68 protein-coding genes, 2 tRNA genes and 2 pseudogenes are annotated in these 101206 nt (G+C 70.3%); 29 read left to right on the forward strand and 43 right to left on the reverse strand.

From position 1 onward, the window contains the following. Window positions 1-498: 498 nt before the first annotated feature. The 4 genes from GVV75_RS04545 to gatC form a co-directional block, all read right to left on the reverse strand. Window positions 499-1884: an NAD-dependent malic enzyme gene (locus GVV75_RS04545; protein ID WP_159813689.1), complete on the reverse strand. Its 1386-nt coding sequence runs from the start codon at window positions 1882-1884 to the stop codon at window positions 499-501. A 242-nt stretch (window positions 1885-2126) separates the two neighbouring features. After that, window positions 2127-3623, reverse strand: coding sequence for an Asp-tRNA(Asn)/Glu-tRNA(Gln) amidotransferase subunit GatB (gene gatB / locus GVV75_RS04550; protein WP_159524410.1), 1497 nt, complete (start codon window positions 3621-3623; stop codon window positions 2127-2129). Further along, window positions 3620-5164: an Asp-tRNA(Asn)/Glu-tRNA(Gln) amidotransferase subunit GatA gene (gatA, locus tag GVV75_RS04555; RefSeq protein ID WP_159524409.1), complete on the reverse strand. Its 1545-nt coding sequence runs from the start codon at window positions 5162-5164 to the stop codon at window positions 3620-3622. Before gatA ends, gatB begins: the two co-directional genes overlap by 4 nt. After that, window positions 5161-5466 (reverse strand): Asp-tRNA(Asn)/Glu-tRNA(Gln) amidotransferase subunit GatC, encoded by a 306-nt coding sequence (gene gatC, locus GVV75_RS04560; protein ID WP_159524408.1) that lies wholly within the window; start codon window positions 5464-5466, stop codon window positions 5161-5163. Before gatC ends, gatA begins: the two co-directional genes overlap by 4 nt. A 330-nt stretch (window positions 5467-5796) precedes the next feature. Here gatC and GVV75_RS04565 point away from each other — a divergent pair, with 330 nt between their 5' ends. Beyond that, window positions 5797-7272 carry a L,D-transpeptidase family protein gene (locus GVV75_RS04565; protein ID WP_159524407.1) on the forward strand — a complete coding sequence of 492 codons (1476 nt, stop codon included), beginning with the start codon at window positions 5797-5799 and terminating at the stop codon, window positions 7270-7272. 102 nt (window positions 7273-7374) lie between these two features. Here the strand turns inward: GVV75_RS04565 and ndk are convergent, their stop codons facing one another. The 12 genes from ndk to ileS form a co-directional block, all read right to left on the reverse strand. After that, window positions 7375-7806, reverse strand: a complete 432-nt coding sequence (ndk, locus tag GVV75_RS04570) for a nucleoside-diphosphate kinase (RefSeq protein WP_159813691.1) — start codon at window positions 7804-7806, stop codon at window positions 7375-7377. Between the two features lie 120 nt (window positions 7807-7926). After that, entirely contained in the window at window positions 7927-9858 is a 1932-nt protein-coding gene (locus GVV75_RS04575; RefSeq protein ID WP_159813693.1) for a bifunctional folylpolyglutamate synthase/dihydrofolate synthase, read from the reverse strand. An 82-nt stretch (window positions 9859-9940) separates the two neighbouring features. Beyond that, complete coding sequence (locus GVV75_RS04580; protein WP_159813695.1) at window positions 9941-11263, reverse strand: UDP-glucose dehydrogenase family protein; 1323 nt, start codon at window positions 11261-11263, stop codon at window positions 9941-9943. A gap of 182 nt (window positions 11264-11445) precedes the next feature. After that, window positions 11446-12915 carry a sugar transferase gene (locus GVV75_RS04585; protein ID WP_159524403.1) on the reverse strand — a complete coding sequence of 490 codons (1470 nt, stop codon included), beginning with the start codon at window positions 12913-12915 and terminating at the stop codon, window positions 11446-11448. Beyond that, on the reverse strand, window positions 12912-14375 hold the full coding sequence (locus tag GVV75_RS04590) for a polysaccharide biosynthesis tyrosine autokinase (protein WP_159813697.1): 1464 nt from the start codon (window positions 14373-14375) through the stop codon (window positions 12912-12914). The genes GVV75_RS04585 and GVV75_RS04590 overlap by 4 nt, the downstream gene beginning before the upstream one ends. Before the next feature lie 232 nt (window positions 14376-14607). Next, window positions 14608-16086 carry a lipopolysaccharide biosynthesis protein gene (locus GVV75_RS04595; protein WP_159718405.1) on the reverse strand — a complete coding sequence of 493 codons (1479 nt, stop codon included), beginning with the start codon at window positions 16084-16086 and terminating at the stop codon, window positions 14608-14610. After that, window positions 16083-16682 carry an acyltransferase gene (locus GVV75_RS04600; protein WP_235925273.1) on the reverse strand — a complete coding sequence of 200 codons (600 nt, stop codon included), beginning with the start codon at window positions 16680-16682 and terminating at the stop codon, window positions 16083-16085. Before GVV75_RS04600 ends, GVV75_RS04595 begins: the two co-directional genes overlap by 4 nt. Beyond that, entirely contained in the window at window positions 16679-18016 is a 1338-nt protein-coding gene (locus tag GVV75_RS04605; RefSeq protein WP_159718403.1) for an O-antigen ligase family protein, read from the reverse strand. Before GVV75_RS04605 ends, GVV75_RS04600 begins: the two co-directional genes overlap by 4 nt. Beyond that, window positions 18000-19145 carry a glycosyltransferase gene (locus GVV75_RS04610; RefSeq protein ID WP_159718401.1) on the reverse strand — a complete coding sequence of 382 codons (1146 nt, stop codon included), beginning with the start codon at window positions 19143-19145 and terminating at the stop codon, window positions 18000-18002. Before GVV75_RS04610 ends, GVV75_RS04605 begins: the two co-directional genes overlap by 17 nt. Window positions 19146-19214: 69 nt before the next feature. Then, entirely contained in the window at window positions 19215-20381 is a 1167-nt protein-coding gene (locus tag GVV75_RS04615; RefSeq protein ID WP_159718399.1) for a glycosyltransferase family 4 protein, read from the reverse strand. Beyond that, window positions 20381-21250: a glycosyltransferase family 2 protein gene (locus GVV75_RS04620; RefSeq protein ID WP_159718397.1), complete on the reverse strand. Its 870-nt coding sequence runs from the start codon at window positions 21248-21250 to the stop codon at window positions 20381-20383. The genes GVV75_RS04615 and GVV75_RS04620 overlap by 1 nt, the downstream gene beginning before the upstream one ends. Window positions 21251-21682: 432 nt before the next feature. Further along, window positions 21683-25051, reverse strand: a complete 3369-nt coding sequence (ileS, locus tag GVV75_RS04625) for an isoleucine--tRNA ligase (RefSeq protein ID WP_159813699.1) — start codon at window positions 25049-25051, stop codon at window positions 21683-21685. Window positions 25052-25841: 790 nt separating this feature from the next. On the opposite strand from ileS, the gene GVV75_RS04630 reads away from it, so the two are divergent. The 7 genes from GVV75_RS04630 to GVV75_RS04660 are packed head-to-tail and all read left to right on the forward strand — an operon-like array spanning window position 25842 to window position 33289. Next, the gene (locus GVV75_RS04630) at window positions 25842-27560 is read left to right on the forward strand and encodes a nitrite/sulfite reductase (protein WP_159813701.1); all 1719 of its coding nucleotides are present in this window, start codon (window positions 25842-25844) and stop codon (window positions 27558-27560) included. Then, window positions 27557-28387 (forward strand): phosphoadenylyl-sulfate reductase, encoded by an 831-nt coding sequence (locus tag GVV75_RS04635; protein ID WP_159524394.1) that lies wholly within the window; start codon window positions 27557-27559, stop codon window positions 28385-28387. The genes GVV75_RS04630 and GVV75_RS04635 overlap by 4 nt, the downstream gene beginning before the upstream one ends. Beyond that, window positions 28384-29331 carry a sulfate adenylyltransferase subunit CysD gene (gene cysD, locus GVV75_RS04640; protein WP_201288705.1) on the forward strand — a complete coding sequence of 316 codons (948 nt, stop codon included), beginning with the start codon at window positions 28384-28386 and terminating at the stop codon, window positions 29329-29331. Before GVV75_RS04635 ends, cysD begins: the two co-directional genes overlap by 4 nt. A gap of 52 nt (window positions 29332-29383) precedes the next feature. Then, window positions 29384-30742, forward strand: a complete 1359-nt coding sequence (locus GVV75_RS04645) for a sulfate adenylyltransferase subunit 1 (protein WP_159524392.1) — start codon at window positions 29384-29386, stop codon at window positions 30740-30742. Further along, a complete protein-coding gene (gene cobA / locus GVV75_RS04650) occupies window positions 30739-31542 on the forward strand; it encodes a uroporphyrinogen-III C-methyltransferase (RefSeq protein ID WP_159813705.1) in 804 nt (267 codons plus the stop codon). The genes GVV75_RS04645 and cobA overlap by 4 nt, the downstream gene beginning before the upstream one ends. 38 nt (window positions 31543-31580) lie before the next feature. Then, the gene (locus GVV75_RS04655) at window positions 31581-32576 is read left to right on the forward strand and encodes a sulfite exporter TauE/SafE family protein (protein ID WP_159813707.1); all 996 of its coding nucleotides are present in this window, start codon (window positions 31581-31583) and stop codon (window positions 32574-32576) included. Beyond that, a complete protein-coding gene (locus GVV75_RS04660) occupies window positions 32573-33289 on the forward strand; it encodes a sirohydrochlorin chelatase (protein WP_236266060.1) in 717 nt (238 codons plus the stop codon). Before GVV75_RS04655 ends, GVV75_RS04660 begins: the two co-directional genes overlap by 4 nt. A 250-nt stretch (window positions 33290-33539) precedes the next feature. On the opposite strand, the gene GVV75_RS04665 is transcribed toward GVV75_RS04660, so the two are convergent. Further along, on the reverse strand, window positions 33540-34388 hold the full coding sequence (locus tag GVV75_RS04665; RefSeq protein ID WP_159813709.1) for an SDR family oxidoreductase: 849 nt from the start codon (window positions 34386-34388) through the stop codon (window positions 33540-33542). Between the two features lie 126 nt (window positions 34389-34514). Between GVV75_RS04665 and proC the strand changes: the two genes are divergently transcribed. Next, on the forward strand, window positions 34515-35339 hold the full coding sequence (gene proC / locus GVV75_RS04670; RefSeq protein ID WP_159813711.1) for a pyrroline-5-carboxylate reductase: 825 nt from the start codon (window positions 34515-34517) through the stop codon (window positions 35337-35339). Window positions 35340-35419: 80 nt separating this feature from the next. Here proC and GVV75_RS04675 read toward each other — a convergent pair whose 3' ends face one another. From GVV75_RS04675 to arc, 4 genes are read right to left on the reverse strand one after another with little or no spacing between them, the layout of a single operon-like run. Next, the gene (locus GVV75_RS04675; protein WP_159813713.1) at window positions 35420-36895 is read right to left on the reverse strand and encodes a proteasome accessory factor PafA2 family protein; all 1476 of its coding nucleotides are present in this window, start codon (window positions 36893-36895) and stop codon (window positions 35420-35422) included. After that, complete coding sequence (locus GVV75_RS04680) at window positions 36892-37080, reverse strand: ubiquitin-like protein Pup (RefSeq protein ID WP_159718375.1); 189 nt, start codon at window positions 37078-37080, stop codon at window positions 36892-36894. Before GVV75_RS04680 ends, GVV75_RS04675 begins: the two co-directional genes overlap by 4 nt. Window positions 37081-37105: 25 nt before the next feature. Then, complete coding sequence (locus GVV75_RS04685) at window positions 37106-38797, reverse strand: proteasome accessory factor PafA2 family protein (protein WP_159813715.1); 1692 nt, start codon at window positions 38795-38797, stop codon at window positions 37106-37108. Between the two features lie 32 nt (window positions 38798-38829). Further along, window positions 38830-40386: a proteasome ATPase gene (gene arc / locus GVV75_RS04690; RefSeq protein WP_159813717.1), complete on the reverse strand. Its 1557-nt coding sequence runs from the start codon at window positions 40384-40386 to the stop codon at window positions 38830-38832. 261 nt (window positions 40387-40647) lie between these two features. Between arc and valS the strand changes: the two genes are divergently transcribed. The 3 genes from valS to GVV75_RS04705 all read left to right on the forward strand — a co-directional run bounded on the left by valS (window position 40648) and on the right by GVV75_RS04705 (window position 47399). Then, entirely contained in the window at window positions 40648-43452 is a 2805-nt protein-coding gene (gene valS, locus GVV75_RS04695) for a valine--tRNA ligase (RefSeq protein ID WP_159813719.1), read from the forward strand. A 101-nt stretch (window positions 43453-43553) separates the two neighbouring features. Next, entirely contained in the window at window positions 43554-45392 is a 1839-nt protein-coding gene (locus GVV75_RS04700; RefSeq protein WP_236266065.1) for an AMP-dependent synthetase/ligase, read from the forward strand. A 123-nt stretch (window positions 45393-45515) separates the two neighbouring features. Next, window positions 45516-47399 carry an AMP-dependent synthetase/ligase gene (locus GVV75_RS04705; protein WP_159813723.1) on the forward strand — a complete coding sequence of 628 codons (1884 nt, stop codon included), beginning with the start codon at window positions 45516-45518 and terminating at the stop codon, window positions 47397-47399. A gap of 62 nt (window positions 47400-47461) precedes the next feature. On the opposite strand, the gene GVV75_RS04710 is transcribed toward GVV75_RS04705, so the two are convergent. The 4 genes from GVV75_RS04710 to GVV75_RS04725 form a co-directional block, all read right to left on the reverse strand. Further along, window positions 47462-47788 (reverse strand): chorismate mutase, encoded by a 327-nt coding sequence (locus tag GVV75_RS04710; RefSeq protein WP_159524562.1) that lies wholly within the window; start codon window positions 47786-47788, stop codon window positions 47462-47464. After that, window positions 47785-49086 (reverse strand): ATP-dependent Clp protease ATP-binding subunit ClpX, encoded by a 1302-nt coding sequence (gene clpX / locus GVV75_RS04715; protein WP_159524561.1) that lies wholly within the window; start codon window positions 49084-49086, stop codon window positions 47785-47787. The genes GVV75_RS04710 and clpX overlap by 4 nt, the downstream gene beginning before the upstream one ends. A gap of 1025 nt (window positions 49087-50111) precedes the next feature. After that, window positions 50112-50810: an ATP-dependent Clp protease proteolytic subunit gene (locus GVV75_RS04720; RefSeq protein ID WP_159813725.1), complete on the reverse strand. Its 699-nt coding sequence runs from the start codon at window positions 50808-50810 to the stop codon at window positions 50112-50114. 1 nt (window position 50811) lies between these two features. Continuing rightward, window positions 50812-51453: an ATP-dependent Clp protease proteolytic subunit gene (locus GVV75_RS04725; RefSeq protein WP_159524559.1), complete on the reverse strand. Its 642-nt coding sequence runs from the start codon at window positions 51451-51453 to the stop codon at window positions 50812-50814. 287 nt (window positions 51454-51740) lie between these two features. On the opposite strand from GVV75_RS04725, the gene GVV75_RS04730 reads away from it, so the two are divergent. Then, entirely contained in the window at window positions 51741-52553 is an 813-nt protein-coding gene (locus tag GVV75_RS04730) for a class I SAM-dependent methyltransferase (RefSeq protein ID WP_236266061.1), read from the forward strand. Between the two features lie 164 nt (window positions 52554-52717). After that, complete coding sequence (locus GVV75_RS04735; RefSeq protein WP_159718365.1) at window positions 52718-53059, forward strand: cupin domain-containing protein; 342 nt, start codon at window positions 52718-52720, stop codon at window positions 53057-53059. 43 nt (window positions 53060-53102) lie between these two features. Here the strand turns inward: GVV75_RS04735 and GVV75_RS10100 are convergent, their stop codons facing one another. The 7 genes from GVV75_RS10100 to GVV75_RS04770 all read right to left on the reverse strand — a co-directional run bounded on the left by GVV75_RS10100 (window position 53103) and on the right by GVV75_RS04770 (window position 63375). Beyond that, on the reverse strand, window positions 53103-54710 hold the full coding sequence (locus GVV75_RS10100; protein WP_201288706.1) for a fluoroquinolone export ABC transporter permease subunit: 1608 nt from the start codon (window positions 54708-54710) through the stop codon (window positions 53103-53105). Further along, window positions 54707-55567 carry an ABC transporter ATP-binding protein gene (locus GVV75_RS04745; RefSeq protein WP_159718363.1) on the reverse strand — a complete coding sequence of 287 codons (861 nt, stop codon included), beginning with the start codon at window positions 55565-55567 and terminating at the stop codon, window positions 54707-54709. Before GVV75_RS04745 ends, GVV75_RS10100 begins: the two co-directional genes overlap by 4 nt. Continuing rightward, window positions 55564-56211, reverse strand: a complete 648-nt coding sequence (locus tag GVV75_RS04750; protein ID WP_166855744.1) for a TetR/AcrR family transcriptional regulator — start codon at window positions 56209-56211, stop codon at window positions 55564-55566. The genes GVV75_RS04745 and GVV75_RS04750 overlap by 4 nt, the downstream gene beginning before the upstream one ends. A 259-nt stretch (window positions 56212-56470) precedes the next feature. Further along, window positions 56471-57889: a trigger factor gene (tig, locus tag GVV75_RS04755; RefSeq protein ID WP_159813727.1), complete on the reverse strand. Its 1419-nt coding sequence runs from the start codon at window positions 57887-57889 to the stop codon at window positions 56471-56473. 194 nt (window positions 57890-58083) lie between these two features. Then, window positions 58084-59529, reverse strand: coding sequence for a L,D-transpeptidase family protein (locus GVV75_RS10445; protein WP_159813729.1), 1446 nt, complete (start codon window positions 59527-59529; stop codon window positions 58084-58086). 304 nt (window positions 59530-59833) lie between these two features. Then, complete coding sequence (locus GVV75_RS04765) at window positions 59834-62389, reverse strand: S8 family peptidase (protein WP_159813731.1); 2556 nt, start codon at window positions 62387-62389, stop codon at window positions 59834-59836. 8 nt (window positions 62390-62397) lie between these two features. Beyond that, window positions 62398-63375: an AAA family ATPase gene (locus GVV75_RS04770; RefSeq protein ID WP_159624789.1), complete on the reverse strand. Its 978-nt coding sequence runs from the start codon at window positions 63373-63375 to the stop codon at window positions 62398-62400. 210 nt (window positions 63376-63585) lie between these two features. On the opposite strand from GVV75_RS04770, the gene GVV75_RS04775 reads away from it, so the two are divergent. The 5 genes and pseudogenes from GVV75_RS04775 to GVV75_RS04790 all read left to right on the forward strand — a co-directional run bounded on the left by GVV75_RS04775 (window position 63586) and on the right by GVV75_RS04790 (window position 74826). Next, window positions 63586-66636: a DEAD/DEAH box helicase gene (locus GVV75_RS04775; protein ID WP_159813733.1), complete on the forward strand. Its 3051-nt coding sequence runs from the start codon at window positions 63586-63588 to the stop codon at window positions 66634-66636. After that, window positions 66636-71402 (forward strand): class I SAM-dependent DNA methyltransferase, encoded by a 4767-nt coding sequence (locus tag GVV75_RS04780; RefSeq protein WP_159813735.1) that lies wholly within the window; start codon window positions 66636-66638, stop codon window positions 71400-71402. Before GVV75_RS04775 ends, GVV75_RS04780 begins: the two co-directional genes overlap by 1 nt. A gap of 62 nt (window positions 71403-71464) precedes the next feature. Then, window positions 71465-71599, forward strand: a pseudogene (locus GVV75_RS10530) (AAA family ATPase); the annotation flags it as partial. 393 nt (window positions 71600-71992) lie between these two features. Further along, window positions 71993-72868 (forward strand): ATP-dependent nuclease, encoded by an 876-nt coding sequence (locus GVV75_RS10270; RefSeq protein ID WP_236266062.1) that lies wholly within the window; start codon window positions 71993-71995, stop codon window positions 72866-72868. 443 nt (window positions 72869-73311) lie between these two features. Continuing rightward, complete coding sequence (locus GVV75_RS04790) at window positions 73312-74826, forward strand: UvrD-helicase domain-containing protein (protein ID WP_159813739.1); 1515 nt, start codon at window positions 73312-73314, stop codon at window positions 74824-74826. A 114-nt stretch (window positions 74827-74940) separates the two neighbouring features. On the opposite strand, the pseudogene GVV75_RS04795 reads toward GVV75_RS04790, so the two are convergent. Beyond that, window positions 74941-76284, reverse strand: a pseudogene (locus tag GVV75_RS04795) (ISL3 family transposase). A gap of 195 nt (window positions 76285-76479) precedes the next feature. On the opposite strand from GVV75_RS04795, the gene GVV75_RS10275 reads away from it, so the two are divergent. Then, window positions 76480-76677, forward strand: a complete 198-nt coding sequence (locus GVV75_RS10275; protein ID WP_159813741.1) for an antitoxin VbhA family protein — start codon at window positions 76480-76482, stop codon at window positions 76675-76677. Continuing rightward, complete coding sequence (locus GVV75_RS04805; RefSeq protein ID WP_201288708.1) at window positions 76670-76891, forward strand: hypothetical protein; 222 nt, start codon at window positions 76670-76672, stop codon at window positions 76889-76891. The genes GVV75_RS10275 and GVV75_RS04805 overlap by 8 nt, the downstream gene beginning before the upstream one ends. Before the next feature lie 73 nt (window positions 76892-76964). Here GVV75_RS04805 and GVV75_RS04810 read toward each other — a convergent pair whose 3' ends face one another. Then, window positions 76965-77618, reverse strand: a complete 654-nt coding sequence (locus tag GVV75_RS04810) for an RloB domain-containing protein (RefSeq protein ID WP_159813743.1) — start codon at window positions 77616-77618, stop codon at window positions 76965-76967. 9 nt (window positions 77619-77627) lie between these two features. Continuing rightward, entirely contained in the window at window positions 77628-78977 is a 1350-nt protein-coding gene (locus tag GVV75_RS04815; protein ID WP_159813745.1) for an AAA family ATPase, read from the reverse strand. A gap of 299 nt (window positions 78978-79276) precedes the next feature. Here GVV75_RS04815 and GVV75_RS04820 point away from each other — a divergent pair, with 299 nt between their 5' ends. The 4 genes from GVV75_RS04820 to GVV75_RS10280 all read left to right on the forward strand — a co-directional run bounded on the left by GVV75_RS04820 (window position 79277) and on the right by GVV75_RS10280 (window position 88824). Then, window positions 79277-85750 (forward strand): DEAD/DEAH box helicase, encoded by a 6474-nt coding sequence (locus GVV75_RS04820; protein WP_159813747.1) that lies wholly within the window; start codon window positions 79277-79279, stop codon window positions 85748-85750. Between the two features lies 1 nt (window position 85751). Then, window positions 85752-88256, forward strand: a complete 2505-nt coding sequence (locus GVV75_RS04825) for a 3'-5' exonuclease (RefSeq protein ID WP_159813749.1) — start codon at window positions 85752-85754, stop codon at window positions 88254-88256. An 81-nt stretch (window positions 88257-88337) separates the two neighbouring features. Beyond that, complete coding sequence (locus GVV75_RS04830) at window positions 88338-88577, forward strand: ribbon-helix-helix domain-containing protein (protein ID WP_201288709.1); 240 nt, start codon at window positions 88338-88340, stop codon at window positions 88575-88577. Then, the gene (locus tag GVV75_RS10280) at window positions 88570-88824 is read left to right on the forward strand and encodes a toxin (protein WP_236266063.1); all 255 of its coding nucleotides are present in this window, start codon (window positions 88570-88572) and stop codon (window positions 88822-88824) included. The genes GVV75_RS04830 and GVV75_RS10280 overlap by 8 nt, the downstream gene beginning before the upstream one ends. Before the next feature lie 165 nt (window positions 88825-88989). Here GVV75_RS10280 and GVV75_RS04840 read toward each other — a convergent pair whose 3' ends face one another. From GVV75_RS04840 to GVV75_RS04850, 3 genes are all read right to left on the reverse strand, one after another. Continuing rightward, a complete protein-coding gene (locus GVV75_RS04840) occupies window positions 88990-90534 on the reverse strand; it encodes an alpha/beta hydrolase family protein (protein WP_159813751.1) in 1545 nt (514 codons plus the stop codon). Window positions 90535-90555: 21 nt separating this feature from the next. After that, window positions 90556-92172, reverse strand: coding sequence for a hypothetical protein (locus GVV75_RS04845; protein ID WP_159813753.1), 1617 nt, complete (start codon window positions 92170-92172; stop codon window positions 90556-90558). A gap of 249 nt (window positions 92173-92421) precedes the next feature. After that, window positions 92422-92724 (reverse strand): hypothetical protein, encoded by a 303-nt coding sequence (locus GVV75_RS04850; RefSeq protein WP_236266064.1) that lies wholly within the window; start codon window positions 92722-92724, stop codon window positions 92422-92424. Between the two features lie 209 nt (window positions 92725-92933). Between GVV75_RS04850 and GVV75_RS04855 the strand changes: the two genes are divergently transcribed. After that, window positions 92934-94601, forward strand: coding sequence for a hypothetical protein (locus GVV75_RS04855; protein WP_159813755.1), 1668 nt, complete (start codon window positions 92934-92936; stop codon window positions 94599-94601). A 90-nt stretch (window positions 94602-94691) separates the two neighbouring features. On the opposite strand, the gene GVV75_RS04860 is transcribed toward GVV75_RS04855, so the two are convergent. The 5 genes from GVV75_RS04860 to rpmF all read right to left on the reverse strand — a co-directional run bounded on the left by GVV75_RS04860 (window position 94692) and on the right by rpmF (window position 97768). Further along, on the reverse strand, window positions 94692-95357 hold the full coding sequence (locus GVV75_RS04860; RefSeq protein ID WP_159524340.1) for an NAD(P)H-dependent oxidoreductase: 666 nt from the start codon (window positions 95355-95357) through the stop codon (window positions 94692-94694). Window positions 95358-95796: 439 nt separating this feature from the next. Then, window positions 95797-96219, reverse strand: coding sequence for an Hsp20/alpha crystallin family protein (locus GVV75_RS04865; protein ID WP_159624815.1), 423 nt, complete (start codon window positions 96217-96219; stop codon window positions 95797-95799). 1153 nt (window positions 96220-97372) lie between these two features. Continuing rightward, window positions 97373-97446: transfer RNA gene (locus GVV75_RS04870), tRNA-Pro, on the reverse strand. A 53-nt stretch (window positions 97447-97499) separates the two neighbouring features. Continuing rightward, window positions 97500-97570, reverse strand: a tRNA-Gly gene (locus tag GVV75_RS04875). A 33-nt stretch (window positions 97571-97603) separates the two neighbouring features. Further along, a complete protein-coding gene (gene rpmF, locus GVV75_RS04880) occupies window positions 97604-97768 on the reverse strand; it encodes a 50S ribosomal protein L32 (protein WP_073451189.1) in 165 nt (54 codons plus the stop codon). Between the two features lie 445 nt (window positions 97769-98213). On the opposite strand from rpmF, the gene GVV75_RS04885 reads away from it, so the two are divergent. The 3 genes from GVV75_RS04885 to epsC all read left to right on the forward strand — a co-directional run bounded on the left by GVV75_RS04885 (window position 98214) and on the right by epsC (window position 101144). Continuing rightward, window positions 98214-99044, forward strand: coding sequence for an IMPACT family protein (locus GVV75_RS04885; RefSeq protein ID WP_159813757.1), 831 nt, complete (start codon window positions 98214-98216; stop codon window positions 99042-99044). Window positions 99045-99476: 432 nt separating this feature from the next. After that, window positions 99477-100415, forward strand: a complete 939-nt coding sequence (gene cysK / locus GVV75_RS04890) for a cysteine synthase A (RefSeq protein ID WP_159813759.1) — start codon at window positions 99477-99479, stop codon at window positions 100413-100415. Between the two features lie 153 nt (window positions 100416-100568). Continuing rightward, entirely contained in the window at window positions 100569-101144 is a 576-nt protein-coding gene (gene epsC / locus GVV75_RS04895) for a serine O-acetyltransferase EpsC (protein ID WP_159524336.1), read from the forward strand. Window positions 101145-101206: the final 62 nt, after the last annotated feature.

Here is a 101206-nt window from a genome sequence, read left to right on the forward strand (position 1 = left end):
CAGCAGCAGCACAGGCCAAACAAAAAACAAGACATAAACAAGCATGACACGCTATCGAGTTCTCAAACAACACACCCACCCCACAACAACAACCCCACAACAGGGCCACCATCACAAGAAGGCGCGGGGAGAATATTAACGAATCGATATTTTTCGGTCAAATCGAGGATTCGTGATCCTCATCTCCCGTATCGCTCCGATATGTAATCTCCGATGCCGCCCTTGAGGGCCTCAGGCCCTTTCGGCGACGGAGAGAACTTTAGCCTGCGACCTCCCCGAAAGGTCAAATCCTCCGGGCATGAGGCAGAACACATCCGATTCGGGATCCGGTTGCGCCCGGGTGCGCCCCGTCAGCGCGTGCCGGCGTCGGCACGATGCCGGCACGGTTCCAGCACGGTGCCATCACGGCGCCCGCCAGCTCGATCGCACGTGGGTGGGGCGCCGGGCCCCCTGGCCCGGCGCCCCACCCACGGTCGCCTTGGATGCGCGCCTCGCGCCTCAGTCCTCGGCGAAGCGGCGCACGGCTGCGGCCACGGCGTCGGCCACGCGCGTGTCGAACGCGTTGGGGATGATGTAGACGGGGCTGATCTCATCGTCGCTGATCACCGAGGCGATGCCGGTGGCGGCGGCGCGGAGCAACTCGGTGGAGATGTTGGTGATCCCCGTGTCGAGTAGGCCCCGGAACAGGCCAGGGAAGGCCAGGACGTTGTTGATCTGGTTGGGGAAGTCCGAGCGGCCCGTCGCCACGACGCTGACGTGGTCGGCGGCGCCGATCGGATCGACCTCGGGGGTCGGGTTCGCCATCGCGAAGACGATGGCACCGTCGGCCATGACGTCCAGATCCTCGGGGGCCAGCAGGTTGCCGGACGAGACGCCGATGAAGACATCGGCGCCGACGAGGCCCTCCTTGAGCGTGCCGGTCACCCCTCGGGGGTTAGTGTTCTCGGCGAGCCACTTGCGGTGCTCGTTCATGCCCTCGGTGTCCCCGCTGTGCAGGGCGCCGGTGCGCCCGTAGCCCACGATGTCCGTGGCGCCATGGGCCATGAGGAGCTTGGCGATGGCGCTGCCCGCCGCGCCCACGCCGGACAGGACGATGCGCACGTCCTCGATACGCTTGCCGACCACCTTGAGCGCGTTGATAAGCGCGGCGAGCGTAACGACCGCGGTGCCGTGCTGGTCGTCGTGGAAGACGGGGATGTCCAGCTCCTCGCGCAGGCGGGCCTCGATGTCGAAGCACTTGGGGGCGGCGATGTCCTCGAGGTTGATGCCGCCGTAGGCCGGGGCGATGGCCTTGCAGATCGCGATGATCTCCTCGGGGTCCTTCGTGTCCAGGGCGACGGGCCAGGCATCGACACCGCCGAACTGCTTGAAAAGGATGGCCTTGCCCTCCATGACGGGCATCGCGGCGGCCGGGCCGATGTCCCCCAGGCCGAGCACCGCGGTGCCATCGGTGACCACGGCGACGGTGTTCTTCTTGATGGTCAGTTTGCGGGCCCGCTCGGGGTGGTCGTGGATGGCCTTGCAGACGCGGGCCACGCCGGGGGTGTAGACGCGGGCGAGGTCGCGGCGGTTGCGCACCGGGTACTTCGAGGAGATCTCGATCTTGCCTCCCACGTGGGCCAGGAAGGTCGAGTCCCCGACGTTGTCCACGATGACGCCGTCGATGGCGCTCAGCGCCTTGACGAGCTCGCCGCGGTGCACGGAGTCACGGGTGTCGGCGGTCAGGTCGACGACGAGGCGGTCGCCGTCGGAGTCCGAGACGTCGACGCCGGTGACGACGGCGCCGGTCGCGGTGGCGGTGTTCACCAACTTCGCGACGACCCGCTGGGACGCGGGGACCTCCATGTGCAGGGCCACGGTGTAACTGGGACTGGGCTGGACCATGCTGGCTCCTTCGAGGCGGTGTCCATCGGCGCCACTCGCCGACCGCCTGGGGTGGGAATGATTCGGCCGAAGACTATCCTCCTCGCCTCGCCCATAGGATCCGGCGCCACCGTCAGGCAAGAGGACCCGCGCTTGTCTGATTCCCCAGCCCTCCCCCGCGAGCCGCCCCTCCATAAGAGGTGCCCTGGCGCGCGCCCCGAGGGGCGGGCGCCAGGGCACCGATGGGGTCAGGGGCTCGGGCCTCAGCCCTGGACGCGCTCCATGATGAGCTCGCGCACGCGCTTGGCATCGGCCTGGCCCTTAGTGGCCCTCATGACAGCGCCCACGATCGCGCCAGCGGCCTGGACCTTGCCGCCGCGGATCTTGTCGGCGACGTCGGGCTGCGCGGCCAGCGCCTCATCGATGGCGGCCGTGAGCGCGGACTCGTCGGAGACGACCTCCAGGCCCCTGGCGGAAGCGACGGCCTCAGGATCGCCCTCGCCCGCGAGCACACCGGCCAGGACCTGCCGGGCGAGCTTGTCGGTCAGGCGCCCCGAGTCCACGAGCCCCTGGAGCTCGGCCACCTGGGCCGGGGTGATCGCCAATTCCTCCAGCGCGGTCTCCTGCTCCTTGGCGGCGCGGGCGAGCTCGCCCATCCACCACTTGCGGGCGGCCTGGCCGGTGGTGCCGGCCTGGGCGGTCGCCTCGATGAGCCCCAGGGCGCCGGCGTTGACGACGTCGCGCATCTCGGAGTCGCTAAGGCCCCACTCGGCCTTGAGGCGGCGGCGCTTCGCCGCGGGGAGTTCGGGCAGGGCGGCGCGGATCTCCTCGACCCACTCCCGGCTGGGGGCCACCGGGACGAGGTCGGGCTCGGGGAAGTAGCGGTAGTCGTCGGCATCGGACTTCACGCGTCCGGCGCGCGTGGTGCCGTCGGCCTGACCGTGGCGCGTCTCCTGGAGAACCTGGCCCCCGCTGGCCAGGATGGCGGCCTGGCGGGAGATCTCGTAGCGGATGACGGCGTCGATCCCGCGGAAGGTGTTGACGTTCTTCGTCTCGGTGCGGGTGCCCAGTGGCGCGTCCGGGCCCTCGCGCAGGGAGACGTTGACGTCGGCGCGCACGTTGCCGCGCTCCATGCGGGCCTCACTGACCCCGAGGGCCCGGAAGATGTCGCGCAGGGAGCGCACGTAGGCGGCGGCCACCTCCGGTGCCCTGGACCCGGCGCCGATGATCGGGCGGGAGACGATCTCCACCAGTGGCACGCCAGCGCGGTTGTAGTCCACCAGGGAGTGACTTGCGCCCTCGATGCGGCCGTCGGCGCCGCCGATGTGGGTGTTCTTGCCGGCGTCCTCCTCCATGTGGGCGCGTTCAATGGGCACGGTGAACAGCGCGCCGTCCTCGAGCTCGACCTCCAGGGCGCCGTCGAAGGCGATGGGCTCATCGGACTGGGAGGTCTGGAAGTCCTTGGCCAGGTCGGGGTAGAAGTAGTTCTTCCTCGCGAAGCGGCAGGACTCGGCGATCTCACAGCCCAGCGCCAGGCCGATGCGGATCGCGTACTCCACGCCCCGCTTGTTGACCACGGGCAGCGCGCCGGGCAGGCCCACGGAGGTGGGGGTGACGCGGGAGTTCGGCTCCCCGCCGAAGGCGTTGGGGGCGGCGTCGAACATCTTCGTGGCGGTGCCGAGCTCGACGTGCACCTCCAGGCCGATGACCGGGTCGTAGCGGCGCACGGCCTCGTCGTAGTCCATCAGGGTATCGCTCATCGCTGCTCCTCCTCCAGCTCGGGGGCCTGGGCCAGCAAGTGCCCGCCCCAGCTCTCCTCCAGGGCCGCCTCCAGGACCGCGCCGACGCGGTAGAGGCGGTCGTCGGCGCGCTGCGGCGCCAGGATCTGGAAGCCGACGGGCAGGCCCCCGCTCAGCCCCGAGGGCAGGCTCATGCCCGGGATGCCCGCGAGATTGGCCGGGATCGTCGTGACGTCCAGCTTGTACATCGCCAGGGGATCGTCCTTCTCCCCGAAGCGGTAGGCGGTGATCGGCGCCGTCGGGGAGACCAGCACGTCAGTGCGCTCCCAGGCGGAGGCGAAGTCGCGCTGGACGAGGGTGCGGACCTTCTGCGCGGACCCGTAGTAGGCGTCGTAGTAGCCCGCGGAGAGCACGTGGGTGCCCAGGATGATGCGTCGCTTGGCCTCGTCGCCGAAGCCCGCGCCGCGGGTGGCGGCCATGACGGTCTCGGCGGTGACGGGGCCGCTGGCGGGCTCGACGCGCAGGCCGTAGCGCATGCCGTCGTAGCGGGCGAGGTTGGAGGACGCCTCCGCGGGCATGATGAGGTAGTAGGCGTCGAGCGCGTACTCCAGATGGGGCAGGCTGACGGCCTCCACGGACGCGCCGGCCGCCTCAAGCAGGGCCAGGGCGCCGTGGAAGGAGTCCATGACGCCGGGATCGTAGCCCTCACCGCCGTCGAGCTCGGAGATGACGCCCACGCGCAGGCCCGTCAGGTCCCGCCCGGCCCGGGCGGCGCGGACGATGGCGGCCATGCCCCGGGGGGCGTCGGCCAGCGAGGTGGAGTCCAGCGGGTCGTGCGCGCCGACGATGTCGTGCAGGAGGGCCGTGTCCAGGACGGTGCGGGCCATGGGGCCGGGAGTGTCCAGGGAGGAGGCCATCGCGATGACGCCGAAGCGCGAGACCGTGCCGTAGGTGGGCTTGACGCCGACGGTGCCGGTGACGGCGGCGGGCTGGCGGATCGAGCCACCGGTGTCGGTGCCCAGGGCCAGCGGCGCCTCATAGGAGGCCACCGCGGCGGCCGAGCCGCCGGAGGAGCCCCCTGGGATGCGCCCGAGGTCCCACGGGTTGGCGGTGCGCTTGAAGGCGGAGTGCTCGGTGGAGCCGCCCATGGCGAACTCGTCGAGGTTGGTCTTGCCCAGGATCGGCAGGCGCGCCTCGCGCAGCGCGGTCACGGCCGTGGCGTCGTAGGGCGGGACCCATCCCTGAAGGATCCTGGAGGCCGCCGTGGTGGCCTGCCCGCGGGTGGCGAAGAGGTCCTTGACGGCCACGGGCACGCCGGCGAGCTCGTTCAGGGGCTCGCCGTCCCGCCCGGCGGCGCGGGCGGCGTCGGCCGCGTCGGCGTCGGCCAGGGCCTTGTCGGCGTCGACGTCGAGGAAGGCCCCGACGGCCCCGTCGACGGCGCTAATGCGCTCCAGGTGGGCGCTGGTGAGCTCGCGAGAGCTCACCTCGCCGCTGGCCAGGGCCGCCGCCTGCTCGGCGGCGGTGGCCCGGATGAGGGCAGGCAGGGAACGGGCCTCGCTCATGAGCCGGACTCCTCTCCGAGGATCTGGGGCACGAGGAACATGGAGTCCTCGGCCGCGGGGGCGCTGGCGAGGAGCTCGTCGACGTCGAGCGTCGGGCCGGGGACGTCCTCGCGCAGGACATTGGTCAGCGGCACGGGGTGGGAGGTAGCCGGCAGATCGGGGGTGACAACGGAGGTGACCCGGGCGAAGGAGGAGGCGACGGCGTCCAGCTCACCGGCCAGGCGCGTCACCTCCTCATCGGTCAGGGCCACTCGCGCGAGCGCCGCGACCCGCGCGACCTCGGCGGAGGAAATGGCAGACATGGGCAGGAGTCTAGTCGTGCCGCTGCCGGCAGCGCGCCCATGGGGAGTCTTGCGAGCCTCTCCCTGACCGCACCGCGCGGCCGACCCCGTCCGCCCACTGGCATCGGGGGGCGGGGAGGAGTACCCGCGGGAGCCTCATGACCCGCGGGTTCTCGCGGCCGTTAAGAGATCTCACAGGGAACTCGCGGCCAAGGGCGTTGACTTCGACAACGCGGTGTCGTGTGATGGTTTCATGGCTGGTCCTGCGCGCGCGGGGCCGGACAGGGACAGCGCGCCCCTCCCCTCCCCAAGGAGGGGGCCCACGGGGCGGGCACGATCGAAGGCATTGTGATGACCGGAGGCACTCTTCTGGACAACGGCTCCGAGGCGGCGGCGCCCAAGCGCCATCGCCGCTGGCCCCTGTGGGCCGGGCTGGGGCTTCTGCTGCTCGTGGGCGGCGCGGGCACGGGCGCTTACGCCTACACGAGCCACTACGCGGACCGCGCCGTCCCCGGAACCGCGATCGCGGGGACCGACGTGTCGGGCATGACGCGCGACGAGATCTCCTCGATGATCGCCTCGAAGTCAGAGTCGGCCACGGTCACGGTGTCCGGGGACGCGACCGCCACCGCGACGCTGGCGGACCTCGGCATCACCGTGGACGCGGGCGCGACGGCCGACGCCGCCCTCAAGCGCGGCGCCAGCGCCGGGGACCGCCTGAGCGCGCTGTTCTCATCCGAGGACCTGCCCGTGGTCACGACCACCGACGCCGCCGTCACCGACGCCTACGCCTCCTCGCTCATCCCCGCCGACAAGGTCCGCGCGCGCAACGCGGAGATCGGGCTCAACGAGGACGGAACCTCCTTCACGGTGAAGCCGGCGGTGCCCGGGACGAGCATCGACCCCGCCCCCCTGGCCCGGGCCGGCGCCGAGGCCGCCTCATCCCTGTCCCCCGCCAGCGCCTCCGTGTCGATGACCACCCAGCCGCCCACGGTCTCGGACGCGGACGCCCAGGCCGTGGCGGATAAGGCGAACAGTTGGATCAGCCAGGACGTGACGATCTCCGACGCCTCCGGCAAGAACTCCTACAGCCCCGACGCCTCCACCAAGGCCTCCTGGATCACCGTGTCCACGAGCGATGACGCCGCCCCGACGCTGTCGATCGACTCCACCAAGGTCTCGTCCTGGGTGGCCGCTCAGGCCAGCGAGGAGAACATCGACGGGGTCCAGGGCACGAGGAACGTCAACTCCAAGGGCGATGTCGTGGCGACCCCCGTCGAGGCGGTCAAGAGCCAGACGGTCAAGAACGCCGACGCCCTGTCCACCTCGATCTCCGAGGCCCTAGGCAAGGGCACCGGCTACTCCGGGGCCTTCGAGATGCAGGTCGGCGAGGAGAAGTGGACGCAGCGGACCATCGCCGACGGCGCCGAGAGCCTCGTCTACCAGGCCGCCCCCAACGAGAAATGGGTGGATGTCAACCTCTCCACCAAGACGGTGACCTCCTACGAGGGGGCGACCGTCGTGCGCGGGCCCGTCTCGATCGTCGATGGCGCCGCGGAGACGCCCACGGTCACCGGCACCTTCCACGTCTACCTCAAGTACGAGACGCAGACGATGCGCGGTCAGAACGCCGATGGCTCCGAGTACGTCACCGAGGGCGTGCCCTGGGTGAGCTACTTCTACAGCGGGTACGCCTTCCACGGCGCCCCGTGGCGCTCGTCCTTCGGCTACTCGGGCTCGCATGGCTGCCTCAACATGCCCGTTGACGAGGCCCAGTGGATGTACACCTGGGCGGAAAACGGCACGACCGTGGTCAGCCACTACTGACGCCACTGATCCGATCCGCCGACCCCGGATCGTCCCCGCGCGATGGCGGCCCGCCCCGGAAGGGGCGGGCCGCCATCGCTCCCGTGTGAGCGAGCGAGGGCCTCAGCCGAGTTCGGGGAACCAGATGGAGATCTCGCGGGCGGCGGAGGACTCGCAGTCCGAGCCGTGGATGAGGTTCTCCATGGCGTCCGTGCCCCAGTCGCGGGCCAGGTCGCCACGGATGGTGCCGGGCGCGGCAGTCGTCGGATCGGTGGTGCCCATGAGGGAGCGGCAGCCCTCAATGACCCGATCGCCCTCCACCACAGCGGCGACCACCGGCCCGGAAGTCATGTACTCCACGAGCCCGGGGTAGAAGGGGCGCTCCACGTGCTCGGCGTAATGGGCGGCGAGGACCTCCTCGGTGGGGGTGAGGAGCTTGAGGGCGGTCAGGGCGTAGCCCTTGGCCTCGATGCGGCGCAGGATCTCGCCGGTGAGGCGGCGGCGCACGCCGTCGGGCTTGATGAGGATGAGGATGAGGCTGGGTGAGGCGGTCATGAGGTGTCCTTCGAGGTCGATGGTGGTCGGGCGCCTCTCGGCGGGATCATGGGCGGGACCGATGATCGGGCCCCGTCGCCACGGCCGCCGCGGTGAAACGACGATACCGCGTCAGCGGGCTCAGGGGCGGCGGAACAGGGCCCGCGCCTCGGCGGCCAGGACCACCGAGCCCACGATCAGCACGCCTGCGGCGGTCAGCGGCCCGTCCCCGCCCTCGGAGAGCGCGACGGCGCGGTCGACCCCGTCGGCCAGGGCCCGCGCCACCTGGACGCGGTCCTGCCCGAAGACCTCACGGGCGACGGCTCCCAGGTCCTCGACGTCCATGGCTCGGGGGGAGTCGATGGGCACGCAGACGACGGCGTCGCAGGCGGGCTCGAGGATCGACAGGATGCCCTCGACGTCCTTGTCCTCCATGGCGCCCACGACGGCGACGAGATGCTTGAAGCCGAAGGCCTCCTCGATGGCGGGCATGAGCGCGGCCACGCCGTGCGGGTTGTGCCCGGCATCGACGATGACGGTCGGGGAGGAGCGCAGGACCTCCAGGCGCCCCGGGGAGGTCGTCGAGGAAAAGCCCTCCTCCACGAGGACCGGTGGGAGGGCGCGCCCCCCGAAGAAGGCCTCGGCCGCCGCGAGCGCCAGCAGCGCGTTATGCGCCTGGTACTCGCCATGGAGGGGCACGAAGACATCCTCGTAGACGGCGGCCGCCGTGGCCAGCGTGACGAGCTGGCCGCCCACGGCCAGTTCGCGCGAGCGCACGCTCAACTCCCCGGCGCCCGGCTCGCCGGGGTCCTCATCGGGATCGAGTTCCCTGCGCCACACGACCCGGTGCTCAGCCGCCGCCGCGGCGATCACCTCCTGCGCCTGGGGCACTTGGACCGAGGTGATGAGGGTGGCCCCGTCCTTGATGATGCCCGCCTTGTTCTGGGCGACCTCGCGGATCGTGCTCCCGAGCCAGGCGGCGTGGTCCAATCCGATGGGGGTGATGACCTCGACATCGGAGTCCACGACATTCGTGCAGTCCCAGGTGCCGCCCATGCCGACCTCGATGACGGCGGCGTCCACGGGATGGTCGGCGAAGGCCGCCAGCGCCATGACGGTGAGGACCTCGAAGAAGCTCATCCTCGGGCCGCCATCGGCCAGGGAGCGCTCATCGACCATCGCGATGTAGGGGGCGACGTCCTCCCATGCGGCGATGAAGCCCTCCTCGCTGATGGGCTCGCCGTCCAGGCTGATGCGCTCGCGGATCGTGGCCAGGTGCGGGCTGGTGAATCGGCCGGTGCGCAGGCCCGCGGCCGCCAGCAGCCGCTCAGTCATGCGGGCGGTCGAGGTCTTGCCGTTGGTGCCGGTGATGTGGATGACACGGTAGGCGCGCTCGGGGTGGCCCAGGATGTCCATGACCGCCTCGATGCGCTCCAGGGAGGGCTGGACGCGGTGCTCGGGGGCGCGGGAGAGGATCTCGGCCTCGACCTGCCGCATGCGCTCGCCCACCTCGACGCCGCGGGCGGCCGCCAGCAGGGCCCGGCGGTGGGCGTCCCCGGCGCCGGGACCACCCTCGCGCGCCGGTTCGTCCTGATCACCGTCGGGATCGTCGCCAGTGCCGGGCAGGACGGGTTCCCAGGACTCCCAGTCATCGGAGTCGTCGGCGTCGACCTCGGCCAGGAGCGCGTCGAGCTCGTCCGGGTCGCCCGAGGCCAGCATGTTGTGGGCGACGAGCTCGCGCAGGGCCGCCAGGTCCTCGGCCTCGGCCGCTAATCGCGCCTCGGCCCTCTCCCCGCGGGCCTGGCGGGCCTCGGCGAGGCTGAGACCCGCGGCCGCGGAGCCCGACGACCCGGCCGCGGGGGCGTCGGCGGCCTCGAGATAGGGCAGGAGCGCCGGGTCGATCCCCTCTCCCCCGTCCCTGGCGCCACCGCCGAAAACGGCGTCGACGGCCTCCTCGGGGGTGGCATGGGCGGGGATGCCGAAAGCCGCGCCCGGGTGGGAGGGCGCCCCGCCCTCGCTGCCGGGCCGGCCCCCAGCGCTCGCCGCGGACCCGGGTCCCTGGTGGTGGGTCATCACTCGTCCTCCTCATCGCCCGCGTCCCGCGCCATGCCCGCGCCGGCCCGCGAGAGGCAACTGTACTGGCCCCGGGGCGGCCTCAGCGCCGGCCCATCCCCGTGTAGGTGAAGCCCGCCTCCTTCCAGGCCCCCGCGTCAAGGGAGTTGCGGCCGTCGATGATGTTGGCGCGGCGCATGAGGGAGGCCGCGCGCGCGGGGTCGATGGAGGTGAACTGGCGCCACTCCGTGGCCAGCACGGCCAGGTCGGCGTCGTGCAGAGCCTCATCGGCGGTGGCGCACACCTCCAGGCCCTCGCGGTCCTGCTCGGCGAGGATGGCGCCGGCCTGGGGATCGGTGATCGCCACGCGCGCGCCGGCGGAGGCGAGCAGGCCCGCGATCTCGAGGGCGGGCGAGTCGCGCATGTCGTCGCTGTCGGGCTTGAAGGCGGCGCCCAGGATCGCCACGCGGGCGCCGTCGAGCCCGTCACCAAGCATCTGGCGGGCCTTGTCGAGGACGAGGGAACGGGCCCGCAGGTTCACCCGGTCCGCCTCGTCGAGGATGGCGAGGGCGTCGCCCGCGCCCAACTCGGCGGCGCGGGCCTGGAAGGCCCGGATGTCCTTGGGCAGGCAGCCCCCGCCGAAGCCGATGCCAGCGCGCAAGAAGCGGTGGCCGATTCGCGCGTCCAGGCCGATGGCCTCAGCCAGGGCGGTGACGTCGCCGCCGGCGGCGTCGCAGATCTGGGCGACGGCGTTGATGAAGGAGATCTTGATGGCCAGGAAGGAGTTGGCGCTGACCTTGACCAGCTCCGCCGTCGCGTAATCCATGGTCAGACGCTTGACGCCGGTGGCGAGGATAGGGCCGTAGACCTCATCAAGGACGGCGGTGGCCGCCTCGGCCCGCAAGGGGTCGGCAGGCAGGCCGTAGACCATGCGATCGGGCTCGAGGGTGTCCTTGACCGCGAAGCCCTCGCGCAGGAACTCGGGGTTCCACACCAGGGTGGCGCCCGCGGCCTCGAAGCGCTCGGCCAGGCGCGCCGCCGTGCCCACCGGGACGGTCGACTTGCCGACGACGATCTCCACGCCCCCGCGGAACCCGCCCAGGTGGGGCGCCAGGGCGTCGACGGCGCTGTCCACATAGGTCATATCGGCGGCGCCAGAGGGCGTCTGAGGCGTCCCAACACCGATGAAGTGGACCTGACAGCCCTCGGCGGCGGAGATGTCGGTGGTGAAGCGGAGGCGGCCGGAGGCGACGTTGCGCGAGAGCACCTCCTCGAAGCCCGGCTCGAAGAACGGCGCCCTCCCGGCCGCGAGGGCGCTGATCCGGCCCTCATCGACGTCGATGCCCACGACGTCGTGCCCGATCTCGGCCATCGACGCAGCGTGAACAGCGCCGAGATAGCCGCATCCGATCATCGAGACGCGCATGCGTGCTCCTCTCCTCCCAGCCCTCGCGGGGCCGGATCATTGGGATCATTCGGTGGTGCCCCGCGCGCCTGGGAGAGCGCGCTGATGGCGGTGAGGCATCGGGATGAGGGGAGGCTCCGCAATCCACGCGGAGGTGAGTGGGCCGGGCGCGGGCAGGGCCCCGGCCCGGCTGAGGCCGTCGGTCAGGCCGAGCCGTCCAGGAGGAGGACCGCCTTGACGGTTCGCAGCAGGATCCACAGGTCCATCCCGGGGGTCCAGTTCTCCACGTAGAACAGGTCGAGGCGGATGGCCTCCTCCCAGGTGAGGGAGGAGCGGCCGCTGACCTGCCACAGCCCGGTGATCCCGGGCTTGGCGAGCAGGCGCCGGGAGGCCTCCTCGTCGTAGAGCGCGACCTCCTTGGCCACCTGGGGGCGCGGGCCCACCAGGCTCATCGATCCGGCCAGGACGTTGAAGAGCTGGGGCAGCTCATCGATGGAGGTGCGCCGCAGAAAGGCGCCCACGCGGGTGATGCGCGGGTCGTTGTCGACCTTGAACAGGGGGCTGTCCGTGCGGTTCTGCTCGCGCAGGAGCCCGGCGAGCTCGGCGTCGGCGTTGATCCGCATGGAGCGGAACTTCCAGATCTGGAAGGGCTTGCCGTTCAGGCCGATGCGGGTCTGGCGGAAGAGGATCGGGCCGCGGTCCTGCATCCAGATCAGGGGCGGGACGATGAGCCACACGGGCACCAGCAGGATGATGATCAGCACGGAGGCGAAGATGTCCGTGGAGCGCTTGAGCGGCGAGTGCGCCACGTCGACGCGGGGCTGCTGGATCTCGATGGCGGACAGCCCCCTGGCCGAGCGCATCCACAGCCGCGAGCTGGCGATCTGCAGGAGCGGGGGCAGCATGATGAGGCGCCCCTCGGAGCCGAGGGACTGGCTCAGCCTGCGGATCATGGCGGAGGTGAGCCCGGAGTCCTCCGCGACGACGACGGCGATCCCCTCAGAGCTCTCCACCGTCTCCTGCAGGCTGCTCACTCGCCCGATGACGGGCACGGGGAGGTCGGGGTGCGCGTCGAGGGCGGCCTCGTCGGAGACGAAGGCCCCCCGGATCTGCAGGCCGAGCCCCGGCTGCCGGGTGAGCTCGGAGATCGCCGAGGCCACGGCTCCGACCGATCCGACGACGTAGGCGGGCTGCGCGAGGCTCCCCGCGGCGGCGAGGCGGATGAGGCGGCGCCGGGCCGCCCAGTGCCACGCCAGGAGGGCCACGATCGAGATCGCCAGGGCGGCCACCAGGTGGGCGGTGGGCATCCGAACCCCCACCATGTAGCCCAGGATCGAGAACCCGGCGAACTCCAGGACGGTGGCCCACACCACGCGCTTGTACTCGGTGGCGCCGTGGCCCAGGACCCGGTCGCGGTACACGTCGGCCTTAGTCAGCAGCAGCCCCCAGGCCACGGCGACCGCCGCGATGAGCAGGGCCCGCGTCACGAGGGCGGGCATGACGCCGCTGCCGATGCGCTCGTGGCCGGTGACATGGCAGAGCCTCTCCACGCACGCGACGACCAGGAGGATGATCGCCAGGTCCCCGGCGCGAAGGCCCCGGCGGAAGAAGGCTCTCCTCCTCCATGCCTCGGAGGCCGTCGGGACGGCGCTGAAGGAGGATGACTGGATCATGATTCCGCCGATCGGTCGCTGAGGAGCCCCGCGGGACCGTTGCCGCGGGCCGGGATCGCGGGCGCGGGGGCGCCCGAGCCGATCGCCCCGCGCGCGCCGTCGGCTCGGCTCGCGCCACCGGGAATCAGGGCGTCCACCGGGCCGCCGTCGAGGAAGCCCCGCTTGTTGACGGCGTTGAGGACGACGCCGAGGATCCTGCCGCCGCCCTGCTCAAGGGCCTGGGCGGTTTGGCGCAGCTGGGCGCTGGTGGTGGTGCCGGTGGAGACCACGATGAGGGCGCCGTCGGCCTGGGCCGCCAGTACCGCGGCGTCGGTGGCCTGCGATGTCGGCGGGGAGTCGATGAGGACGATGGCATCGGCGGACAGGCTCTCCAACAGCTCGGTCATCCGGGACGAGCCCAGGAGCTCGGAGGGGTTGCCCGGCAGGGCCCCGGCGGGGATGACGGACAGCCCCGGCATGGAGGTGCGCACGAGCGCGTCCTCGACGGCGGCGGCGCCGGCGAGCACTTGGGCAAGGCCGGCGCGGCGGCCGTCCACCCCCAGGACGGAGGCCAGGGACGGGGCGCGCAGATCCCCCTCGATGAGGACGACGCGGTGCCCGGACATCGCCAGGACCCGGGCCAGACCCACCGTGATGGTGGTGCGCCCCTCGGCCCGGACGGCCGATGAGATGACGGTGCTGCGCCCGGCGGTCGCCGTGGCGCGGATGAAGTTGGTGCGCAACTTGCGCAGCTCTTCCTCGATGGCCGGGTCGGAGGCGTCGGCTCCGTTGCGGATGAGGTCGGAGTGCGGCAGGGCTCCCAGGACCGGCGAGTCGAGGACGGCCAGGGCCTCGCCGGCGCCGCGCACGCGCTTGTTGAGCACCTCGACCACGAGGACGCCCAGGTAGGAGGCGACGAGACCCCCGAGGAGGCCGGCCCCCAGGAGCAGCATGATCGACGGCGACCGCGGGGCGGCGCGCAACTCGGCGGAGGTCATGAGCTCAACCCCGACGGGGATGTCCTCGCCGTTGAGCGCGGCGAACTCCTGGTTGGACTGCCGGACGGTCTCATCGGCGATCCTGCGGGCCCGCTCGGGCGTGTCGGCGGTGGCCTCGACGACCACCGTGTCCGCGCCGGCGACGTGCTTGGCCTTGATGGAGTCGGCCAGGGCGGTGGGCGTCGTGCCCGCGAGCCTGAGGGAGTCGATCACCCCCTGGGCCACGGTCTCGGAGGTGATGACCGGCAGGAGGGACTTCGCCTTGCGCTCGGCCAGCTGGGCGGCGACGAGCTGGTAGCTCGTCGGGTTGTTCTTCGCGGCGGCGATCGAGGCGTCCACCTTGACGTAGGCGATGGAGGTGGCGGTGTATGACCGGGGGCCGAGCAGGGCCGCGCCGGCCGCGAGGAGCCCGCCCACCAGGACGCCGATGGCGAGGACGCGCCAGGAGCGCCTGGCGAGCAGGAGGAGGTCTTCGAGAGTCATCAGCGGGCCCCCTCCCCCGTGAGGCGGCCGGGCGCGCCGGCCCAGGCCGGTGCCATGCCGTGGGGCGAGGCCGCGCCGGGCCATCGTGTTGCGTCACACATGTGGAGCCTTCCTGCTCGGGGATCACTTCGGTCGTTATCGGTCATGTCGGTCATGTCGGTCATGTCGGTCGTATTCGTCGTGGCACTGGCGCCGGCCGCATCGGTTGTCCAGGCCCTGCCGGAGCGGGCCATCACTTCATCGCGTTGATCGCGCGCAGCGAGCCCATGAGGGATCTCCGGTTGAGGGCGAGCACCGCCGCGGTTACGGCGGCGAAGACGACCACCGCGATCACGGGCACGGGGGCGCCGATCGAGAGCAGCGCCCAGCGCGCCCCGGCGCCCGCGGCCGCGGCCGCCAGCGCGCTCAAGACGTAGAGGGCCAGGTCGTGGGGGTCGAAGGCCGAGCGCAGGCTCCCCTCGATCTCCTTCAGGCTCAGGCGCAGGAGGGCCCAGGTCATCACCGCGTTGACGACGACGGAGGCCACGGCCGGCCCGATGAAGCCGATGAGGGCGTAGAGCGCGGGGCACAGCGCCGCGTTGGCGGCGACGGCGACCAGGGAGACCGCCATGAGCGCGCGGGTCCTGCCGGCGGCGGACAGGATGAGCGAGAGGCTGGCGAAGCGCACCATGGCGGTGACGAGGTAGAGGCAGAAGACGGCCAGGCCATCGAGGTAGCGGGCGCCGTAGAGGACCTGCACGACCTCGGGGGCGACCACGAGGCAGGCCACGGCGAAGGTGCCGGTGGTCAGGTAGCCGACGGCCAGGTAGTGCCGGAAGAGCTCGCGGATACGCTCCTTCTGGTCGGCGCCGATGTAGCGGGTGACGATCGGCACGATGACGGTGAGGAAGGAGGCGGAGATGAGGTCCAGGGGCAGGACCATGGAGGCGTTGGAGTAGACGGCGTAGCGCTCGGTGGGCTCGTTCAAGCCGATGACCAGCGCGCCGATCTGCCTCATGAGGGTGGCCGTCAGCACGTAGACACCCATGGGCAGGGCGAGCCCCAGGATCTGGCGGATGCGGCGCCAGTTGGGCAGCGACGGCCACACGGGGTACTGCCAGCGCCTGAAGCCGTTCCAGAACCACAGAAGGGACGCCGCGTCGAGGGCGAGGAGCATCGCGAACAGGATCGCCAGGTCAGAGGTGATGGTGGCCGTGACGAGGACGGCGATGAACTTCAGCGCCGCCAGCACGAGGTTGCGGATCGCGATGACCCGCGCCTGCCCGATCGAGACGATGAGGACCTGGAAGACGCTGGTCATGTTCGTGAGCATGGGCCGCGCCATGAGCAGGATGATGAGCGGGGGCAGCAGGGGGTTGGAGAAGTAGTCGCCGATGGCGCCCTGGGCGAGGATCATCGCCAGGGCGGTCACCAGGCCCACGGCCATCTGGATCATGACGATGGCGCGCACGTAGGCCCGCGAGAGGCGCCGCTTCCCGCCGCGGTTGAAGAAGTAGTTGACGGCGTCGGCCATCCCCAGGATGGTGGAGTCCGAGCAGATGGTCACCAGGAGCACGCCCTGCGCGTAGGTGCCGTAGTCGGTCAGCGACAGGCTGTGCGACAGAATCATGGTGTTGGCCATGGTCGAGCCCAGCGTCACGATCTTGACACTGGCCAGGAGCAGGGAGTCGACGGCGCTGCCGGTGGCGCGGCGGGGCAGGATCCTTCTCACCGCAGCCTCTTGACGACCCGGGCGGGGTTGCCCGCGACGATCGAGTAGGGCGGCACGTCCTTGGTCACGACGGCGTGCGCGGCCACCACCGAGCCGCGTCCGATGGTCACCCCCTTGAGCACCATCGTGTACTCCCCGATCCACACGTTGTCCTCGATGACCACGGGGGCGGCGTCGGCCTCGGTCCAGTCCCACAGGGGCCCGCCGTGCTCGCCCCGCGTCATGCGCAGGCGGGCCTCGGGATCAGTGGGATGGCTGTTGTGGTCGAAGATGTGGGCGTGCGTGGAGATGATGACGTCGGAGCCGATGCGGATCGACTCGACGGCGCCGATGAGGGTGGCCCCCGCCCCGCCGATCCAGCAGTGGGAGCCGATGGAGATGGATCCCGCGCCTCGCGTCATGAGGGTGGCGTCGAGGAAGACGTGATCTCCGATGGTCACGGAGGGGGCACGCGTGGAGCCGGCGGAGCAGCGGGCGAAGGAGCCCAGGCGCAGGTCCTCGCCGGCGCGCAGCGCCCCGGCCGAGGAGGCGCGGCGGAACTGGGAGGCGGACAGGCGGCGTCGCGCGCCATGGATCACTCGTGAGGGCAGGCTCATCGCACGGCGCTCCTATCGATGGGGCCGGTCTCGGCGGCGCGAGGGCCGCCTGTCAGCTCGGGGACCCGGCTGGCGAGGAAGGGGATGAGGATGAACAGGGCCATGTTGTAGATGTAGATCTCGCTGACAGCCATCACCGACATCGCCGCGTAGACGGAGGTTAAGGCGGCACGGGCGCGCGGGTCGCAACTCGAGCGGTCCATCCGGGCGCTGGCCACCCACAGCAGGGCGACGAAGAGGCCCACGGCGATCAGCCCGCCGTCGTGCATGATCTGCAGGTACTGGTTGTGGGCCTGCCACAGGCCGCCGTCGGCGCCGGGGACGAACCTGCCGAACTCGTGGTTGATGCCGTGGCCCAGCAGCGGGGAGTCCGCGAGGATCGGCAGGGCGGAGTCCCAGATGTCCGTGCGCCCGGTCAGCGTGAGCGACTTGCCCAGGGCGCCCTCGATGAGGGAGGTGAACAGGAGGTGGATTCGGGCCACCACGACGAGCAGCGTGATGACGAGCCCGCCCACGGTGACGGCCCTCATGGACAGCAGGCCCCGCCCGTGGGGCCTCAGGGCGATCACGACGTAGGTGATGGCCGCGATGGCGGTGCCCACCAGGGCCGTGGCCACATGGAGGGAGGCGATCTGGAGCAGGCCGGAGCCCACGGCGATCACTGAGCGCCAGCCCCAGCGCCTGGGTGAGGTCGAGTCGTAGAGGAACGCCAGCATCGTGGCCGGGAAGATCGTGTCGGTGACCCTGGTGCGGATGCCCAGGAGGTAGGAGGGCTGGGAGAACTGGGCGCCCGCGGCCGCGTCCTTGGAGATCCCCAGGAGGATCATCGCGGCGTTGACCATGAGGTAGAGCAGGAGGAGGTCGGTCAGGACCCTCAGGAGCCGCCTGCGCGAGTCCTCATCGGCGCCGACGTACAACTCGATGACCATGAGCACGCTCACCTGGGCGACGGAGGCGTAGCCCCAGTTGAGCAGGTCGCCATCGCCCAGCAGCGTGGGTGGCAGGTAGGCGAGCCGGTAGAGGATGAAGAGCGTCAGCGTGGCCGACAGGGCCGCCCGGCGGGCGAGGTGGGCTAGGACGAGCCCGAGGAAGATGACGGCGGTGAGGGCCTTGACCAGGGGGGCCAGGGACGCGCTCTCATCGACCAGGCTCGGCTTCATGAGGATCCCGCAGATCATCATGAGCCCGAGGTAGCGCAGTGGGTAGCAGCGCCGGGCGAAGCCGACGAGGGCCTCCTTGAGGGCGCCGGCCGTGCCGGTCGCGGCGCCGTCGCCCCATCGGGGCCGCGGGCGCCGGGAACCGGTTCTGGTGATCATCTCAGCGGTAGAGGTCACAGTAGGCCTCCATCATGGCTCGTGCGGAGTGGTCCTCCGCCGTGGCGAGCGCCGCGCGGCTGAGTCGGCCGTAGAACTCTGGGTCCTCCCAGATCCTGGCCACGGCGGCGGCGATCTCCTGGGCGGCCTGGGGGCCGCGGGGGTTGACGAGGGCGCCATTGACGCCATCGGCGACGATGCTGGGCACTCCCCCGACCGCCGTGGCCACGACGGGCAGGCCGGCCGCCATGGCCTCGATGACGCTCATGGGCAGGCCCTCGTGCTCGGAGGCCAGCGCGAAGATGTCGGCCTCGGCGTAGAAGGGGGCGGGGTCGCGCTGGGGGCCCGCGAAGCGGACGAGGTCGGCGATTCCGAGGGTCCTGGCGCGCTGGTCGAGATCGGCCGCGAGGGGCCCGTCGCCCACGAGGGTGAGGCTGGCGTCGCGCCCGGCGCGGGCCAGGGCGGCGACGGCGTCGAGGAGAAGGGCGTGGTTCTTCACCGGCGCGAGCCGGGCCACGCACAGCAGGCGCGGGGCGCGCCGCCGGGCACCGGGGGCATCGAGGTCGCGCTCGCAGGCGAAGGCGCCCACGTCCACGCCATTGCGGACCACGGGGACGCCCTCGGGGGCGAGTCGGTACTCGCGGCAGATCGAGTCGCGGACCTCCTCGCCCAGCGCGACGGGCACGACCCCGTGGCGGAAGGCGTAGCGGTTGAGGCGCCGCAGGGCGGGCAGGCGGGTCTCATGGGTGGCCACGGAGTGGACGGTGTGGATGAGGCGGGGGCGGGCCCCGCTCAGGCGCACGGCGGGCAGGACGTAGGCGAGGACCGGCTGGTGGGTGTGGATGGCGGTGGGCCGGAATTCGTGGATGAGGTGCCGCAGCCCGGCGATGACACGGGGGTCCGGCCCCTTCCTCTTGCCCAGCGCCTCCACGCGCGCGCCCGCATCGCGCAGGGCGTCGGCGATGTCAGTGCCCCCCGAGCCCAGGCAGGCCACGAGCACGGGGTGCCCGGCGCGCTTGAGCTCGCGGGCGAGGTTGAGGACCATCATCTCGGCGCCCCCGGTGCCCAGCCCGTGGGTGACGAGCATGATGCGCATGGCGGGCTGCGATCGCGCGGCCGGCTGCGAGCCGTCGGGCTGCGTGCGTGTCATTCGGTGGGGGTCCTTGTGATCCGTGGGTGGTTCGGGGGCGGGATGCGCGGGGTCGGAGTGGGGCGCGTCTCATGGGTGGGCGGTGAGGGCCTCGGCGATCCGCTCGAAGACCGCGTCGGCGGTGTAGGCCTCGGCGCGCTCGTGCATGGCGCGGCGCATGGCCTCAACCTCTTGGCGGGGCAGGGCGAGGAAGGACTCGATGGTCGGGCGGAGCTCCTCGGGGCGCTCGAAGTCGTAGCCGAGCCCCGTCACGCCGTCGGTGAGCATCTCGGAGTAGAAGGCCCAGTGGCTGGCGATGACGGGCAGTCCCGCGCCCATGGCGTCGACGATGGTGCCGGGGATCCCCTCGCCCCAGAACTCGGTGGGGAAGAGCAGAGCATGGTAGTCCCGGATGGTCGCCACGCCCTGCTCGGGCTTGACGGCGCCCATGTAGCGCGCGTGGGGGGCGCTCTCGATCAGGGCACGGAAGGCCTCCTCGTAGTCCTCGTCGACCGGCCCGTAGATGTCGAGCACGGCCACAGGCCCGGCGGCGCCCGCGTCCTCGTTGAGGCGGGCCACGGTGCGCACGGCGTTCTCAATGCCCTTGCCCGGGACCACCCTGGAGAAGGTGCACAGGCGGGCGGGGCGCCCCGTGGGCGCGTCGAGGCGGGCCTCGCCGGCATCGAGGTCCTTGAAGTTGGGCAGGTAGGCGGCGTTGCGCACGCCGAGCTCGGCCAGGCGGGCCACGAGGGCCCGGCTCTCCACCCAGTTGACCTGGAAGGCGTTGAGGTAGCGCACCAGGCGGCCCGAGGGATCGCGCTCGATGTCGTCGGCGAGGCGCCCCCCGATGAGGTTGTGGAAGACGCGCGTGCCTCGCGCCGAGGCGGCCAGGGCGAGCACGGGGAAGAAGAAGCGGCGGCCATTGTCGGACAGGAGCACAACGACGTCGTCGCACACGGCCAGGCAGCGGGCCGCGTCCTTGGCCACCCGCAGGGGGTGGTGGCGGTAGTCGAGGGTGTCGACGGTGCGGATGGCGCCAGCGCCGAAGCGGTCGGCGAGGTGGCGGTAGACCACTCGGGTCTTGACGGTCTGGCCGTCGACCATCGTCTCACCGAGGTCGATCCGGCCCATGATGCCGATGCGGCGCTCCGCCGCCCCGCCCGCCCGGCGGGAGGGGCGGCCTCGGAGGGCCCTGATCCCAGCGACCGCGGTGGCGGCGCCCGTGAGGGAGACCAGCGCGGCCATCCGTCTTCTCATCAGGAGCTCCTCCGGCGTCGGACCATCGCGTGGGATAACTGCCAGGCCAGGCAGTAGGCCGCGTAGGGGCGGGGCAGGCGCTCAACCTCCCTGTAGAGGTGCCAGGTGCGCTTGACCGCCTTGATCTTGTTGGAGGACAGGGATCCCGCCGTCTTCCTGTACTTGGCGAGGCACTCGTCCAGGCCGTGGAAGCGGTGGCCCCGCTTCATCACCTGCAGCCAGGTGGCGGCGTCCTGCCCGCGGCGCAGGTCCGGCATGACCAGGAGGGAGCGATCGACGATGGTGGTGTCGAAAACCACGGAGAGCGTGCAGGTCATCGTGTTCTTGAGGAACTTCTCGTAAGTGAAGGACCGGGGCACGTGGACGTAGTTCCGGTGCTCGCCGTCCTCCTCGATGGTCTCGTAGGAGGTGATGCACACCCCTGCCTTGACCCTCCCCATGAAGGCGATCTGCCGCTCCAGCTTGGTGGGCGCCCATAGGTCGTCGGAGTCGAGGTAGGCGATGTAGCGCCCCCGGGCCGCCTCCAGCCCGCGGTTCCTCGCCTTGGCGACGCCCTGGTTCTCCTCCTGCACCAGGACGGTGATCCGGGGGTCCTGCGCCGCCAGGCCGGTGAGGATGGTGACGGTGGAGTCCGTTGAGGCGTCGTCGACGGCGATGATCTCCAGGTCCGCCACGGTCTGGGCCAGGACGCTGCGGATCGTCTCGGCGACATGGCCCTCGGAGTTGAACGAGGGGACGATCACGGATACCAGCGGGGCTCCCCCGCTCGATGGATCCGCCGGGCGGCGCTCCGGACGGGCCCCCGGCCTCGTCGCGCGCAGTGCCACGCCAGTAGGGGTGGGAACGCCGGTGGGGTTGTCCTGGGCCATCGATTTCCTTTGAGCATGAAGACGGGATCTCGACTTAACTCAGCAGGGTTGGAGAGGGCTCGCGAATCAGCCGCGGAGCGCGGGGAATCGGCCGGGACGAACACCGTCTCACTGAGGTATGTCGAGTCGAACATTTCAATCACGAAATGATCACGGCTGAATTGAACACGCTTGTCAGGCTAGTGAGACCACCCAAAGGTGTCAATGGAATATGGACCTTCGACGGAACCCCCGAGAGATGGATCACTACATAAACATGTCCGACATCAGAGTATTCCGTGCACATTCCCAGAGTTTTCCCAGAATTCATCGAGTGCCCTGCGCGCGCTGAATACGGCGGGGGCGGCCGGCCGCGATCATGCGGTCGGCCGCCCCCGCGGCTCATCATGGCGCGGCCCGGCTCCGGGGAGCGGGCCGCGCTCTTGGTCAGCGCTAGCCCTCGCTCCGGACGACGACGGCGCTGGGCCGCCCCGCCGAGGGGCTGGTGACGACCGAGGCGTCCACGCAGCCGGTCTCGGCCTTGATGAGGGCGAGGTGCGCTCCCGTCCAGGCGCCCCGGTCCTCGGGGACCGTCAGGGTCAGGCGGATCCGGTCGCCCACGTGGAGACCGGCGGCCTTGCGCTCGTCCTGGACGAGGCGGATGAGGTCGCGCGCCCAGCCCTCGGCCTCAAGCTCCTCGTCGAGAGCGGTGTCCAGCACCACGAAGGCGCCGGAGGCCAGGACGGTGGCGCTCAAGGCGTCGTCGTCGACCTCGATGCGCTGGGTGAGGGTGAAGGAGGCCTCCTCCGCCTCCAGGACCACGGGCGCGCCATCGATCGTCACGCCGTCGAAGCGCACGTCGCCATCCTCGGTGAGGGCCCACTCCCCCGCCTTGACGGCGGCGAAGAGCTTGGAGGTGAGCTTGCGGACCTCGGGGGTGAAGGCCCTCGGGTTGAGGGAGAGCTCTTCGCGCAGCTCGTAGCCGGCGTTGGCGGCGTCGAGGACGCGGACCGCCTTGACGTTGATCTCCTCGGCGATGAGATCGGCGAAGGGGGCCAGTGCCTCGGGCTGCGCGGTGGCGATGAGCAGGGAGCGCAGCGGCTGGCGCACGCGCAGCTTCTCGGCCTTGCGCAGGCCCAGGGCCGCGGAGACGGCGTCGCGGGCCTCGTCCATGGCGGTCACGAGGGCCGGGTCGGCGACGTGGGCGGGCAGGACGGGCCAGTCGGTCAGGTGGACAGAGCGCCCGCCCGTCAGCCCCCGCCAGACCTCCTCGCTCACCAGCGGGGCGAGCGGCGCCATGACCTCGGTCAGGACGCGCAGCACGGTGGCCAGGGTGTCGAAGGCGGGCCGGGCGACGGCGGGGTCGTCGTCAGTGAACCGCGAGCGCGAGGCGCGCAGGTACCAGTTGGTGAGCACGTCGAGGAAGTCGCGGATGGTCACCGTGGCGCCGGTGATCTCGTAGGAGCCCATCTGGGCGCCCACGGTCTCGGCCAGGTCGCGCGCCCGGGCCAGGATGTAGCGGTCCATAACGTGCAGGGAGCCCTTGCGCCCGAACAGGGCGGTGTCGGACAGGTCCACGCCGGGGCTGACGTACCCCTTGCCGTCGTTCATCTGCCCGGCGTACAGGGCGAAGAAGTGCCAGGTGTTCCACAGGGGCAGGAGGACCTGGCGCACGGTGTCGCGGATGGCCTTGTCGGTCACCGCGAGGTTGCCCCCTCGCACGACGGGGCTGGACAGCAGGAACCAGCGCATGGCGTCGGCGCCGTCGCGGTCGAAGACCATGGACACGTCGGGGTAGTTGCGCAGGGACTTGCTCATCTTCGCGCCGTCGTCACCCAGGAGGATGCCGTGGGAGACGCAGGAGGTGAAGGCGGGGCGGTCGAACAGGGCGGTGGCCAGCACGTGGAGGGTGTAGAACCAGCCGCGGGTCTGCCCGATGTACTCCACGATGAAGTCCCCGGGGTTGTGCGACTCGAACCAGTCGACGTTCTCGAAGGGGTAATGGACCTGGGCGAAGGGCATGGAGCCGGACTCGAACCAGCAGTCCAGGACGTCGGGGATGCGGCGCATCATCGACTTGCCCGTGGGGTCGTCCGGGTTGGGACGCGTGAGGGTGTCGATGAAGGGGCGGTGCAGGTCGGTGACCTCGACGCCGAAGTCGGCCTCCAGCTCGGCGAAGGAGCCGTAGACATCGGTGCGCGGGTAGGCGGGGTCGTCCGAGACCCACACGGGGATCGGGGCCCCCCAGTAGCGGTTGCGCGAGATCGACCAGTCGCGGGCCCCGGCGAGCCAGTTGCCGAAGATGCCGTCCTTGATGTGGGCGGGAGTCCAGGTGATCTCCTGATTGAGCTCCACCATGCGGTCCCTGATGGCGGTGACCCGCACGAACCAGGAGGAGACCGCCTTGTAGATGAGAGGCTTGCGGCAGCGCCAGCAGTGCGGGTAGCTGTGCACGTAGGAGGCCTGGCGCACGAGGACGGGCCGGGCGGCCTCGTCCCGGCCCCTCAGCGGCCCGGAGCCGTCGCGCAGGTCGACGATGATCGGCTTGTTGGCGTCGAAGACCTGCATCCCGGCGTAGTCGGGGACCTCGGAGGTGAACGCGCCGCCGTCGTCGACGGGGATGACGGCGCCGATCCCGGCCTCCTGGCACACGAGCATGTCGTCCTCACCGAAGGCCGGGGCGATGTGGACCAGTCCGGTGCCGTCCTCGGTGGTGACGTAGTCGCCAGCGATGATCGTCCAGCCGTTCGGGCCCGGGGCGGCGCCCTGGGCGCGGTGGGCGTCGTCATCGAAGTAGTCGAAGATCGGGTGGTAGCGGCGCCCCACCAGCTCGGAGCCCTTCAGGCGGGCCAGGACGGCGGGCTCGACGCCCTCGGCGGCCAGCTCCCTGGCATAGGAGCCCACGAGCGCCTCGGCCAGGATGACGCGGCGGCCGGCCAGGGGGGAATCGAGTCCAGAGGGCACCTCGACGACGGCATAGTCGACGTCCGGCCCCGCGGCGACGGCGAGGTTGGACGGCAGGGTCCAGGGGGTCGTCGTCCAGATGAGGACGAGCTCGGGGGCGCCGTCCAGGATCGCCTCGGTCAGCGGCATGCCCACGGTGACCGTGTTGTCCTGGCGGTCCTGGTAGACGTCGTCGTCCATGCGCAGCTCGTGGTTGCTCAGGGGCGTGCGGTCGTGCCAGCAGTAGGGCAGCACGCGGTATCCCTGGTAGGCCAGGCCCTTGTCGTAGAGGGTCTTGAAGGCCCACAGGACGCTCTCCATGTAGGTGGGGTCGAGGGTCTTGTAGTCGTGGCCGAAGTCGACCCAGCGCGCCTGGCGGGTGACGTAGTCCTCCCACTCCTCGGTGTAGCGCAGCACGGAGGTGCGGCACTCGGCGTTGAAGGCCTCGATGCCGAGGCCGCCGGGGCGCGTGATCTCGGAGATGTCGTCGATGCCGAGCAGGCGCTGGGCCTCGAGCTCGGCGGGCAGGCCGTGAGTGTCCCAGCCGAAGCGGCGCTCGACGCGGCGGCCCATCTGGGTCTGGAAGCGGCCGACGGCGTCCTTGACGTATCCGGTCAGCAGGTGCCCGTAGTGGGGCAGGCCGTTGGCGAAGGGCGGGCCGTCGTAGAAGACGAACTCGTTGGAGTGCCCGCCCGCGTCGTGGGCGGGGCGGACCTCGACGGAGGCGGCGAAGGTGTCGTCCGCCTTCCAGTAGGCCAGGGTCTCCTGCTCCAGTGCGGGGAAGGACGGGGAGGGGTCGACCCGCTCGCCGTCTCGGTGCAGGGGGTAGAAGGCGGCGCCGGTGTGGGCGGTGGCGCTCGCCTGGGTCTGCTCAGCCATGTGCCTCGCGTCTTTCGCTCGTGAACATCCGGGTGGACGGGACTCACGAGGACGACGCCGACGCCCACCGCCCGGGGGCTCCCGGGTCGGCGGGGCCGCACCGCGGTACCACCTCGCTTGCCGCTCCGCGCCCGGCCCAGGGCCGCGCGCGGTGCGACCGCTTCATCATCAGCTGTGACGGGCTGTCCCGTCCGGGTCTACTGGGCGGCCGGGGCCGTGGGGCCCGGCGCTGTTCTGCCGGAGGCTCACCGGTGATGCCCGATCGCCGCGCGGGCGGATCGGCCGGGTCACTGCCTGTTAGCGCAGGAGTGTAGCCAGCGGCGCTGGGAGCGGCCAGCCGGGAGGGCGCGCGGGCGGCGTCGTCCTCGACACACCCGCGGCCCTCCTCCCGCCCGGGAGGGCGCGCGGCGGCGCCCGTCCCACCCGGCCCCGCGTCCCGGGACCCCGCGAGCCCCGCCGGGAGGCCGGTCTCACCATGCAAGCACCCCCTCGCATCGGCGCGGCCCGGCCCCTATAGTCCGGCGCATGACCACAGCACGCCGCGTCACAACCCGCTGGGCACGCCCGGCGCTGGCGCCGCGTGGGCACGGCTGGGTCATGTGTTGTCAGGCTTGACGAGCGCCTGACCGCAGCGGTTGACACCGCGATCATCTGATTGATCATCGGATTCCGGCGCGACGAGGCGTCCGGAGCCGACCTCAGATTCTCCGCCAGCGGGGGAACGGCACCGTGGGGAGCCTGTCAACCCGACTCCCCCTCCAGACGCCCGGCGAGCCGACCTGGAGGAGACATGAGCACCACGACGAGCAGCGCGGCGGGCCCCGCGAAGGGCCGCGACCTGCGACCTCCCCGCTCGGGGAGGTCCAACGGGCAGTGGCTGGTGGACGGCCGCGCGCCCCTGAACCCCAATGAGGCCTTCAAGCAGGACGGCGACCCGCTCGGGGCGCGCCAGCGCATCCTCGACACCTACGCGTCCGCCGGCTACGACGCGATCCCCGACGACGACCTCCACAACCGCTTCCGCTGGTGGGCGCTCTACACGCAGCGCAAGCAGGGGATCGACGGCGGCCGGACCGCCCAGTTGAGCGCCTCCGAGCTCTCCGACCGCTACTTCATGCAGCGCATCCGCATGGACGGCGCCTCGCTGTCGGTGGAGCAGATGCGCGTCATCGGCGGGATCTCGAACGAGTTCGCCCGCGGCACCCTCGACATCACCGACAGGCAGAACCTCCAGCTCCACTGGATCCGGATCGAGGACGTCCCCGAGATGTGGCGCCGTCTGGAGGATGTGGGGCTGACCACCATCGAGGCCTGCGGGGACACGCCCCGCGGCTTCCTCGTCTCCCCCGTGGCCGGGATCGACCCCGAGGAGATCATCGACCCCTCCGAGGCGGCGCGCCACCTGCGCGACACCTACCTGGGCAATCCCGAGATCACGAACCTGCCGCGCAAGTTCAAGACGGCGTTCACCGGCTCGCCGAGCCTGGACGTGCTCCACGAGATCAACGACATCTCCTTCGTCGGCGTCGAGCACCCCGAGCTCGGCCCCGGGTACGACCTGTGGATCGCGGGGGCCCTGTCCACCGCGCCCTTCCTCGGCAAGCGCCTGGGCGCCTTCGTCCGGCCCGACCAGGTGCCCGAGGTGTGGTGGGGAGTCGTCCGCATCTTCCGCGACTACGGCTACCGGCGCCTGCGCAACAAGGCACGGCTGAAGTTCCTCATGGCGGAGTGGGGGCCGGAGCGGTTCCGGGAGGTCCTGGAGAAGGACTACCTCGGCCATGCCCTGGCCGACGGCCCGGCCCCGGGCCCGCCGCGCGGCTCCAGGGACCACCTCGGCGCGCACCGCCAGGCCGATGGCCGCTACTGGATCGGCGGCAAGCCCCCGGTGGGGCGCCTGTCCGGCGACATCATGCTGGGCCTGGCCGACCTCGCCGAGCGCGTGGGCTCCAACCGCGCGCGCACCACTCCCCTGCAAAACCTCCTCCTGCTCGACATCCCCGCCGAGCGGCTTGAGGAGGCGCGCCAGGGCCTGGCGGCGCTCGGCATCGACCCCGATCCCGGCCCCTTCACCCGTGGGACGCTGGCCTGCACCGGCATCGAGTTCTGCAAGCTAGCGATCGTGGAGACCAAGGCCCTGGGCGCGCGCGTGTCCGCCGAGCTCGATGAGCGCCTGGCCGACGCCGACCTCGAGCGCCCCCTGACCGTGCACGTCAACGGCTGCCCGAACTCCTGCGTGCGCATTCAGACGGCGGATATCGGCCTCAAGGGCCAGATCATCACCGTCGACGGCGAAAGGGTCCCGGGATTCCAGGTCCACCTGGGCGGGGGGCTGGCCGCCCCCGGCCATGAGGAGGCCGAGTTGGGGCGCACGGTGCGCAGCCTCAAGGTCTCCGCTGATGGCCTGCCCGACTACATCGAGAGGGTCGTGCGGGCCTACCTGGCCGACCGCCACCCCGAGGAGAGCTTCGCCCAATGGGCGCAGCGCGCGGATGAGGAGAGACTCGCATGACCACCGCACCGACCAGCACGATCAGCACGGCAAGCGCCGCCGGCGCGGCCAGCGCGGCCGGCACCCCCGTGGGCCGCTTCGGCCGGCTGACCGCCCGGGGCGCCAACGCCGCCCGCTCACCCCACTCCCCCAGGCGCGGCGAAGACGAGTTGCGCGCCCTGGCGGCCGCGGGCGCCGCCGAGCTGGGCGACGACGCCCCCGCCGAGGAGGTCGTCGCCTGGGCCGCGAGGGCGTTCCCCGGCAGCCTCGCCGTCGCCTGCTCGATGGCCGACGCGGTGCTGCCGCATGTCATCGCCGCCCAGATGCCCGGCGTCGACGTGCTCTTCCTCCAGACGGGCTACCACTTCGCCGAGACCGAGGGGACCCGCGACGCGGTTGCCGAGACCATGGACGTCACCGTCATCGATGTCCTGTCCGAGTTGACGATCGCCGAGCAGGACGAGCGCTACGGGGAGGCCCTCCACTCCCGGGATCCCTCGCGCTGCTGCGCCCTGCGCAAGGTGGCGCCGCTAGCCAGGGCCCTGTCCGGCTACGAGGCCTGGGCCACCGGCGTGCGCCGCGAGGACGCCGTCACCCGCGTCTCCACCCCGCTCGTGGGCTTCGACGAGACGCACCGGATCGTCAAGATCAACCCGCTGGCCGCCTGGAGCTTCGACGAGCTGCTCACCTACGCCTCCGAGCACGGCGTCATCGTCAACCCGCTGCTGGCCGACGGCTACCCCTCGATCGGCTGCGAGCCCTGCACGGCGCGCGTCGCCCCGGGAGAAGACCCACGTTCCGGCCGCTGGGCCGGATTCACCAAGACCGAATGCGGGATCCACCTATGAGCACCACCCCGACCACCCACGTCACCGCCCTCTCGACCACCGCCGCCCGCCCCGCCCTCGACGAGCTCGACGCGCTGGAGGCTGAGGCGATCCTCATCATCCGCGAGACGGCCGCCGAGTGCGCCCGACCCGTCCTGCTGTTCAGCGGCGGCAAGGATTCGGTGGTGATGCTCCACCTGGCGCGCAAGGCCTTCTGGCCGGCGCCCGTGCCCTTCCCCCTTCTCCACGTGGACACCGGGCACAACTTCCCCGAGGTCCTGGCCTACCGCGACGCCACCGCTCAGGCCGCTGGCATGCGGCTCGTGGTCGCCTCCGTCCAGGACTACATCGACGACGGCCGCCTGCGGGAGCGCCCCGACGGCACCCGCAACCCCTTGCAGACCCGCCCCCTGCTCGACGCGATCGCCGCGGGCGGCTTCGACGGCGTCTTCGGCGGGGGCCGGCGCGACGAGGAGAAGGCTCGGGCCAAGGAGCGAGTGTTCTCCCTGCGCGACGAGTTCGGGCAGTGGGATCCGCGCAACCAGCGCCCCGAGCTGTGGACGCTGTTCAATCCCCGGCACGCCCCGGGCGAGCACGTGCGGGTCTTCCCCCTGTCCAACTGGACCGAGCTGGACGTGTGGCGCTACATCGAGCGCGAGGGCATCGCCCTGCCGAGCCTGTACTACGCCCACGAGCGCGAGGTCTTCCGCCGCGACGGCATGTGGCTCGCCGTCACCCCGGTGACCCGGCCCCGCCAGGGTGAGGAGACCGAGATCCGCACCGTGCGCTACCGCACCGTCGGGGACATGTCCTGCACCGGCGCCGTGGAGTCGGGAGCCGCCACCAACCACGAGATCACCGTCGAGGTGGCCGCCTCCACCCTCACCGAGCGCGGCGCCACGCGCGCCGACGACCGCCTGACGGAGGCGGCGATGGAAGACCGCAAGAAGGAGGGCTACTTCTGAGCCGCCGCCCATCCCGCCTCCCCCACCCCACCGACGAATCCGAGGACGCATGATGACCCCGACCGCTTCCCCTCCCACCTCCCCGAGCACCGGGGCCGGCGCGCCCGCCGAAGCCCGGCCCACGGGCCTGCTGCGCCTGGCCACGGCCGGCAGCGTCGACGACGGCAAGTCCACGCTCGTGGGCCGCCTCCTGTTCGACTCCAAGTCCGTGCTGCGCGACCAGCTCGCCGCCGTCGAGCGGGTCAGCCTCGACCGGGGCATGACCCGCACGGACCTCGCCCTGCTCACCGACGGCCTGCGCGCCGAGCGCGAGCAGGGCATCACGATCGACGTCGCCTACCGCTACTTCGCCACCCCCCGGCGCTCGTTCATCCTGGCCGATTGCCCCGGGCACGTGCAGTACACCCGCAACACCGTCACGGGGGCCTCGACGGCTGACCTCATCATCCTGCTGGTCGACGCCCGTCACGGCGTCGTCGAGCAGACCCGGCGCCACCTGGCGGTAGCGGCGCTGCTGCGGGTGCCGCACGTCGTCGTCGCCGTCAACAAGATCGACCTCGTCGGCTACTCCGCCGAGGTCTACGCCCGGGTGGCCGACGACATCCAGGCCGTCGCGCGGGGCTTGGGGCTGCCCGACGCGCGCGCCCTGCCGACCTCCGCCCTGGAGGGGGACAACATCGTGACCCGCTCCGAGCGCACCCCGTTCTACACCGGCCCGGCGCTGCTGGAGCTCCTCGAGACCATCAGCGTCGACCCGCCGGAAGCGGGCCAGCCCTTCCGCCTGCCCGTGCAGTCCGTCATCCGCCCCCAGAGCGCCGCCCCGCCGGGGCTGGAGGACTTCCGCGGCTACGCCGGCCAGGTGGCGGCGGGATCCGTGGCGATCGGCGACGAGGTCCTCGTCCTGCCCTCGGGGCGCGCCAGCAGCATCACGGGGATCCACCTGGGGGATCGCCCCCTGGAGCGCGCCGTCACCGGCCAGTCGATCACCGTCGAGCTGGCCGACGACATCGACATCTCGCGCGGGGACCTGCTCGCCGCGCCCGAGGGGGCGCCCCGGCCCAGCCGCGATGTCGAGGCGAGCCTGGCGTGGCTGTCCGACCGGCCATTGCGCCAGGGCGACCGGGTCCTGGTCAAGCACGGCACGAGAACCGTCCAGGCGGTGGTCACGGATATCGCCGGGCGCCTGGACCTGGGCGACCTGGCGCTCGTGGAGGCAGACGGCCTGGCCCTCAACGACATCGGACGGGTGCGCCTGCGCCTGTCCGAGGCCATCCCCGTCGCCCCCTACGAGCGCTCCCGCGCCGACGGAGCCTTCCTCGTCATCGACGCGCATGACGGCTGGACCCTCGCGGCGGGCATGGCGCACGGCGGCGATGAGACCCCGCCCGCGCCGTCCGGGGAGCGCTCATGAGCGGGCGGCGCGCGGCGACCGCGCCCCCGGGGCCCGGTTCCCCCACGGCCCCCGGGGAGCCCCGCGCCCGGGGCTCGGTCGCCCTCGTGGGCGCCGGCCCCGGGGAGGCCTCGCTCATCACCGTGCGGGGGCTGGATCTGCTGCGCCGGGCCGACGTCGTCGTCATCGACCGCCTCGCGCCCCACGAGCTCCTGGAGCATTGCCCGCCGGGCGCTGAGGTCATCGACGTCTCCAAGCGGCCGGGGCACCACCTGGTCCCCCAGGACGGCATCGACGCCCTGCTCGTCGAGCGCGCCCGGGGCGGGGCCCGGGTCGTGCGCCTCAAGGGCGGGGACCCCTTCGTCCTCGGGCGGGGCGGCGAGGAGGTCCAGGCCTGCCGGGAGGCCGGCATCGACGTGGAGGTCGTCCCGGGCGTCACCTCGGCCGTGGCCGTGCCGGCGGCCGCGGGCATCCCCGTCACCCACCGGGGCCTGGCCCGCGGGTTCTCCGTGGTCAGCGCCCACGAGGACCTGATCTCCACCGTGCCCGCGCGCCGGGACCACACGCTCGTGCTGCTCATGGGCGTGACTCATCTGGCCCGCTCAGTGTCGATCCTGCTGGGCCGCGGCGCCGATCCCCTCACCCCGGCGGCCGTCGTCGAGAGCGGCCTGCGCCCCGATCAGCGGGTGACGACGACGATCCTGCGATGCCTGACCGAGGTCGCCGCCTCGGTCGGCGTGGCCGCGCCGGCGGTCATCGTGCTCGGCGACGTCGTCACCCTCAGCCCCCTCTGGGAGCACCGGGTCATCACCGGATCCTGACCCCACCCCATCCCACATCGGAGACCACGGAGGCCCTCATGCGCAAACTCCTCATCCTCTCCCTGGCCGGGCTCATCGCCCAGCTCGTCGACGGCGCCCTCGGCATGGGCTACGGCGTCACGAGCTCGTCCCTCCTGCTGCTGGCCGGGCTCAGCCCCGCCCTGGCCAGCGCCTCGGTCCACCTGGCCGAGATCGGCACGACCATCATCTCGGGGGCCTCCCACCACCGGCTGGGCAACACGGACTGGCGGCTCACCGCCCGACTGGCGGGCCCCGGCGCGGTGGGGGCGTTCCTCGGCGCCACCGTGCTGTCCCACCTGTCCACTCGGGCGGCGACGCCGATCAGCTCCACGATCCTTCTGGCGCTCGGGCTCTACGTGCTGGCGCGCTTCACCATCCGCCCGCCCGCGGCCTCCACGGCCCGCAGGAGCCCCCACTCGACGCTGTTCCTGACGCCGCTGGCGCTCCTGGGGGGATTCATCGACGCCACCGGCGGGGGCGGCTGGGGCCCGGTGACGACGACGACGCTGCTCAGTCGGGGGCGCACCGCCCCGCGCACGGTGGTCGGCAGCGTCGATACCGCGGAGTTCCTCGTGAGCGTGGCCGCCTCGGCGGGGTTCCTGGCGGGGCTGGGGACGGCCGGGATCGAGATCGGCGTGGTCCTGGCGGTGCTCGCCGGGGGCGCGCTGGCCGCTCCGCTGGCCGCGTGGGTGGTCTCCCGCCTGCCCGGGCAGGTGCTGGGCAGCGGCGTCGGCGCTCTGATCGTGTGCACGAACCTCATGACTCTCCTCCATGCGGCCGGGGCGCCTACGGCGCTCGTCGGCGGGCTCATCGCCGCGCTGGCGCCGATCCTCGCGGTGCTGGTGGCCATCAGCGCGCGACGGGCTCGGCGCTCGCTCCGGCTCACCGCCGCTTCGCACCCGCGCGAGCGGGCCCTGCGGCAACCCGCGCTCCGTGAGCCGGTGCCCACTGGAGCCGCGGGAGCCGCGGGAGTCGCGGGAGCCGCGGGCGTGAGCGCGGGGGCAGGGCTGTGAGCGCGGCCGTCGACCGGGGCGGTGCCGGGCGGGCTCGCCGCCTCGTGCTCCTGGCCCATGGGACGCGCATGCCCGGCTCCGTCCCCCTCCTGGAGCCGATCGCCCGCGATGTCGCGGCGCGGTTGCCCGGGGTGGAGGTGGACCACGGGTACGTCGAATTCCAGTCGCCCAGCGCGCTCAAGGCCCTTCAGGGCGGGGCGGATCCGGTGGTGGTGCCGGTCTTCCTCGGCTCGGGGTACCACGTGGAGAAGGACCTTCCGGCCATGGTGGATGAGCACGGCCCGGCCCGGCTCACCGAGCATCTGGGGCCGCACCCGGCGCTCATCGGCGCCGTCATCGACCGGCTCGCCGGACAGCTAGCGGAGCAGGGCGCCCGCTGGGGTGATCTGGATGGGATCGTCCTGGCCGCGGCGGGATCGCGGCGGGCCGGGCCGGTGCGGGAGGCGGGCAGGGCGGCCCGCGCGCTGGAGTCGAGGGTCGGGCTGCCGGTGCGCGCCGCCTACCTGTCCGGGGGCGGGCCGACCGTGAGCGAGGCGGTGGCGGCGTGGCGTGCCGAGGGGGCGCGGTCGATCGCGGTGGCCACCTACCTGCTGGCCGAGGGGCGCTTCTCCGCGGCCCTGCGCTCCAGCGGCGCCGAGGTCCTCGCCCCGCCGATCGGCCATCATGCCGCCCTGGCCGAGGTCGTCGTCGAGCGCTACCTGCGCGCCGCCTGAGCTCTGTGAGCTATGCGGCGCGGTGAGCGCGGCCCGGGCTGTGCGTCGCAGTGAGCGCGGCCCGGCCCATCGGCCGGTGCCATCCGCCCCGAGAGGAGCCGCATTCACCGACAGGCGCGTCCTGCCCGCACCTGTCGGCGCAATGCGCACCCGTCGGGGCGAGGCGCGCCTGTCAGTGCAATGCGCACCCGTCAGTGCAATGCGCGCCCGTCGGTGCAATGCGCACCCGTCGGGGCGAGGGCGTTGCCGCTCAGCTGTCGCGCGCGACCACGGTGTTGGACGCCTGGGCGCGGGGGCGCACGGTCAGGGAGTCGATGTTGACGTGGGCGGGGCGCTCCAGGGCCCACACGATGCACTCGGCGACATCGTCGGCCACGAGCGGGGCGGCGACGCCCTCGTAGACGCGGGCGGCCGCGGCAGCGTCACCGTGGAGGCGGTTGAGGGAGAACTCCTCGGTGGCCACCAGGCCCGGGGCGATCTCGATGACTCGCACGGGCTCGCCGACGAGCTCGAGGCGCAGGGTGTTGGCGATGATCCGCTCGGCGTGCTTGGCGGCCACGTAGCCCGCGCCGCCGGGGTAGGTGGCCTGGCCGGCCGTGGAGGTGAGGAAGAGGAGGTCGCCGCCGCGCTGGCGCATCGCGGGCAGGAAGGCCTGGCTCACGCGCAGCGCCCCCAGGACGTTGCGCTCGTACATGGTCAGCCATTCCTCGGGCTTGCCCTCGGCCACGGGGTCGACGCCGATCGCACCGCCGGCGTTGTTGACCACGGCGTCAATGGGGCCGGCCGCCTGGGCCTCACAGGCCAGGCGCTCGATGTCCTCCGGCTTCTGCAGATCGGCGGCGACCCAGGCGCAGCCGGTCTCGGCGGCCAGGGCAGCCAGCCGCTCAGCGCGCCGGGCGGTGGCGACGACCTCCCATCCGTGGGCGCGCAGGAGGCGAACGGTGGCGGCCCCGATCCCGGTGGAGGCGCCGGTGACGAGCGCGCGGCGCACGGGGACGGACTCAGCCGGGGACTCGGGGGCGGATTCAGCCCTGGGCTCGATGGCGGGATCGGCGGTGAGCCCGGCGGGCGCTGATCGTACTGGGTCTGAGGTGCTCATTCGGCCATTGTGGACCACCCCGCAGGGCCTGCGCCATGTGGATCATCTGAGATGGGAGGAGATCGGGCAGGGCCCGATGAGACCGCCACCGGGCGCCTTCACCCGCCGGAAGGGTAGCCTGGGGCGATGACGACCTACGGTTTCATCGGCGCGGGGAACATGGCGGGCGCGATCGTTCGGGGGGCGATCAGCGCGGGCATCACCCCCGCCTCCCTCCTCGTCACAAGCGCCCATGGCTCGGCCAAGGCCCTGGCCGAGGACACGGGCGCTGGGCACGTGCCAGACTCCGCGGCACTCACGCGGCGCCTGGGAGCGGAGGACGTCCTCGTCCTGGCGGTCAAGCCGCAGGTGCTGCCCGGGGTCGTGGAGGGGATCGCCCCCGTGCTGGCCGAGCGATCGCCGCTCGTGCTGTCCATCGCCGCGGGGCTCACCCTGTCGCGCCTGGCCGCGCTCCTGCCCGACGGCGCCCGGGTGGTGCGGGCGATGCCGAACATGGCCGCCGGGGTGGGCGCCTCGATGACGGCGCTGGCGGCGGGCCCGGGTGTCGACGAGACCGCCATGGCGCCCGTGCGCGCGCTTATGGGCGCCGTCGGGCGCACCGTGGAACTGGAGGACAAGGACTTCTCCGCCTTCGTGGGCCTGGCGGGCTCCTCCCCCGCCTTCGTCCTGACCCTCATCGAGGCGCTGTCCCGGGCGGGCGTGCTGGGCGGGATCCCCAAGAGCACGGCGGTCGAGATCGTCACCCAGGCCGTGCTGGGCTCAGCGCTGGCAGCCCAGGCGGGCAGCGCCGCCGAGCCGCCCCGCACCCCGGCGGATCTCATCGACGCCATCTGCTCGCCCGGCGGCACGACAATCGCCGGGCTGACGGCGATGGAGCGCGCGGGATTCTCCGACGCCGTCGTGCGGGCCTTCGAGGCCACGGTCGCCAGGGACCGCGAGCTGGGAGCCTGAGGCCGCCTAGGCCGCCCAGACCGCGTGGGCCGCGCAAGCCGCCCGGGCCGCGCAAGCCGCCCGGGCCGCGCCCCGGGCGCTCAGAGCCCCGGGGGCCGGATGCGCCGGATCTCCTCGGGGAGCAGGGCGCGAATTCTCCCGATGAGGGCCTCGGCGGCGGGGTCGCTGGACGCCGCGGGATCGAGCAGATCGACGGCCGGCGAGGGAGGCGAGTCCAGGCGGATGCTGGACCAGGTGACGGAGAAGTCGGCGTCACGATCGAGGCAGGCCTGGATAAAGGCGCCGCGCAGGGCGGCCCGCGTCGGTGGGGCCTGGGTGACCGCCTGCTCGATCTCCTGGGGTGAGCACAACTCGGCCATCTGCCCCTGGGCGTGCAGGCGCTGGGTCAGGCCGCTGCTCGCGTCGAGGTCGTGGTAGGCCAGGTCCACCCGCCGCCGCAGCACGGAGAGCTCCTGCCCGCGCAGATCGGGGTGGCGCCGCCGGTGGGCTCGCATGACGCGCCGCTTGATCGCCCAGTCGATCTCCGTGTCGATGGCGCCGGCCTCCCGCGCCCGCAGGGCGCCGATGACCCGGGGGGCGAGGTCGCGCACGAGGTGCTCCGCGCCCTCGAGCGCGGGCGGGGCGCCGACGGCGTCGAGGCGGTCGAGCAGGCGCGCGAGGATCTCTTCCTGCACGTCCACGGGAGTGAGGGCCCGACCGTCACGGGCCCGCGCGGCCCAGTCCCCCCAGGGGCCCGAGCCCAGTGAGGCCAGCGCCTCCAGCGGGTCTGCCAGGACGATGCCGCCCATGTCGACGCCCGCCTCAAGGGCGTCGAGGAGCAGGATGGTCAGGGCGGCGCGCAGGCCCGTCGTCGTCGAGGACATCGTGGTGTCGGCGCAGGTGATGTGCAGGCGCCGCAGGCGGCCCGGGTCGGCGTGGGGCTCGTCCCGGGTGTTGACGAGGGCCCGCTCGCCGGTGGTGTCGGCCGAGGCCAAGGCGCGCAGGTGGGGCGCCCTGGGGGACAGCGCCCAGGCCGAGTCCTCACCGTCCTCGCGCTCCTGACCGTCCCCGGAGGCGCTGGCGGGCGCGGGGGCGCCCGAGCCCACGAGGACGGGCCGGGTGGCCAGGAAGGTGCAGAGCACAGGCAGGATCGCCTCCGGGCTCACGCGGCGGGGCAGGGAGTAGTTCTCGTGGCAGCCGTAGGTGTGGCCGGCGGAGTCGTTGTTGTTGGCCAGGACATGGATCGTCCCCGAGCCGCCGCCCCCAGCGCCCTCAACACCCCCGGAGCCCCCGGCGCGCGCGGCGAGCCCGGCCATGGATGCGATCAGGGCCCTGCCGGCCTCGTCCTGGGCGACGAGCTGGCGCACTGTGGCGCACTCGGCGGTGGCGTACTCGGGGTGCGAGCCGACATCGAGGTAGAGGCGCCCGCCGTTGGGCAGGAACAGGTTCGTGCCGCGGTAGCCCGGTGGGCGGTGGCGCATGAGCTCGTCGGCGGTGCGCGCGGGGTCCTCCGCTCGGCCGTCGGCGCCCAGGCGCAGCAGGCCGAACTCGGTCTCCAGGCCGAAGACGCGGCTCACTGCCCGCCCTTCTGGACGAAGCCCTGGACGAACTCCTGGGCGCCGACGGCGAGCACGTCGTCGATCATGTCCAGCACGCTTCCGAGGTCCTGGCCGCGCGCCGGGCCGGCGCCGCCGGGCTCAGGGGCGTCGTCCGGCGCGGGGTCGTCGTGGTAGGTGGATTGGGGCTGGGTGGACTCGCTCATCGCTGCTCTCCTCAATCGTGGGACGTCATGGTCGTGGAATGGTCGGGGCGCCGGCCCTGGTGAGGGCGGCGGCCTGGGGCGGGCCGAGGCGGCCGGCGCCCACGAGGGCCTCCAGGAAGTCCCTCGGGGTCCCGGGGGCCCGCAGCAGGGGCTCGGCCTGGGCCAGGCCGTAGGCCGTGGGCTCGTCGAGGGCCAGGCGCTCGTCGTGCTCGCCCCCGGCGTCGAGCACGACCGCCTGCCAGCCGGCGGCGCGCACGGCGCCGGGGAAGCGGGCCAGGAGGCGACCGCGCAACCACGCCCGGGTGGTGGGCGGCGGGGTGGCCAGAGCGGCGCGGACGCGCGCCTCATCGAGGCCCCCGGAGGCCGCCGCCGCGGCCGGGACCCTGCGCGCCAGGCCCGTGCCGACCTCGCCCCAGGCCAGGTCGACGGCGTGGAGGACGGGCTCGCCGGCCGCCCCCGGGTGGCGCTGGGCCGTGGCACGCAGGAGCTCGCCCTTGGCCACCCATTCCAGGTGTCCGGCGGCGCCGGGCTCCCCGGCGCGCAGGCGCCGGAGCTCGTTGATCGAGGCCTGCCAGAAGGCCAGGAGCGCCCCGGTCTCACGGCCGTCGGCGTCCAGGCCGTCCGCGAGCGCGGCGAGGTCGGGGATCAGTGGGTCGGAGTCGGGGGCCGGGTGGGGCGCCCCGGCGCGGTCGAGGTGGGCGACGACGGCGTCGAGGTAGGCCTCCAGCACGTCGAGGGGGTCGGCGCTCCCGCCGTCGGCCAGGGCCAGGCGGTGGGCGAGGGACGTGTCGCGCGAGACCGCGCGCAACTCGGCGATCGGATCGGCCAGGGCCAGGCGCTTCCAGGGCGCGGCGCCGGGGGCGGGGTCCTCCGCGCAGCGGCACACCAGGGCGGCGATGCCCAGCGCCAGCCAGGTGATGGTGGGGAAGGCGCTCGCGTCGCCGGGGATGAGGTGCAGGCGGCGCCAGCGGGCGGGGTCGGCGTGGGGCTCGTCGCGGGTGTTGATCAGGGGCCGGTTCATGACGGTGGGCAGTCCGATAACCGTCTCGATGTAGTCGGCCCGCTGGGAGGCCTGGAGGCGGGCGCCACTGGTGACCGCCCCGGTGCCGGCGCGCCCCGCCCCGGTGAGCAGGGGGCGCGCGACGAGCAGGGGGATGAGGGCCTGGGCCAGCGCCTCGAAGGGCACGGCCCGGGGGACGAGGATGTTCTCGTGGGTCCCGTAGGAGGCGCCCTTGCCGTCGATGTTGTTCTTAAACAGGCGCACGGGCACCCCCCGCGAGGCCAGGAGCGCCGCGCCGTCGGCGAGCAGGGCCTGGCCGGCCAGGTCGTGCAGGACGGCCTGGGCGGGGGTGGAGCACTCGGGGGTGGCGTACTCGGGGTGGCCGTGGTCGTCGTAGAGGCGGCCGCCGTCGGGCAGGCATGTGGAGGTGCCCCGCTGCCAGGTCTCCTCCAGATCGGTCAGGCGCGCGGCGGCGCTGGTGCGCGGGGCCCGGGCCGCGGGGACGGGCCCGGGGACGCCGGCCTCGTCGGTGAGCATGGCGGGGTGGGCGTCCTCGCGGCGCATCTCGAAGCCGCGGGCGTCGCGCAGGGGCTGCTCGGCGGTGTAGTCCCAGCGCACGCCCTCGGGGCGGCCGTCACGGCGGGCGGCCTCGAGGCAGGCGTCGATGACCTCCGCGGCGCCGGCCCCGAGGATCCCGTACTCGGTCTCGATGCCCATCACCCGGTCGGCCGGTCGCGGGCCAGGCCCGCTCACTCCGTTCCCCCCAGCGGCCGGGCGGCGGTGACGGGCACGCCGCGCCGGCCGGTGACCCTGGCCCAGTCCTCGGGGCGGGTGGCGGCCACGAGCCCCCTGCTCTCGTCGAGCTCGTCGGCCAGGGCGGCGCGCAGGTGCTCGGCGGTCAGGCCCCGCCGCCCGGTGGTCACCAGCTCCTTGATGGCGGCCTTCTTGGCGCGGTCGACGATGTTGGCGAGCATGGCGCCGCTGGCGAGGTCGGCGGCGCGCAGCACCTCCACGCTGCCGTCGGCGTGGGTGAGCTCGACCATCTCGCTCCCGGGGGCGTGGGAGTAGAGGCGGGCGACGACGTCGTCGATGAGGGCCCGGATGGCGGCCGATCGCCCGCCCGCCGAGGCGATGAGGCCGTCGCTCAGCGGGAGGTCCTCGGTGAGGTAGGTGGCCAGGATCTCGGCGGCGCCGTCGGCCGTGGGCCGGTTGATGCGGATCTTGACGTCAAGTCGGCCGGGCCGCAGGATGGCGGGGTCGATCATGTCCTCGCGGTTAGTGGCCCCGATGATGATGACGTTGTCGAGTTCGTCGACGCCATCGAGCTCGGCGAGCATCTGCGGCACCACGGTGGTCTCGACGTCGGAGGAGCGCCCGGAGCCGCGGGTGCGGAAGAGGGAGTCCATCTCGTCGAAGAAGACGACGACGGGGATGCCGGTGGCGGCCCTCTCCCGGGCGCGGGCGAAGATGACGCGGATGCGGCGCTCGGTCTCGCCGACGTACTTGTCGAGGAGCTGGGGGCCCTTGATGTTGAGGAAGTAGGCCTCGCCCCTGCCCTTGGCGCCGAGCGAGCAGGCCACCGCCTTGGCGATGAGAGTCTTGCCGCAGCCGGGGGGCCCGTACAGGAGGACGCCGCGCGGCGGGGTGAGCCGGTGCTCGCGGTAGAGGTCGGCGTGGAGGAAGGGCAGCTCGACGGCGTCGCGGATGAGCTCGATCTGGGGGCCGAGCCCGCCGATGTCCTCGTAGGAGACGTCCGGGGCCTCCTCCAGGAGGAGGTCCTCGACCTCGGCGCGGGTCAGGGGGCGCAGGGCCATGCGCGCCGCGAGGTCGGCCACGAGGACGTCCCCGGCGCGCGGGGCGCGGTGGGAGAGCCCGTCCGCGAGCGCGAGGACCATCTCCTCGTCGTGGCGGGCGGTGACCAGGACTGTGGAGTCGTCGTAGGCCTCCTTGACGCTCACGACCTCCCCGCCCCGGGGACCCGGCGCGGTGGCGGTGATGACGAGGTGCTCATTGAGGAGCACCTGGGCGCCGGGGGCGAGGGAGGAGGCGACGACGTCGGGCCCCACGCCCACGCGGTGGCGCCGGCCGGCCAGGGCGACGTCCGCGGTGCGCTCGGTGGCGTGGGCGGCGATGACCGTGGCGTGGGCCAGCGGCGGGGCCTGGAGGGCCTGGAGGTCGTCGTGGAGGGAGGCGAGCTCGGTGCGGGCGGCGCGCAGGGCGTTCGCGAGCAGGGTGTTCTTGCGGGTCAGGGTGGCGACGTCGTCGCTCAGCCCCGCGATGCGCGCGTCCAGGGATTCCTCGGTCATGCCCGCCTCCTCGTCATTGGGGATCCACGCGGCCAGTTCTGGCACAATCGTACCAATCCCCTCCCCCCTCGCGCGAGACCGGTCGAAAATTAGAGCGAGACCGGTCGAAAACAGGAGCGAGACCGGTCCTCGGGCCGAGGAGAGGGGCCGGGACCGGCCGATGGGGCCCGCCCCGCCCCTCACGGCCTGGTAGCCCACCTCACAGGCGCGTGGCCCCGCCCGCTTGGAGCGCTACGGCAGCACCGTGACAGAATCAGCGCCATGTCGCAGCCCAGCAACTCATCCCGTTTCATCCCCTCGCAGCTCCGCAGCCCGCGCGTGCCCGCCAAGGTGAGCACCGACGGCCTGGAGTCCACCTGGGGGCAGCGCTGGGAGGAGGATGGCACCTACGCCTTCGACCGCTCCGCCGAGCGCCCCGAGGTCTTCTCTATCGACACCCCTCCTCCGACGGCGTCGGGCTCACTGCACGTGGGGCACGTCTTCTCCTACACGCACACGGATACCCTCGCCCGCTACCAGCGGATGCGCGGCAAGGCCGTCTTCTACCCCATGGGCTGGGATGACAATGGCCTGCCCACCGAGCGCCGCGTCCAGAACTACTACGGCGTGCGCTGCGACCCCTCCCTGCCCTACGACCCCGACTTCACCCCCCCGCACACCGGCGGCGATGGCAAGTCCATCAAGGCCAGGGATCAGAAGCCGATCTCGCGACGCAACTTCGTCGAGCTCTGCGAGCGCCTGACCACCATCGACGAGGCCCAGTTCGAGGCCCTGTGGCGCCAACTCGGGCTGAGCGTGGACTGGAAGCAGACCTACCAGACCATCGGCGAGCGCGCCCGCAAGGTCGCCCAGGCCGCCTTCCTGCGCAACCTGGAGCGCGGCGAGGCCTACCAGGCGGCGGCCCCGGGCCTGTGGGATGTCACCTTCCAGACCGCCGTCGCCCAGGCGGAACTCGAGTCCCGCGAGTACCCGGGCTTCTACCACCGCCTGGCCTTCCACATCGTCGACGCCGACGCCGCCGAGCGCGCGGCCGCGGCGGGCGCCCCCATCGAGACCGGCCCGGCCGGGACCCGTGACGTGTGCATCGAAACCACCCGCCCCGAGTTGCTCGCGGCCTGCGTGGCGCTCATCGCCCACCCCGATGACGAGCGCTACCAGCCGCTCTTCGGCCAGACGGTGGCCTCCCCCGTCTTCGGCGTCGAGGTCCCGGTCCTGGCCCACCCGGCGGCGGAGAGGGACAAGGGCGCCGGCATCGCCATGTGCTGCACCTTCGGCGACACCACCGACATCGAGTGGTGGCGGGACCTCGGCCTGCCGCTGCGCGCCATCCTGCGCAAGGACGGGCGCATCGAGGCCGAGACCCCCGAGTGGATCACCACCGGGGCGGGCCGCGAGGCCTACGCGGCCATGGCCGGCAAGACCACCTACTCGGCGCGGGAGACCGTCGTGGCCGCCCTGGCCGCCAGCGGCGAGATGCGCGGCGAGCCGACCGCTACCACCCGCCAGACGAACTTCTTCGAGAAGGGCGACAAGCCCCTGGAGATCGTCACCTCCCGCCAGTGGTACCTGCGCAACGGCGGGAAGGAGTGGACGAATCCGGCCACGGGCGCCGACCTGCGCGCTGATCTGCTCGCCCGCGGTGCCGACCTCGACTTCCACCCCGATTTCATGCGGGTTCGCTATGAGAACTGGGTCAAGGGCCTCAACAACGACTGGCTCATCTCCCGCCAGCGCTTCTTCGGCGTGCCCTTCCCCGTCTGGTACGCGATCGGCGACGACGGCGAGGTGGACCACGCCCGCGTCCTGACCCCCGCCGAGGCCGAGCTGCCGATCGATCCCTCCTCGGACGTCCCGGCCGGCTACACCGAGGATCAGCGCGACCAGCCGGGCGGCTTCACCGCCGAGCTCGACATCATGGACACCTGGGCGACCTCCTCCCTGTCCCCCCAGTTGGTCTCCGGCTGGCTGACGGACGAGGACCTCTTCAACCGCGTCTACCCCATGGACCTGCGCCCCCAGGGCCAGGACATCATCCGCACCTGGCTGTTCTCCTCCGTGGTGCGCGCGAACCTGGAGTTCGGCTCACTGCCCTGGAGGCACGCGGGCATCTCCGGGTGGATCCTGGACTCTGACCACAAGAAGATGAGCAAGTCCAAGGGCAACGCGGAGACCCCCATGGGCCTGTTGGAGAAGTTCGGGGCCGACGCCGTGCGCTACTGGGCGGCCTCGGCCCGCCTGGGCCTGGACGCGGCCTTCGAGGAGCAGCAGATCAAGATCGGCCGCCGCCTGGCCATCAAGCTCCTCAACGCCTCCAAGTTCGCCCTGTCCATGGGCCTGCCCTGGGACGCCGATGAGGAGGCCCTCGCGGCCGCCCCCGCGCCAAGCCTGGACGCCACCGCCGTCACCGAGCCGATCGACCGGGCGGTCCTGGCGGCCCTGGCAGACGTGGTGGATGCCGCGACCACCGCCTTCGAGGGCTTCGAGCACGCCCGCGCCCTGGAGGCCGCGGAGTCCTTCTTCTGGACCTTCTGCGACGACTACATCGAGCTCGTCAAGGACCGTGCCAATGACCTGACCGGCTCCCACGACCCGGCCGCCGTCACGAGCGCCCGCACGGCGCTGGCCATCGCCGTGGACACCTTCGTGCGCCTCTTCGCGCCCTTCCTGCCTTTCGCCGCGGAGGAGGTGTGGAGCTGGTACCGCACCGGCAGCGTCCACCGCGCCTCCTGGCCCGAGGCCGCGCCCCTGCGCGAGGCCTCGGCCGGCGTCGACGCCGCCCTCGTGGCCCGCGCCGGCCAGGCGCTGGCGGCGCTGCGCAAGGTCAAGTCGGAGGCCAAGACGAGCCAGAAGACGCCGATCCTGTCGGTGGCGCTGGCCGTGGCCCCCGAGGCCGAGGCGAGCGTGGAGGCGGTTCGCTCCGACCTCCTCGAGGCTGCGAAGGTGACGGGCCCGATGACCCTGGCCGTGGCCGAGCCGGCCGCGGGCGACGACGGCGAGCCGGCCCCGGCCGTGACCGTCACCGCCGTCGAGCTCGGCGAGGCCCCGGCCAAGCCGAAGAAGGGCTGAGGACTGTGCCGCAACGGATCCCCGCTCCCGCCGGCACCGCGCCCCACCCGTCCCTGGGGGCCACGGCCGTCGTCGACGGCGTCGCCTCCAGCCCCCTGACCATGGGCGCCTCCGGCACCTGCGACAGCCGAGACACCGCGTCGGAGTGGACCGTCCCTTGGCTGCTGGCCGACCGCATCGCGCGCACCTCGGAGCGGCCCATCATCGAGCGGCGCAGTTCACTGGGCACGTGGACGCCGATCACCGCCCGGGCCTTCGGCGAGGAGGTCGCCCGGATCGCCGCGGGGCTCATCGGCCTGGGCCTGGAGGCGGGCATGAGCGTGGCGATCATGTTCCGCACCTGCTACGAGTGGACACTCCTGGACATGGCGATCGCCCGCGCCGGGCTGGTCTCCGTGCCCATCTACGAGACCGACTCGGCCGAGCAGATCGAGTGGATCCTCGGCGACGCCGACGTCCGCCTCGTCATCACCGAGACCTCCGGCCACGCGCTCGTGGTGGACGCCGCCATCAAGGCCCGCTCGGCCGCCGACCCCGGCGCCGCGAGCCCCCGGGTCCTGTCCCTGGACCGCGACGCCCTCACCGAGCTGACGACCGCCGGGCGCGCGATCTCGCGGGCCGTCGTCGAGGACCGCTCGGCCGCCGTGCGCCCCGAGGACGTCTTCTCCATCATCTACACCTCCGGCACGACGGGCCGCCCCAAGGGCGTCGAGATCACCCATCGCAACGCGGCGGGCCTGGCGCACAACGGCGTCCACTGGATCCCGGACCTCCTCAACCGCCCGGACACGCGCCTCCTGCTCTTCCTGCCGCTGGCGCACTCTTACGCGCGCTGCCTGGAGTTGCTGTCCCTGGCGGGACAGGGCGTGCTCGGGCACACCCCGGACGTCAAGACCCTCCTGCCGGACCTTCAGGCCTTCGGGCCCTCCTATGTGCTGGCCGTGCCGCGCGTATTGGAGAAGATCTACAACGCCGCCGATGCCAAGGCGGGCAGCGGCATGAGGCTGCGGACCTTCCGCTGGGCGGCGAAGGTCGCCATCGAGTACTCCCGCGCGCTGGACACCCCGATGGGCCCCTCAAGGTCGCTGGCCGCCTCGCACGCGCTGGCCGACCGCCTCGTCTACCGCGCGATCCGCGCCCTCTTGGGCCCCAACGCCCGTTTTGCTATCTCTGGAGGCGGGCCGCTGGGTGAGCGCCTCGGGCACTTCTACCGGGGCATGGGCCTGGAGATCCTCGAGGGCTATGGGCTGACCGAGACGATCGGCCCCACCTGCGTCAACCTCGACGCGCGCAACAAGATCGGCACCGTGGGCCCGCCCGTGTGCGGCAACGAGGTGCGGGTGGATGAGACCGGGGAGATCCTCGTGCGGGGCCTGGGCGTGTTCCGGAGTTACCACAACAACCCCGCCGCCACCGCCGAGTCTTTCACCCCCGATGGCTGGTTCCGTACCGGTGACATCGGGGCCATCGACGACGACGGCTGGGTGCGCATCACCGGCCGCAAGAAGGACCTCATCGTGACCGCGGGCGGCAAGAACGTGGCCCCGGCGATCCTTGAGGACCGGCTGCGCGGCCATCCCCTGGTCAGCCAGGTCCTCGTCCTGGGGGACAACGAGCCCTTCATCTCCGCGCTCATCACGCTGGACTCGGAGATGCTGTCCCAGTGGCTGCGCAATCACGGCCTTCCGGAGATGGGCGTGGTCGAGGCCGCGTCCCACCCGCAGGTGCTCGCCGCGCTGGAGCGCGCCGTGGCCCGCACCAACGAGGCGGTCTCCCGGGCCGAGTCGATCCGCGAGTTCCGCGTGCTCACCACGGACTTCACGGAGGCCAACGGCCTGCTCACCCCCTCGCTGAAGGTCAAGCGGGCCGCCGTCATGGAGGCCCATGCCGACGCCGTCGCCTCCATCTACGCCGGCAAGCTCCGGGGCCCACAGGCCTGACGCGCTCACGATCAGCGGAAGCCGCCGGTCAGGGGCGACTCCCGGGGCCGTTGGCGGGGCGTGGGGCACGTACGTGACCATGTTCGGGCCCCGCCGAGCGCCTCGGCGGGCGATGATGGGGCCATGACGAGCCCCGCGCACCCCGGCGCCGAGCCGGCGGACCCCCAGCAGCACGCTGCCAGCACCACCAGATCCACCCCGCTGGCGGCACCCGTCCACGACGGCATGACGGCCCCGTGGGCGCTGGCCGAGCGCGTGCGCCGCTCGCCATCGGCCCCGCTCGTCGCCCGCAGGCCCTCGGTCGGGCGCCACTGGATCCCCATGAGCGCGGCGGCGTTCCAGGCCCAGGTCCGCGAGGTGGCGGCCGGGCTCATGTCACTCGGGCTGCGCCCCGGGGACATGATCGCGATCATGTCCCACACCTGCTTCGAGTGGACCCTTCTGGACTTCGCCGCCTGGGAGGCGGGCCTCGTCGTGGTGCCGATCTATGAGACCTCCTCCGCCGAGCAGGCCGAGTGGATCCTCACCGACGCCTCCGTGAGGCTGGTGGTCGTCGAGAACGCCGTCATGGAGCAGATGATCGAGACGATCCGCTCGCGGGGCGCCGATCAGGCCGCCCTGGCGGAGCTGCGGGTCATGTGCCTGTCGCGCGGCGCTATCACGGATCTCATCGCCTCAGGCAAAGGCATGGACCGCGCCGGGCTCGACGCGCGCACCGCCGCGCTCACCAGCGCCGACCTGGCGACGATCGTCTACACCTCGGGCACCACGGGGCGCCCCAAGGGGGTGGAGCTCACTCACGGCAATCTCTTCCAGCTGGGCGTCAACGCCTGCGCGCACGTTCCCGAGGTGCTCGGCGCCGACGAGGTGCGCGCCCTGATGTTCCTCCCCCTGGCCCATGTGCTGGGGCGGTTCATCGAGATCGCCATCGTGTGCTCCGAGCGCGGCGTCATGGGCCACGCCCCGGATGTCAAGCACCTCGTGGACGACCTGGCGACCTTCTCCCCCACCTTCGTCGTCGCCGTGCCGAGGGTCTTCGAGAAGATCTATAACGCCGCGGACGCGCGCTCGACCGGCAACAAGCAGAAGGTCTTCCGCCTGGCCGCCAAGACGGCGATCGCCTACTCGCGCGCCCTGGACACCCCGGAGGGGCCCAGCCGCGGCCTGCGGGCGCAGATGAGGGTCTTCGACCGGCTCGTGTTCTCCAAGCTTCGCGCGCTCCTGGGCGGGAGAGTCACGCATGTCATCAGCGGCGGCGGCCCCCTGGGGGAGCGGCTGGGCCACTACTACCGGGGCGCGGGGGTGACCGTCCTGGAGGGTTACGGCCTGACCGAGACGGCCGCGCCCTGCGCCGTCACCCTGCCCGCGAGCATGCGGATCGGTACGGTTGGCGGCCCCATGCCGGGCACTGAGCTGCGCTTAGCCGACGACGGCGAGATCCTCGTGCGCGGCATCGGGCTGTTCCGGGGCTACCACGCCAACCCGGGGGCCACGGCCGAGGCACTCACCGCCGACGGCTGGCTGCGCACGGGCGATATCGGCGCGTTCGAGGACGACGGCTCGCTGCGTATCACGGGCCGCAAGAAGGAGCTCATCGTCACCGCCGGGGGCAAGAACGTGGCCCCGGCGGTCCTGGAGGACCGGCTGCGCGGCCACCCGCTGGTCAGCCAGGTGCTCGTCGTGGGCGACAACCGCCCCTGCATCGGCGCCCTGGTGACACTGGACGCGGAGATGCTGCCTCTGTGGCTCGCCTCCCACGGGATCGAGGATCTCGACCCCGTGTCGGCGGTGAGCGATCCGCGCGTGCGCGCGGCCCTGGAACGGGCGGTGGCCCGGGCCAATGAGGCCGTCTCGCGGGCGGAGTCGATTCGGGTCTTCACGGTGCTGCCGGGCGATTTCACGATCGACAACGGCCTGCTCACGCCCTCGCTCAAGGTGCGCCGGGCGGCGGCGCTGGAACGCTTCGCCGATGAGATCGACGCGCTCTACAGAAGGCCGGTGGCCTAAGGCGGGCGTGCCCGGGCCCGGGGCTCCAGGAGGGCCGCTCAGGCGGGCTCCAGGAGGGCCGCTCAGGCGGAGAGCTCGTCGCGGATCTCCTCGTGGTGGCGGATGACCTCCGCGACGATGAAGGCGAAGAACTTCTCCGCGAAGACGGGGTCGAGCCCGGAGTCCTTGGCCAGCGCTCGCAGGCGGGCTACCTGGCGGGCCTCCCGCTCGGAGTCCGCCGGCGGCAGGTCGAGGCGCGCCTTGAGCTCGCCGACCTGCTGGGTGCAGCGGAAGCGCTCGGCGAGGAGGTGGACGAGGGCGGCGTCGAGATTGTCGATGGTGACGCGGTAGCGCGCGAGGTCGGCGGGAACCCCGGGGATGTCCCGCTCAACGGCCTCGGAGGCGCTCATGCGGTCCGGCTCCTGCCGTGCTCGGCCTTGCGGGTCGAACTGAGCGAGCCGGTACCGGCCTCGTAGCGGGGGCGGGCGGTGCCGCCAACGGCATCGGCGTCGACGACGACGCGCCCGACCTCGGGCATGGAGGGCACCTCGAACATGGCCTCTCCCAGGACCTCCTCGACGATGGAGGTCAGGCCCCTCGCGCCGGTCTTGCGCTCCAGGGCCTTGGCGGCGATGGCCTCGATGGCCTCGTCGGTGAAGACGAGTTCGACGCCGTCGAGCCCGAAGAGGTACTGGTACTGGGACACGAGGGCGTTCTTGGGCTCGGTCATGACGCGCACGAGTTCGGGCACGCCGAGGTCCTGCACGGTGGCGATGACGGGCAGGCGGCCGATGAACTCGGGGATGAGGCCGAAGGTGTGCAGGTCCTCGGGGCGCACCGGGGAGGTGAAGACGTCCTTGGCCTGGTCCTTGGCCAGGGTCGCGCCGAAGCCGACGAGTTGGGCGCCGACCTCCTTGCGCTGGCGAGCGCGCACGATCTCCTCGATGCCGGCGAAGGCGCCGGCGGCGATGAACAGGATGTTCGTCGTATCGATTTCGAGGAACTCCTGGTGGGGGTGCTTGCGCCCGCCCCCGGGGGGGACCGAGGCGGTGGTGCCCTCGATGATCTTCAGGAGGGCCTGCTGGACGCCCTCGCCGGAGACGTCGCGGGTGATCGAGGGGTTCTCGGCCTTGCGGCCGATCTTGTCGATCTCGTCGATGTAGATGATGCCCTTCTCGGCGCGCTTGACGTCGCCGTCGGCGGCCTGGATGAGCTTGAGGAGGATGTTCTCCACGTCCTCCCCCACGTAGCCGGCCTCAGTGAGCGCGGTGGCGTCAACGATGCAGAAGGGGACGTCCAGAAGCTTGGCCAGGGTGCGGGCCAGATGCGTCTTGCCGGTGCCGGTGGGGCCGAGCAGGAGGATGTTGGACTTGCCGAGCTCCAGGCCGTCGCCCTCGGCGACGGCGCGCTCGCGCACCTGGACGCGCTTGTAGTGGTTGTAGACGGCCACGCTCATGGCCCGCTTGGCGCCCTCCTGGCCGATGACGTAGCCGTTGAGGAAATCGAAGATCTCCTGCGGCTTGGGCAGCTCGAGGGGCACGCCGACGGAGCCGGAGCCGAGCTCCTCGTCGACGATCTCGTTGCACAACTCGATGCACTCGTCGCAGATGTAGACCCCGGGGCCGGCGATGAGCTTCTTGACCTGCTTCTGGCTCTTGCCGCAGAAGGAGCACTTGAGCAGGTCGACGCTCTCAGCATTGCGTGGCACGTGTCCCCCTAGTGTCGTCGGGTCCGCTCCCAGGCGGCGCGGGGAGCGACGCTGGTATCAGGGAACGGGGTGCCGCCAGCCTATTAGGTCGAGCGTCCCAGCGCGAGGGCCGTGCCCGGCGAGCCCCTGAGCGATCACCCACCCGGTGGCGGGGCGCCGGGCGGTGCCCGCCGCGCCGGGCGGTGCCATCCACACCCAGCGGTGCTATCCACACCCAGCGGTGCCATCCACCCCGACTGGTGCCACCCACCCCGACTGGTGCCATCCACACCGAGCGGTGCGGGGAGGACGCACCAGTGGGTGGAATCAGCACCACTCAGGGCCAATGGCACCCATCGGGCACCACGGGGCGTCAGGACGAGTGCGGGGAGGACGCACCAGTCGGTTCCCGCCGCGCCGAGCGGCACCATCCACACCCACTGGTGCGGGGAGGACGCACCTGTGGGTGGAATCAGCACCACTCAGGGCCGATGGCACCCATCGGGCACCACGAGACGTCAGGACGAGTGCGGAGAGGACGCACCAGTCGGTTCCCGCCGCGCCGAGCGGCGCCATCCACACCCACTGGTGCGGGGAGGACGCACCTGTGGGTGGAATCAGCACCACTCGGGGCCGATGGCACCCATCGGGCACCACGGGGCGTCAGGACGAGTGCGGGGGACGCATCAGCCGGTTCCCGCCGCGCCGAGCGGCGCCATCCACACCGACTGGCGCCATCCACACCCACTGGTGCGGGGAGGACGCACCAGTGGGTGGAATCAGCACCACTCAGGGCCAATGGCACCCATCGAGCGCCACGGGATGCCAGGAGGAATGCGGGGAGGGCACACCAGTCGGTTCCCGTCGCGCCGAGCGGTGCCATCCATACCCAGCGGTGCCATCCACCCCGAGCGGTGCCATCCACACCCACTGGTGCGGGGAGGACGCACCTGTGGGTGGAATCAGCACCACTCAGGGCTGATGGCACCGCTCAGGGCTGATGGCACCACTCAGGGCCGATGGCACCCATCGAGCGCCACGGGGCGTCAGGACGAGTGCGGGGAGGGCGCGGCCTTGCGGGGGCTGAGCACCTGGTCGACGATCCCGTACTCCTTGGCGGCGGCGGCGGTGAGGATCTTGTCGCGCTCCAGATCTTTGTGGATCATGTCGCGGTCCCGGCCGGTGTGCGAGGCCAGGGTGTCCTCCAGCCAGGCGCGCATGCGGTCGATCTCGTCGGCGACGATCTCGATGTCGCTGGCCTGGCCGTGCACGCCCTCCATGGCGGGCTGATGGATGAGCACGCGGGCGTTGGGCAGGGCCAGACGCTTACCCGGGCTGCCCGCGGCCAGCAGCACGGCGGCAGCGGAGGCGGCCTGGCCCAGGCAGACGGTCTGCACCTGCGGCTTGATGTACTGCATCGTGTCGTAGATGGCGGTCAGCGCCGTGAAGGAGCCGCCGGGGCTGTTGATGTACATGGTGATGAGCCCATCGGGATCCTGGGACTCCAAGACGAGGAGCTGGGCCATGATGTCATCGGCGGAGGCGTCGTCGACCTGGACGCCCATGAAGACGATGCGGTCCTCGAAGAGCTTGGCGTAGGGGTCCTGGCGCTTGAAGCCGTAGGCGGTGCGCTCCTCGAACTGGGGCAGCACGTAGCGGGACTGCGGCATGGCGGCCGCAGCGCCGACCGCGGCAGCGGGGCCCATCTGGCGCGCGATGGCCTCGAAGTAGGGACGAGTGCTCATATCAGTTCTCCCCGTTCTGGTGGCCGATCTCCCGGCTGGAGCGCACGATGTGGTCGACGAAGCCGTACTCGAGGGCCTCGGGGGCGCTGAACCAGTGGTCGCGGTCCGAGTCGGCGATGATCTCCTCGACGGTGTGGCCGGTGTTGGCGGCCGTGATCTCGGCGAGCTCCTGCTTCATCTTGATGATGAGGTCGGCGTTGATGCGGATGTCCGTGGCGGAGCCACCGGCGCCGCCGGAGGGCTGGTGCATGAGCACGCGGGCGTGCGGGGTCAGGTAGCGCTTGCCCTTGGCTCCGGCGCTGAGCAGGAACTGCCCCATGGAGGCGGCCATGCCGGTGGCGACGGTGACGACGTCGGGCTGGACATACTGCATGGTGTCGTAGATGGCCATGCCGGCGGTCACCGAGCCGCCAGGGCTGTTGATGTAGAGGTAGATGTCCCTGTCGGGGTCCTCGGCGGCCAGCAGCAGCATCTGGGCGCAGATGGCGTTGGCGTTGTCATCGCGCACCTCCGATCCCAGCCAGATGATGCGCTCCTTGAGGAGCCTGTTGTAGATGGAGTCGGTCAGGCCCAGCCCCGCGCCCTGGCCCTCATGGGCACTGGGGGCGGCGGCCGCGCCGGGGCGCGTGTGGAACTCGCTCACGTCTGTCCTCTCGTGTCGGTGGGTCAACGCTAACGCGAGGCGGCGAAGCGCCATGCCCGCCCCCGTGGCCTTTTCGCTCACGGCACAGGGTTCGCCGGGCGGCCGTCTCCCTCACCGGAGGGGTAGCGCCATCATGCGCCCACCCGCGCCCTGGAACTGGCCCGCCCCCTCACCGGAGGGGTAGCACGGGCCCGGGGATCAGGTTAGTCTGACCTCATTCTCATTTTTCACGACTGTCGAGGGGATTAATCATGGCGGCGGAGCATCACCCATCCCGGGACGAGGGCATGAGCGCCTCTGCGGTCCACGGCCAGCGCCAAGGACCCGAGGCCTCGCGCATGCAGGGGCACTGGCTGCTCGCCAAGCTCGGCAAGCGGGTGCTGCGCCCCGGCGGCATCGAGCTCACCCGCCGCCTCCTCAAGGCCGTTGACATCCACCCGGGGCAGCGCATCGTCGAGCTGGGGCCGGGCGTGGGCCGCACCGCCGAGATCCTCCTGAGATCCTCCCCCGCCTCCTACAGGGCCGTCGACCCCAACCCAGAGGGCCGCGAGCAGGTGGCCGCCGTCCTCGCGGGGCACCCGCGGGCCGACTACGTCGTCGCCGATGCCGCCGACACGGGGCTCCCCACGGGCGAGGCCGATCTCGTTGTCGGCGAGGCGATGCTGACCATGCAGTCGGAGGAGGGCAAGAGGGCGATCGTCGCCGAGGCCGCCAGGATCCTGGCCCCCGGGGGCCGGTACGCGATCCACGAACTGGCCCTGCGCGCTGATCGCGGGGAGGAGGAGAGGGAGGCCGCCCGCAAGCGCCTGTCCCGGATCATCAAGGTCGGGGCCAGGCCGCTGCCCGAGGAGGAGTGGCGCGCCCTCCTGACAGAGGCCGGGCTGGAGGTCGTGTGGACCGGGACGGCCCCGATGCGCCTGCTCGAGCCCCGCCGCCTCATCGCCGACGAGGGGATCGTCGGGACCCTCCGCTTCTGGCGCGCCGTGCGGCGCACGCCCGGGGCCCTGGACCGCGTCAAGGCGATGCGGGAGACTTTCCGGGCACAGGGCGAGCTGCTGAGCGCCGTCGGCATCGTCGCGCGCAAGCCCGCTTCCGCCTGAGGGCGGACCGGGCCCGCCACGCCGGGCCCACCACGCCGGGCCCGCCACGCCGGGCCCACCACGCCGGGCCCGCCACGCCGGCCCAGCCACGCCGGGCCCGCGCGCCCCATCCACCCGTCCACTCACCCATCCGCCAACCCCCGACCGTGAAAGGAGCACCCACCATGCCCACCACGCCCGTCTCGGAATCCCTGTTCCGCCTGGGCCTCAACGAGGCCCTGCCCGTCTCCGAGGAGGCCACGACGTCGCGAGTCGTGGTCAACAACGACGTCCTGCGCACCGTGATCTTCACCTTCGATGCCGGCCAGTTGCTCACCGAGCATGCCTCCCCCAAGGCGGTGGTCGTCACGCTCCTGGAGGGCGAGATGGACTTCTGCGTCGGCGGGCGGACCGAGCGCCTGGCGGCGGGCGATGTCGTCTACCTGGCCCCGGGCGACCGCCACGCCCTCACGGCCGTCACCGCCTGCCGCATGCAGCTCGTCATGGTCGACGTCGGCGGCCAGTGAGCGCGCTGCGGGCGGGCGCCGGCGGGACCCGTGCGGGCCGGTCTCACGGGGCCGTGCGCTGCGGCGCCCGGCTGCGCCCCGCCCACCACAGGCACCCCGCCGCCAGGGCGGTCCCCCAGCCGAGGGCCCCGGCCGCCCAGGGCAGCCAGGCGGCGCCCTCCCCCATGGCGGCCAGGGCCCGCAGCGGCCACCACGTCGGCACGACGGCGAACCACGGCGCCTGTCCCCCGCCCCCGGCGTGATCGAGGACCGGCAGGACGAGGACGAGCAGGCCGAGCTTGACCGCGGCCACCCCCTGGACCGTGCCCGTGGCGAAGGCGGCCAGGGCAAGGGCGGTGGCGGCCGCCAGCGGGGCGCAGGCCAGGGCCAGGGCGGTGGCGCGCGCCCACCCGGTGCCCGCGCACGATGCCAGCCCCGCGGCGACGGCGGGCACGCTCACGGCGGCCGCCTGCCCGGCCCGCCACCCGAGGTAGCGGTGGAGGGACAGCGGGGTGACGGCGATCATCTGCCAGGTCGCCTCCTCCTTGTCCTGCAGCAGCATGAACCCGACGACGGTGCCGATCATGACGGGCAGCACCACCGTGAGGACGAGGCCCGTCAGCAGCGCCAGCCAGGCCTCACCGTCCAGGCCGTGGGCGTGCAGCATCCCTGCCAGCGGCTCGGCCCCCAGGCGCACCGCCAGGACCATGACGAGCGGCAGCAGGGCCAGCCACCACAGCAGGTCGTCGCGCGCCAGACGGCGCACGTCCATCGGGACCAGCGCCGCCAGCACCCCGACCGTCCCCGGCCGCCGTCCGCCCGGGCGCCGCAGGCGGAGCGGGAGATCCGGGAGGCCCGAGGGATGCCGGCTCCGCGGGCAGAGCCGGTGGGGCGCTCGGCGCGGGCTGCCGCTCGCGATATCGTCCCAGCGCGCCGCGCTCCCAGCGGCGCGCCGCCGGCTCCCCCCGGCGTCGTCGACCACCGCACCGCGCAGCCGCCGGCCCGCCACGGCGCCACCGACCAGGGACCAGATGGCCGCTGCGAGCACCGCGGGAACGGACAGGGCCGCGGGCGCCTGCCCGAAGGCGATGCGCAGGAGGACCACCGGCCCCTGAAGGGGGTGGAGCCAGTAACCCCACCAGCCCTCGGCCACCCCCAGCAGCGGCAGGACCGGCACCGCGAAGCCGATCGTCCACACCCCCGAGGGCAGCAGGAAGGACGCGGCCGACCGGTAGCCGGCCACCGCGACGGCCCCGTAAAGGACCTCGAGCACCGCCAGCAGGGCCACGCCCGCCAGGAAAGCGGGCCAGGCCACCGCCGTCCCCGAGACGAGGACGAGGGCCGCCGACTCGACGACGGCCAGCAGGACGAGGGAGGCGGCGAGGGCGGCGAGGTACTCCCCCACCCGCATCGGGCTCACGGCCCGGCACATGAGGGAGCCCTCGCCCCGTTCGGCCAGGACCTGGACGGCGGCGAAGTAGAAGCAGGTGATCGTCATCTCCCCCAGCAGCAGGACGGGCCACCACCGGGGCGGCAGCGCCGCGAGCCCCCGCAGGAGCAGAGCGCCGACGAGGCCGACCACCACCACGACCAGCCAGTAGCCGCCTGCGGCCTGCAGGCGCAGGTTGAGGCGCACCGTCACGGCCGTGCGGCGCAGTGCCGGCGCACTCATCGCAGGTCCCGTCCCGTCACGTGGCGGAAGACGGCGCCCAGGTCCGCCTCCTGGCTGTGCAGGGACAGGGCCTCGTGCTCGCGCAGGTCGCGGTGGAAGCGCTCGTCGTCGGCCAGGCCGTCCAGGGGGTAGGCCCCGTCGCCCCCGTCCCAGGCGAGGAGGACCCGGCGCGAGCCGTGGCGCCTGCGCAGCACCTCGGGGGCGCCGAGCTCGACGAGGCGGCCGTCGACGACGAAGCCCACCCGGTCGCAGACGCGCTGCGCCAGCACCATGTCGTGGGTCGTCACGACGATGGTGCACCCCCGCTCGCGCTCCTGGGCGATGAGATGCTCGATACGGGCCACGCCCGCCGGGTCCAGGCCCGCCGTCGGCTCATCGAGGAACAGGAGACGGGGACGGGCGAGCAGGGCCCGGGCGACGTTGAGGCGCACGCCCATGCCCTTGCTCATGGCGGAGGCCCGCGTGGCGGCGTCGTCGTCGAGTCCCACGGCCTCCAGCAGCTGGTCGGGGTCGCGGGTCACCCCGGGGTGCAGGCGGGCGGTGTAGACGAGGTTCTCCCGGACGGTGAGCCGGCCGATGGACACCGGGCGCTCGAAGGCGACGCCGACGGCCTCGTACAGCTCCCTGCCCCACAACGAGACCTCCCGCCCCAGGACGCGGGCGGTGCCCGTGTAGCCGCGCAGCAGGCCGATGAGCACCCGCTGCAGGGTGGACTTGCCCGCACCGCTGGGCCCCAGGAGGCCGAGGACCTCGCCGACCTCGACCGTGAGCTCGACGTCCTCCAGGGCGGGGCGCTGCGCCCCGCGGTAGGTGAAGCCGAGCCCCCGGGTCGCCACGGCGGGGGCCGGGGCGCTCACAGCTCCTCCCGGGCGAGGGCGGCGGTGAGCAGCGTGACGGTGTCGGCGGCGACCGCGGCGATCTCGGGCCGGTCGAAGGCGCTGCCGTCCGTCGCCGCCTGCTCGGCCGTGACACCGAAGCGGCGCATGACGTGGTCGGGCAGGCCGGCCATGACGTGGACGAGCACCCAGGCCGCGGTGGCGGGGTCGACGTCGGCGCGCAGCTCGCCGTCGTCCTGACCGCGGCGCACGGCCCGCTCCACCCAGCGGATGAGATCGGTGTCGTCCTGCGTGAGCGCGGCCGGGTCGAGTGGGGAGTCGGGGGCGAAGGCGCGGGCGAGCACGGACCAGCCGAGCGGGTCTCGGGCCTGGAAGCCGTGGCTGCCGCGGACGAGTCCGGTGAGGACCTGCTCGAGGCTCGCCTCGGGCACGGGCGTGTCGACGAGGGCGAGCCGGTCGCGCATGAGCCCGCCCACAAGGTGGGCGTAGGCGTCGCGCTTGTCCTCGAAGTACTGGTAGAAGCTGCCCTTGGAGATGCCCGCTGCGGCCGTCATGCGGTCGACGGAGGCGCGGGTGTAGGAGCACGTGGCGAACTCGTGCTTCATCGCGTTGAGGACCCGGGCGCGCTTGTCCTCGGGGAGGTTGGCGAAGGTGGGCGTGGGCACGAGGGGCCTCCTTGCGACCGTATGACTTGCCAGTCATATGACTGATGAGTCATACGGTAGTCCGCGCGCTCGCCGTACGGCAAGGGACGCACGGTGCTCCGGGGCGCGGGGCGCGCAGCCGAGCGAACTCGTCAGGAACAGCACCAGTTCTCGCGGGGAACAACACCAGTTCTCGCGGGGATGGAGGCGCTGAGCACACGCGTGGGGCCCGACACCGAGACGGTGCCGGGCCCCACGGGGATGATGCGGTGCGTTCAGCTCACTCGGCGCTGGCGGCGCTGGCGGAGGAGGCCGATGACGGGCTGGACGGCGAGGAGCCGGCCGAGCCGTTCTTCTGGGCGGCGTCGGCCGGGGTGGCGACGCGCTCGACCTCGTCGACGATGGCGGCGGCGTCGGCCTCATCGGAGCCGATGAACTCGCTGAGGTCGAGCTCCTTGCCCGCCGAGTCCTTGACGGTCACCTGGCGCAGGGCCAGGGCGAGGGACTTGTTGCGGGCGAGCTCGGAGACGAAGGCCGGGATCTGACCGGCCTGCTGGGCGCCCTGCATGAACTGGCCGGGCTCCATGCCGTACTGCTGGGCGGTCTGGAAGAGGAAGTCCAGGAGTTCGCTCTGGTCGACGCGCACGTCGAGGGTCTCGGCGAGGACGTCGAGGATGATCTGGTCGCGCACGCCGCTGGCGACGTCGTCGCTGATCTCGGCGGCGTGCTCCTCGTCACCCTCCTTGCCCTCGGCGGCCAGGTGCTGGGTGATCTCGTTGTCGATGACGGCCTGGGGGACCTCGAAGTCGACCTTCTCACGAAGCAGGTCGAGGAGGGCGTCGCGGGCGGCGACGGCCTGGTCGGCGGTCTTGCGGTTGGTGGCCTGCTTGGCGAGGTCCTCGCGCAGCTCGGCGATGGTGTCGAACTCGGAGGCCATCTGGGCGAACTCGTCGTCCGCCTCGGGCAGCTCGCGCTGCTTGACGGCGGAGGCGGTGACGGTGACCTCGGCCTCCTCACCGGCGTGCTCGCCGCCAGCGAGCTCGGTGGTGAAGGTGGCGGACTCCTCGGCCTTGAGGCCGCGCAGGGCCGTGTCCAGGCCCTTGAGCATGTTGCCCTTGCCGATCTCGTAGGAGACGCCGGAGACGGAGTCGACCTCCTCGCCGTCGATGACGGCCGTCAGGTCGATGGTGACGAAGTCACCGGTCTTGGCCTTGCGGCCCACAGACTTCAGCGAGCCGAAGCGGGCGCGCAGAGAGTCGAGCTCGGAGTCGATGTCCTCCTCGCCCACCTCGACGGCGTCGACGGTCAACTCGACGCCGTCCAGCTCGGGCAGGTCGAACTCGGGGCGCACGGTGACCTCGGCGGTGAAGACGAGCTGGCCGCCGTTGGCGCCGGTGACGTTGGGCAGCTCGGTGACCTCGACCTCGGGCTGGAGCAGCGGCACGCGGCCGGACTCCGCCATGGCGTCGCGGTAGCGGTTGGGCAGTTCGGCGTTGACGGCCTCCTGGATGACGGAGGCACGGCCGACGCGCTGGTCGATGATGCGGGCGGGGACGTGGCCGCGGCGGAAGCCGGGGATCTGGACCTGCGAGCCGATCTCCTTGTAGGCGGCGTCGAGGCTGGGCTTGAGCTCCTCGTAGGGGACCTCCACGGTCAGCTTGATGCGCGCGGGGTCTAGGTTCTCGACAGTGCTCTTCACGGGGATCTACTCCGAATGCTGGGTTGCAGGTGCGCCGTCGTCCGGCGGACGCCCATGGATGGCGTCAATCCCGGTCATCCTATGGCACTCGCCGGTGAGCGGTGAAAACAGCCGGGAGCCCCCGCCTATGGCGCTGGGCACAACCGGCACCGGGCCCGTCCCGACGGCGGCCCGCCCGCCGGGACGGGCGGGACTCATTCGTGGGTGACGACGGTGGTGCCGATCTCGACGAAGTCATAGAACCAGCGGGCCTCCTCCACGGGAGCGTTGACGCAGCCGTGGCTGACCTGGCCGGAGTCGTAGCCGAAATCGGTGGCCCAGGGGGCGCCGTGGATAGCGAAGTTGCCATCCCAGTAGGCGATCCAGGGGACGGCCTTCTGGCAGTAGGGGAAGTCGGGGGCGCAGCCGAGGTCCTGGGACTCGTTCTTGAGGTAGACGTGGTGGGTGCCCAGTTTGGTGGCCCACTCGCCGGATTCCTCGCCGTGGTTGATGTTGACGGGTCCGTGGACGACGGTGGTGCCGACGTAGGCGGTCATCGTGTCGTCGGTGAGGTTGACGTCGACCCATTTCTCGCCGTCGGCGGCCTGGTAGGCGAAGCGCTCGGGGCCCGATGGGACGGCACGGGTCCGGGCGGAGGGGGCGATGGGCTCGGAGGCGAGAGCCCCGGAGTAATCGTTCCCGGCTCTCAGGGAGGAGACGATGCCGTCGGTGATCTGCTGAGCGTTGGTGGTGCGCGTTCCGGGCCGGCCGGGGCGGGCCAGGCCGAGGTCGTTGCCGGCGGCGTCGACATTGGTGATCTGAGGGACCGGCGCCTTGTCCACCTCGGCGGCGCGGGCGTCCACCCAGGCGCGGACCTTGGCGGGGTCGATCCGGGCCGTCATCCCCTCATCGGTGGCGGTGGTGGTGACCCAGGAGGCCTTCTCCGCGGTGGTCGCCGTCCAGGAGGAGCCGGCGCCGGTGAGGATGACGGCGCCGGAGATGAGCGCGTTGGCCTCGGTGACGGCGGTCTTGGCGTGGAAGGTGGTGGTCGGGGCCTCCTGCGGGGCCGCGGCCACGGTGATGTCTCCGCCGCTCAGCGAGCGGGCGGAGGTGGTCAGGGAGGCGCGGATGGCGGCGCCGTCGACGCCGGTGCCGGATGAGTCGGGGACGACCTCGAAGGCGGTCCCGTCGGCGCTGAGCTGGATCCGCGCGGGCACGGGGGCGGTGCCGGCCAGGGCCTGGGCGGAGGCGAGGAAGCCGGCGAAGGCGTCCTCGTCGAGGGTGACCGCGGGGATGACCTCGCGGGGCCCGATGATCGATCGCAGGGTGGGGCCGAAGGAGCCCGCGCCGGCGACGGCGGCCCTGGCGGTGGCGTCGGCGTCGAGAACGACCCCGGCCTGGGCGAGGGTGGCCGTCTGACTGCTGCCCCCGACGCGGATGGTCACCTGGGCCTCGTTGAAGCGGTTGGAGACGAGGCCGACGATCTCGTCGTGGTCGAGGCCGCTGACGTCCTGCCCCGCGACGGTGGTGCCGGGCAGGGCGACGTCGTCGTGGGCGCGCGCGTAGCCGCCGACCATCGCGGCCCCACTGAGCACGAGCGCGCAGGAGGGGACGATCTGCCACCACCCCGGCCTTCGCCTATTCCTCGCGCCGTGCCGCATGACGAAAGGATAAACGCCTCGCCCGCGCGCACCATATTCACCCTGGTCAGGGGCCACGGCACGGGGCGCGGGGCGGCAGCCAGCCCCCATTGAGCGACACGCTCCGGGCAGGCCAGCCGTCCCTCAGCCCCCGCCCACGCAGGCTGGACGCCTTCGCACCAAGGGCGGCAGCCACGAGATCGACCTCATCCTGGAGGGGCCCGACCAACTCGTGTCACCATCGAGATCAAGGTGCCGGCGCCTCCTCGCGGCGACGCACGCAACATCTCCTGCGGCTCAGGATTCGCTCCTGGGCGACCACCTGTCAGCCCACTCCAACAGTCGTCGATACGCGCACGCCGAGCTCAACCGCAATCGGTGTGTACAGGTCGACGCCCTGCTCGCCGCTGGCCAGAGACAGGATGAGGCAATAGCGGACAGGAACGTCCAATCGATCCTGCCTCCGATTGTTCTTCCACCAGCCTCCGGTTGGATAGACGACAACGTGACCGCAAGCGGCGAGTTCAGCACCTGCTCCGACCCACTCATCCTGATGCAATGAGCCTACACCCCGGGCCCGCTTCCCAAGAAACCATCGACGAGAATCATTGGAGCACCCCTGACCCCCTTCTTCCTCATCCCTGGCCCCTCTGTTCACTCGCGCAATAAATTCATCGACGCTCTCAGTCGACTCCTGGAGATCGAATCGGAGCCCGTGAGAGGAGTAGGTGTACTTACCGTTCCATCCACGACGCGTGCCAGACGGCTCGATGAAGTATGACAGCGTCAACCGAAGTCGGACATCAGTATCGCCGAGACTCTCGAGGACCTCACGCGGCCACGGCAGAGAGTGTAGACGCATCTGGTGCATCTTGAAATCATCAGCAAAAGGCATGATCCGGTCTTGAACCACCATCGTCACTGCACTTTGGGACGAAGAGAGAACTGCCTCCTCGGTTGGGACTCCCCATCCATATCGACGAAGCAGCCGGGCACGCTCACTCTTCTTGCCGCAGATATCAAGACTGCGCCGCATGGCGGGCGTCCACTGGGCCTCATGCACAAGAAGGCCACGAATCGTCTCCGGCCAGTACGACGGATAACGAGCCATAGCCAGAGCCGCAAGTCTCGCCGCCTGAGCGGTTGCGGCACTCGTCGCGTTGGCCGAGGTCAGGGCGACGTCATTTCGATGACCGGTGGAGCGCAGCGAGAGCAGCGAATGGCGAGGCTCGAACATCCCCCGCCCGTCAGAGAGCACGTTCCCTCCCTCCAGGCAGATCTCGGGCTTGATCGGCCAACTCCGGTCCCCGAAGAGCAGGGAGGTCCGACTGTGAGGCGAGAGCTCACCTGCTGGAGCCAGCGGGCGGTACCCGCGATAGGTCGGATCCGAGGGTAGAGAGTCAAGCTCCGTGTACGCTCCGACGGTCAACGCGTTCCACGACTGTCCGGGATCTTCAATCGGCTGGAGATCGGAGTTCGCCAGATGGTCCTGGTCATAGCGGTCAACATTAGCAGCGGAGACGATGATAAGCCGGGCAGCCTCAGGGTCCGGCGCCGAGATGAGGCCAACCTCGTTCCCCCTCACGACGATGTCCGTGCCGACCGCAAGGGCATCGATCGCCGTCGACCACAGGGTCGGCTGCCCAGGCTTCGACTCGGAGGTGGCACTGATCGGCATGCAGAACGCTCGTCGCCGCTGGGAGGATATCTCCGGAAGGGAGACTGCCTCGATCGTGGTATCGGCATAGGTTCGTGGCGGCTCCCCCGCGACCCCAGAACGTCGTTCGGGCAGAATACGCACCGACTCCAGGCGGTGCTGCAACGCGACGCCCCCGAGTCCCTGCAAGAGGTCATCGAGATGGTCACCGTACAGCGCCAATCCCGCCATGGACGTGCCGTGCCCATCAGCATCATTGCCAGGTCCTCCAACAGCCGTATGCTGATCCCGGCTCGCCAGCGACGAGCGGAGCAGCCGGTGTTCCCGGAACACGCCGGTGTCGAGATGACAGACCGCGGGAGCATCTTCACTCGCCGCACTCACCCTGCCCGCGAGGTCAACAACGTACTCCATCCGTTCGTCGACATCGAGGTCTTCGATCGTGTCGATGAAGGAAGGCACGCGCACCTCAGTCAGAGGAAGATCAGTAGCAGTCAGCGGCCCGAGGTCTCGCCACGTCGAATTAACATGGACGACGAGCGAGTCTTTGACGCGGACATGCCGGTCGAGAGTCTCCAGGTTGTACGCCATCAGGACCCGTTCCAGGAGTCCAGGACGTTCCCGGCGCATATCGAGCCATAACTCCCACCACACTTTCCCTTCCTCGGGCGGCTCTCCTTGAGAAGTCCACAGATCCCTCAAGAAAGCACCTTGAACCCGAGAGATATTGGCTACCAACCCACTGTTCTTCGGAGCACTTCTCTTACCGTCCTTCGACCACCTATCCTTCTCAGGATCAAGATACTCCTCAAACAGTTTAAGGAAATGAGATCTAAACTCGTCGGCCACCCAGATGACGGCACGTTCCGGGGAGACCTCGGTCGCCTCATGAACGGACAGCAGGATCCATTTCGGCTTCTTGAGCGTCTTACGGTGCGCAGTTAAGGAGGTCAGACGATCTAACTGGAGGGGGAACTCGGCCGCTTCCCCCTCAAGGGTCAGGTACGTGCCGGTAGCACGAAGAACCTCCTCTACATCATCCACTTTTCGAGACTCGTCCGTGGACGCGAACACCCCCGCGACCTCGTCAAGAATCCGCTGCCCGTGAACGGCGCGATCCACTGCGCGCCTCGCACTCTCTCCGCCTCCGCGCGCCACCCAACTCTTCGGCTCGACGCGATCGCGCACGAGCAGGTGGTCGAGGTTGTCGGCAGCCGGGGACATCGTGGTCCTCAGGCGAGACTGGCCGACCGACGTACGACGAGCGCTGTCTCGAGATCACTGCGGGTCACTCCGTCATCTCCTCGCATAAGTGCCGACTTGGCGGCGGACTCGGCCGCCTTGACAAGGTCTGCATGGCTGAGCCCGTCCGTCAACGGGCTGAGACCACTGAAGCTGACGCCCTTGACCAGGCTGCCCAGCCGTTTGCGCATGACCGACTGCGCCTGCTTGCTCGTGGGCAGGGCGTAGGTCAGTACGGCGTCGAAGCGCCGGAAGAGAGCGCGGTCAAGGATGGTGCGGTGGTTCGTCGCGGCGATGACGATGGACTCCGCACTGGCTCCCTCCAAGAAGACGAGGAAGGAGTTGAGGATGCGCCGGGCCTCTCCGACGTCGTTGCCCGCTCGGTCCCCGCCAAGCGCGTCGAACTCGTCGAAGAGGTAGACTGCGCGACGTGTGGCGATCTCATCGAAGATGACCCTCAGCTTTGAGGCCGTCTCACCCATGAACTTGCTGAGAAGGCTGTCGAGGCGGACCGTGCACATGGGAAGAGACAGTTCGGAGGCAATCACCGAAGCGGTCATCGTCTTCCCCGTTCCGGGCGGCCCCTCAAGAAGCAGCCGGTGCATGGGGACGAAGCCGTGCTCGAGGAGGACGGCTCGTTGCCGCTGCTCCTGAATGACCTGGGCGACCTGTCCGGCCAGGTCCGCGTTGATGACCAGGTCGCGCAGATGCGCTCGAGGGCTGCTCACCTCGACGAGGTCGGCGGCCTCGCCCTGGGGACGCGGCAGAGTCGCCACAGCAGCCAACGGAGCAGGCGAAGCAGCACGACGGGACGACTCGACCGCCTTCTTGAGGTCAGCGGCTAGGCGGTGATGCCCCTGGCGCGCCTCCCGAGCTGCCACTTGGAGGGCGACCGCGTAGAAGGCTTCCTCATCCCCAGCAGCGTGGGAGCGCACCAACGCCGTGATGTGCGAGCCATGACCGGCCACTGGCGCCTCCTCCCGCGCTGGCTCCACAGTTGCGATCACCATCCTATGGCAGGCGCACGACACGACCGACGGGCTCGCCGAAGCGAACACCCGGCCCACTCACGGAACATCGAGACCAGCGTCATGGCCAACACTGCCCACGCGCGCGCGCCGGTGAGCACGGCGCGCGGCCAGGGAGGGCCCCGGAGGCGTTTCCCACTGCCTAGGATCATGTCCGTGACCACGGCCATGCCCGCCCCTCCCCCATCCGGTTCCCCAAGCACCGCCCCTGCCTCCCCCGACGTCGCCCCCGGCTCGGTGGTGCGCGTACGCGATGAGGAGTGGCTGGTCACCCAGGTCTCCCACAACGCCGACGGCCTGCTCGTCACCGTCCAGGGCCTGTCCGAGCTGGTGCAGGACACGACCGCCCAGTTCAGCGCCGGCCTGGATCGCATCACCCCGGTGGACCCGCATCTGACCCGCGTGGTGGCAGACCCATCACCCGGCTACCGCCTGTCACGCCTGTGGTTGGAGGCGACGGTTCGCAAGACCCCGCTACCCGCCGTCTCTACGGACCTGGCGGTGGTCGGCGACGTCCTGGCTGACGCCTTGCCCTACCAGCTCACCGCGGTCCGCCAGGCCCTTAACCCGGCGAACCTGCGCCCCCGGATCCTGCTGGCCGACGCCGTCGGGCTGGGCAAGACCCTGGAGATCGGCATGATCCTGGCCGAGCTCGTGCGCCGCGGCAGGGGCGAGAGGATCCTCATCGTCACGCCGCGCCATGTGCTTGAGCAGATGCAGCATGAGATGTGGTCGCGCTTCGCCCTGCCTTTTGTGCGCCTGGACTCGGTGGGCATCCAGCGGGTGCGGCGCTCGGTGCCGGCCACCCGCAACCCCTTTTCCGTCTACCACCGCGCGATCATCTCGATCGACACGCTGAAGTCTGACCGCTACCTCAACCACCTGCGCCGTCAGCGCTGGGATGCCGTCGTCATCGATGAGTCGCACAACGTCACTAACCGCGGCACGCTCAACAATCGGCTGGCGGACATCCTGGCGCGTCAGACCGATGCCCTCATCCTGGCCTCGGCGACCCCGCACAATGGGGATCCTGCCTCTTTCGCCGAGCTCATCCGGCTGCTGGAGCCGACGGCGGTCCACCCCGACGGCGAGCTTGACGAGGAGGCCGTGCGCCGGCTCGTCATCCGCCGTCACCGTCATTCACCTCAGGTGCGCGACGTCGTGGGCGGCCGGTGGAAGGAGCGGCTCACCCCGGTCAACCGGCTGGTGGAGCCCTCCGGCGCGGAGGAGGCGGTGGCCGCAGAGCTGTCCCGTACCTGGCTGCACCGGCCCGACGGCGCCGCGGCGCCCGGGCTGGTCCCGGGCCACGGCCGGGGAGGCGAGGCCCTCTTCTCGTGGACGCTGGCCAAGGCCTTCCTGTCCTCCCCGGCGGCCCTCATCCAGACGATCGACGAGCGTCTGACGCGGCGCCTCTCCCGCGCGGCCGACCAAGACGCTCTGGCCTCCTCGGAGCAGGCGCAGGCCCTAACCCGGCTGCGCGAGCTGGCCGCAGTGGCGAACACGACGGACTCGGGCAAGTACCGGGCGCTGCTGGAGGAGCTGAAGCGGATCGGCATCGGGCGCCGCTCGCCGCAGCGGGTCGTGGTGTTCGCCGAGCGCATCGCCACCCTGAACTGGCTGGCGGAGCACCTGCGTGAGGACCTGGGCCTGCCGGCGGAGGCGGTGCGCGTCATGCACGGCAGCCTCTCGGACGTGGAGCAGCAGGAAATTGTGGAGGCTTTCCGCCAGTCACACACGCCTGTGCGCATTCTGGTGACAGGTGATGTGGCCTCGGAGGGCGTCAATTTGCACGCCCAGTGCCATGAGCTTATTCACTACGACATTCCGTGGTCGCTCATCCGTATCGAGCAGCGCAATGGCCGTATCGACCGTTACGGCCAGGAGGTGGCTCCCCAGATCACCACCCTGCTGCTCAGCCCTGCGGACCCGGGTTTCTCCGGTGACGTGCGGGTGCTGACCCGTCTGATGGAGAAGGAGGAGCAGGCGCACCGGGCGCTGGGTGACGCCGCTTCTCTCATGGGCTTGTACTCCGGTGAGAAGGAGGAGAAGGCGATTCGTGAGGCGCTGGCGGCGGGCACGGATATCGACCAGGTCGTGCCGGATGTGGACGAGGCGCTTGAGCGCGACCCGATGGCAGCCCTGTTCGCGCGTCTCACGGGGGCGGCGCCGGCGCGCCCCGACGCCACTCCGGAGCGCCCCGACGCCACTCCCGCGCACTCACCCGCTCCTGCCCCTCTGAGCACCACGTCGTCTGAGCCGACTTCTCTGTACGCCTCGCAGGTGGACTACCTGCGCCAGGCGCTGACAGAGCTCTATGAGCGTCCGGAGGAGAAGGCTGACCCGATATCGGGCGCCGGCGGGGTGTCGTGGCGTGAGCACGGCGTGGAGCATGTGGCTGAACTCGTGCCCCCGCCGGGGCTGCGTGCCCGCCTGGAAACCCTGCCGCAGTCCTACCTGCAGGAGCGTCGGGTGCGCGAGCGCCTGCTGCTGGCGACCACGGCCAGCAAGGGTGCGCGGCTGCTGGCCCAGGCTCTGCGCGATGAGTCGGATTCCTCCTGGCCTGAGGCCCACTACCTGGGGCCACTGCACCCGGTGCTGGAGTGGGCCGGTGACCGGGTGCTGGCGCGTCTGGGACGCTCGTCGGTCTTCGCCATCCACGGCGAGGTGGATGCCCCCACGGTTCTGCTGCTGGGGACGCTGTCGAACCGGGCGGGCCGGACGGTGTCGATGGTGAGCGCGAGCGTGGCTTTCCCCGTCCTGGACGTGGAGGCGGCCCGGGCGGATGTGGCGGCAGGGTGCGCGCTCACGCCTGTCCCCTTGACCACAGTGCACGCCTCACCGGCAGCCATGTTCGCAGCGGTCGGGGTGGGCCCGGGGCAGATGAATCCGGGCGCGCCCGCGGACCTGGACCTGCTCGGCGCGCTCATCGCCCCGGCGGTGGATGCAGCCGACAAGCAGATGCAGACGGTGGTTACTGTGGCCACGGCGGAAGCAAAGAGGCGGGTGGACGCCTGGGCGGCGCGAGTGGACTCGTGGGATGACGACGCCGGCCGGCTCCTGCAGAACCGTCAGCTGCGCTCCCAGCGCCGCACGGTGAACCAGGAGCGCGAGTTGATCGCGCAGCACTCCCCCGCCCACACGCTTATCCGGCCACTGCTCGTCGTCGTACCACGGCATGCCACTGAGGAAGGAGGCCGCTGATGGCGGTGTCGGACGCGCTCGTTGTGGGCGAGGACTTTATCAGTGAGCACTACTTCACCACTGACGCCACCAAGGGGTCTTTCCTGGCGCGGGTGCTGGAGCGTCGCAAGGAGTGGGAGGACCTGGAGAGGGCGGTCGGCGCTGCGGCGCCCGTACCGACGCCCCGCACGCGCCTGCGCTCCGCCCGCTCGCGGCTGGAGGAGCTGTTGGCGGCGCTGATGGTGGCCGACGACGGCGGGCCGTCGGACGGCGGCGTCGCGGGCGGGCAGGAGGCCCTGACCGCCGGGGCCCTTGAGGCCTCGGCCGAGCTGGACGGCCTGCTGCGCGAGGTCCTGGGGTTTGCCTCGGCGGAGTACCGGCTGACCGAGCGCGGCCCCGTGACGCTGGTGCGCCCCTTCGGTGACGAGGGCCCGGCTCCCGTGGCTCTGCTGCGGGCACGCCCTGTCTCCGCGGTGGAGGACCTGCTGGTCAAGGACGGCCAGACCTTGGCTGAGCCGTGGCAGCCGGTGGACCTGGCCGACCCGGCCGCAGCTGCGGTGGAGGGGGCTGAGCCGGTGGAGTCGGTGTCCCGGGCGCTGTCCACGCTCATGACGGACGAGCACGGCCCGGCTTTCGCCCTGGTCCTGGCGGGGCGGTGGGCGCTCATCGCGGAGAAGGAGCGCTGGCCGGAGGGCCGGTGGCTGGCGGTGGACGTCCAGCTGGTCGTCGAGCGCCACGACCTCAGGCGCGGCGGTGAGGTGGAGCGGGCCCTGGCCTGCCTGGAGGCTGCCTCCCTCGTGCCCGGCCCGGAGGGTGAGACGTGGTGGGCGATGACGCTGGCTCAGTCGGCGGCGCACACGGTGGGGGTCTCGCAGGACCTGCGCGAGGGGGTGCGCTCCTCGATCGAGGTCATCGCGAATGAGGTGGTGCGTCGTCGTGCGGCGCAGGGTCTGGCCCCGCTCCCCCAGTCGGCGGCGCAGCCGCTGGCGCTGCAGTCGCTGCGGTTCATCTACCGGATCATCTTCCTGCTGTATGCGGAGGCGAGCCCGGAGCTGGGCGTGCTGCCGGTGGGGGCCGCGGAGTACGACGCCGGCTACGGCCTGGAGCGCCTGCGTGAACTGTGCCTGCGCGAGCTGCATGAGGAGTCCTCCCAGTCGGGCACGCACATCTATGAGTCCCTGGGCCTGCTGTTCACCCTGGTGGATCAGGGGCATGACGCCCGGGCGGCGGGCGTTGAGGCCGGGGAGCCGGTGGACGGCCTGGTGTTCCAGCCGATGCGCGCGGACTTGTTCCGCCCTGAGGCGACGGCGCTCATCGACGAGGTGGGGCTGGGCAACGCGGCGATGCTGCGGGTGCTGCGCAGCCTGCTGCTGACGAAGGAGGGCGGCAAGGCGGGTCGCGGCTTCATCTCCTACGTGGAGCTGGGCATCAACCAGCTGGGCGCGGTCTATGAGGGCCTCATGAGCTACACGGGTTCCTTCGCCAGGCAGCGCCTGTGGGAGGTGGCCCCGGGCGGGGACGCCTCGAAGGGCTCGTGGGTGGTGCCGCGTGACGTCATGGAGGGCCTGGATGAGCACGACTTCGTGACGGTGGCCGATGAGGTCACCGGGGAGCGCCGGAACGTGACGTATGAGGCGGGCGAGTTCGTCTTTAGGCTCTCGGGCCGGGACCGGCAGCGCTCGGCCTCCTTCTACACCCCGGAGGTGCTCACCCGCTTCACGGTGCAGCAGGCGCTGGCCGAGTTGCTGGACCGTGATGGGCGCACGACGACGGCTGAGGAGGTGCTGGAGCTGACGGTGTGTGAGCCGGCGCTGGGTTCGGGGGCCTTCGCGATCGAGGCGGTGCGTCAGTTGGCGGAGCAGTACCTGGCGCGCCGAGAGCGTGAGCTGGGCCGGCGGGTGGATCCGCAGGAGCGTCCCCGCGAGTTGGCGAAAGTCAAGGCGTACCTGGCGCTGCACCAGGTGTATGGGGTGGACCTCAATGCGACGGCGGTGGAGCTGGCGGAGGTCTCCCTGTGGCTGGACACGATGGTGGAGGGCCTGGCGGCGCCGTGGTTCGGTCTGCGCCTGCGCCGCGGCAACTCGCTCGTGGGCGCCAAGCGGGCCTTGTACTCGCTCTCCCAACTGAAGAAGGGCGCGTGGCTGAGGAGCGCGCCGGTGGCTGAGCCGCTCAGTCGGGTGGCCAAGGCGCTGGATGGCGACGACGGCGCCCGCCGCCTGGGTGGGGCCGTGGACGTGTCGGATCGCATCCACCACTTCCTCCTGCCGGCCAGGGGCTGGGGCAGCGCGGTGGAGGTGCCCACGCAGGTGCGGGACCTCGTGGACGCTGAGCGTCTGAAGGCTCTCAAGACCTGGCGCAAGGAGGTGACGAAGGCGCCGACGGCGGTGCAGGTGCGGCGGCTGACGGCGCTGGCGCGGCGCGTAGAGGTGCTGTGGGAGCTGAGCCTGCGGCGCCTGCGGGTGGCCCAGGCGGAGGCTTCCCGGCGCATCGACCTGTGGGGGCAGCAGTCGGCTCCTTCCGCCAGTTCGGGCGTGAGCCGTGAGCAGATTGAGGCCTACCTGGCTGATGAGGACTCGGCGTACCGGCGCCTGCGCCTGGTGATGGATGCGTGGTGTGCCCTGTGGTACTGGCCGCTGACGACGAACGTGGCTCCGCCGACGCTGGAGCAGTGGCTCGATGCCCTGGAGGGGATTGTCGGAAAGGCCCTCAAGGAAGTCAAGGGCACTGATGGGACGTTGGCTGAGGCCTCCACCTGGGCTCAGTTGGAGGATGTGGAGGCCGTCGAGCTGGGCTTTGCCGGCGCCCGCCCGGTCACAGCCATTTTCGCTGACCCGGAGAACCGCTGGCTGGAGGTGGTGCGCAAGACAGCTGCCGAACAGGGCTTCTTCCACTGGGAACTCGACTTCGCCCCCGTTTTCGCCCGTGGTGGCTTCGACCTCCAGGTGGGCAACCCGCCGTGGGTGCGGCCGCGCACAGACGTCAATGCCCTGCTGGCGGAAGCCGACCCGTGGTGGACCTTGACCAGCAAGCCCTCGGTTGCTGCCAAGAACGCGCGTCTGCCTGCGACGCTGGCGCGCGACGGTGTGCGGGACCTGGTGATCGACGGTACGACGGAAGTCATCGTCCAGTCCGAGCTGCTGAGCGATGCGAGCATCTATCCGCTGCTGAGCGGTCAGCCCGATCTCTATCGGGCCTTCATGTGCCAGGTGTGGGAGCACCAGAGTGAGCGGGGCATCTCCAGTCTCATCCACATGGAGACGCACTTCGCGGACGCCAAGACTTCCGAGCTCCGTGCCGCTACCTACCGGCACCTGCGCCGGCACTGGCAGTTCATCAACGAGCTGTCACTGTTCGACATTCAGCACCAAAAGTCATACGGCGTCCATATCTATGGGACTGAGCGTATGCCCTCATTCGCCCATGCGACATCGCTTTACCAGCCGGAGACCGTCCTGCGGTCGCTTGCCCACGACGGCAGTGGCGAAGAACCAGGCTTCAAGGATCCCCATACGGGCACGTGGGACCTGCGCCCCCATGCGTCCCGTATCCAACGGGTAGACGAGTCGGTCTTGCGGACCTGGCAGGCCGTGACCGAGGCCGAGGACTGGCGCTCCACCCCTATGGTCTCGACCGTCAACTCGGCGGCAGCACGCACGCTGGCCAACCTCGCATCGCATCCGCGGATCAGCAGGCTCGGGCTGGAGTTCTCCGCAGGTTGGCATGAGACAGCCGATTTTTCGAAGGGTCTCTTCATCAAAACCTGGGGCGAAGCAGCGTGGGAGGACGCCATCCTCCAGGGGCCACACCTCTATGTCTCCACTCCACTGTACAAGGCCGCGAACGAGACCATGCGTCACCAGCAAGACTGGACTGCGACAGAGTTTGAGGCTCTTCCTGCGGGCGCCCGGCCGGTGACCCAGTACAAGCCGGCAGGCGACCGCGCCACGTACGAGCGCCTCTATACCCACTGGGGCGAGTCCTCCGCCCGCAACCATTACCGCATCGCGTGGCGCCGCATGGCCGCCAACACCGGCGAGCGCACCCTCATCCCGGCGATCATCCCTCCCGGAGTTGCGCATGTGGACGCCGTATTCTCCACAGCAGCACCGGCCACTGGGCTGTCAACCACCGCTCTTGTGTCAGCCCTAGCGTCAACTCTTCTCGCCGACTTTCAGATTCGTTCACGTGCACGCAACGACATCCGCGGCAACGATTTCAATCTCCTGCCCACCCTTCCACCTGACAACCCGTTGAGTCACAAGGTCATTCTCCGCACACTCCGTCTCAACTGCGTGACTGATGCATACGCGGACCTGTGGGCGCAGTGCTGGGAGGACTCTTTCCTCGATGACGCGCCAATTTTGAAGCGCCACGATGAGCGTCCGGTGGGCCCGGTGTGGACGCGGGACGTGCCGTTGCGTCGGGCGGAGGATCGTCGGAATGCTCAGGCAGAGATCGATGTGATGGTGGCGATGACGCTGGGGGTGCCGGTGGAGGATCTGTGCACGATCTATCGGACGCAGTTCGCGGTGCTGTACGACTATGACCATGGCCGTGGCCAGGGCGCGTACGTCTATGATGCGAACGGCCGGCAGGTGCCGACTGTGGTGCGCCAGGCCTGGGCGAAGCGCGGCCGCCCGGACTCGGATGACGCCATGCCAGTATCGGAGCGCACCCACCCCCACCCCGGCTCGGGCGTAAAATATGTGTACTCCCTCCCCTTCCGCACCCGCGACCGCGAATCCGACTTCCACCGCATCCACAACATCCTTACTCAACAAATGTAGAAATACAACCACAAAAGCAGCGTCCTGCCATTCGACCAACGATAGACTCAGTCAGGTGACTTATGTATCTCAAACGCATAACAATCGAGGGTTACCGCGCGGCGGCAAACACGCCAATTGTTTGCGAACTGAGCGGACGCTTCTCTCTGATTCTCGGCGCCAATGGCGCCGGGAAGACAACGATCAACGAGGCGATAGCTCTAGCCCATCCACGCCACTTTCCTCGACTCGCACCTATCGACGCAACAGCCTTGGGCGTCGCGCCGCGGTCAGTCCGCGTAGACTACGAATTCGAGGAAGACCCTTCCCGAGAAGGCGCATTTGGAAAGTATCGAAAGCGGCGTGGTCTCGCAGCACCGCGATGGGCCCGTCCACTCGAACGCTCGCTTGGCCAGGTCCGTGCAGGGCGTCCCAACGAACCGACCGATGAGTACGAAAGTATTCGATTGGTACACCTGCCAGCACTTCGGAACCCGATCGACGATCTCTCACGACGTGACGCCCGCATCCTCCTCGAATTGCTCCGCGCCGACGAACGTAGACACCCCAAAACCGACGGACTTCAATCTTTGAGAGCCAAAGCTGAAGGCATGCTTGACTCACTCACAAATCATCCGCTCGTGGCGAACGTCGAAGACCGCATCGCTGAGAACCTCAGAATCATCAGTGGAGGCGTCCAAGAGCATCACGCATTCGTAGGCACACAGACAGTCGATGACACCTATCTGGCCCGAGTGTTCGAAATGCTTGTAGCGCTCATACCAGAACGCGCGACAGCCCGCCGCCTCCAGGTGTCTAGCCTCGGGTATGTGAACCTGCTCCACATTGCCGTTACCCTCGCCGGAATCCCAGATGCAGGAAGCACTCTACCGTCTGATGATCATCCGAGCGAGAACGGCGATACAGACGCAGAAATAGAGAGCAAAGATGAACGCGCCGAGGCTGCGAGACAGAGGCTCGCACAGACGGCAATGGCCGCAGATTCCGATGCAGACTCCTTCTATCCAGAACTCTTCCATGCAACGGTCTTGATCGAGGAACCGGAGGCGCATCTTCACCCACAACTTCAGTACGGACTCATCCGCTATCTGCGCACCTTGGTTAAAGAACGCCCAGACATTCAGATCATTGTGACGACACACTCAGCGGAGCTCGCCTCAGCCTGTAACGCCGAAGAACTGACAATCGTGCGGAAGGATCCCAATAACTGCACGCTCTCACGTCGACTCGTAGATCTTCCATTGAGCAGGGGCCTTAAAACCGAATTGTTTCAGCAGACTCGGCTTCACCTCGACGCAACTCGCTCATCCGCGTTGTTTGCCGACAGAGTTCTCATTGTCGAGGGCGTCACTGAGGCGAACATTCTCAGGCTGCTTGGCCGTGCGTGGGCCGGCGGTGATCCTCAACAAACCGGCTTCATTGACTCTCTTGCTATTCTTCCTCTCGGCCACAAGATCGGACAATAGCCAATTCGCCTGCTCGCGACGCCTACTTACGAACTTGTCACTCGCGTTGCAGCCCTAGCAGACACGGACTTGCGTGGCACTCCACTCCCCAGCCCACCACCTCCTGCATGGCACTCACATCTCAACGCCGAGACCGCACGCTTCTTCTGGTCTCAGCCAACCCTTGAGCCCTCACTTGTCAGCGGTAACGAATCCCTCGTCGAGGCTGCATTTAAAAAATGTGGACTCAACCCACCTATTCCAGTAAGCACCGAGACCGTCGATGAATTTTTCACCAGCCAACCGAAACACAAGGGCAAGTTTGCCCTTGCCATTGCGCGACTGATCGACCAAAACCTGAGCACTGTCGTCATCCCAAGCCACATCAACGAAATGTTCACTTGGCTGTACGACAGCACGGAGCCCACCCTATCCCCTTCAGGCAACATATTCTGAGCATACCAATGGTTCAGCTCACGAACGCTCAGGCACTTGCCGCAGCCGCGACCGATCGACTCGTTAACGTTATTTCAGCACCAGGCAGCGGAAAGACCACTATCGCGGCAGAAAGATACGGCTACTTGCGGTATCAGCCGGGCGATCTCCGCGGTGTAGTCGGCCTCACATTCAACCGTGCCGCTGCGGCTGAGTTACGTCACCGTATCGAGCTCCGGTGGGGCAGCAAGTGCATCACTACTCCCCATCATGTCGTCACCTTCGATCAGCTTCACGTTGACCTCCTCACATTTCTTCTTAGAGAAGAAAGAATCACCTGGCCCAACAAGACCACAAAGCTTGATGTCTGCGACGACTACCGCGCATATACGGGATTTCGATTCCTGACGGATGGAGATTGCAAGCGCTTCGCCTGCCTTGACAACAACAATTGCGTCGTTTCGAGGCGTCGGAAGGTAACGAAACCAGAAGCTGGGATCAGCAAGTTCGCTGACCATCAAACGATTCTTGATGCCGGGACGGTCAGCCACGAGGACGTTCGCTCGATTCTCCATTCAGCCATGCAGGTCGACGAATTGAAGGAAGTCACAGTCAATTGGCTTTCCGAAAACTATCGGGCTTTGGTAGTCGACGAGGTATACGACGGAAACACCCTCGATCTCCACATCGTCTACCTCGCCGCTGAGGGCGGCCTATCGATCACCCTTGTTGGTGACCCCTGGCAAGCGCTATATAGGTGGCGAGGCGCAGAGCCCGAAGCCGTAAAGAGACTATTACATAACACTTCCGACCCATTTATTGAGTATGAGCAACCAGAGTCTTTCAGGTATACTGGCGACCAGATGCCTCAACTGGCAGCAACTCTACGTGCCAGAATCGGCATCACTTTACCAGACATCGACAGCAGCGAGGTCGACGTCGCACTTGCCCGAAACTGGACACAACTATGGACTGCCGGAAACAACGTTCTTCCACTTGCTTTCCGAACGGTGAATAATGCGACTGACGCGGCAATGAACCTCTTTCTCGACGTTGCCACACGCACCCGTCTAGGCACAACATCATACGGACGCGAGGCGGCTATCACAAAACTAGGACTAGACCGCGAGAATTTTCAGAAGGAGCAAGATGAGTTATTCGCACCCCTGGTCGCGAGCCTGATTGCCGCTAAGGACGAAGCCGAAGTCCTCGAAGATTTACTCGAGGCAGTCAAGAGTTTGGGAGTCCGCAAGCCAAGGCGCCCCGACAAACGGAAGGAGTCCGACTTTCGTATGCAACTTTCGAGACTGGCAGAGAGACTTCGGCTGCCTTCACTCATCCCTGGCCTCACGGTTTTCCAAGCTAAAGGGCGGGAGTGGGAGCGCGTTGGAGTCGTACTGTCTCAAGACCAAGTTGATGCGCTCAAATCAGGCCTTGATGAGCATGAGGAAGAGGACTGCATCACTTACGTTGCCATCACTCGCGCCAGACGGTTCTGCGGCTTGCTGAGCGGAACGACAGATCTTAGCACCCTGGATATCTGATCTCTTCCTAGCATTATCATTCTGAACCTCGTCGAGCGGGTCTTCGAACGCCCTTACCACCACTCACCTGTGCGCAAAGCGTTCGTTGACCGCTTGGTGGCTCATACCGGCTCTTCACGATCCAGGGTGTAGCAGGGGGCGGAACCCGCCGGCTTGTAGCAGTGAGCGGGCGATGTAGTTGGTGAGGTTGCGAAAACCGAGCGCGGCGGGGCGTAGGTGCTCCAGGCAGCCGTTGACAGCTTCGGTGGGGCCGTTGGAGGTGCGGGGGTGGTCGAAGTAGGCCAGCACGTGGGAGGCGCGTCTGTGCAGCGTGCGCCCCAGGGCGGTGACCTCGCTCAACTCGGGTGGCACGCCGTGCGAGATGCTGGTGATCAGCTTGAGCATGAGTCTCTTTGCCCTGGGCCCTGTCACGATGGCGGTAGGCGGCGATCATCCTATGGTAGATCCACCAGGTGATCTCCAGCGCGGTGTGCTCGTCGTTGGCGAGCAGTTCCTCCAGGCGGGTGCGCTGGTTGTCGGTGAGCAGGTCCTCGCCGGTGTGCAGGGTGCGGCGCGTCTTGTACAGGGGGTCACCAGCACGTCCCCGCCGCCCGTGCAGCTGCTGCTGGATACGCCGGCGGCAGGAGTCGAGCGCGTCACCGGCCAGGTGCACCACGTGGAAGGGGTCCAGCACCGCCTTGGCGTCGGCCAGATCCTCGCTGGCAGCGGTCTTGAACCCGGTGAAGCCGTTCATGGCGACCACCTCGATGCCCTGCCTCCAGGCCTGGGGACGTGAGGCTAGCCAGGCCTTGAACACCTGCGTGGAGCGCCCGGGGACCATGTCAAGCAGACGGGCCGGACCCGTGCCCTGGCGCAGTGGGGTCAGGTCGATGACCACCGTGACGTACGTGTCCTCGGACCTGGTGTGACGCCATACAAGAGGGGACGCCTCCCGCTTGAGAGCGCAGCGCGCGGGCGAATCGTCGACCCCGATGACCCTGACGCCGTCGAACCGGCCCGGCCTGTCGATCAGCACGCGCCTGCCCTCGGCCAGGACCGCCTCGTTGGCCGTGCTCCACGACACACCAAGGCCCTGGGCCACCCGGGCCATGGACAGGTGCTGCACCACGATCCCGCTCAGGGCCCACCTCAGGTGAGCCCGGGAGATCTTCGAGCGCGGCTGGGCCGCCGCCTGCGTGCTCTGGCGCCACACGTGGCCGCAACCGGCGCAACGGTACCTGCGCACCCGCACCGCCAGCGTGGTGGGACGCCATACCAGAGGCGCGCCAGAGACCGGGTCACCGCCTCACGCGCCCCCCCCTTGCACCCGCAGCGCCGGCACTAGTCGTCGGGCTCAAGAACCCGCCAGGCCAGCACCGCACGCTCGGCCTCAATGCGCTGGCCGGTGACCTCAAGACCCAGGTCGTCCAGGCCAGCGAAGGCAGTCAGGTTAGGCGCGGTGAAGGTAGCGTTGGGCACGTCGAGGTCTTCCGGATCGGTTGTGTCAGAGTTCCCATCATCGGAAGACCCCGCCCCCTACCCCACCACCGACACGCCGCACCCAGCTCACACCACCACTACACCCCCGATTGAGAAGAGCCGTCAAAGCCGTCCTTGGCCGGTTTTCGGGGAACCAGGTATAATGCACCCAGTGCCGAAGGAGAGGAGCATCCCGTGGTCACTGAGGCTGCAACGATCGCGACGACTGAGGCCGAGCGGGACCTGCGCGTGGCCGAGGCAATCCACAGCGTTGAGATGGAGGGCCTGACAGTGACGGAATCCGGCCGCCAGGACGCCCGCGAGTACATCGCCGGTCGCATCGATTCTGACGAGCTGGTGGCCCGCGCCCGCGCCCGCTATGGCCTTGACTGAGTTCATCGATCCGCGCCTCGCTCCCAAGACGGGCCTGCTGCGGAACAAGGTTGGAGAACGAACAAAGATCGCACTCGATGAGGCAGAGGGTGGCCTTTCGTTTGCCCGCTTGATACAACTCATCGATCACCCGGCGAATCCGACCAATTTTGGCAAACAGGATTTGAGTTGTGGGGTAGTTCTGGCCGGTCATGGAATCGAGGACCACCGATGAGTGGAAGGAGGCGTAGAACATCTCCGTCTAATGCCGCGCCTCCTGCCCGCACCGCCTCAAGGACACACCCCACCTACCCCGGGGGATTCTGCCTTCGCACCCGAGCCTGCTCATCCAGGTAGGCGATGAGAAGCGGTAGTTGAGATGAGCGATCCATCGGCCACACTCCGTCATTCCGCGCACCATCAAGGAAGACAGACTCCCGCCGGCACGCCTCATCCGTCTGCTCAATCAACCACGCCGGGATCATCCTGCCCTTCGCATAGTCTTCCCACTGCTTGCTGACGAGACTGAGGGCTTCCCCACTGCTCGTCGGTCGAGACGGCTTTGTGAGGTGCTGAAGAATCCAGCCCTCGATCGACACCGCCTGGAGGGCGCTCCGATGAGCGGGGCTATCCTTCCGCCACTTCTCAAGCAACTCGCGATGCACCTCGTTCTTATCGACGTCGCACACCACCCAGATCACCCCCTGGCAACGTCCCTCACGTTCCGCCCGCCGCGCCTTGTCCAACAGACCCTTGAGAGAGGTGCGAGAAGCCGCCGATCCCGAGCGATGCCACTGCGGGGCGAACACGCCAGGGTACCTGTGATCCAGAAGCGCTTGCAGGTAGGCCTTCTCCGTCGCGCCCTCGACGATGAGGTCGATGACCTCACGAGGCTGCCGCACGCCCGTTCGACGCGAGCCTCGCCCTACGTCCTTCCATGACGTCTTGCGCTTCTTGGCCACGACCGCCCCTCAGCCCCGGGGGACGCCGCCGATGCGGCCGGACATATAGAAACCCAGGAGATCAGCGTCCTTGCGAACCCCCACGTCGGCATAGTCCGACACCCGCGTCAGCTCGGACTGACCATCGACCTTGTCAGCGAGCCAGATCTCGTCACGGCGCAGCAGGTCGGCGCGCATGAGCTGGATCTCGTGCGTCGTGAAGATGAGCTGGCGACGTCCGCCCGGACCCAGCCCATCAAGGAAGGAGGCGATGAGCTCCTCCGTGAGCCGGGGGTGCATGGAGTTCTCCAGCTCGTCCACGACGAATACGCTGCGCTCATCCACCGCCCGCAGTTGGAAGAGGATCGGCAGGAGGTTCATGAAGCGCCGAGTCCCATCGGACTCCTCACGCAGAGGCAGGCTGAAGGACCGCCGGTCTTGTGCGCCCGGTCCCGTCTCGACCTCGTGGTGCGCGACCAGCCGTCGCACCACCGGCTCCCCGTCGTCATCGAGGGTCAAGAGGGCATGGTCGCCATCGCTCGTCGCGAGCATGACGGTGCCACCCGCCTCCCGCAGCAGCTCAACAAACTCATTCACCACATCACCGGGTATCGACAGGGCTCCAACGCGCATGTCCTCGAAGTCCAGCCTTGAGATGCCCGTGTCCGCCCGCGTCAGACCAGCGTTCATCGCGTCGGCGAAGACGGCGTCGACGTCCAACCGGCTCGGCAGGTGCACGTACTCAGCCCCCGGGTGGATGACCGCGAGATTCCGGGCGAACCATCCGTAGGCGAGAGCCACGGCGCTCTCGGTGTCCGCGCCCAGCACACCAGTATCCCCGCCCAGCACGCCGAGGAAGGTCTCGTTGTCCGCGATCACCGTCTTGTGCGCGTTCGCCCTCACGTCCTCGTCGAGGTCCCCGTACAGCTCGACCCCGTTCTCGTCACGCTCGAAGATCACCTCCTCGGTTCGCGTACGCACCTCAACGAGGGACTCACGATGGATACGACGCCGGTCGGCAACGACCTCGTACAGGAACACGCGGTCCTCACCCACACCATCCGGCCGAGGTGCGCCGGTGACGAACTCGATGGTGAACGACGTCGGCTCGCCCGCACCCTTGAGCAGGTGGGGCGTCAGCCGCAGCATCGCCCCGACGGGCCGTGCCTGAAGGATGAGACCCCGTAACGCCTCCAACGCGTCGACAAGCGTGGACTTGCCCGAGGCGTTTGCCCCGTAGACCGCCGCCACAGGCAGGATCCGGGAGCGACCGACCTTCGCCAGGCGCTCACCATGGCGGCGCTCACGCGTAGCCACCATCGTGAACTCAACAGGCTCGTAGTAGGACTTCCAGTTCTGGACCCGCAAGTACCGCAGCATCACAACCTCGATCCGGATGACGCAGGTTTACTGCAACAAATGTACCCCATGGGGGTCATCGACGCCAGAACCTCGACACCTCACGCACGCCCGCATGTACGGCCACACCCCCTCGACTTCGGGCCCATCAAGAGGAAGCGTTGACCGGGAGCACATGACAGCCAGGTGGACTGGGCCTCCAGCACAGACACCCTCGCTCGGCAGCCAGGCCTACGGCTTCGCGTCACTGCGCTAGCCTCGTCTCAGGCCCACGAGCCCATCACCAGCCACCGTCTTTCTCTGCCCTTGACCACAGCACCATGCCCCTCCTGCTCCCCAGCCTCCAGGCCGAGCGCATCCGCACCGCCGTCGTCGACTACCTCTCAACGACCTTCGCGCTGACGGATGCCGAGCCCCGGCGCGCCCTCACCGGCTTCCTCCACGACGAGGACGACGGCGTCTTCGTCGGCCCCTTCGTCCGCCTCCGCCTGCCCTACGTCCCGGCGAGCGCCCGCTCCGAGGCCCTTGACTGGGACCCAGGCCTCACGCCCTACCGCCATCAGGAACAGGCCTACCAGCGCCTCACCACCAAGAACGGCCACCGCCCCCAGCCCACCCTCATCACCACGGGCACCGGCTCCGGCAAGACCGAGGCCTTCCTCCACCCCGTGCTCGACCACGTGCTGCGCGCCCGCGCCGAAGGCGTCACCGGCCTCAAGGCCCTCATCCTCTACCCCATGAACGCCCTGGCCTCCGACCAGGCCGGTCGCCTCGCCCGTCTCCTCACCTCCGATGCCTCGCTCACCGGCATCCGCGCCGCCCTCTACACCGGTGACGCCTCTGCCGCCCCGACCGCGCGCGTCACCCCCTCCTCCCTCATCACCGACCGTCACGTCATCCGCGACGACCCGCCGGACATCCTCCTGACCAACTACAAGATGCTCGACCACCTCCTCTTGCGCCCAGAGGACAGGGCCCTGTGGAGCGCGTCCGCCTCCTCCCTCACCTACCTCGTCCTCGACGAGTTCCACACCTACGACGGCGCCCAAGGTACCGACGTCGCCATGCTCCTGCGACGCCTCGGCCTCACCCTGCGCGCCCACCTGGCCGACGACGACCCCCGCCAGGCCGACTACGACCGCTCCCCGCTGGGCCCCCTCTGCCCCGTGGCCACCTCCGCCACCCTCGGCGACAACGGGGACCCCACCCGCATGCTCGCCTTCGCCCGCGACGTCTTCGGCGCCGATCTGCCCACCGAGGCCGTGATCACCGAGACCCGCACCAGCCTCGACGCCTGGGCGGAACCCCACAAGAAGGCCACCACCGCCCTCGGCCTGAAAGCCCGCCGCCTCACCGCGCTGCCCCCCGCCGACCTCACTCGCCTGGCCGGCCTCGCCCGCAGGCCCGTCACCCACCCCGAGCGACTCCTCGCCGACATTGCCCCCATCCTCTACCGGCCGCAGGAGAGCCAGCCCGCCGACCGCATCGCAGGCCTCACCACCACCGATCTCGCCCACGCCATCCAGGCTCACCCCGACGTCATCGATCTGATCAGCCGCGCCAAGCGCGCCACGCCCCTGGCCGAGATCGCCGCCTCCGCCCTCTCCCCCGCCCAGCTCACCGACCCCGCCATCGGCCGTCAAGCCCTGGCAGTGCTCCTCGCCGCTCTGTCCGCAATCCGGGCGGGGCTGAACGGCGCCCCTGACCGCGGCGCCGTAGGCGTCGAGATCACCCTGTGGATCCGTGAAGTCACTCGCGTGGACCGTCTCCTCGATACCCGCCCCGCGTTCCGCTGGTCCGATTCCGCCGACCAGTCATCCCAGGAGGTCCCCGCCCGCCCCGCCCTGTACTGCCGCTCCTGCGGCCGCTCCGGATGGGGCATCAGCCTCGCCCCCACGGGTCAGGGGGAGAAGGTCGACCAGAGCGAGGTGCGCCGCGACCGGCTCCTCGGCGACACCCGCTTCCGCGCACTGCTCGCCGCCCCCGGGGAGGAGGCCGACTACCGTCGCCGGGTCGAGGCCGGGGAGCCGGATCCGGCCCGACACCATCCCGGGCTTCGCTGGTACTCCGTCGCCGACCGCGAGTTGCTCACCCGCATCCCCGAGGAGGGATCCTTGGAGGCCCGCGAGGGCCGCTACCTGCCCGTCCTCGTCCTCACCGGCGACGAGCGCTCCATCGCCGACGACACCACCCACGACGTCTGCCCCTCCTGCGGGACCGCGGACTCCATCCGCTTCCTCGGCTCCGCCGTCGCCACCCTCCTATCCGTCAGCCTCACCACCCTCTTCGGCGACGACGCCCTCGACGACGCCGACAAGCGCGCTCTCATCTTCACCGACTCCGTCCAGGACGCCGCCCACCGGGCCGGCTTCGTCGACCAGCGCTCCCACACCATGAGCCTGCGCTCCGCACTGCGCGGCGCCCTCAACACCGAGACGACCCTGACCGACTGGGCCGACGCCACCCTCGACGCCGCGGCGGCAGACGCCTTCGACCGTTACCGCCTGGTCCCCGCCGCTCTCGCCGAGCACCCGCGGTTCAAGCCCTACTGGGACCCCAGCTCCCGCCCCGGCGAACGCCGAACCGCCGCGAAGTACGTGCGCCGTCGCCTCCTGTTCGACATCGCCCTGGAGGTGGGCCTCCAATCCACGTACGGCCGCACCCTGGAGGCCACCGGATCCCTGACCGTCCACGTGGACGCCGGTCGGCCCACGGACCTGGTCCGGATCGCCCGAGCAGCCCTGGACGGCGGCCGGGGCCAATACCACGACACCCTGCCCGGCCTGGGGGCCCTCACCGAGGCCGACCTGCTCGCCTGGGTCCGCGGCACGCTGGAGCGCATGCGTCGCGACGGCGCCATCGACCACGAGTGGCTGAAGACCTACAAGAAGGAGGACGGCGGGCGCCTGTGGATCTGGTACAAGCGCGATCGCGGCCAGGGGCAGCCCGCTTTCCCCACCGGACGCTCCGCGCCCTCTTTCCCGCAGGTCGGTGGGCGCATCGACACCCGTCACTCGGCCTTCGTTCAGGTCACCAACGCACAGTCGTGGTACGCCAGCTGGGCTCGCACCTGCCTAAGCGTCACTAGCTCCCACGCGGCGCGCCTCGCCGCCGCCCTGCTCGCCCGCCTGGCCGAGGCCGGCATCCTGTCAACCACCCGCACCACTTCCGGCGGCACCGTCTACGGCATCCCCGCCGACCGGATCGTCCTCACCCCACTGCCGGACGGCTGTGAGGAGGAGCTCCTCCTCGTGTGCGACACCTGCCGCAGTCAACTGCCCGCCGCGCGCGCCACCGTCGGGCAGCTCACCGGCGCGCCTTGCCTGGTCGCCCGCTGCCCCGGGCGCCTGGCCGCCACCCAGCACCCCGCCGACAGCTTCTACCGCAGCATGTACACGGCCACACACGTGCGGCGGGTGGACGCCCACGAGCACACCTCCCTGCTTGGCGCCAACAAGCGGGCCGCAGTCGAGCAAGGGTTCAAGCGCCCCATCCAGCAGCCCGGAGACCCCAACGTCCTCGTGGCCACCCCCACCCTGGAGATGGGCATCGACATCGGGGATCTGTCCACCGTCATGCTCGGCTCCCTGCCGGACACGGTCGCCTCCTACGTGCAGCGGGTCGGTCGCGCTGGCCGCCGCAGCGGCTCCGCCCTCGCACTGGCCTACGTTCGCGGGCTCCCCAACCAGATCCGCCTCCTGGAGGACCCCGCCCACCTGCTCGACGGCGCTGTCGCCCCGCCATCGACCTATCTGGGCGCCGAGGAGATACTGCGCCGCCAGTTCCTGGCCTACGTCATCGACACTCTCACCCGTGAGGGCCACCCCGCGGTTCCCGGCGGGCGCAGGCAGCGGGCCACCGCATCCGTCGCCCTGGCCACGCGCGGGCACGACACGCTCATCGGCGCCCTGAGCGAACGGATCAGCCGCGACGGGCAGCTACTCGCCGCCGCCTTCACCAGCACCTTCGCCGACCGCACACCCGCGCTGGACCGGCTCACGGACTGGGTGAGCGCCGACGACGGGGCCGGCCCTCGCCTCATGCTTGAACGGGCCGCCCGGGAGCACCAGGCCGAGATTGAGCAGCTCAACCACCAGGATGAGCAGATCAAGACAGCCCTGCCCGAGCTTATCGCCGCCACCGAAGGTCCCAACGCCACCGAGGAGGACCAGCGTGCCCGGCGCGCCGCCACCGGCGCTCGCAAGGCAATCGTCTCCCGGCTCCACGACCTGAGCGACGAGCACTGGGTCTCAGCCCTTGAGCGGCACGGCGTCCTGCCCAACTACGCCCTCATCGACGATGCCGTCCGGTTGTCAGCCCGCGTTTCCTGGCGCGACCCGGAGACTGAGGAGTTCAAGACCGAGCCCTACGACCTCGACCGCGCCTCCACCCACGCCCTGCGCGAGCTGGCCCCCGGCGCTACCTTCTACACCCACGGCATGGAGATGCGCATCGACGGGGTGGACTCCTCAGGCCTGGCTGCGCAGGCGCGCTGGTGGCTGGCCTGCGCCTCCTGCGGCTACGTCCAGGACGACGGCCCCTCCGACGCTCCGCCCTCCGCCCCGAGCCAGTGCCCGCGCTGCGGGGACACCCGCATCGCCGACGTCGGGCGGGCCCGACGCATCCTGCGCCTGACCCGTGTCTTCGCCGACGTCGCCCGGGACGACGCCCGGATCGGCGACGCTCGCGACGAGCGGGCCTCCTTGAGCTTCGAGGTCCTGCCCCTGGCCGATCTCGACCCCACGCGCGCTGAGAGGCAGTGGAGTGTCGAGGCCACCGGGCTCGGGCTCAGCCGGTACAGGAACCTGCCCCTGCGATGGCTCAACACCGGACGGGCCCTGCCGGGACAGTGCGTCGACCAGGTCAGCAGTTCACCGGTGCGCGCTCGCGGCTTCCGTCTGTGCGAGGCCTGCGGCAAGCTCGACACCAGCACCGGGACCTCTTCTCCAAGAGAGCACCGCGCCTGGTGCGAGCACCGCGGCGACCCGCGCGAGCACGTCATCCAGATCGATCTCATGCGCGACCTCGTCACTGAGGCGATCGCGCTCGTCCTTCCCCAGGAGTTCGCCTCCGATCCGATCGGGGTGGCCTCCCTGGCCAGCGCCCTCAAGCTCGGGCTGGAGATCACCACCGGCGGTGCGCCCGACCACCTGGGCGTGATCACTGTCCCCTATCCCGTGCCCCATAGCTCCCCCGGCGAGACCCGCCTGGCCCTGCTCGTGCACGACCTCGTGCCCGGAGGCACTGGCTACCTCACCGATTTCGAGGATCCCACCGTCATCTGGAGCCTGCTGACGCGCACCGCCCAGCGCCTGGAGACCTGCCCCTGCGCGGCTGAGGGCAAGGACCTGTGCCACCGCTGCCTGCAGCCCTACCCGATGAGCGACACCCTCGGGAAGATCTCCCGCGCCTCCGCCCTGCGCGCCCTGCGCCTCATCCTCGGCCTGGACGCGGGCGAGCCCGCCGCGGACCTCGAGCCGGCCGAGCCCCGGTGGACGGTGACCGACGAGCAAGTGCGCGCCGGGCACGGCGAGAGCCCCCTGGAGGCGCGCTTCCGCACCGAGCTCAAGAAGCTGCTCTCGGCCCGGATGAGCGTGCGCGTCATCGGCGATGCCTCAGGGGCGCCGGCCCTCGAGCTCGACGGCGGTCGGTGGCGGCTGCGGCCCCAACTCAACGTGGGGCGTACTCGTCCCGACTTCACCGCCCTGCACGTGAGCGGGCGCTCCCCCATCGCCGTCTACACCGACGGGCTCAGCTACCACGCCAGCCGCCAGCACAACCGCCTCGCCGACGACGCGAGCAAGCGCGCCGCACTGCGCGCCCACGGCTACCGGGTCGTCGCCCTCGCCGCAGCCGACCTCGACGGCCCGTGGAACCCGCAGTGGCTCGGTGATGAGGCCACCGCCGCGCTCAAGAACGGCAGCCTGGTCGCGGCTCGCGCCGCCGCCGTCACCGACGAGGCGATCGAGGTCTGGCGCGGCGGACCCATGGCACTGCTCACCGCCATGCTGCACGAGGACGCCACCGGAGTCGGCGCACAGTCAGCGGCCCTATCCGCTCTCGCTGTCTCGATCGGGGGGCCGCTCGTCCTCGGTGCCGCCGGGCACGTCACCTTCTTCGGTGGCTCCGCCCTCAGCTACGCGCCGGGCGCGCGCCCGGAAGCGGACCCCACCTGGGAAGCGGTCCATGCGCTCTTGCCCACCCAGGACCTGCCCGCCCCGCTGTCCCCCGCGACGTCGGTCTCCGGTGCCGTCTTCCACGGCCCGCACGTGGCCCTTGCCATCCAGCTCAGCGGCACAAGCACTACCGGCATGGCCCTGGTCATTGACGACTCCGAGCAGGCGCTGGCCACACCCGAGCACCGCGACGCCTGGCTGACATGGCTGAGGCTCGGCAACGTCTTGGCCCTAGCGGACGTGCCCGTGGAGATCACGACGACGAGCCTGGCCCTGGAGCAGATGCGCACGCGGGCCGCCTCCCAGGCCAGCCCCAGCACGCGGGCGATGGCCGACCTGGGCTGGGACGGCGTCGACCGGGAGCTCGCCGCGCCCCAGGTCCTGGCCCTCCTGCCCCACCTGGCCGAGGCCGGGGTGCGCTTCGCACGGGAGGGTGAGGAGGAGGCCAACGGTGTCATGACCGAGCTGTCGTGGCCGGAGCAGCGCGTCGCCGTCGTACTCGACTCAGATGACGCAGCGGTCGCTGCACTCCAAGAAGCCGGTTGGCGTGTCACAGCCGTGGGGGATGATGCTGCCGTCACCGCCGACGAGATCCGCTCGCTTCTGGAAGGACGCTGATATGCCCGCCATCGTCTGGCCCAGCAACAAGGCCAAGGACGCCACTCACAAGGATCCTTCCCTGCGCTCGAAGATCGGTCCCTTCATCACCAAGCTCTCCGCTGGGACCACGAGCCTTGGTCTCCATGTCGAGCCCATCAGGGAGTCGGCGGACCGCAGGGTGCGCACCGCCCGAGTCACCGACTTCTACCGGGCCGTGCTCTTCGAGCTCGATGGCGGCGGCGAGCCCGTCTACGTCATCCACGGGATCTGGCCGCATGACGAGGCCATCGCCATCGCCAGGACAGTGACGGTCGGCATCAACCCGTACAACGGCACCGCTCAGATCACCGACCTGCGTGACGCCGCGGGCCAGGACGATCATGCTGTTGATCAAGCGCGCCACAATGCCCGCCGCCGCTTGGAGGCCGCCCGGCAGGAGGCTGAGGAGATCGCCCGCGAGGCCGCGCGCCTCGAGGCCGGCAATGCTGAGGCGCGCCGCCGCATGGAGGCCGATTCCGCGCCTTCCGCGCCCTCCATCCCCACCCGGCCTGGGGCTGCCAGTGGGGCGCCGGCATCTGGGGCCGAGGCGGCGATGCCCGGCGTCATCGTGGCAACGCGTGATGATCGTCCGGTGTGGCCGGATGGTCTGACGGTGGAGTCCCTGCGCGACGAGCTGGGCATCGACGTTCGCCTCGCCGCCGCGGCGCTCGCCGCCAGCCGAGAGTCCGAGCTGCTCGACCTGGCGGCCACCGCCTCCCCCTCCTGGCAGGGCGAGGCGCTGCTGGCGCTGGCCACGGGGACGAGCATCGAGGGAGTGCGTGAGGACTTCGAGCTCCTCCACCCGCGGGACGTCACCGCTGAACCCTCTGACGCCGAGGTCATCGCGGGCCTGCTTCGCAGGGCTTCTCGCGCTGATTTCACGTGGCTGGAGACCGATGAGGACCTGCGCCGCGCCATCGAGGGCCTCACCTTCGCGCAATGGCAGCTCTTCCTCCACCCCCGGCAGCGCCACCTGGTGGAGCGGCATTCCAACGGCCCGATGCGGATCTCCGGTGGGGCCGGGACGGGCAAGACCGTTGTCACCGTGCACCGAACGGCCGCCCTGGCCGGGCGAATGGCCGGAATGAAGCGGGTATTGGCTCACTCCCACGCTCCTGGGAGCGGCCGTGGTGGCCAACGAGCGGACGCCACGCGCATCCTCCTGACCACTTTCACGCGCAACCTCGCTGACGACCTGCGCCGCCAGCTCGCCGAGCTGGAGCCGGGGCTGACCCTCACCCAGAAGGTCGGTGAGCCCGGCGTGCTCGTCTCCGGCCTGGACAAGGTGGCCCGGGCCATCCTCCAGCGGGCCGGGGAGGGCATCGCGCCGATCGCCGAGCTCGTTCTGGGCCGGCACCGCGCCCGAGTCCTCGCATACGCCAGGAACGACATATGGGACGACGTTCTCGCATCGATGGGTGAGGGATTGCCCGCCGGCCTCCAGTCAGCGGAATTCCTCGCCTCCGAGTACGAGCTCGTCGTGCTGCCGCAGCACGTGACGACCCTCCAGCAGTACCTGCGCGTGCGCCGTCCGGGTAGGGGCGTGGCACTCGATCGTCGCAAGCGAGCCGCGGTGTGGGCGGCCATGGAGCGCTACCGGGACCGCAGCGCGGAACTGGACGTCACCTCCTTCGCCGAGCAGCTCGCCCTGGCCGCCGCTTGGCTCGACGGCGAGGCGGCGCAGGGCGGGGCGCGGCCCTTCGATCATGTGCTCGTCGATGAGGCGCAGGACCTCAGCCCGGCGCACCTGCTGCTCCTGCGCGCGCTCGTCGAGCCCGGGCCGAATGACCTCTTCCTGGCCGAGGACTCCCACCAGCGGATCTACGGCAAGAAGATCACGCTAAGCCACTACGGGATCAATATCCGGGGCAGGTCCCGGCGACTGACCCGCAATTACCGCACGACCCGCCAGAACCTGCGCGCCGCCTTCGAAATCCTTGACGCCGGGTCGTATGAGGACATGGAGGGGCGCGCCGAGGAGCACCGGTACGTCTCACCACGATCCGGGCCAGAACCGGTCCTGCTGCGCGCGCAGTCCCGAGCCGAAGAGCTCGACCACGCCGCCCAGCTGCTGCGCGGTTGGCTCACGGAGCAAGGCGAGCAGCGCGAGGCGGGTGCTCAGAGCATCGCGATCCTCGTTCGCGACCGCTATCAGCGCGACGCGGTTGCTACGGGCCTGGCTGAGCGGGGCGTCGATGTGCGCCCGGTGGACAGGGAGGCGATAGGCCGGGGGCGCCCGGTGGTGATGACCATGCACCGCGCCAAGGGCCTGGAGTTCCGCAAGGTCCTGCTCTTCGACGTCTCAGAGGCCTCGATCCCCCGCGCGCTGCGCGACCAGCAGTACTCGAAAGCCGACCACGACGACGCCCTCCTGCGTGAGCGCTCCCTGCTGTACGTGGCCGCCACCCGCGCCCGCGACCAGCTCGCCATCTCCTGGAGCGGGCAGGCCAGCCCGCTGCTGGAGGGGATCGCTGGTCAAGTGTGACGCGCCCGTCCCCACGTCACACCTCAAAGGTATTTCGTATACACTACGTGTGTGGGTGAGCATCTCCTTCACGGCAGGATCGTGAGCGACGAGCAGATTCAGGCCTGGGCTGACGAGGCCGAGGACGGCTACGACCTGTCACAGTTGCCCAGGGCGCGTCGCGGCCGCCCGCCGGTAGGTGAGGGGCCTGGTGTCGTTGTTCCGGTTCGACTCGACGAGGCCACCCTCGCGGCGCTGATGGCCAGAGGCAAGGCCGAGGGCCTGGCCACGCGCTCGGACGCAGTCCGAGCAGCCGTGCGCGAGTGGGCGCACAGTGCCTGACCTGCATCCTTCGGCCCGCAAGCACTACCGCCGCGATCATCTCGATGACAACGCCGTTCGCTATGCGGCCTCCCACGTACTGAGTTCGCGCCCGCTTGACAACGAGGATGACCCGCGTCGTTGGCTCATGATCGCCGTCGATCCGGCCGGTCGCCTCTTGGAACTCGTATCCCTTGTCTTTGACGACGGTTACGAGTTGATCATTCACTCCATGAAGGCGCGCCCCCACTATCTCAACGAGCTGTAGTCAGCGTCTCCGGCTCCGGCCTCTTCACCGCCGCCCTCCTTGAGCCAGAAAGAGACCAGACCGCTCCCAACCGGGGCGGGCTGAACCGTTGCACGGGGCGCTACTGCCTCAAGTGCTCACAGCCAAGCGGATCGCCCCCGCCACCCCAGTTCGGCGGCGTCCTGATCAGGTCCTGGGCACCCGTGGGTCGGGCAGGAAACGGGTCGTCAGCGGGATGTCTCCTCCCTGGCCGAGCAGGCGCGCCGGGGCGCCCGCGAGAGCGTGGTCGAGGAAGTCGACCACCAGCGTCTCAACGGTGTCCACCTGCGCGCGTCCCGTCCCGGCCTCGCCGCCGAGAATCGGGGAGATGAGCGGGAACACGGTGTGGCTCAAGTGCGTCGTGCCCTCGACGGAGGCCACCCACACCGGGCCGCTCGCGCTCGACATCGTGCCCCGGTAGCGGTTGAGAGAGTCGCTGGCTATGCCCGTCTCCTGCTCGGTCTCCAGGTCCTGCTCGAGGTCGGTGAGGTGGTCCGCCGCGATGACGTTGAGGAACGGGGCGGGCACGCCCGTCGTCGACACCTTCCCCAGGTACGGGCCGTCGAGGCTGACGGCGGCGTCCAGGCGGGGCTCCTGGGTGAGCGCCTGCGTCACCGTGTCGCCCCCGAGGGAGAAGCCCACCGCCCCCACGGTCTCCAGGTCCATGACGCCCTGGAGGACGCTGCCGGGGCGCGTCTCAAGCGCAGCCAGGTGGTCCAGGACCGTTGACAGGTCCTCCACGCGGGTGTCGATCCAGTCGTTGAGCCTCTTTCTGACCGTGGCGTCGCTCCCTGGTCCCAGGAGCACAGGGTCGACCGTGGCCTCCGCGCCGCCCGCCAGGGTCACGGACCCCGAGGTGTAGGGGTGGTCGACGGCGACGACGACGTAGCCACGACTGGCCAGGTCCTCCATGAGCGCCACGTTCTCGAAGCGGCTGGAGGCCAGCCCGGGTGAGTACAGGACGACCGGGAACCCGTCCCCGTCGTGGGCTGCGGCCTCGGCGTCGCGCACCGCGTGGGTCGCGATCCGCTGGAGGTGGTCGAGCGGCGCGCCCAGCACGTCGGCCGCCGGCCTGAGGGAGGGCACCGCGGCCGCAACCGAGCCCGCGACGGACTGGGCGATCTCGTCACCGAGGACCTCGGTGGCGGCGCCGCGAGCGGCCGCGGGTTCGGCGGGGTACCAGACGGAGGCGACCACTTCACGCACGTCGTCGTCGGCGCTGGTGGCCCACTCCTGACGCCGCATATCGGTCAGGTGCAGGTCGGTGCGTCCGACGGCGTAGGGGCCCTCGGGGGCGGGAAGCTCGAAGACGGGCAGGAGGGTGGCGCTGAGGGCCGATGTGGCCAGCGCGACGAGCCCGAGCAGCACGGTGATGACGCGGCCCAGCGCTCGCAGCCGCGGGTGCCGGCGCGCCTCGGACAGGGTCGGGATCCTGCCCGCCCTGCGGGCGCGCAGCCCGAGCAGTAGGAGAAGGCCGGCGCACACCGTGTAGGCCGGGATCATGACGGTGCGGTAGCCGTCGACGAGGAGGTGGAGGACGAGGGGCGCCAGCAGTGCGATGGCCATCGCCGTCTCGGGGGCGGGCCACCGGCTCCCCTCCGGCCACCACCGTCCTCGGCGGGGCCGTCGGATGGCGGCCAGGACCAGGACGAGTCCGGTGATGGCGACGACCGCTACCTCCAGCGCCTGCACGTATTGCTCCTCCCGGTCCCGTCAGGCGTCCGCCGACGGCAATACGACACGAGCCGGCCGTGGCTGGCACAGGAGCGGGTCGTGCTCGCGCTCGTCATCGGGCAGGTTCATCGCGGTTCGCAGCAGGGAGAGCGTCCGGTCGACGGCGCTGGCGCGATCCGTGCCCTCCTCTACCCCCTTGAACTCGACGGGGGTAACACCTTCGCGCGTGACGATCTCCACGCGCCGCCTGGAGTCCTTGAGTTTGGAGTCGACGACGTAACGCAGGTCCTCCAAGGGCTTAAGGGCGTCGGACTGTGGAGCCAGCAGGTCGCGAAGCGTGACATGCCCCCAGCGTTGGCTCGTCACGACGAGGTGCTTCGCACCCTGGTCGGCCTCCACCAGGGCGAGGAGTTCCTCGTCGGCCGGGAGCAGCCACCGCAGTGCCTCACACAGGCTCTTCGCGTTGGCGCCTCCGTCCTGGATCTCTGGGATCAGTTCCCCGGGAGCGGCGAGGCGCGCATCGTCGAAGGAGTCGATGGCCTTGTCGATCGTGCCGACGGCGTCACGAAGCGTCGGGGCACTGTCCGTCTCTAGGAAGGGCAGCCTCTGGGCGACCTTTTTCGCGGTTCCCCCGACGCGCTTCTTCGCCTCACCTACACGACCCGGGTTCTCCTCCTCGATCAGGAGGAGGTGGGCCCGCGAGCGCAGGGAGGAGACGGCCGCGGTCACCTCACCATGACGCTGGTCCACAGCGGAATTGATCTCCTCGGCTCTGGAGAGGAGTAACTTCTCCTTCTCCGCTCCTGCCTTAGCAAGGGAACCGATACTCAGAATGCCGATGATATCGCACGCCCGCCACACCGCGATGAGCGCACGAACGTCGGAGGCGATCCGACCTGACGTTTTACGTAGGTCCGCACCGCTTCGCACACTCTTCTCCACGTGCTCACAAGCATTGTCGAGGTACCGCTCGTACATTTTGCCAAGGTCGCCGCGACCGACGAACGTTTCAATCCTGCTCCGCGTCTCGGCGTGCTCAAACCCGGATTTGCAGATCTCTTCGAAGATCGGGCGCGCATCCCGGAGAAGCGCCTTGAGATCTGAGCGGTCCCGCCTCTCCAACTTGGCCAGAATCGCGTCGACCTTGCTCTCGATCCGGTCCGCCGTCGAGGCGAGGGCGGAGGCCTGGGCGCTGATCGCGGCGAGCACCAGGGCCGGCCCCAGGCCCGCCAGGACCGTCGCCGCCTGCGCGCTGGTGGCGGGCAGCCACCGGACGGACTGGGTGAATCGTCCGCCCTTGCCCACCAGCGTCCCGAGGTTCCACCCGTCGGCGACGACGGGATGAGCGGCCCTCAGCGCCTGGAGCGTCTCGGGGGCCAGCCTCACGAGCCCGCGAGCGCTCAGCGTTGCCTGCGCCCCCTGCGCCACGAGGTTCGCCCCGGCGAGGGCACCGGCGACCTTATCCGACAGGTCAGGAGCGGCCGTGATATCGACGTCGAGTACCTCGGCGCCAAGAGCCTTCAGGTCGATCCCGCCGTAGGCGACCATCAGCCCGGGCAGGACCTCGACGAGGGCCCCTGAGGCCTCCACCCCGGGCGCCTGGGTGGCGTCATCCTCGGCGCGACCGCTGTCGGTCGTTGTCTCGTTCGCATCCATGTGATCCCTCGGCTCGCGTCCCGGTGTTCCCCGAGTCCCCATTCTCGCACCCGTTGGCGCCCCTCACGCGTGCCGCCACCACCGGGCGGGTGGGCGCCGTCGTCGCCCTCGGTCACGGCGCCGCCCAGGGCACCGCGCACGACTCCAAGCCCTCCCTCCGAGGTCCTCGCCTCCTACCAGGTCGATTGCGCGGGCCAGTACCGCGGCATCGTGAAGCGCTTCTTCGAGGTCGGCGCGGGAAGGAGAGCTTCAGCTGGGCGTCCTGACCGCTCCATCCCCGCCCTCTGACAGCGCCGTTGACAACTGGGAGAAGTAGTTGTGCTGCGCCCACGCGGCCCGATCCCCAATGACGTACAGCCGGCGCTTCGCGCGACTCGCCGCGACGTTGACAAGGTTGACCGTCTGCGCCGCCCACGCTTTGGCCCCCGGCCGATGAGGATCACCTCCCAGGACGAGGAAGACGACGTCGGCCTCCCTGCCCTGCGCGGTGTGGATCGTGCCGCCGCGAAGCCCCGGATACTCGTGCGTGAGCCCCTCCAGCTCATGGGCCATCTCCCGGAACGGGGAAACCGCGATGCTCGTCTATACCAACGAATCCCGCACGTGGCGGTTGAGGCACTGAAGCGCTCCCGTATCTTCCCGCGTGGCGAGGTCGGCAGTCCAGCCCCAACCATCTCCGATCTTAGGACACCGGCTCCGACGCCGCCGCCTCGCCCCTTCGAGTCAGGATTCATGTCGTAACCCACCCCTAGGGTAGGGGCATGCGACAGATGATCGGCCGCCTGATCCGGCGAGCGCCTCAAGCCCCAGAAACGTCCCCAAGAGCCTTCCGACTCTCAGAAGCCATGCCTTCCGCCGGGAACTCCAAGCGCACCACAGGAGGCAATACCCCAATTCTCAGCACCGAGCTTTTCGAGCCCCTTAGCGCACGAAGGGCCCTCACATATACCCTCAGAGCATTATTCATCTGCGCAGGGATGTTAGGCTTTACCCTCTTCCCATCCATCATCCATTCCACAATGCCAACGCGATCAGCAGAAGGACTGACGATCATCCCCTGGAAATCAGCACTGGATGGCATGACCTCACTTTCATCACCTGATTTCCGTAAGGCGGTCTGGGGATTCGAAGGGATTGTAGCGACCTTCACAATCCCATTTGCCATCGCGTCACGACACCCCCGGAAGCGGCCCGACAACACGGCCATTCATTACGCATGGCTCAAAGAGGTGATGAACGAAGCGCGCAAGGATTCCATCATTCTTGCCACCCTCACAATTCTATGCTCCACCGCCAGCGCCCTTTCGGCCCTGTACTGGGCGAGCGTGGTTCTCGATGGTAAAATTGACCACTCGAACGAGACGGTCCTCGCGGCAGCACTGACCATCCTCACTGCGGCAATTTCACTCCTCCCAAGGATCATCCCCGCGTCCTCGAGCGGAACTATGAGCAGTTACGCCCGCACCCTAGCCAACTTCTCTCATCTCTCCCTGTGGCTCCACCACAATGCCTCCTATGGCTTTACCCCCACGTCAAGCAAGCACTCTCACCCACCTTCACGGAAGCCCGTCATCATGCGGAACATCTTAGCCGGGCCCACGATACTCGGCACGTCAACACTCATTATTGTCAACGGCAACCCAAAGCCCACGGCGATCCTAACAATTTTTGCAATCATGATTGGAGCCTTCAACGTATTGGCCACGCGAACCATCATTAACGAGATCCCCAATATCATCATGAGGCGCACCGGAACGATCTTCACGATCTGGCTATTTTTCACAATCCTCATCACCGTCACATTAGAGATTATTTTGACTTCCGCACTGGTGGTGCTCGACAACATTGAACACCCTCCCACGTGGGTCGATCTGGCGGTCCTGCTCGCAGGATGGGCGCCATGTCTTCACTGGCAGACTTCCCTCGTCTTTCACAGCCTTGGGCGCGCACCTCGAAACAGAATGCTGCTTGCTCAAAAATGGACAGGCCGGAGCGCTCTGAACGATCTCACCCTCGTCGCCGTTCATCGCAGCGGCACGAGAATCGTCCAGGACCTTTTGAGATACGAGACGATGCCGCCGACGCTCGACATCGGCTCTCGCGACCTGGCCGCAATCGCCGCCCTCATCGTGCCCGAGGGGGCTGTCGTTCGCGAACCGGCTTCGCCAGCAGGTTCTCATCCCCCAAGGAGGCCATGGCGAAAGAGAGAGTTACCGCCTCAGCACCAACTCCGTAATTCCTGGCTCATCGATCCGAGCGCACTCATCGCAGATGGGAAGAAGGTAAAAGGAGAGGATATGAGACAGTTCCTCATGACGAAGGCGGTCGACTTCATGAACGATGACGCACCCTCGGGCACGCGCTCTCGCCAGAAATCGTGTGCTCAGGCCGCCCCTCCGCGAGAGCCGGACGGTTCAGTTATCTCCTGAGCCCAGTGACGGTTCCGCCGGTCTACCGAGATCGGCATAACCGACATCACCCGCAGGACCGCGCCCCGATTGGCCAGCCAGGCCCATGGCTCAGCCGATGACCTGGACGACCTCGTCGTAATCGCGGCGGCGCTTGGGGCGGATCTCCTCGGCCCGGTACCCGAAGCCCGCCATCACCGACACCCCCCACTCGGCGGGATCGATCAGGCCCCGGGCCGCAAGCAGGTCGGTGACTGCGGACACGGCGAAGCCCTCGACGGGCACGGAGTCGATGTCGAGGGCGGCGGCGGCCGACAGCATGTTGGCCAGCGCGATGTAGGTCTGCCGCTGGGCCCAGTGATCGACGTCCTCGGGCGAGGACAGGCCGAGCAACTGCTCCTGGAAGCCCTTGAACATCTGAGACAGATCGGCGTCGGGATCGAAGTCGACGCCGAGGACGTCGGTGACGATATGCGCGGCGTGGGGGCTGTCGTGGACCACGCCCCTCTTGAACAGGATGATGACGAGCTCGGCCCCGCCGCGCAGGACGGCGCCGGCGCCCACGGCCAGGGGCGCGAGCTCGGCGCGCAGTTCCTCGTCGCGCACCACCAGGAACTTCCACGGCTCGTACCCGAAGGACGAGGGGGCTAGGCGCCCGGCCTCCAGGATCGCGCGCAGGTCCTCCGGCGAGACGCGGCGGTCAGGGTCGAAGGCCCTAGTGGCGTAGCGGCGGTGGGCGGTGGCGATAACGGACTGGCGCTCGGTCTCGGTGGCCATGACAGGGCTCCTGAGGAAGGTGGGGCAGGACGATTTGTCCGCCTCAACTTAGCACCGGCCGCACGGGGCGAGGACCTGTTCGGCCATTCACCCGCCAGCCGAGCCCCCTCGGCGATGCGCGAGGACGTGGGCCTGCGCGAGGCGGCGGCCCTGCGCGGGGACGCGGCTTCCCGCCGATCCCGGAGAGCATCCCGAGCGGGGGGCCGCGCCCCCGCACGAGGACGTGGGCCGCGCCCCTGCACGAGGATGCGGCTTCCCGCCGATCCCGGAGAGCATCCTGAGCGGGGGGCCGCGGCCCTGCGCGAGGACGCAGCCCTGCGTTGGGACGCTCCCCCGCACGAGGACGTGGGCCGCGCCCCTGCACGAGGACGCTCCCCCGCGCGAGGACGCGGCCCACCACCGATCCGGGGCCCAGACGGCCCGACGGATCAATCCCCGCTCAGGCCTCGATGACCTTCGAGTTGTCGCCGTGGGCCACGCTGATCTTGCGGGGCTTGGCATTCTCGGCCATGGGGATCGTCAGGCGGAGCACGCCGTCGGAGTACTCGGCCTCGATGCGATCGAGGGCCACTCGGCTGCCCAGCGTGAGCTGACGGGCGAAGGTCCCCGTCGGGCGCTCACGAGTCAGCCAGGAGCGCTCCCCCTCGCCCGCGGTGGCCTTGCGCTCCGCACGCACGGTGAGAGTGCGGTCATCGACGTCGACGTCCACGCTGGCGGGGTCGACTCCGGGCAGGTCGATCTCCGCGTAGAACGTGTCGCCCTCGCGGAACAGGTCCATCGGCATGCCGACGGCGGCGGGGCTGCGGGTGAGGTCCGTGAAGAGCCGGTCCATGTCCTGGAAGGGGTTGAGGGTGCGAGCCATGATGTTCCTCCTGCGGTAGCTCACGGTTGTTGTCGGATGGTTCGTACGGCGCTGGGCCGGGGGCGCTGAAGGCCTCCGAGTAGGTCCTTGACCGCTCACACCCGTGCCAACAGGACCGCTCAGGCAGGTATTCCCAGAAGTTGAGTCCAATTCGCTCAAGAATGCGCGACGGGGTCGGAGGCCCCCGGGACGTGCTCCGGGAAGGCCGTCGACGCCCGTGGCGGGGCCAGCCACGAACCCAGCGCCAACGACCGGGCGACGAGGAGGCGCCCCGGCGATGCTCCCCGCCCGGCGTCGGGATCATCGGGGACGTCCAGAGCAGCGCTGGGGCATCCAGAGCAGCACTGGACCGCCCAAAGCAGCGCTCCCCGCAGTACTCTCAACGACCCACCGATGCCCACGACAGCCCACCGATGCTCTCAACAGCCCAGCCAGCACCCACGACGGCCGAACGACACCCAAGCACACCGGCGCCCACAGCAGCACCGGGACGCCCAAAGCAGCACCGGGACGCCCAAAGCAGCGCTCCCCGCAGTACTCCCGACGTCCCACCGATGCCCACGACAGCCCACCGATGCCCACGACAGCCGAACGACGCCCAGAACGGTCAACGGCGCCCACGACGACCCAGCCAGCACCCACAACAGCCCAGCGAGGCCCACGACGACCCAGCCAGCACCCAAACACACAGGCACCCACAGCAGCACTGGACCGCCCAAAGCAGCGCCGGGACGCCCAAAGCAACGTTGGGACGCCCAAAGCAACGTTGGGACATCCAGAGCAGCACCGGGACGTCCAAAGCAGCGCTCCCCGCAGTGCTCTCAGCGTCCCACCGATGCCACAGACAGCCCACCGATGCCGCAGACGTCCCACCGACGCCCACGACGGCCCAGCCAGCCGTGCCGGGCCCCGGCGAGCGCCCATCCGGCGCCATCATGACGCCCCCGGTCAGACCACCACGACGCGCCCTGGGACGAACTCGAGGCGAACCGCCGCTGATACGAGAGAAACCCGCGATACCAGCGAAAAACACGCGTCGAAGCAACAGAGGGCGCCCCGCGCGAGAACGACTGCGCCCCGTGAGCCGACACCTGCACCCCATGAGCCACAACACCTGCGCCCCGCGCGAGAACGGCGCGGGGCGGCATGCGAGTCGGGCTGGCGGGATTTGAACCCGCGATCTCCTGCTCCCAAAGCAGGCGCGCTACCAAGCTGCGCTACAGCCCGAGGATGCGGCAGCGGGGCGGCCCTCCGTGGAGGGCGCCCCGCTGGCCTCATCGAGCGGGTGACGGGAATCGAACCCGCGCAATCTGCTTGGAAGGCAGAGGCTCTACCATTGAGCTACACCCGCAGAAGGCGGACGGCGCCACCGTCCGCTGCCGCGTCAGTGCTCGAGAAGACCGGTCTTGTAGGCCTTCACCAGACGACGGGGCACGCTGATCTCACGGCCGTTCACCTTGATGGTGTCGAGCTGGGGGAGCTCGGCCTTCCACTGCGAGCGGCGGTTGCGGGTGTTGCTGCGGGACATCTTCCGCTTCGGCACTGCCATGGGCCCGCTCCTCTCAAACTCCTTGGGATCTTCCGATCCCGGCAAACAGGACCAGGGGACACCATAGCCAGTCAGCACGAGCCGCTTCCAGTTGACGACGGCGCCCAGAGCTGTGACATCGGTCCCGTCAGCCCTCCGCGGCCGCGGGCCCGCCAACGAGGGGACCCCGGTGACGCCGGTGGGGCGCGTCAGCCCTCCGCGGCCGCACCGCCACCATTGCCCCGAGACCGCCGCTGACCCGCGACCGCTCCCCCGCGGCCGCACCGCCGCCATTGCCCCGCGACCGCCGCTGACCCACGACCGCTGCCCCGCCGCCGCACCGCCACTGTCCCGCCACTGTCCCGCCACCACTGCCCAGGCCCCTTCCAGGGCGCCCCAGCACCAGTCCAGCACCAGCCCGCCACCAGCCCGGCGATCGCCGGGGCGCTCATGCGACCATACCGCCATGCCCGTCGAGCGCCCCAAGCCCGCCAAACCCGCCCCCGCCGGCGGCCCCATTCCCGCCAGCGGCCCCAAGCCCGCCCCCGCCGGCGGCCACGCGCCCTATCGACTGACGCACGGGCCCCGTCGACTGACGCACGCGCCCTATCGACTGACGCTCGCGCCGGGCGAGCAGCCTGAAACGGACCTGGAGGTCAAGCGATCCCACTTCCTGGCGCGCGCCGAGCGGGCCGATGACGAGGACGCCGCCCGCTCCTTCATCGCCCGCATCCGCTCCCGCTACCCCGACGCCCGCCACCATTGCTCCGCCTTCATCGTCCCCCAGCCGGGCGCCTCCCCCGCCTCCCCCGCCTCCCTTGCCTCCCCCGGCTCCCCCGCGATCGAGCGCTCCAGCGACGACGGCGAGCCCTCGGGCACAGCCGGCCAGCCGATCCTGGAGGTCCTGCGGGGCAGCGGGCTGACCGGGGCGGCCGTCGTCGTCACCCGCTACTTCGGGGGGACCCTGCTGGGCACCGGCGGGCTCGTGCGCGCCTACTCCGAGGCCACCTCCCAGGCCCTCGCCGCGGCCGCGCGCGTGAGCATCAGCGAGCGGGCGCTGTGGGAGGTGCGGGTGCCGGTGGCGCGGGCCGGCCGCCTGGAGGCCGAGTTGCGCGCCGCGGGGTCGGCCGACGGCGCGCTGGCCGTGGAGGGCACGTCCTGGGGGGCCAGCGACGCCGTCATCCTCCTGTCCACGCCGGTCGGCGCCCCCTCCCCCGACGAACTCATCGCCTCGCTCACCGCGGGCAGCGCCAGGCCGGCCCCGGCCGGCACGAGACTGGTCGAATCACCTCTGTGATCACCCGCCTGAGCTGCGCCCGGGGCTTCCCCCTCTCCGCTGACGGCGGATCGGGCCCGCTCACTATCCGAGCCGCTTGACGCCCCCCACCGGGGCGGCATTAGGGTCTATCCCACAGCGCCCGTTGTTATGTCGCATTCACGGCGCCATTCGCGAGAGGAGGACCCCCATGATGCCCGTGCCGGCCACGTGCCTCATGCGCGAGATGTCCGCCTCCTGCAGCCTGTGTCGATAGAGCGCCAGGCTCCTCAAGACGTGCGCGCGTCGCTGCGCGCATGCCCGGCGCTCCGGGACCGCAGGCCCCTCGACCATTCCTGCACCATCGCGGCCGCGAACCGCCCCATCATTCCTCACCATCCTCCGCCTCCCGGACGCCCCCGAGCGCGTCAGCGCGATGGGCCCGGAGCACCATTCACACCTCAAGGAGAACCCATGTCCCACGCATCCTCCATCGCCGAGAACGTCACCGACCTCGTCGGCTCCACCCCGCTGGTCCGCATCAACCGCGTCATCTCCGGCCCCGCCACGGTCCTGGCCAAGGTCGAGGCTTTCGAGCCCGCCAGCAGCGTCAAGGACCGCATCGCCCTGTCGATCGTGCGCGCGGCCGAGGCCTCCGGACAGCTCAAGCCCGGCGGGACCATCATCGAGGCCACGAGCGGCAACACCGGCGTCGGCCTGTCCATGGTCGGGGCCGCCCTGGGCTACAAGGTCATCATCACGATGCCGGAGACCTTCTCCAAGGAGCGCCGGGCCCTCATGCGCGCCTTTGGCGCCGAGCTGGTCCTGACCACCGAGGGCGGGGTGGCCGGGGCCGCCAAGCGCGCCGCCGAGATCCAGGCCGCCACCCCGAACTCGATCCTGGCGTCCCAGTTCACCAACCCGGCCAACCCCAAGGTCCACCGTGAGACCACCGCTCGCGAGATCATCGAGGCCACCGGCGGAAAGATCGACGTCTTCGTCGCGGGCATCGGCACCGGCGGCACGCTCACCGGCGTGGGCACGGTGCTGCGCAAGGAGCTGCCGGAGGTCAAGATCTTCGGCATCGAGCCCGCCGAGTCCCCCTTCCTCCAGGAGGGCGACTGGAACCCGCACAAGATCCAGGGCCTGGGCGCGAACATCGTCCCGGAGGTCCTCGACCAGGGGATCTGGGACGAGCTCCTGCACGTCTCCTCCGACGACGCCCTGGCCTACGCCCGCCGCGCCGCGCGCGAGGAGGGCCTGCTCGTGGGCATCTCCTCCGGCGCCGCCCTGGCGGGTGCCGACCTGCTCTCCCAGCGCCCGGAGCTGGAGGGCAAGACGATCGTCACCGTCCTTCCTGACACCGGCGAGCGTTACCTCTCCACGCCGCTGTACGCCGAGTACCTCAACTGAGCCGCCCGTCGCCCCACAACGCCTGAGGGCGCACCCCAGGCCGACGGCGGTGGTCCCGGGAACAGGATCATCGCCGTCGGCGTTGGGGCATGGGGCGACGGCGCGAGCCGCCCCCCGCGCCCGATCGGGGCGCCCCACCGACCGAGGAGAGTCATGTCCCACAGCCACCGCTCCCTACTGGCGCAGGCCAAGGAGGACCTCGCCACCGCGCGGCGCAGGGACCCGGCCGCCCGGACGAGCGCCGAGGTCGCCCTCCTCTACCCCGGTGTTCACGCCGTGTGGGCCTACCGGGCCGCGCACCGGCTGTGGAACGGCGGGCACCGCTTCGCCGCCCGCGCCCTGTCCCAGGCCGCCCGCAATCTCACCGGCATCGAGATCCACCCCGCCGCCAAGATCGGCGAGCGCTTCTTCATCGACCACGGCATGGGGGTGGTCATCGGCGAGACCGCGGAGGTGGGCGACGACGTCCTCATGTACCACGGGGTCACGCTCGGCGGGGTCTCCATGAACCCCGGCAAGCGCCACCCCACGATCGGCAACAACGTGCAGATCGGGGCCGGGGCGAAGGTGCTGGGGCCGGTCACCGTGGAGGACGGCGCGAAGATCGGCGCCAACGCGGTGCTCATCAAGAACGTCCCCCAGGGGCATGTCGCGGTCGGCGTGCCCAGCCGCGTGCGCGACCCCAAGGTCGATCCCGAGCTCATGACCGATCCCACCATCTACATCTGACCGGCGCCCGCCCCGCGCGCCGGGGCCGCGAGGCCGTCCGGCCGGGCCCGCCCCGCGCGCCG

It is taken from the genome of Actinomyces sp. zg328, assembly GCF_009829635.1.
Taxonomy (GTDB): domain Bacteria; phylum Actinomycetota; class Actinomycetes; order Actinomycetales; family Actinomycetaceae; genus Actinomyces; species Actinomyces marmotae.

Coding starts and splice junctions, on each gene's coding strand:
- GVV75_RS04545 (WP_159813689.1), bottom strand. CDS start 1,884: ATGGTCCAGCCCAGTCCCAGTTACACCGTGGCCCTGCACATGGAGGTC.
- gatB (WP_159524410.1), bottom strand. CDS start 3,623: ATGAGCGATACCCTGATGGACTACGACGAGGCCGTGCGCCGCTACGAC.
- gatA (WP_159524409.1), bottom strand. CDS start 5,164: ATGAGCGAGGCCCGTTCCCTGCCTGCCCTCATCCGGGCCACCGCCGCC.
- gatC (WP_159524408.1), bottom strand. CDS start 5,466: ATGTCTGCCATTTCCTCCGCCGAGGTCGCGCGGGTCGCGGCGCTCGCG.
- GVV75_RS04565 (WP_159524407.1), top strand. CDS start 5,797: ATGACCGGAGGCACTCTTCTGGACAACGGCTCCGAGGCGGCGGCGCCC.
- ndk (WP_159813691.1), bottom strand. CDS start 7,806: ATGACCGCCTCACCCAGCCTCATCCTCATCCTCATCAAGCCCGACGGC.
- GVV75_RS04575 (WP_159813693.1), bottom strand. CDS start 9,858: ATGACCCACCACCAGGGACCCGGGTCCGCGGCGAGCGCTGGGGGCCGG.
- GVV75_RS04580 (WP_159813695.1), bottom strand. CDS start 11,263: ATGCGCGTCTCGATGATCGGATGCGGCTATCTCGGCGCTGTTCACGCT.
- GVV75_RS04585 (WP_159524403.1), bottom strand. CDS start 12,915: ATGATCCAGTCATCCTCCTTCAGCGCCGTCCCGACGGCCTCCGAGGCA.
- GVV75_RS04590 (WP_159813697.1), bottom strand. CDS start 14,375: ATGACTCTCGAAGACCTCCTCCTGCTCGCCAGGCGCTCCTGGCGCGTC.
- GVV75_RS04600 (WP_235925273.1), bottom strand. CDS start 16,682: ATGAGCCTGCCCTCACGAGTGATCCATGGCGCGCGACGCCGCCTGTCC.
- GVV75_RS04610 (WP_159718401.1), bottom strand. CDS start 19,145: ATGACACGCACGCAGCCCGACGGCTCGCAGCCGGCCGCGCGATCGCAG.
- GVV75_RS04615 (WP_159718399.1), bottom strand. CDS start 20,381: ATGAGAAGACGGATGGCCGCGCTGGTCTCCCTCACGGGCGCCGCCACC.
- GVV75_RS04620 (WP_159718397.1), bottom strand. CDS start 21,250: ATGGCCCAGGACAACCCCACCGGCGTTCCCACCCCTACTGGCGTGGCA.
- ileS (WP_159813699.1), bottom strand. CDS start 25,051: ATGGCTGAGCAGACCCAGGCGAGCGCCACCGCCCACACCGGCGCCGCC.
- GVV75_RS04630 (WP_159813701.1), top strand. CDS start 25,842: ATGAGCACCACGACGAGCAGCGCGGCGGGCCCCGCGAAGGGCCGCGAC.
- GVV75_RS04635 (WP_159524394.1), top strand. CDS start 27,557: ATGACCACCGCACCGACCAGCACGATCAGCACGGCAAGCGCCGCCGGC.
- cysD (WP_201288705.1), top strand. CDS start 28,384: ATGAGCACCACCCCGACCACCCACGTCACCGCCCTCTCGACCACCGCC.
- GVV75_RS04645 (WP_159524392.1), top strand. CDS start 29,384: ATGACCCCGACCGCTTCCCCTCCCACCTCCCCGAGCACCGGGGCCGGC.
- cobA (WP_159813705.1), top strand. CDS start 30,739: ATGAGCGGGCGGCGCGCGGCGACCGCGCCCCCGGGGCCCGGTTCCCCC.
- GVV75_RS04655 (WP_159813707.1), top strand. CDS start 31,581: ATGCGCAAACTCCTCATCCTCTCCCTGGCCGGGCTCATCGCCCAGCTC.
- GVV75_RS04665 (WP_159813709.1), bottom strand. CDS start 34,388: ATGAGCACCTCAGACCCAGTACGATCAGCGCCCGCCGGGCTCACCGCC.
- proC (WP_159813711.1), top strand. CDS start 34,515: ATGACGACCTACGGTTTCATCGGCGCGGGGAACATGGCGGGCGCGATC.
- GVV75_RS04680 (WP_159718375.1), bottom strand. CDS start 37,080: ATGAGCGAGTCCACCCAGCCCCAATCCACCTACCACGACGACCCCGCG.
- GVV75_RS04685 (WP_159813715.1), bottom strand. CDS start 38,797: ATGGGCATCGAGACCGAGTACGGGATCCTCGGGGCCGGCGCCGCGGAG.
- arc (WP_159813717.1), bottom strand. CDS start 40,386: ATGACCGAGGAATCCCTGGACGCGCGCATCGCGGGGCTGAGCGACGAC.
- valS (WP_159813719.1), top strand. CDS start 40,648: ATGTCGCAGCCCAGCAACTCATCCCGTTTCATCCCCTCGCAGCTCCGC.
- GVV75_RS04700 (WP_236266065.1), top strand. CDS start 43,554: ATGGGCGCCTCCGGCACCTGCGACAGCCGAGACACCGCGTCGGAGTGG.
- GVV75_RS04705 (WP_159813723.1), top strand. CDS start 45,516: ATGACGAGCCCCGCGCACCCCGGCGCCGAGCCGGCGGACCCCCAGCAG.
- GVV75_RS04710 (WP_159524562.1), bottom strand. CDS start 47,788: ATGAGCGCCTCCGAGGCCGTTGAGCGGGACATCCCCGGGGTTCCCGCC.
- GVV75_RS04720 (WP_159813725.1), bottom strand. CDS start 50,810: ATGAGCACTCGTCCCTACTTCGAGGCCATCGCGCGCCAGATGGGCCCC.
- GVV75_RS04730 (WP_236266061.1), top strand. CDS start 51,741: ATGAGCGCCTCTGCGGTCCACGGCCAGCGCCAAGGACCCGAGGCCTCG.
- GVV75_RS04735 (WP_159718365.1), top strand. CDS start 52,718: ATGCCCACCACGCCCGTCTCGGAATCCCTGTTCCGCCTGGGCCTCAAC.
- GVV75_RS10100 (WP_201288706.1), bottom strand. CDS start 54,710: ATGAGTGCGCCGGCACTGCGCCGCACGGCCGTGACGGTGCGCCTCAAC.
- GVV75_RS10445 (WP_159813729.1), bottom strand. CDS start 59,529: ATGCGGCACGGCGCGAGGAATAGGCGAAGGCCGGGGTGGTGGCAGATC.
- GVV75_RS04765 (WP_159813731.1), bottom strand. CDS start 62,389: ATGTCCCCGGCTGCCGACAACCTCGACCACCTGCTCGTGCGCGATCGC.
- GVV75_RS04775 (WP_159813733.1), top strand. CDS start 63,586: ATGTCCGTGACCACGGCCATGCCCGCCCCTCCCCCATCCGGTTCCCCA.
- GVV75_RS04780 (WP_159813735.1), top strand. CDS start 66,636: ATGGCGGTGTCGGACGCGCTCGTTGTGGGCGAGGACTTTATCAGTGAG.
- GVV75_RS10270 (WP_236266062.1), top strand. CDS start 71,993: ATGCTTGACTCACTCACAAATCATCCGCTCGTGGCGAACGTCGAAGAC.
- GVV75_RS04790 (WP_159813739.1), top strand. CDS start 73,312: ATGGTTCAGCTCACGAACGCTCAGGCACTTGCCGCAGCCGCGACCGAT.
- GVV75_RS04815 (WP_159813745.1), bottom strand. CDS start 78,977: ATGCTGCGGTACTTGCGGGTCCAGAACTGGAAGTCCTACTACGAGCCT.
- GVV75_RS04820 (WP_159813747.1), top strand. CDS start 79,277: ATGCCCCTCCTGCTCCCCAGCCTCCAGGCCGAGCGCATCCGCACCGCC.
- GVV75_RS04825 (WP_159813749.1), top strand. CDS start 85,752: ATGCCCGCCATCGTCTGGCCCAGCAACAAGGCCAAGGACGCCACTCAC.
- GVV75_RS04845 (WP_159813753.1), bottom strand. CDS start 92,172: ATGGATGCGAACGAGACAACGACCGACAGCGGTCGCGCCGAGGATGAC.
- GVV75_RS04850 (WP_236266064.1), bottom strand. CDS start 92,724: ATGGCCCATGAGCTGGAGGGGCTCACGCACGAGTATCCGGGGCTTCGC.
- GVV75_RS04855 (WP_159813755.1), top strand. CDS start 92,934: ATGCGACAGATGATCGGCCGCCTGATCCGGCGAGCGCCTCAAGCCCCA.
- GVV75_RS04860 (WP_159524340.1), bottom strand. CDS start 95,357: ATGGCCACCGAGACCGAGCGCCAGTCCGTTATCGCCACCGCCCACCGC.
- GVV75_RS04865 (WP_159624815.1), bottom strand. CDS start 96,219: ATGGCTCGCACCCTCAACCCCTTCCAGGACATGGACCGGCTCTTCACG.
- rpmF (WP_073451189.1), bottom strand. CDS start 97,768: ATGGCAGTGCCGAAGCGGAAGATGTCCCGCAGCAACACCCGCAACCGC.
- GVV75_RS04885 (WP_159813757.1), top strand. CDS start 98,214: ATGCCCGTCGAGCGCCCCAAGCCCGCCAAACCCGCCCCCGCCGGCGGC.
- cysK (WP_159813759.1), top strand. CDS start 99,477: ATGTCCCACGCATCCTCCATCGCCGAGAACGTCACCGACCTCGTCGGC.
- epsC (WP_159524336.1), top strand. CDS start 100,569: ATGTCCCACAGCCACCGCTCCCTACTGGCGCAGGCCAAGGAGGACCTC.